The sequence below is a fragment of the Natrinema halophilum genome (assembly GCF_013402815.2).
GTDB classification, from domain to species: domain Archaea; phylum Halobacteriota; class Halobacteria; order Halobacteriales; family Natrialbaceae; genus Natrinema; species Natrinema halophilum.
In genome coordinates this window covers 1-115,029 of record NZ_CP058601.1, presented here as the reverse complement: position 1 = coordinate 115,029, position 115,029 = coordinate 1, and the positions used below count along the sequence as shown (strand labels likewise).

Here is a 115,029-nt window from a genome sequence, read left to right as displayed (position 1 = left end):
AGCGTGGCGCGTCGGCACCGGTACGCTATATTCCGGGTTCGAACGGGCGACGGCCTTCGCCGTACAGGCCGACGTCTACGATCGTCTGGGGAGCCGCGGATCGCTCGCGGTGAGGATCTTCTTCGACGACGAGTGGGACGCACCGGTCGCCGATGGCGTGTCGGTCGTCTCGGAACCGGGAGGCGAGCTGGGAGAGTACTGGTTCGTGGTTTTCGACGGCGGCGGCAACGAACTGGAAGCCTGCGCGTTGCTCGCCGAGGAGCGGCAAGACGGAGAATTCTACGGGTTCTGGACGTACGATCAGGAGCTGGTCGGTGATCTCGTTTCGTATCTGGAAAGGACGTACGCCGTCGAGTAAGCGTCGGCGGCGCCGGTCGAGACGTCTGTGAATCCGATTGCGAACAGTCAGCCCCGAATCGTCTCTCGAGGGGGCGTTGCTCCCCGTCTCCGATTTCGGATCTCGCTCACTCCGTTTGCGTCGAACCGCATGTCCCGCCCTCGCACGATCTGGACCACAAAGCCTCGTTCGGCCGTCTCAGGGGAGTTCGAACTCGATCGCCGCTCCCTGACCGAAGCCGACGCATTCCGTGGCGATTCCGCGGTCGACGCCGCGACGGTTCATTTCGTGGACGAGCGTCACCGGCAGGCGGGCGCCGGAACAGCCAAGCGGATGGCCGATCGCGATTGCGCCGCCATTGACGTTGAGTCGGTCGTCCGGAATGCCAAGTTCGCGCTGGGAGTACAGCGTCTGGCTGGCAAACGCCTCGTTGATCTCGACGAGCCCGTAGTCGTCGATATCGCGGCCGGCGCGCTCGAGCAGGCCCTCTGTCGCGGGAACGGGTCCGACGCCCATGATCGTCGGATCGACGCCTGCAACGTAGCTGGTTCCAACCGCTGCGAGGATTTCGAGGTCGTGTTCGTCGGCAAGTTCGCGGCTGGTGAGCATCACGCCGGCGGCACCGTCGGCGATCTGAGAGGCGTTACCGGGCGTGACCGTCCCGTCCTCTTTGAAGACCGTCGGCAGTTCGGCGAGCGTTTCCGGGGTCGTGCCGGGACGCAGCCCTTCGTCTTCGTCGTGGACGCCGTCGTCGGTCTCGATCGGGACGATCTCGTCGTCGAATCTGCCTTCCTCGGTGGCTTCGACCGCACGTCGTTGGCTGCGCGCACCGTATTCGTCCTGTTCCTCGCGGGAGACGCCGTACTTCTCGGCGACCTTCTCGGCCGTCATTCCCATCGCCAGATTTCGCATCCCGTATCTCTCCTCGAGACCGGGATACACATCGCCGCTGTCGCCGCCCCCCATCTTGACGCGGCTCATGCTCTCGACGCCACCGGCGATGACGGCCGATTGGCGCCCCGCAGCGATCGAATCTGCGGCGCTGATGATTGCCTGCGCGGAGGAGGCACATTGCCGATCGACGGTCGTCGCGGGGACCGACTCACCGAGCTCGGAGAAGAGCGCGATCTGCCGTGCGATGTTCGTCCGCTGCTCGGAGCGCTGCTGGGCACAACCCCACATCAGATCATCGACGTCGTCACCGGAGAGACCGGTCTCGGCGAGCATCTGGTTGACCAGCGGAATCGAGAGATCCTCGCTCCGAATGTCCGCAAGTGCACCGTCTTCTTTCCCCTGTGCCGTTCTTACAGCGCTAACGATCACCGGCGTATTTCCCGACATTGTTTGGCACAATCTCTTGTGGTCGTAAATAGATACGGTCTCCGGAAAGTAACAGATCGATATTCTAAGGATCGTTGTATCGGAAAAACGGCGGAGACGACCTCGCGGATTGGTGCGCTACTCCTGTCGCTCGAGTCCGACGCCCAACTCCTCGAGCATGCCGAAGAAGCCGGGGAAGGAGACGTCGACGTGATCGGCTCCCTCGACGGTCGTCTCGCCGTCGGCGACCAGCCCCGCCAGCGAAAGCGCCATGATGATCCGGTGATCATCGCGCCCCGAGACGGCGGCTCCCTCGAGTCGGGAGTCGCTTCCGTGGATCGTCAGCGAATCGCGTTTCTCCGTCGTCTCCACGCCCATCCTCCCCAGTTCTTCGGCCATCGCACTCACTCGGTCAGTCTCCTTGTACCGGACGTGCTCGGCGTCGACGATGCGGGTGTCGCCGTCAGCCACCGCACCGAGCGTCGCGATCGTCGGCAGCAGATCGGGCGTGTCCTCGACCGAGACTTCGATTCCGGAGAGCGGTGCCCCCGAAACGTCGATCGTCCCCTGTTCGCGGTTCCAGTCCACCTGCGCTCCCATCCGCTCGACGATATCGACGATGGCGCTGTCGCCTTGCGCGCTCGGGTGTGCACCCTCGATGCGAACGCCCTCGCTCTCGTCGCCGGCGATCACCCCGGCTGCAAGGGGATACGAGATCGACGAGAAGTCGCCGGGAACCGCATACTCGCCGCCCGCAGGCGCGTAGGATTGTCCTCCTTCGACGGCGAACCCGGCTTCCGTCTCTCGGGCGTCGACCCCGAAATCGTCGAGGACCTCGAGGGTCACGTCGACGTACGGTGCGGACTTGAGTTCCGTCTCGAGGTCGATCGAGATTCCCTCGTCCGTGACCGCGCCGGCCATCAACAGGGCGGTGATGTACTGCGAGGAAACGTCGCCGGGGATCGACACCTCGCCGCCGGCTAGCGGACCGGTGACGATCAGTGGCGCCTGGCCGTTCCCGCGGCTGCTGTACGCCGTCGCTTCGAGGTCGGAGAGGGCCTCGAGCAGCGGCCCCTGGGGCCGCGAGCGCAGCGACTCGTCGCCGGTCAGCACCGAGGTCCCGTCGGCCAGCGCCGCCGCAGCGGTGACGAGTCGCATCGTCGTGCCGCTGTTTGCACAGTCGATAACGTCCGCTGGGACGTCGGGTCGTCCGCCGAAGCCCGTGACTGCGAGGGTATCGTCGTCCCGCCGATCGACGTCGCCGCCGAACAGACCCACTGCACGGGCGGTCGCTTGCGTATCCGCGCTCCAGAGCGCGTCGCGGACAGTCGCCCCGTCGGCGTACCCCGCCGCCAGAATAGCCCGGTGTGTGTAGCTCTTCGACGGTGGTGCCCGCGCCGTTCCGGCGACGCTCGAGGGCGTGATAGTGACGTTCATGCTCGGTCTGTAGAGCGGCCTCGCCTTACCGATACCGATCCCCGAACTGTCTCATCCTCGGTCCGATACGATCACCGTCCCGACGGCGGATCAATCGCGCCAGACGTCGGTTTCCCGGACTGCCTCTACTCGATCCGGTCAGTTCGATGACGGTTTGCACTGGGAGGAGTTACGGCGAGTCGACAGTGATACAGACGGGATATTCAACCTGAGGATGCAATTTCGTTACGACTATTCCCGTGCTACCGCCACCCATGGACGAAGCCGATTCGCCGATGCAAAACGTCCGCGTCTGGGCGGCTCACCAACGCGTCGGATGGTGGGCCCTGGGGATCGCGTTGCTTGGCGTGCTGGGACTCGTCGTCGACCAGTATCTCCCGTGGCTCGTCTTCGGGCTGTTCATTTACTACGTCGCGAGACCGCTGACCCGACGGCTCGAGCGGCACATCGCTTCGCCGACGCTCGTCGCCGTATTGACGCTGCTCCTGATCGTCATCCCGATCGTGGTGGTGATCGCCGCGGTGTTGCTCGTTGCACTCGGGCAACTGGTGACGGCGGTCGCGGACCTGCCGGTCGACAGGCTCCTCGCGCAGTTACCGATTCAGATTTCGGATCTCCCGACCACGCCCTCTGAGGTGTACGATACGTCGGTCGTACTGATACAGGACCCGTCTGTCCAGAATCTGTTCGGTTCCGTCGGTGGCGCAGTTAGTGCGATCGGCGCGACGCTGTTCAATATGTTCATCTCGCTGCTGATCGCGTTCTTCCTGCTGATTAGCGACCGGGATATCGCCGGCTGGTTCGAATCGAACGTGTTCGGCGAGGGTAGTCTGGGGACCGAATACCTCTCGGCCGTCGACCGTGGGCTGGGGTCGATCTACTTCGGGTACACGATGACGATCTTCGCGGTTATCGTACTTTCGGCGCTCATCTACACCCTGTTCAACGCCGTCGCACCCGGCAACCTGGCGATCCCGTCGGCAGTGCTTTTCGCCGTCGTTACCGGCCTCTTCACGCTCGTCCCGCTCGTGGGCCGGTCGATCGTCTACTTTGCGATCGCCGGGACTCTCGCGGTTCAGGCGGCGACGGCTGATCCGCGACTGCTCTGGTTTCCGCTCGTGTTCCTCGCGGTCATGATCGTCGCGTTTGACAACCTCGTCCGGACGTACATCCGACCGTACCTCTCCGGCCGGTTGCTTAACACCGGGCTGGTCATGTTCGCGTACCTCTTCGGCCCGCCGCTGTTTGGCTGGTACGGGATCTTCCTCGGCCCGTTCCTGATGCTGTTTATCGTAACGTTCATCAGACTGATCCTCCCGGTCTTGGCAGACCCCGAGCGTGAGCGCGTCGAAATCGAACCCGAACACACGCTTGACGAGTTCGTCGAGAACGTCGGGGATCGGGAGGACGTTCCCCCGTCCGAACCAGACCGGACCGACATCGGAACTGGGTGACACGGGCCGACACGAGAGTCCGCCTCTGCCGGCGCACGACCGGGTTATCGTTTCGGCCGGAACGTCGGTACGTGACGTCAGGCTGAAAAAGACGGCCACTTCGAGCGAGGCTCGGCTCTCGAGACCGTAGGACGACTATCCTGACCGTCAATGATGGTCGCGATACATCGTCGATCGAGTCACTCGTCGGGAATACGGCGGCGCGCTCGCTGCAGTGCTGGGTCCGAGCACCGGCCGAACAACCGCACGCGAGCGCAGTACCTGTACGATACCGGGAAATACTCCTTGTGTAACCTAGGTCACATTAATTGACGTCGACGTCTTACAACCGTTCTGTAGAGAACCGCGATGAAGGTGACAACCAAAGACGGGTGCGGAAAGAGGGGGTCAGGTCAGCACATCGGATCGGATCGCCGTACACACGAGCCGTGAGTCTCCTCGAAGTTCTCCCGTTGGCAATCGTGATGATCGCGGGGCCACAGATACTCTCCCCCATCTTCCTCGCCACGACCGAACAGTGGCGCGCGAACTCGACGGCGTACGTTTTCGGCGCGTTCCTCTCGATTAGTCTCATCATCGTCGTCGCGTACCTCCTCGGAACCAGCCTCGGTGACGGTGGCGGCCTGCTTGGGGCGAGCACAAAACAACTGCTGTATCTCGCCGTCCTCGTCCTCCTGCTCTACGCGGCAGTGACGACCTACCGGAAGCGGAACGTGTCGGAACCACCGGCGTGGATTGGCAGGTTGACCACAGCGACGCCGCGGTTCTCGTTCCGACTGGGGTTTCTGCTGTTGGGCTTTTTCCCAACCGACATCGTCACCTCGGTGAGCGTCGGAACCTACCTCGCGGCGAACGACGACCCGGTCACGGACGCGACAGGGTTCGTCCTGCTCACGCTTTTCATCCTGGCGCTTCCGTCGCTCGGCGTGTTCGTACTCGGCGAGCGAGCGGAAGCCGCGCTCCCGGTGATCCGCGATTGGATGAACGACAACTCGTGGATCATCTCCGAAGCGGTGATCGCACTCTTCGTCGTCCTGACGCTACAGAACCTCCTCGCGTAGTCTCCGCGGGCGCGAACCACGAACGATTCGGTCGCCACTGTATCCACGGACTCGGCCCCTGAACCCGAAAAACCGCCCGAGTCGCGTTTCGGGGCTCGGTTCACCCCCCGCGGTTCGAGTCGGCGTCTCGACCCGCTCGAGACCCGCCCCTACCTGTCGCCATCGGTCCGATACCTGCGCTTTGCAATGATCAGGCGTCACCGAGCAGCCACAGGGTCTGACGGTGCCGGTCTCGGAGCCAATGGTCGTAATTGTGGTCACCAGATGTCCGCAGCGCGGACTGTCGGGAAGCGACGATGACTCGTCGGTACTAGCATCTCCATCGCTACTCATAGTGGCCACTGCTCTCAGTTTCACCCACTGTGAATTCCGGAGCGAAAGCTGCCTTCGTCTTGCGATTCTGCTGCTGTGCGGGACGTTTATATCTCGTTGGAATGAATGGAAGCATGGCTCCTGGACCCTCTCGGGTTTGGAAGCCAGGCCTCGGATGGTCTTAGCACCCCGGGGCGTTTGCGCGCCGGCCCTGGTTCTGGAGGCAGGCTTCCGGCTTCAAGTCGACGTGTCTCAACTCATAACTACTGCTATTATCGGATACTACCTCTGGTGCATCGAGTGCAAAATACGCAGAAATACGGCAGCCAACGGAGGGTCGATCAACCGAGCGACGAACAGCCGATCGACGACGCGACCTCGAGCAACGGCGACTCGTCGACGAGGCTCGAGACCTCGTAGCTCAGGTCGTCGCAGGTCCAGAAGACGCTCTGTATCCGCCCATCGCGACGGTAGGCCGTGTGTCCGTCGAATTCGATCTGCTCGAGGGCGTCTGGGTCGAATCGCTGTGTTTCCCGGACGGTCACGAAGAGTTCTTTCGCGATCACGGTTGGATCGTTGTACCAGAGGGTCGCAACCGTTCCGCCGAACGTCGGCTTGCGCTCGACCACCGTAACCCGATCGAGGTCGTACGAGTCGGGCACCGCAGGGCCCGGCAGGTCGTAGGGGACGATTTCCTCAGCGGCAGTCGTGGACTCGAAGACCCCCTCGGGCTTCGGGCCGTCGGTGACGACGGTCGCATCTTTCGGCGGGTCGTACGTGAACGTCCCCGACGGAAGCCCGTGATCGATCGAGAGATCCTCGTATGTAACGATCAGATCGTGGCGGATCTCACCGTCTTCGCTGACCGTATTCCGCTCTTTGATCGGATACCGATGTTCGTCGTCGATCCAGACGGTCCTGGAAACGTCCATCGCCTCGGAATCGCCGCTCGCTCGCAACGGGACGACGAACGTCGTATCCCCGACGACGAGGTCGACGGACGGCCCGACGTCGTCAATCGGCGGCACCGTTTCGATAACGTGTGCCGTGCGGCCGTCGACCGTCTCCGTCCCCTCGTAGCTGAGTTCGTGGTCCGCCAGTAGGTCCTCGAGAACGAGTCGGACCCCGTCGGTGTCGACCTTGTTCGGATGATACTGTTTGTCCACCGTTTCGGTCGTCGGATTATACTCCCACGTCGTCGCCCGGTTCGTTACGGTGACCGAACCGGCGGGGACGTCGGGATCGGTCGATTCGACCACCTCGATACGCTGTTTGGCCGGCGGTACTCGTGCGATACGTTCGACCCGCTCGACCGTTTCGTCGGGTGCGTCGATCGTCATGGTTCGACGGGCCGCGAGATCGTTCATATGACGGCGCGTCTCGATCGCGGCCTCGATGAGGGCGTCGCTCCGCGGCCGCTCACCGTCCGTGTCATCACTGGCTGGGGTACTCTCACAGCCGGTAACCCCGACTGCGGCCACCGTTACTAATAACTGTCGACGATCCATACATGTGAGAATACTAACTTTATTCATAAAGATACTGGTTTGAATCTACGGAGGAGGGGCTGGAACATCGGGATTATGTAGCCGCCCTTACGATACCTGCGTATGAATATCGACGTTGATCTCTCGTCGCTTCGCGAATATCTCACGGAAACCGGTCTGGACGGGTACCTGATCGACGACGACGCCTCGGACTCGGACCAGCGGTACGTGTCAGGCTTTACCGCTCCCGACCCGTACCAGACGCTGGTGACCAGAGACGGCGTTCACCTGCTCGTCTCCGGCCTCGAGTACAGTCGCGCGAAGTCGGAAGCGAACGCAGACACGGTTACCCGCCGCGCCGACTACGAGTACCAGCAACTGGTCGCCGAACACGGCCAGTACGAAGGTGAAATCCGAACGCTGTCAGCATTTCTCTCGGATCACGACAATCAGTCGATCGCCGTGCCGCGAACCTTCCCGACGGGAACCGCAGACGGACTGCGAGAGCGCGGTCACGAGGTGACGGTCGAGCCGGACGGAATCGTGACGAGCATCCGCTCGACGAAAACAGAGTGGGAGGTCGAACAGATTCGGACGAGCCAGCGGGCCAACGAGGCGGCGATGGCCCGAGCCGAGGAATTGATCGCGACCGCGGACATCGAGGGCGGCGTCCTCGTCAGCGACGGCGAGCCCCTGACCAGCGAGCGCGTTACGGAGGAAATCGAGATCACCCTGTTGCGACGCGGCTGCGGACTGGACGAAACGATCGTCGCCTGCGGTGCCGACGGCGCAGATCCCCACGACAGGGGCAGCGGCCCGCTCAGAGCCGACGAGTTGATCGTGATCGATATCTTCCCGCGGGACAAGGAGACCGGCTACTTTGCAGACATGACTCGAACGTTCGCCCGCGGCGACCCCGGTGAGGAGGCTCGTCGACGCTACGAAGTCACACGAGGTGCCTACGAGGCCGCTCTGGAGACCGTCGAGGCAGGCGTCACCGGAGCCGCGGTCCACGACGCGGCCTGCGACGTGATCGAAGACGCGGGCTACGAGACGCTCCGGAGCGATCCGAACGCAGAGACCGGGTTCATCCACAGCACCGGACACGGCGTCGGGCTCGACATCCACGAGCAGCCGAGCGTCTCGCCTGCCGGCGGCGACCTCGAGCCGGGCCACGTAATTTCGATCGAACCGGGCATCTACGACCCGGCAGTCGGCGGCGTTCGCATCGAAGACCTCGTGGTTGTCACCGAAGACGGGTACGAGAACCTGACCGACTATCGGATCGGGCTCGAGCCGACGACCGACGGTCGACAGTGAAGTAGGATGGGTGAAACAGATAGCCGGAGACAGGGGCAAGCCCTGCCTACCCGAGCGAGGACGTTCGAAACGGCTTCGTCGTTTCGGAGACGAGCAAACGCGAGGCAGTTGCGATCTCCGCACGATCCGCGGTCTCACAGAATGCGAAGCGGGCACAAGTTCTCGGCGACCTCCGAAAAACGTGGGACACACGTATCCGCTCAGCACAAACAGACCAGGTAGTTCGTCACCGCTCGATTTCAGGCGAACCGGGGAACGACAATTTGCTGTACGCGTCAATCCCATAGCTAGTACACTACCTCCCCTACTTCGCTCGGTCTGGCGACCTGGCTCCGTTGAGGACGAAATTTTGACGTGGACTCCCGTTGTGGCCACCGACGGTGGCCCAGGGCGACCTGGCTTCCGTCTCAGGGTCTTGAGTGCTTACACGGTCACAGTCATGGTCCTGCCATTCAGCACGATGTTTACCGATGTGCCTCCGCCGCAGCCAGTCTGGTTGCGACGGAGTAGCCGCCGACAGTACCGGACTGCCACGTTCTTGGCAGCGTCGTAGTCGTCGTGATTCTGGTAGCCGCATTTGAGACTCGCGAAGGTATCCTGTGAGAGTCGGTTGTCCTCGGGACTGAACCCACAACTGCACCGCTGTAAGGTGTCGGAGCTGGCTCCGTCTTCGCTTTCGGACTGCGCTTCAGTTCTTCGATCTCCTGCGCTCCTCGTTGAGGAAGGGGCTCCGCGCTGCTTGTATACTGAAGACGGACGATTTGCCCGGTTCGGTATGAGAAACAGGTGCGATCATCGACCCTGTGTCAATCGTCCCAGTGGCTATGATACCGTCGTCACTACTGCTATTCGACTTGAATATCGGCGACCATCGTATTCGGATGGACCTCGCAGATGTACGTAACCATTTCGCTGCTGGCCTCGAACTCCAGCCACTGATCGTCACCGGGTTCAGCCGCTTGCTCGGTCACGAGGTCGTCGATTACTTCGTCGTTTTCATCATAGATTGCGATATTGTGCGGATTGCCGTCGCCGGTCGTCCAGCCGATCTCGTATGTTTCACCCTTCTGGAGGATGAGCGTCGGATTCTCCTCGTCTGCGATCGAGTCGGGTGCGATGCCGAGCCAGCCGGACGTCTGCCCGTCGAACTCGATCTGCGTGCCGGGATCGATCTCCACGCCGCCGTCGTCGTTACCACCGTTACCGCCATTGCCGCCGTTACCGCCATTATCACCGCAGCCGGCGATAAACGCTGTCGACGCTGCAACACCTGTTAGCTCGAGCATCCGTCGTCTGGAAGTGACCCTCTTCTGTGTCATCACGTTGGCCTAGGATCCAATAGTAATAAACGTCTGGAGAGATCCGACTGAATGGGAACGTCACACCGGTAAGGAGTGGCGTGCTCAGCGATAGTTGCCGTCGTCCGTGCCACGCGCCGCGTCGATCCGCTCTAACTGCGCGGGGGAAAGATCGAGTCCGACTGCGCCGACGTTCTCCTCGAGTTGATCCGTCGTCCGTGCGCCGACGATCGGCACGCACGGAAAGCGGTCCTGATCCATCAGCCACCGCAGCGACACCTGCGCGGGCGTGGCACCGACCTCGTCGGCCACCGATTCGACGGCCTCGAGGACGTTCCAGGCAGTCTCGCTGGTGTAGCGGTCCTCGAAGAGATCGGAGAGAGTACCGCGCGAACCGTCGGGCGCGACGACGGTTCCGTCAGCAGCGCGCTCGTACTTGCCGGTGAGGAACCCGCCGGCGAGCGGCGAGTACGGACAGACGGCGATATCTTGATCGGCGCAGACGTCGAGATAGTCCCCGACGTCGTCCGTGTCGGCCGCGTTGAACATCGGCTGGGTGACGTCGAAGCGCTCGAGGTTCTCGACGTCGCTTTCCCACAGCGCCTTCGTGAGCTTCCAGGCGGCCATGCTCGAGGCCCCGAGGTAGTGGACTTTCCCCTCGCTGACGAGTTCCGTGAGCGTCCGGAGGGTCTCCCGGATCGGCGTGTCCTCGTCCCAGCGGTGGATGTAGTAGAGGTCGAGATAATCCGTACCGAGTCGCTCGAGGGTCCCCTCGATCTGGGCGCGGATGTGCTTCCGGCCGAGCCCGGAGTCGTTCGGTCCCGGATCACCCCGGCCGTTAAAGGGGAAGTAAACCTTCGAGGCGATGACGAGGTCCTCGCGATGATGGTCGCGGTCCGCGAGCCATTCGCCGATCCACCGCTCGCTCGTCCCGTCCGGATCGCCATAGACGTTCGCGGTGTCGATGAAGTTGATGCCGGCGTCCCAGGCCGCATCGAGCAACTCTCGCGCATCCTCGCGGTTGGTTTCGACGGTTCCGTCGCTCTCCTTTCCGAATCGCCAGGTGCCGAAACAGAGCCTCGAGACCGTCGTCCCCGTCTCGCCGAGCGTCGTATACTCCATGCGACTGGATTCGACCGCGAGAATCAAAACGAGTAGGGAAGCGGCGATCATTTCGAGTCGGTCAGTGCGTAAGAATGTCGAGATCGTCGACCCGTTCGAAGTAATCGACGTCGTTAGTTACGATGGGGACGTCGTGAACGAGGGCGATGACAGCGGTCACCGACGGCGTTCCCGATCGGAGTCTCCGTCTCGGTACAGTGACACACTGATTTCTCCGGCAACCGTTTCCCAGTCTCGAACGAACGGCAGTTCTCGACCCTGCTGAAGGAGGCTCTTTGCCTTCCGTCGTTCACCCTCGGTCGAATTTGCGAGGTGAATTCCTTCCCAGAGTTCCATCACCGTCACCGAACTCATCCGCGCCGTGGCGCGCTCGTCGAGCGATCGACCCGCCTTTTGCTCGTCCCCTCACCTCGTAGCGCGTCGATGAGAAATGAGGTGTCGATGATCATTCGGGCACGCCCGCGATCCACCTGACTCGCTTTCACTGTTCGTCTGTTCCCTCCTTTCGCCGCCGTACGACGATCTCATCCAGTTCGTTTCCCCTTTCGTCGTCCAGGACACTGTACCAGTCCTCGAGTGTCGTCCCGTCCGTCAGCGGCAGTCCTCGAGTGTCGTCCCGTCTGTCAGCGGCAGTCCTCGAGTGTCGTCCCGTCCGTCAGCGGCAATCCTCGAGTGTCGTCCCGTCCGTCACCAGCGAACGACGTCGCTGAACCCCTCATTTTCCGGCTTTTCAGCACGGAGTCGTTCCAGCGCATCGTCCGCCAGTGAGATCGTCTTTGTGCCAGTCTCCGTGTCTGTGGACGCCCACGGTTCGTGAAAATTCATCGGGAGGCGGTCTCCGATATCAGTCGAACCTACTGACTGAATCGACTCGAGGAACGTACTCCAAGCAGTCCGTTCGACGTTTCCGAAGCTACAAACCCTTCGGAAGTCACGTACCGGTGATGAACAACTGGTGGCGGCGAATCGTGCTCTCAGTGGTCGCCGTTCTCGGGCTCGTGGCGGTGTACGCGAAACTCTACCAGCTGGGGATGGCTGCCTTCGAGGGGGTAGACAAGACGTACATCGAATCTGTCCAGACCGTCATCGAGACCCTTACGACGGTCGGATTCGGGGGGGACGCGCCATGGGATAGCACTGTGATGAATCTCTTCGTGATCGGCATGATCCTCACCGGCGTTTCGCTCGTCTTCCTCGCGCTCCCGCTGATCGTCGTCCCGCTGTTTCAGGAAGCCCTCGAGGACCGACCCCCGGAGGAAACTGACCTTACCGATCACGTCGTCATCTGCTCGCACACGCCGCGATCCGACGTGCTCGCCCAGGAACTCGATGCGGCGAACATCCCGTACGTGTTCATCGACGACGATCCCGAACTCGTCGTCGGCCTCGACAACGAAGGAACCAGCGCCATCTACGGCGAACTCGATCAGGAGGACACGCTTCGCGCGGCGAACGCCGAGGATGCCCGCGCGCTCGTTACCGACATCGACGACGAGACTAACGCGATGGTGATCCTCACCGCACGGGAACTCTCGAGCGATCTTCGGATCGTCAGCGTCGTCGAGGACGTCGATGTCGAGAGTTACCACCGGTACGCCGGCGCCGACGAAGTCGTTCACCCGCGGCGGGTCCTCGGTCAGAGCCTCGCGAAGAAGGCGACGACGACCGTCTCGGCCGAACTCCACGATACGATCGAGTTGAGCGAAGATCTGGCGGTGACCGAATTGCTCGTCCAGGAGTACAGCGACCTCGTCGGACAGACGATTCCGGAGTCGGGTATTCGAGACCGGATGGGGATTACCGTCATCGGCGCGTGGTTCAACGGCGAGTTCGTGGCCGTTCCCGGCACCGACCACCGGATCGACGGCAACACGATCCTTCTCGTCGCCGGCCGCCGCGACGACCTCTCCGAACTGAAAGCGAGGACGGTGTCAACCTTGCAACATCGTCAGGATCGCGTCATCGTCGGAGGGTACGGCATCGTCGGCCATACCGCGGCGGAGACCCTGACGACCGACGGCGTATCGACCTGTATCATCGATCACGCAGACGTGCCGGGTGTCGATATCATTGGGGACGTCACCGACGAAGAAGACCTCGAATCCGCCGGCGTCGACGAATCGCGGTCGATCATTCTCACGGTGGACGACGACGCGACGACGATCTACGCGACGCTCGTCCTGAAACAGGTAGCACCCGACGTCGAGATAATCGCACGGGCCAACGAGACCGAGAACATTCCGAAGCTCTACCGTGCCGGTGCGGAGTACGTCCTCTCACTGTCGACGGTGACCGGTCGGATGCTCGCGTCGGTGCTGATCGAGGACGAGGAGATTCTCACGCCTGAGACGCAGTTCGAACTCGTCCGGACGTCCGCGCCGCGGATCGCCGGCCAGAGCCTCGGCGACGTCGACTTGCGAGCACGGACCGGGTGTACGATCGTCGCGGCCGAGCGCGGCGACGAGTTGCTGACCGATCTCGGTCCAGAATTCGTGGTCCGCGAGGACGACACTCTGATCGTCGCGGGAAGCGACGACGCGATCAATCGGTTCGTCGCGCTCGCGACCGACTGATCAGAACGACGGCAAGACCTCCTCTGCGTAGAACTCGAGTGCCATCTCCTGCTCGGGGCCGATCTGATGGACGTAGACGTGGTCGTAGCCCGCGTCGGTCGCCTGTTCGATGCTATCGATGTGGGCCTGCGGGTCGGGGTCCGTGGTCGTCCCGGCTTCGGCGATGTCCTCCCGATCGACCATCTGCGCAGCCTGCTCGAAATGCGCCGGTGTCGACAGCTCCTGTCCGAGTTCCCCCGGAATCGAGCCGTTCGGCCACTGTTCGTAGATGGTGTCGATCGCTTCCTCCTCGGTTTCCGCGTAGCAGCCGTGGAGTTGCGTGTACGTCGGCCCGTCGCCGCCGGCCCCCTCGTAGGCGTCGACCGGTGTCTCTTTCGGCCCGGAACACCAGAGACCGTCGGCATGTTCGGCCGTCCATCGGGCGGTCTGTGGCCCGAAGGCGCTCGCGATCGTCGTCGGCTGCTCGTCTGGAACGGTGTAGAGACGCGCGTTCTCGACCGTGTAGTGGTCGCCGTGGTGGCTCGTCGTCTCGCCCGTCCACAGTTGCGTCATTACGTCCATCGCCTCGTCGAGCTTCTCGAGGCGAACGTCATGTTCGGGCCAGCGCTCACCGGTGACGTGTTCGTTCAGGTTTTCGCCGGTGCCGACGCCGAACGTAAAGCGGTCGCCGAGCATCTCGTCGACGGTGGCGACGGCGTGGGCAACGTTGACCGGATGAATCCGCGTCGTCGGACAGGTAACGCCGACGCCGACCTCGATGTCGTCGGTCACCGTCGCGATGCCGCCGAGCGTCGACCAGACGAACGGAGATTCTCCCTGGGCCGAAACCCAGGGGTGGAAGTGGTCCGAAATGGAGACGAAATCGAAGCCGACCTCTTCGGCCCGTCGTGCGATGTCGACCAGTGCTACCGGACCGAACTCCTCGCTCGAGAGGGTGTAGCCGAGCTGGGTCATTCCCGATCCACTACGACGAATTGGGGGGTAACGGTTGAGCCTGCGAGGGCAGGACCCGGCCGGGCCGATCGAACCGCGAACGGAGCCGCATCGATCGTTCGCGACCCGAGAAGGAATCCGACGCATGCTGTCGGATGGCCACCGTCTTTATACAGTCGTGAAGCGCATTCTACAGGAGACAGTCGTTCCCCCTATGACGTGGCAACTGACGCCATATACGGTCCCGCTTGCGCTGGCGACACTCATCGGTATCGCTGGCGCGACTATCGCGTGGCGACACCGATCGGGGCCGGTCGAGACCTGGTCGATGTTCGCGCAGGCAACGAGCGCACTGTGGGCTCTCCTGACGGTTCTGACCGTCTCGAGTGTCTCGAAGGGTCTGAAGCTGTTCTGGTTGCAAGTGTTCTTGGCAACCATTCCGTTACTGATCGTTTTCGCAACGGGTTTCACCCTCCATTTCACCGGTCGCGGCGAGTGGCTTACCCGCCGCCGACTCGGAGTTCTCTTCGCGTTTCCTGCCGCGGTGCTCGTCCTCACGATGACGAACGACGTGCACGGACTCGTCCTCGTCGACACCCACATCGATTACGGCACGTACCGTTTTCTCGACTACATCGATTACGGCTCATACCGTGTCCTCGAATACCAATGGGGGCCAGGTGCCTACGCATACTTCGCGCTATCGTACGCGATCGCAGCCGTCTACTGCGGACTTCTCTTTCTGAAGGTCTTGCGCTCGCGAAACGTCTATCGACGGATCTCGTTCGTCATATTCGTCTTTGCCGCCGGTCTCGTGTCGGCTACGGTCCTATCGGCCGTACAGAAGAGTCCATTTCCGCACTTCATGCTGTTACCGTTTGCGAATCTCGGGTTAGGCATCCTGCTCTTTCTCGGGACCACCAGCATCAGGTTCGCCAGATTGATCCCAGTCGATCGCATCCTCTCGATACTGAGTTCGCGATACGGGGACGTGGTTCCACTTGCGAGGGACTTCATCGTCGAAGCGGTCGATAACGGGATCCTCGTTCTGGACGAGAACGATCGGGTCGTTGACATCAACGCGACCGCAAAGAAAATGATAGGAAGCAATCGCCCGGTCGGCAAACATATCGCGGAGATCATCCAGTCCGAAGCAGTGGTTCAGGCCGGTGAACTCGACGGAATTCTCGACGGATCGGAACCGGTCGACGAAGTTCGGGAAGAAGTATGGATTCGAATCGGCGACAACGAGTTGTGTTACGACGTTCGGATCTCGGCAATTGGGTCGGACGATGAGCCTGCTGGACACGTGGTCCTACTCCACGACATCACCGAGCAAAAGCGTCGCGAGGAGCAGCTCCGGGCACGGGAACGGGAACTCGAACTCCAGCGAGACCAACTTGAACACCAGAACGAGCGCCTCGACCAGTTCGCGAGTATCGTCTCTCACGATCTCCGAAATCCGTTAAACGTCGCTCAGGGTTATCTCGAGACGATGCTGACCGGCGTCGATGGGTCGGCCGATGGCGAACGAGAGACGGGCGATGCGCCCGAGGAAGTGACCGTCCGCGTCGAGTACCTCGAGGAAGTAGCGCGGTCTCACGATCGGATGGAAAACATCATCGAGGATGCACTCGCGCTCGCACGGCAAGGAAAGGCGATAACGGAGACCGAGACAGTCAGTCTCACAGCCGTTGCCGAGCAGGCGTGGGCAAACGTCGAGACGGAAACCGCGACGCTCGTCGTCGAGGACGAGTGTGGGGTGGTGTCCGATCGGGACCGCCTCTTGAACGTCTTCGAGAACCTGTTCCGGAACAGCATGGAACACGGAATGCCCAGCGACGTGGCAGCTGACGACGAACACGCGAACCTGACCGTTCGCGTCGGTCGGCTCGAGGATGCCCAGAAATCGGATGCCGGGGACGACAGTAACGGTGAGGGCAGAAACGGATTCTACGTCCAAGATAACGGCTGTGGGATCCCTGACGATGAGAAGGAGTCAGTGCTCGACGAAGGATACACCACGGCCAACGACGGAACCGGGTTCGGCCTCGCGATCGTCCGGGACATCGTCGTCGCCCACGGGTGGTCGATCGCGGTGACAGACGCCGACGACGGCGGTGCGCGATTCGAGATGACGGGAATCGAGCTGGTCGATACCACCGAACTGGAGCAGTCGTCTGACGCCGCCGAACTCAAGCGACAGTGAACCGGGTACTCGACTGGCTCCCGGCCGCCACCGAAACGTCGGTCAGTGTCTCGACAAGATTCGACGACTCCCGAAATCGAACTCCTTACCAGCACCGCTCGGAAATTACCTGTATGACAGCCGTAGTCGAAGCGACAGACCTCGAGAAGTCCTACGGCGAGACCGATGCGCTGGCTGGAGCTTCACTCTCGGTCGAGCGCGGCGAAGTCTTCGCCCTGATCGGCCCGAACGGGGCCGGGAAAACGACCCTCGTGCGTGCGCTGACGGGGACGACTGAGCCGGACGACGGTACGGCACGGATCCTCGGCAACTCGCCCACGGCCGTCGATCGCAGCCGAATCGGCGTTCTCCCACAGGAGTTTTCGCCGCCGGGACGGCTCAGCGCCCGCGAACTGCTTTCCTACTACGCCGGACTCTACGACGACGCACGCGATTCCGACGCCGTTCTTGCGGCTGTCGGCCTCGCCGATTCCGGCGATACCTGGTACGAAGAGCTCTCCGGTGGCCAACAGCGTCGGGTCTGTGTCGGCTCTACACTGGTCAACGACCCGGATCTCCTCTTTCTCGACGAGCCGACGACCGGTATCGATCCCGCCGGCCGCCGCACCGTCTGGCGGCTGATCGAGGAACTCACCGAGGGCGGGACGACCGTCATCCTGACGACTCACGATATGGCCGAAGCGGAACGACTCGCCGACCGAGTCGGGCTGCTCGCCGACGGACGTCTCGTTGCGCAGGGAACACCGGCAGAGCTCGTCCGCGAACACGGCGGCTCGAGCCGCCTCGCGATCGAAACAGGGGCTGACCTCGAGGCGTTCGCTGACCTCGATCACCCGGTCGAACGGCCGGAACACGACCGTGGCCGGGCTCCGGGTAACGCCGTCGTCGTTCGCAACATCGAACCCGCCGAAATCGGGACGGTCGTCGATTACCTCGAGGACCGAACCATCACCTATACCGAACTCTCGTGGACCGAGCCCGACCTCGAAGACGTGTATCTCACGCTGGCGGAGCCAACAGAACACGAACGGACCGATCGGTTCGAGGGACGGGATGGCGGAGTCGGTGAGACGGATCTCGCGCGGACGGGTGAGACCGCGTGAGCCGAACAAGTCGCGTGCGAGCAGAGACCAGTGCGGGCTGGCGGTCGTTCGTCCGCCGGCGGACCGCAGTTTTTTTCACCTTCTTCTTCCCGGTGATCCTGATCGTCATCTTCGGGGCGCTGGTTCGGACGGACCCGACGGGAGAGGGGCTGTTTACGGAGCCGCCCGCCTACTACGTACCCGGCTATCTCGCAGTTGTCGTCCTCTTTACCCCCCTGTCTCGGATGGGAAGCGAGGTGGCACGCCACCGGGAGGGGAGTCGATTCGAAAAACTCGCGACGACGCCGCTCTCTCGCGGGGAGTGGCTGCTGGCTCAGACGGTCGTTAACGCCGTCATCATCGGGCTGGCGAGTCTTCTCATACTCGGTCTCGTTATCGTCTTAACGGGCGCGGAAATTGCCTTCTCGGTGCTACTGATACCGTACATCTTGATCGGTGTCGTCTGCTTCTGTGGCGTCGGCGCGATGCTCGGTAGCTACACCGATTCGCAGGACGGCGCGGTCGCCGCCAGTAACGCGATCGGACTCCCGCTGTTGTTCCTCTCCGAGACGTTCATCTCGCTCGACCAACTCCCCAACTGGTTCGGACCGCTCGTGAACCTCTCGCCGCTAACCTACTTCGCCCGGGGCGTGCGGGCTGCGACGTTCGCGGGCGCTGAGACGACTGACATAGCCGGCTTCGATCCCGTCGTCTCCAACCTGGCGATCCTCGCCGTCGTGGCCGTCGTCGCGTTTGCGCTGGGCGCGCAGTCGATTCCGCAGACGGACTGACACCACCGCACCACCGCAGTAGATGGGCACGTTCTCGAGAACGAACCGATTTAGGTCCCGCACTCGAACTCCCGGCAACCAGCATGCGCCCAGGCCACCCCACAGAGCAGGCAGTCGGCATGGAACACTACGTCAGCGATACCGACGGCATCGGCGGCCGCCTGCGAGAGGACGACGACCACTTTCGGGTGCACGAACTCGAGCGCTTCGACACCGAACCGCTCGACGCGCCGACGGACGCCTATCCTCATCTCGTCTTTCGGGCGACACTGCGCGGATGGGACACCAACGACTTCGCCGCGCGGGTCTCGGATGCGCTCGGAATCTCCCGCGAACGCGTCGACTGGGCCGGGACGAAGGACAAGTACGCTGTGACGACGCAGTTGTTTTCGGTCTACGGGGCCGAGCCGGCGGACCTGCCGGACATAGACGGGGCTGACGTGACGGTGCTGGGCCGATCCGGACGGGGGCTCGAGTTCGGCGATCTCGCGGGAAACGAGTTCGAACTCGTCGTCACTGACCCCGAGAGGCCAGAGAACACGGCTCCGATCACCGACGAGTTGGCGGCGTTCGGCGGTCTCGAGTCGGACGGCACGACGAGCAAGTCAGCAGTCTCGATCGCCGTCCCCAACTTCTTCGGCCAGCAGCGCTTCGGCAGCCGTCGCCCGGTCACTCACGAAGTGGGCCTCGCGATAGCGCGGGGCGACTGGGAAGGAGCGGTGATGGCGTACCTCGGGAACCCGACGGCTGCGGAACCCGAGTCTACACAGGAGGCGCGCGCGTACGTCGAGACAACTCGAAACTGGCAGGATGCGCTCGAGCGCGTCCCCAACCGGCTTCGCTACGAGCGCTCGATGATCCACGCCCTCGCCGAGTGCGACGGCGAGCCCGGCCCCGACGAGTTTCGCACCGCCCTCGAGCGTGTCCCCTCGAACCTCCAGCGGCTGTTCGTTCACGCCGCTCAGTCCTACGCGTTCAACCTGATGCTGAGCGAGCGCCTCGAGCGCGGGGTAGCGTTCGATCAACCGGTTGCGGGCGACGTTGTCTGCTTTTCGGACACCGACGCCCCCGACGGACTCGAACTGCCCGACAGCGATCGGCTCCAGCGTGTCGACGAGCGCCGGGTCGATTCAGTAACCCGCCACTGCGAGCGCGGCCGAGCGTTCGTCACAGCCCCGCTGGTCGGTACCGAGACGGAACTCGCCGACGGGGTACAGGGCGAGATCGAACGGTCCGTCCTCGACGACCTCGGTCTCGACCCGTCGGACTTCGATCTTCCCGGCGAGTTTTACTCGACCGGAACGCGACGAGCGCTGCTCGTCCGGACTGGTATCGACATCGAAACTGAACCGCTCACGCTCGCGTTTGCGCTGCCGAAGGGATCCTATGCGACCGTCGTCTGTCGAGAGTATCTGAAGGTCGACCCGGTTCACTTGGGATGAGTCGATTCGGTTCGCACCAGCCAATTCGTGCCCACCCGAGTCGGGCGATTACTCTCCAGGGTGCGTCGGGAACCGTTTCGGGCACGATACCCCCGAATCAGGTTGGATAGATTATGTATATGAATTCAAATATAATGGCCCAATATACTCAATTTTTTATAGTAATGGCTAACGGTGATACCATCGCTCGGGACTGGATACATTTCAATCGCCAGTTCGGCACCCCCAACCCGCAATTTCTCTCCCCTTGCGCGCACCAAAACGGATCGGCTGTATCGATTACGCGCCTACTAGGGTAAAGCCCTAATTCGCGCAATCAAGGTCCTGTAAAGTAGAATTCCGCGATCAGATCGCCGGTCACAACGACAGTTCCTTCCCGGATAATCAGCCCACAGACCGCACAGAGACGACTGCGACCGTTTCCGCCACTATTTGTATGAATCGCCGAACTAACATGCCAGTTTCACAAAACTTACTTAATAGAAGAAATAACACTACCAAATACATGGCCTATGTTCTTTCATTTAAGCCAGCAATCGGGCTGTACGGGCAACACGATCCGAGTGCCGCTCTCTTCGTCGACGGCGACCTCCGGTTTGCAGTCGAAGAAGAGCGACTGACCCGGGAGAAACACGCCACAGATACGTTTCCGGAACAGGCTATCCGAGCCTGTCTCGAGAGCGAAGGAATCGAACTCGCCGATCTCGAGAAAATCGTGCTTCCGTACGATCCGCAACTCCGAACGAAGATACTCGGCCATTATCTGGGTAATTCGGTCCATCGCGATAGCACGCTTCGAACGGTATCACACCTCTTCAACGTGACCAAAGACCAGTTCGTCTCCCGCTACCTGCCGACTCAACAGGTCGAATCACGACTCAAACGGATCGGGACGCCGCTTCCGTCCATCGAACGTCGCTCACACCACGCGTGTCACGCAGTGAGTGCATTCCATCCGTCGACGTTCGAGGAAGCGCTCGTTCTCACCGTCGACGCCAAAGGCGAGTACGATTCGACCGTCGTCTGGCACGCGACGACGGACGGACTTTCCCGACTTCGCACATACGACCATCCGAATAGCTGGGGGCTATTCTATGCCGCTGTCACCGAGTACCTCGGGTATCGGATGTTCAACGGAGAGGGGAAGGTGATGGGGCTCGCCCCCTACGGGGAGGACGACCCGGAAATCGAACGGCTCCTCCGAGACAAAATCGAAACCGGCGTCGATTACGACGTGACGGCGCTTACCGGACGGTGGGGGACGGAGTACGGAGTGCGTACACTTGAGGAACTGTTCGATCGGCCACGCTCGACCACCACCGACGAGTTCGATCAGTTCGAGAAAAACCTCGCTCACACCGCACAGAAACTCCTCGAGGAATCGATCACGGCCATCGTCGAGAAATACATCGAGTATGTCGAGACCGGCAACGTCGGACTGGCGGGTGGCGTCGTCCTCAACTGCAAACTCAACAAAGCAATCAGGGAACGGCCGTCGGTCGACGACCTGTTCGTCCAGCCGGTCGCACACGACGCCGGCCTCGCGCTCGGTGGCGGCTGGATCGATCAGCGTCCTGATCAGGTCGAACCGATGACCAACGTGTATCTGGGGCCCGAGTACGACACCGACGAGATTCGGTCGCTTCTCGAGACGAACAAGGTCGACTACTCCGAACCGAAGGACCTCGAACGAACCGTCGCCGAATTGCTCGCCGACGGGGCACTCGTCGGCTGGTTCCAGGGCCGACTCGAGATGGGACCGCGAGCCCTCGGCAACCGGAGCATTCTGGCGGATCCACGGACCGTCGAATCTCGCGACCGAGTGAATCGGTTCGTCAAACACCGCGAAGGATGGCGTCCGTTCGCACCGTCGATGCTCGAGTCGGCCGCCGACGAGTATCTAGAAAACGCGACTGAATCGCCGTACATGATCAACACGTTCGACGTTGCTCCGGCGCATTGTGACGACGTAACCGCAGTTCTCCACCCTGCAGACAACACCACCAGACCGCAGACCGTTCGCAGAGACCAGAACCCACGATACTACCGGCTGCTCCGGGAGTTCGAAGACATAACTGACGTTCCCGTCGTGCTCAACACGTCGTTTAACGATCACGGCGAGCCGATCGTCAACACACCGGTTGAGGCGCTCAAAGACTTCTACGGGATGGGACTCGACGCGCTCGTTCTCGAGGATCTCCTCGTCACGAAACGCGACTCGATATCGGTCGATACCGAGCGTCGTCCGAACCGTGAGTAGTGAACCAGGCTGCGACCGACTCCGTTTTACACAGATACAGCGCGAATGCCACGACTTCAGTCGTGGAAGGACGTCAGATCTGTTTCGCTAACCGTTTAATACCGCTCTCGAGATCGATCTCCGGTTCGAAATCGAGAACCTCGTCTAGTTTCGATACGTCCGCACAACGGCGGTCGACAGTGTACGGCCGCGGATGGTCTACGAATTCGATTTCACCGCTTCCGATCGTATCGACGACCGTACGGGCCAGTTCCGCGATGGAAACTTCGGTTCCCGACCCGATATTGAACGTCTCGTTGACACCGGTGGGACCGAGCGCCTGAATAGTCGCGTCGATTGCATCGTCGATGTACGTGAAGTCTCGAGTCTGTGATCCATCACCGTGGACCGGTACCCGTTCGTCGTTTTGGGCGTGCGTGATGAATCGAGGCACCACGTAGCCGTATTCCGAGGACTCCTGGCGCGGTCCGTAGACGTTGAAGTATCGCACGATCGTATAATCGATACCGGCTTCTCGACAGAACGCCTTCGTATAACGCTCGTCTGCGAGTTTCGCTACGGCGTAATTCGTTTTCGGCGACTTCTCGTCGGTCTCCCCGTACGGTGGGTCGATGAGATCACCATACACTTCGGAAGTCGAGGTAAACAGAACGCGGTCCACGTTGTGTTCTTTTGCGGTCTGGAGAACTGTTTTCGTGCCTTCCATGTTCACCTCGAGCACTCCGAGAGGGTTCTCGAGCGTCCGTCGTACACCCATCATAGCGGCCATGTGCACCAGAACGTCGACCCCATCGACGAGGTTTCCAACGGTATCTTCGTCAGTAATATCACCTTCGACGAGTTCGACGTTCGAATCGACGTTGTCCGCCGAACCGGTCGAAAAGTCGTCCAGAGCGATGACGTCGTTCGCTGTCGTCAGCCGATTTGAAAGATGGCTTCCGATAAATCCCGCGCCACCGGTGATGAGAATTTTTTTGTCAATCAACTCGTCTGTCCCGGTAGCCGTCTGCGAGTGCGATCTCGAGGGTTGTGCTACCGCTTCGTCGGGATACACTTCAGCATCCGATTGCACGGTTAGCCCCGAGTTCGCGTCGTCAGTAGTAGTGTTAGCAGCCACTTTATTTCGAACGGTCGTCTCCGCTTGTGAACTATCAGATTGTTCTAGTTCGCCCTGCTTGGTATCAGCGGACGTATCGACAGTAGTCGTGATTTCGTGTGAGTTTCCGATCTCCTCCCCGGCAGGTGTATCCCCTTTCATCCACCGGGTACTTCGCTACGACACCCTTTGTTATCTATATGATATCGCAATAAAAGTATTTCAAGCAACGGTAAAAATAGATTATATCGACGTTAAAGTACGCTCTTCTGAGAAAATGGAGAATACGACGTCTTTGATTGGGTAGCCGATCGGAAGGGGTCCGCTCGGAAAGTGACCGACCAGCTATCCCCGAACAGAACTGGATCACCACCAATCGACGATTCGACGGATTCCGAACGGCACGGTGAGTATACTGACGGTCACGGATCGGTCGACCCGACGACGGTGGGGACGTACTGGAAACCGAAGTCGCGAACGAGTCGGCCGAATGGTGAGGAAAATATCCAGTAACGAACCGGTCCAGGATATCTCCTCGCAGAGCGACCACACACGGTGGGAGAGGAGAGGACTTACTTTCGCCAGTTTCGGTTTCCGGTAACGACATCCGTCGCAACCCGGAGATACGTATACGTTAGCACGGGCATCATCATCGTTCGGATCAGAACGAACGGGACGAAGTTCCGAGCGAAATGAACCCGCTTCGATCGCGTCGCTATCACGAGAACCGTATACAGCGTCAGCTCCCACAAGACGAGAAATCCGACGATCTCGAGGCCGATCACTCCGAAGTACGATAAAACGAGGAAGACGAGAATCGTCGTCGGATACAGACCATCGATGAGCCGGGCCGTGATCGCACGTCCCAACGGCGGTTGGACCGACGCTGCATCATCGTCCGACGAACTCGAGTCGGCCCGCTCAGTTTCGCCGTCAACCGTCGCTTCGTCAGTGTCAGTGTTCGATTCAGCCGAAACCAGGCGATCCGCATCCTCCGTCACCGCAGGTGAATCAGGGCTGTCGGATTCGTCCGGTGTATCCGACTCTGACCCTGAATCAGTCTCTTTGACGTCCATATCGAATTCGAATTGCGTCTCTGTATCGACTGATTCCGGTTCGGATTGCGTCTCTGTATCGACTGATTCCGGTTCGGATTGCGTCTCTGTATCGACTGATTCCGGTTCGGCCCGATTGCCATCAGAGCCGTTCGGTTCCGTTTCCGTCTCACGTTTGCGTTTTCGATAGCGGGTCGTGAGGCCTTTGAAGTAGTAGGCGCTCTGGAGGAAACCGGACCCCCACAGATAGTTCTGTTTGAAGGTCCGCTTCAGGCCAGGAATATCGGACCGCATGTACGTGTCTTCGACTTGGACGTTTTTCCAACCGCGGTCGCAGAAGGCGAACCCGATGAAAATGTCCTCGCTGTTAGTAAGATCGTTCCCGAGGGACTCTTCGTAGTCGTCGAAAACGGACACGAGTTTCGCCCGGTCATACATGACCGCACATCCCACGGGGAACAGTCCCGAATCGAACAGTCGAAAGAAGCCGTCGCCGAAGAATCGTTGTTCGACGTGATAACTGACGTTTCGGTACTGGACGACCGGTGCGTTGCTCCGGAAATATCCGAGCGGTCCGGACCGCGATTCGGCCGCGTCGAGATCGTCCTCGATATGGGTGCGTGTGATGCTTTCAGCCGGCAGCAGATCGCTACTGAAATCGTCGTGAAATTCCCGCTTCGAAGCCGTTTCGGTCGGATACGCGATTCCGAACGAGCTGGCCACGTCCGACTCGATATGTGGAACGAGCACTCGTTCGAGGTAGTCGTCGGCCTCGAGAAACGTATCAGCATCGAGAACGAACAGCGTATCCGTCTCGACGGAGCGGGCAACCTCTTTGACGCCCACGGTCTTGCCCATCGGTTCGTCGTGTTGCCACACCTCGATCGACACGTCGAGTTCGTCGTCTAACTCTCGCGTGATCGTTGCCGTGTCGTCGGTCGACCCGTCGTCAACGACGATAATACGGTCGGGAGTGACCGTCTGAATTGCAAGCGATGATAACGCGTAGGGGATGGTTCGTTCTTCGTTCAGCGCGGGAATAATCGCCGTAATCGTCGGACGGTCGCCCCCATCCGCCAGCGGATACGACTGGCGCGATTTGAACAATTTGGCGTACGATGCGAGCAGCGCGGACAGGCCCGGAAACGGAAGCGGCGTAGCCACGATTTGTTAGTCCCCCCTTCGGTCAGCCATCGATAAATACAATAGTATACAGATATGTATATTTTTATGATCGGGGCCGAAACGAGTTTTCCAGTATTCGTGTCATTCAAAATTATATTTGCAGTCGTATCGTTGCGGTTCGGTCGGTCGGCTCCTCGAGTGTGAGTGTCGTAGACGTCGTCGCATTGCCGACGGTCGCTGAAATCTCGTACTCCCCGAGAACAGCCGTCGTCCGAAAGATGCCATCGTCGCCCGTACGACCCTGTACGTCCGTCCACCACTCGTCGAACACGAGATCGGTGTACACGTCGTAGGCCGGTTTCTTCGACCAGTCCGACCGGAACAGCGGCGCGTTTCCGTGCCAATGGAGCTCGTCCCAGAACCCCCACATCAGAAACCCTTCGACAGCGGGATGGCTAAACACCGTTTTGAGGAATGTGTAGAAATATTTTGCTTCCATCGACTCCGACCACTCGTCGCCCCACGTATCGTACTCGTGTATCTGGATCGATGAGACTCGGTCGGCGAATCGGTCAATCGTTTCGAGCAACTGCGTCGGCGTCCGACGTTGGTCTGGACTCCAGTGGTGGCACTGAAACCCAAGTCCCTCGAGCGGAGCCTCTCGTTCGAGGAGATACTCGATCAGGGCTTCGAACTCGTCTTTGTGTTTCGTCTCGTCTCCGGCCAGAATGCTGTACTCGTTGATATACAGTTGTGCGTCGGGATCAGCTTCCGCTGCGAGTTGAAACCACTCGGCCGTTACGGGCGTTCGCGTAGGTGGCGAATCCGGATCGATGACCGACGTCATCTCGTGTTCTTCGATCTGCTCGTTGAGGACGTCCCATTCCGTGAACCCGGGGACGTCTTCGTAGTAGCCGACGATATCTCGAATGTGGGATTCTGCCTGGGTTTCGATGTACTCGCCGTCGCCATCGTCCATCGCCTCGACGACGTCGTCCGGAATCGCTCCCTGGTCGCGTTTCTGCCAGAGACAGGTGTGCCCCCGCATTTCCAGCCCTTGCTCGAGCAGCCATTCGGTGGCCGCTTCGGCTCGGTCGCGTTCTGCTGGGACGTCCCAGAATCCCCATTTGTGGTGGTTTTCCAGGACCACCTTGTTGAACAGGTCCTGAATGACGGTTCGATAACGGTCGTCGTCGTCAGTTTCGTCGACGAGATACGCCGCGTCGACGGCCGTTCCGAACCCGAACTCGTGACCAACCATGGAGACATCGACAGTCGCATCGGCGACCGGATCCTCCCCTTCGTCGAGGACGGTGACTGTCAACTCCGCGGTCCGGTTGGTTTCGATTCGCTCGTCAATCTCGTCTTCTCGGGGCATCGACAGTTCGACGTCTTGCTGGCCATCATCGGATCGATTCCGATAGACCGCGTACCCACCGACACCGCCTGCGCCCGCCACGAGGGTCCCAAGGGCCTTTCGTCTGGAAAGACGAGAGGCTTCACCGTCGAACGTTGATTTCGCGTCCGCTGCATCACACCCGGCAGATCCCGATCGATCGTCCGTCATTTTACGATTCCCGAACGTATCGCCCCGGATTATCAGTGTTGTACAGGACGTCGAGCGCGCACACGTTACCGTCTTCCCACGATGGCGTCCAATCCTGTATCAAAACGTCGATACCCCGTTCATCGAACGGTTTCTCTTCGAGGTAGTTCTCGTATCCGACCTCGCCGGAGAGGTACGCGTCGCCGTCGAAGTGATCGGTCAAAAGAGCGAGATAGTCGGACGGGTTCCCAGGATGGTCGAGGTTCAACTCGCTAGAACGAACGATCGTCGACGTGACGCCGAACCGCTCGAGGAGTTCTTCGACGAGCGGGACCGTTATGTCGGCCAACGTAACGTCGGACAGCCACCGCTCGGGGTCGACGCCATCGAGGTTCCACAGTTCGTACAGCGGTAAGCGATCGATATCGCGATTCTGCCCGATCGATTCCGAGAGTTCCACGAGCGTTCGGTTGCGTTCCACCTTTGCGTCTCGACAGGCAGCCGTCGCAGTTTCGAGTCGGTCGTCGATTTCCGACGCGTCCGCCAGCAAGTCATCAATATCGGCGTCGGGATTCGTTTGTTTCCGCTCGCTGATCCGTTCGTTGAGACGCTCTTTCTCGGCACGGAGGTGGGCCACCTCATTTTCCTCGAGTCGTCGTCGCCACGTCCTATCCACACGGACCCATTCGTCTATCAGGCTACCGACATCGGGGTCCGTCGTGAGTTTGCGTATTCGATCAGTGTTGTCGCGGAGCGTCTCCGGATCGATGACGGAGAGACAGAGGCGCCGGTAGAACGGTGCGAGGTCGTTCGCCTCTGCACCGTACTTTCCGACGAGCGTCTGGAGGTGCCTCGCGGGCCACGGTACCGACATATCGATCCGCGCATCCGTGATCAGCGTGTTCTGGCCGTTATGAGCGATCGGAATCGTGAGCCACTCTTTGTCGTAATAGTCGATATTGGCGCGATGATGACGTGACCGTCGAGAAAATTCGACATCGTCGTAGATTACGAAGATATCGGCCTGTTGGGCCCGTGCAAGGTAATGCAACCGCGGATAGTAGTGTGGCTGGTACACAGCGACAGTTTCACTCATTGCATAAGGCACGCTAACGGCCCGCCTTTACTATATTACACCTTTTACCAGTTAACAACTATATAATGCGGCGGCTATCGTCGCGACCCTTACGTTCGCGCCGGGATCACCGACGTTCCAGGAGCAACTCGAACGGTTCGGCCGCAAGCAGACCCGATTTGTCTCCCCAGACTTTGGCGTTGTTTCGAATGCCGTCGGGATTTCGCGGATGCGGACGGTCGCGCATCTCGCTTTCGTACGCATTGATCGCATTCATTTTCTGTGTCAGATACTCGTCGATATCCACGAAGGTCGTCGGCTGAAACGCGTTATCCGCCGATGGCATGCCCCACTCGGTCGCCGAGAGCGTCTCGAACGAAAGGATTCTATCGACTGGCGAGTCGGTAGTGGGGCGAGCGGCGGTCCGTACGGCGCGGGCGACGAGTTCGTGGTCGATGTTGAGATCGCCGTAATGATGCGTATAAATCACGTTCGGTTGAAACGAATCGATCTTCGATTCGACGTCGCGAACGATATCGATGAGTGCGACATCATCGAGTTGATTCCCCCAGTAGTCGAGGACGGTCAGGTTCGATACGCCGAGGATGTCGGCTGCTGTCTCCGCTTCCGCTCGCCGTTCCGCTCGCCGCTCCATCGCGGTTTCCGTCTCCTGTTCGTAACGAGCCATAGCCCCGTCACTAACGAGGAAGACTTCGACCTCATCGCCTTCAGCAGCGTGTTTAGCCAGCGTCCCCCCCGCGCCGAGTGCTTCATCATCGGGATGTGCAGCAACACACAACACCTTCATTTTCTATTTCATTTTCGCATACTCGATTAAATTATAGTGGTGGTAAAGAAACGCTGGCGGGTGATTCGTCGCTCGGACGGTGCGAATTTCAGACCAGAGGGGACTACGCAGGCCGAGCGCTTCTTGCCGACCGCTCGAGGGGGCTCCTACACCGACTATCGAATCCCATTACGGCCGGCGGCCGGACCGCCTTCACCGATCGGTGTCGTAGACCCGCTGGTCGTCGGTCGACGTATACGACCAGCCGTTGCCCGTCTCCGTCAGCCGCCCGTCCCGTTTCGCGTCGGCGAACTCCTCGAGCGTCAGGAACAGAACGTCGTCGTGGCGTTTGACGTACCGAATGAACGCCCGGAGGTGCTCGAGGCGCCGCTCGCTGTCGAACGTCCAATAGTGAAGCCCCTGTACGTACACCTCACCGTTCCTGTATGCGTTTTCGAACTGGGAACGAAGCGTTCGTGGATTGTGGAACGCGTTGGTGTCCCAGTTCTCGACGAACCCCTGGTCTTCCGGAAGGTGGACCACGGACGCAGTTTCGAAGGGGTCGGTTCGGCCGTAATAGGACTCCGTAAACCAGCCCCCACCGGCGACGATGGAGAAATTCTCCGCGGCGAGAGCGTCGACTGTCGCGTTGTCATAGGTCGCGTACGGTGGGACGAACGACCGTGGCGTCGTGTTGAGACAGGCGGTCATAATACGTTTGCCCTCGTGGATCCGCTCTCGCTGTTCGTCCATCGGCAGGCCGCCGAATTCGCTTCTAACGGTGGATTGGCTCCCGTTCGTTCGAGGAGCGCCCTCGTCGTTTGGCTCGTGGCGGTATCCGTGGAGCGAGTACTCGATCAACCCTGGATTGGCTCGCGACTGGCGTCTGAGATTGCGACAGAACGACTCGTTAGCCGCAATCGATTCCCCGTTTTTCGTCGGGATAACCGCGTTCGTAACCGGTACCTCCTCGTCGATGAAAACCTGATTCACCGATCGACGGAGATCGTCGCTGTGACCCGGTTCGATGTCGTCGTTTCGAAAGACGACGACCGACCGATACTCGGCACCCTCGGAGAGTTCGTACGAGTGATGGTGTGGGAGGTGATACATCGGAAACGCAGGAACGACGACGGACGATACGAGTAGCACACTTACCGCGATGACCAGAAGTACCGATCGTCGCCTGTCCATCGGCCGGTCGTACCGACTCTGCAGTGATATTTATCGTCCAGTTAATGCACACGATTCGATCGAATCTCGTGTGCTGCCGCCGAAACCGTACGAAAGCACATCGAGAGCGACGGTCGAATGGCGAGGCGAGTATTCGGTTCCCGATCAGTGCCGACCCGTCGTCCGTCCGATGGAAGGAACTTCACCGAGGAAGCAAGGCGCTAGGCGCATGCGTGTCCGATATATAGGGGCTTCTCGCTACTCGAGATAGTTCCGAAGGACGGCACCGAAGCCGGCGGCACCGATACAGATCGAGAGCAGGCCGCCGACGGCGGTCACGACGAGGATTCCGTTGATGGCCGCCGCGACCACCAGCGGCTTCAGCCAGCCATCTTCGCGTCCTACTAACCGATCTGCGATCGCAAGATACGCGATCGCTGCGCCGATCGCCCAGACGAGAAACGCGAGTATCAACAGCGGAGCCGCGACGAGTATTCCGATGACGGTAAGTATTAGCACGACCGCTACGAAACCGATCGCGAGCAACGAGAGGATCCCGTACGCGAACGACCCGATCGGATCATCGAGGACGACAGTCATCATTCGTTCAGTGTACGCTGGGACGACGGCCACCATGATTGCGCCGACGACGAGCGTCGTCAGGAACGCCGAGACGGCCCCGCCAAAAATCCCGTTGGTCGTGCCGATGTCGACGTTGACCCCGGGACCAGTCTGCGCGAAGTGCGACACTGTCGCCGCCCAGTGATCGAATCCGATCATATCGAAGGGAGAACTTCCAGGTCATTAAATTGGAGCGTCGCGTGCAACACCGCAAGCGTTGGGTGCTCGCCGCACACAGGATGCATACCGCGTCTCGACAATGCGACGCCGAGCGCTGAGAGGATGCCGACGACTGTCCACGTTCCTGTTGACATGTCGTCGTCCGCCGCATTCTGTACGTCCTGTGGCATTTTTCTTGAGAGTGCCCGAAGAGAGCGGGAAATCAATTGCCTCGAGTGTGAACCGGCCGTCACGAAGGGGCGCGATACTGTCCAACCTGCGGAGCGAAACGTATAGATACGATCGACATGTCGTCGTCGCGAATACTGAGTCGCCAAACCGAACTGATAGGTAGTTCGACCGCTAGTCGAGGGTTACGGCAATGGAACTGGACTCAGAGCCACACGTTCTCCTGACGAACGACGACGGGATCGATGCGCCCGGAATCCGCGCGTTGGCCGACGCGCTTTCGACCGTCGGTACGGTCACCGTCGTCGCGCCGGACCGAAACCGCAGCGCAGTCGGTCGATCGCTGTCCTACGGTCGAACGCGGTCGTCGACCGGCGACGAGCTCTCGATCGACCTCTCCGACAGCGCGTTCACCGTGCCGGTTCCCCATACCGACCACGAACTCGGCTACGCCGTCGACGGCACCCCCTGTGACTGCACCATCGTCGGTATCAACGCTCTCGAGTCGACGCCCGATATCGTCGTTTCGGGGTGTAATTCGGGGGCGAACCTCGGTGCCTACGTCTTCTCCCGATCGGGTACCGTCAGCGCAGCGATGGAAGCGGCCTTTCTCGAAACCCCGGCGATAGCGATGTCGATGGATACGCTCGGCTACGACAAAGAGCTCGAGCCAGCAGACTTCGAGCGGGCGGGCGAGATCGCCGCCGCACTCGTGGGCGGTGCACCCGGAACGGGTCTGTTCGACCGGCTCGACTATCTGAACGTCAACGTTCCTCGACCGGACCGTGAGCCGAACGGCTTCGCGGTCACGCGCCCGACCAGAGTGTACGAGATGGATGCGACTCACGAGGACGGCGGATTCCAGTTGACAAACCGGCTCTGGCAGCAGATGGCCAACCGTGACATTCCCGATCCCGAGGACACTGACCGCCACGCGCTACTCGAAGATCAGGTGTCGATCTCCCCGCTTCGAGTGCCGTTCGAAGTCGAGAACACGTCCCCGGTTCGAAACGTTCTCGAAGATCTCCTGTGACGCTCGGAAGCCGGCCGCAAAACACGTCTGTTTTACACGCCCACGTTCAATCCTCCGCTATGGAGTGTCGCCACTGCGCATCGCCACTCGAGAAACCCGGTGACTTCTGTCTGGTCTGCCGGGAAGCCAATACGGAGGCAGTCGTCCTCGAGGCGGCACGTGACAGGGCGACCATCACGATGCTTGCGAGCGAAGACGACGATCCGGGTGATACGACGGCGTCGAACGACGACGAGTCGGTACTCGGCGAAACGACCGTCACGACGACTCCGGAAGACGGCGAAAACGAACCCGTCGAACTTCGCAACTTCGCGGGATTAATCGGCGACGAAATCCGACGCAAGCGCCCCGAAGAAGTGTACGCCGGGGGGACGCGAGCGGTGATCCGCGCCGTCCGCGAGGACATCCATCACTCCTTTTACCGCGTCGACGACGACGATCCCGTTCGAGCGGTTCTGGATCGCCGCGGAAACCGCGCACTCGACGTCGTCGAGACGCCGCCGGCCGAAAAAATCGGCGGCAGCCATACGACGCTCATCGGTGGTCGAACCGGGATGCGGGCCATTCAAACAGTGGCGGGCCACCCACACGTCAAGAAGGTGATTCCGGGCCCGATCGACGCCGGCGGCAAGGGATCTCAGTCCGGTCTGCGGGCGAAAGTAACCCGCGCCGACGACGGTGGGAACGTCCGTATGCTCATCAGGGACGGCTCGAGCGTCCAGGAAAACCGAATCGTCACGACCGCTCGCGATCGGGAGATGGGCGAACGAATTCGTGCCGATCTCAACGACGTCCTGACGGATGCGGAGTTCCAGTAAGGCAGCACTGTGAGCCACCGATGTCGGTTCGACGCGACGAAGATTGCGTCAGCGATTAGTGTCCGAGATCGATGGAGGTGACAGGTGCTGCTGGTTGTCACAGCGTTAATAAGGACGGCGTAATTAGATATAATTAGATATGCTCGAGCGGCCGGACGCCGTCCTGACCCTGATACCACTGCTTGCGGTTAGCGGCCTTGCGACGCGAATGCTGATCATGATGACGGGTATCGGCACGACGCTGCTTTCCGCACCGCTTGCACCGGTCGGCTACGGTGCTGCGCTCGCGCTCGTTTTTCTGGAACTGCTCACCTGGCCGATCGCCGAACGCCTCGGCGACCAGTCGTAATCGGCTTTCGGAGTCAGTCAGTCGCCTCTTGGACACCAGCGTGACTCAACAGGTTTAAGCATCCGCTGGCGATAGACAGCACTACTATGGCCAAGAAAGGACAGGTTGGTAGCGCTGGCCGTTTCGGTGCCCGCTACGGCCGTGTCGCACGACGTCGCGTCAGCGAAATCGAAGACGACATGGAACACGCCGAAGTCGACGGTGACGACGTCACCCGCGTCGGCACCGGCATCTGGAAAAACGAGGAGACGGGAGAGGTCTTCACCGGCGGCGCGTACCGTCCAGAGACCCCCGCCGGCCGCACCGTTCAGCGTTCCATCCGCGCTGCACTCGCAGAGGACGACGAATAATATTACCGTTTCAATTCCAGTATGAGTTACAAATGCTCTCGCTGTAAACGCGACGTTCACCTAGACGAGTACGGCGGCGTCCGCTGTCCCTACTGCGGCCACCGCGTGCTCCTGAAAGAACGAAGCCGCGACGTCAAAGAAGTCGGCGTACAGTAACGATCGTGGCGTCTCACGACGCAACCCTGGAGTTCGACTTCGATAGCGAGTCGCGCGCCCAACTCGTCACCGAGAGCGTTGCCCGCGAAACCGGTGAGATCGACGACGACCGATCGCGAACCTCCCTCGACCGAGATGGGAGGCAACTCGTCATCGAAATCGACGCAGACGACATCGTTGCCCTGCGGGCAGCTCTGAACACCTGGTTTTCGCTGGTCGACGTTGCCGAACGAATCGCCGATACGGGGACGTCTGCTTTTGAGGACGAAGCGCGGTAACGCGAACAGACGTGTGACAACTGTCGGCGAGACCGTCGACAGCCTGTACCGGCAGGCAACGCTGTCTTCGGCGTTGCGCTCGAACCACTCGTATGGCAGACCGGACGGCGACGTGGCTCGGGTTACGACGGGACGCAAAACCACTCGTGCTGGCAGGTCTCGCTCTCGGACTGGGAATCGGCGGCTTCTTCGATGGGATCGTCTTTCACCAGCTCCTACAGATCCATCACATGCTCTCGTCCTATCCGGACTCGAGCGTCGCGACTGATCTCGAACTCAACGTGATGGCGGACGGGATTTTTCACCTCGCAACGTACACGTTCACCATCATCGGCATCGTACTGCTCTCCCGAGCATGGCGGTTTCATCCGGTGCCAAAATCCGGACGAACCCTGCTCGGAGCGGTGATCATGGGCTGGGGTGTTTTCAACGTCGTCGAAGGCGTCGTCGCCCACCAACTGCTTGGGCTTCACCACGTCTGGCCCGCCGGACCCGGGCCGATCATCCTGTGGGATCTCATATTTCTGTTCTGGGGTGTGCTGTTCTTGATCGGGGGCTACATCCTGATCCGAACCGACAGCGCCGCGACCCAGACGGCACGCGACGATGCGGTCGCAACGGACGGTGACGGAGTTACGTAACGACAGCATACGGGGACAACTGTCAGTTAGTGACTCAGGTCGAGACAGGACGCCATCCAGAAGATAAAGCTGGTCTTTATCAGTCCGGAGGGCGACGGTCGAGACATGCAAGGAAACCTGCCGCCGGAAGCACAGGAGAAAATCGAGCAGCTTCAGGACCTTCAGGAGACCGCACAGGAAGTTGCCGTCCAGAAACAGGAAGCCGAATCGAGCCTCACCGAGGCCGAAAGCGCTCTCGAGGAACTCGATTCCATCGACGAGGAAACCACGATGTACCGCAACGTCGGCGAACTCCTCGTCGAGACGGAGTACGACCAGGCAGAGGAGGACCTCGAAGACAAGGTCGACACCCTCGAAATCCGCCTCGAGACCCTCGAGAAGCAAGAAGAGCGCGTCCAGGATCAGTTCGAGAGCCTGCAGGACGAACTCGAGGAACTCCTCGGCGGTGCCGGCGGAATGGGCGGCCCGGGCCCAGCAGGCCCCGGCGGTCCGGGCGCTGGCGGCGCGTAAATGGCGACCGACGAGCCGTCTGACGAAACCGTCGTTCGGACGGCCGCTGAGGCCGCGGAGGGCGTGATCTTCTCGCGGTACAAACAGTCCGACGTGACCGACTTCGACGTTACCGTCGTGTTCGAAGACGGCGTCCTCGAGGTCGACGTCTATCTCAACGCGCCTGAGGACGACGACGATCCAGAGCAAGTCGCCGACGACGCTGCGCTCGCGGCTCGGCGAGCAGTCGACGACCTGTTCGAATAAAGGACGCAGCTTCAGGTCTCATCCCCGCTTCCGTTGTTCGCGACAGAGTAGCGAGTCGCTGGCGCTGGCTCGTGTTTCCGTGGCCTTCGCCCGGCAAGCGTCAGGTCCGAAAGGGACAGTCACCGATCATCTATAAGAGCAACGCTTGAAATCACCGGTGTAATCGGCCACTGCCGACGTACACGAGTCCGAGGCTGCCAATCAGAACCGAGATTGACTGTACGATATTCGGGAGTGCCACGATCTCCTCGCCACCGTATCCTGCCAGAAGCAGTATTCCTGCAGCGGTAGACGAAAGCGGATGTGCGGCCAGTTGGTGAGCAAAGACGCGGACCGACCAGTAGATCATCTTCAGATTCACTGCGAGGGCGGTCCCGAGCGGACGGTTCCCGTCCGGATTCTCGGCTGGCTCAAATCCGTCGAGGTCGTCCATACCGATCGTTACGAGGTCACCAGTGTTGATTCGCCGTCCGTCGGCGTCCCCGACTCGGAGCAACGTAACGGCACGTTGGCTCGTTCCGACGACTCGATAGATTCCGTCTTGACAGTCGGCGTCGGTCGGCCGCAGGTGATCGCGAATGGCGGGTGACGTCATTTTTTGCGCGATACTCACGTACCGATGCGAACGACGTAACGATACCGGCTTCAACCTGGCTGCCACGATCGATTCACCCGCGGATACGACGTGCTGCCGGTACTGAACTCGTCCGACGCAGGGCGAGGAACTGGGACGGTGCCTGACCCCAGCGGCAATCCGGTTTCGCTCTCTTGCCCGGCTGTCGCCGCTATCGTAGCGTTGAAACGATGTCCACACCGTTCACACTGCTGTGTCAGGTGAGGATTCGCTGCCCACGAATTCGCGAACGGGACGTGTATTGACCGTCACTGACTTCTAGAGCTACCGGCATCCGGAGGCTCCTTCGGTGGAAGATAGAAGTAGACGACGTTGCCAGGAGGGTCCTGGGTCTCGAACGCGAGTTCTCCGCCGAAGGATTCTCAATCAGGGAAAACGCCGGCGCTCACTACCGGCAACGAGTAGCGTCGGCGACGTCAGGTATCTGTCGGCGCGAGTAGCTCGACTGGGTGCGAAACGTCACGCTCGAGCAAGGTCTCGAGCTGATCGCCGCAGGAGGTCCCGGAAGCGACGACCGTTGGTGCGTCTTCGACCTGGCTCGCGAGTCGCTCGCCGACGTCGATGCTCAGTTCGTAGTACTCCCGCTTGTAGCCGAACGAGCCGGCCATGCCACAGCACTCCGCCGCCGACGTTTCGGTCGCGTACCCACACCGCTCGAGGACGGCGACCGTCGGGGCCTCGAGGTCGAGCGTGCGCTGCTGGCAGTGGGAGTGGTAGGCGACCTGCTCCTCGCCGTCGCCGGTCGACAGGATGTCCGGATCGGCACCGTTCTCGAGGAGCCCGTAGACGTACTCGCAGATCTCGTAGCTGTTCGTCCGGAGGCGCTCGAACGACTCCTCGGGCAGCAGCCGCTCGTATTCGCGGTGAATGGCGGCCAGATCGGAGGGTTCGATGACGACCACATCCCGCCCAGCATCGATCTCCTCGACCAGCGCCGCATGGAGGCGGCTGGCCTGACGATCTGCGGTCGAGATCATCCCCTGGGAGAGCGCCGCGCGGCCGCTTTCGGGCAGATCGGGGACACGGACTGGAACGCCAAGCGCTTCCAGCGTTCGAACGGCTGCCCGTCCGCGATTGGTATCGACGTAGTTCGTGTACACATCGGGATAGAGTACGACCTCGCGGTCGATTGCGGCTTCGCTCCTGATTGCGGCTCGCTTCGCGCGTCGCCTCGAGGCGTCCGAACCGCCCCGGCTCCGGAACCAGTCGACGAGCGACGTTCGCCGGAACGACGGGAGGTCGCGCCGTCGATCGATCCCCAGCATCCGCTCGAGCAACGCGCGGACTGGCTCTGCGTTCGCGAGCCAGTTGGAAACGGGAGCCGTCGCACTGGCGGCTTTCGCGACCGTTCCGATGTTGCCGAAAAAGCGCTTCCCGCGATCGATACCGCCTGGCTCGAGATCGGGCGTGAGGCCGTCGACGAGGAAGTCGGAGGCCGCATAGTCGCCGCTCGCGTTGATCCGATCCCTGACGACGGTGTTGATCCACGGGATGTCTATCTTCACGGGACAGGCGTCGACGCAGCGCGAACAGCCGGTACAGAGATCGTTGAACTCGGCGGCCGACTCCTGGCCGTGGACGCCGGCTTCCCAGCCTGTGGCGATGCCGCCAGAGTACGTCTCTCCGCCGAAGCCGTGACCGCCGACGGCGTGGAAGTTCGCACAGGAGTTCGAGCAGGCACCACACCGAATGCAGTACAGCGTTTCCCGGAGCTGATCGTCCTCGCGCATGTCCAATCGGCCGTTGTCGAGCAACACCAGGTGAAAGTCGCGCCCGCCCTCGCGGCCGTCGTCACCCGCCGGCTCGTCCGTCGATCCTCCACCGTCCGTGATCGACGCTGCTGGCGCGTCGAAATCCAGCGTCGGTGAGTCGGTCGGCGGCGAGAGCATCGTTACGTACTGCGAGATCGGCTGGCCCGTCGCACTCTTGGCGATGAGATCGACGAACGGCTCGAGGTCCGCAAGCGTCGGAATCAGTTTTTCGACGCCCGCGATCGCAACGTGGGTGTCGGGCGTGACCGCGCATTTTCTGGCGTTTCCCTCGTTCGTCACGAGCGTTATCGTCCCGCTGTCGGCGACGACGAAGTTTGCGCCGGTGATACCGACGTCGGCCTCGCGGATGCGTTCGCCGAGGTGACCGCGAGCGAACCGGGTCAACTCCTCCGCCGTTTCGAACGGCTCGTCGGGATCGAACTGATCGTTGAACAACTCGGCGATTTCCGCCCGCGAGAGGTGCATCGCCGGGCCGACGATGTGCGAGGGCGTGTCGTCAGCCACTTGCAGCACCCACTCGCCGAGATCGGTTTCGGTGACGTCGATGTTGTTCGCCTCGAGTGCGTCGTTAAGATCGATCTCCTCGGTCGTCATCGATTTCGATTTGACGACCGACGGGGTCTCGTCGTCCCCGGCGACCCCGTATTCGCTGATCTGAGTATCGACGACGTCGGACACGTACGCGTTCGCGTCCGCCGCGTCGTCGGCCACGTAGACGGTGCCGCCGTTTGCCTCGACCGCTTCTCGAACGGTGTCGATCAAGTCCGGAAGCCGATCGATGGCGCCTTCCTTGATGGAGCGCGCCTCTGTTCGGAGCGATTCGAGGTCGTCGGTCTCGCCGTACGTCCGGTATCTGCGGGCGTTCGATACGCTCGCCTGCGCGTGAACGGCCTCACCCTCGGTCTCGAGCAGGTGACGGATTCGGTCGGCTTCCTCCGACCGCGAGCGCTGTGCCATCCTATCGGTCCTCCAGGACGATCACGTGGACGTCGCCGGGACCGTGTACGCCGTGAACGAGCTCACCCATGTCGGCGGTCGCGCTCCGTCCCGTTGCGAAGACGACGCTAGTTCGACCCTCGTCGAAGCCGTCGGCGAGGCGCTCAAAGCCGGCACTCAGATCAGGTACCACGTCTCTCTCTGCGACGACGGCGACGTGACGATCAGGATAGAGAGCGATCGGTTCTGTACCGTCGGCGGTCGATTCGATGGCAACCGTGCCGTACTCTGCGATCGCGAATCTAACTGGAGTAATGCCGGTTCTGGCCGCTTCGAGTTCGGCAGGGGTCGGCTCCGTCCTGACCGAATCCGGGAGCGATACCCCCTCGAACGGAAGTGGGGTACCGACGACCGGCCCCTGAGCGATCGTTTCGATCCTCCCGCTCGCGTCAGCGGCCGGGACGCGCTCGAGGCCCACCTCGAGTCCCTCGAGTGCTCGTTCGAACCGTCCGACTGTGTCGACCGTCATCATCTATCACGTCCGTTCGGATGGTCATGAGACTGACGGTCAGTCTGAGCGATCTCCGTCGGTGGACGAAGCATCCCGTCAGCCGGGAGCGGGCCAGTTCAAAAAATCGGCCCAATCCACGCCCGTCGGCCTGGTCCGTCAAGCTGTCCCGTCCGATGCGTGTCGAAATTTGTCCCGTCAGCGCGGATCGCTGCCCGCCACGAGGAGAAACAGACGAGTCGAGGGACCCGGCGGCCGGGATCGTCCGGGGAAGGGGGTGAGACTATCCGCGAGCCGACTATCGAGCTCCTGTGATAACGATTTGAGCGATTTCGATTCCGAAGTCGATAACTGCGTTCCAGATGGCGGAAACGATATCGGAGCCGTCGTTCGGACCCGGTCCTGGCCCCGGACACTCGCCAGGAGTCGACCCATCGTCGTTCGCTTCGGTGAGCGTCACGTCGACAGTCGTAGTCGCGTTGGCTTCGACCGTTGCCTCCTCGCTGGCGTCCCGGTAACCCTCGGCCGAGACGGTAACCGTGTACTCACCCGACTCGAGTTCGAGGCCGTAGCTACCGTCGGCTGCAGTAGTCGTCTGTTGCTCACCGACGGAAACGGTCGCGTTGGCGATCGGTTCGCCGTTGGCGGCAGTAATGACACCGTCGATGAAGCCGATGGCCGGCTCCGACTCGTTGCCGTCGAGAGCTGCCAGTTTCTCGGCGGCGGTCGTAAGATTGGGCTCGAGGTCAGTTTCGACGAGGTCGGCGGCATCTCGCAGCGATTGAGCCGCCTGCGTGGCGAGGCCGCCCTGTTGCTCGAGGCGGTCGGCGACGGCCCGTGCGTCGGCCGGCGATTGAACCTCGTTCGGATCGACATCTGCGACGCCACCTTCGTTGATCACCGTCACCACCCGATCGAAGATAGCGGCTTCTCGGTCGTCTGCGGCGGTTCGAAGGCGGTTAGCTTCCGACTGACCCTCCGAAGAGGTTGTAGCTTCGACTTCGGCGACGGTCTCGACGCTCTCGACGTCGACGCCGAGAAGGTTTGCCTTCTGCTGGAGTTGCTCGTTGAACGACGTGATCGCATCGTTCGCGTTCGCGATCTCGTTCTCGTTAACACTCGTGACGACATCAGCGACTGTATCCGATTCGTTATCTTCAGTTCCATCATCTCCCGAACCGTCGTCCTTCGCCTGGAGGGAGACGTCGACGGTCGCTGTTGCGCCTGCTTCGACCGTCACGGCCTCGCTGGCGTCCTGATATCCCGCCGCTGAGACGGCGAGTGTGTACTCTCCCGGATCGATATCGAGGGAGTAGCCCCCATCGTCGGCGGTCGTCATCTGCTGGTCACCGACAACGACGGTCGCGTTCGTGACCGCACCACCGTTGCCATCGGTGACCGTGCCTTCGACCGTCCCGGTGGACGGTTCGGCCTCGAAGGCGCTCAGTTTCTCGGCGGCAGTCGTAAGATTAGGCTCGAGATCGGTTTCGACGAGGTCAGCGGCGTCTCGCAGCGACTGAGCTGCTTGCGTGGCGAGGCCGCCCTGTTGCTCGAGGCGGTCGGAGACGGCCCGTGCGTCGGCCGGCGATTGTACCTCGTTCGGATCGACGTCCGCGACGCCGCCTTCGTTGATCACCGTCACCACCCGATCGAAGATGGCGGCTTCTCGGTCGCCGGCAGCGGTACGGAGGCGGTCGGCCTCCGCCTGTGCTTCGGCGGCTGTCTCAGCAGAGACCGTCGCGACCTGGTCGACGTTCTCGACGTCGACGCTAAGGAGACTAGCCTTCTGTTGTAATTGCTCGTTGAACGATGCGATCGAATCGTTCGCGTTCGCGATTTCGTTGTCGTTGATGCTTGTGATGACCTGGCTCAGATCGTCGTTCTGTGTAACAGCGCGTTCAGCGCTTGGTCCTGCATCGGTACTTGCCCCGACAACCCCGAGAGGGACAGCGACGACTGAAAGCAATACCAGTGCAGCTAGTGTTGTTGCCCGTATGTTTCTGTTTGTCATGGCTCTCACGCCGACTGAGAGATCAACAACGACCCGATAGTAATTTTCCCCGGAAATAACTGTTGTTTTTATAAACCAGAAGGGGGCACAGACTACTTCAACGGAGACTCGGAATACGTGGGCCTGTGGGATTGCCGTAGAACAATGTATGAAACTCAAGCGGCGGTGTATCGCCTCCCTGCTCGCGCCTTCGACGCTCGCTGAGGATAGCGCGGGACCGAAGGCCCCGCTGACCATGCAAACGGCGGAGCCGTGAGCAGAAGGGGCCTTAGCGCCTCAATTCAGGTAAAACAGGGACGCAGGTACACCCGAGTGTGCGGCAGTGCCTCCGTCGGCGATTTTATTGTCGGCTGTGAGACAGCTACTGCGTTTCGCAGATCGCCAGGAAGTTCTCGAATATCTCCTCTCCCTGTTCGGTGTGGGCAACTTCGGGGTGCCACTGGACGCCGTAAAGATCCCGGTCGGAGTCGCTCATCGCTTCGACGTCGCAAACGTCGCTTTTCGCGGTCAGTTCGAAGCCGTCCGGGAGTTCCTTCACCTCGTCTGCATGGCTCGCCCAGACACGCGTTTCAGGATACAGCGAACCGGTTAACGGGTCGTCGTCGTCGACGATATCGACCGTTACGTCCGCGTAGCCGCCGTACTCGCCCCCGCCGACGCGGCCGCCGAGTTCCTCGGCGATCAGTTGCATCCCCAGACAGATTCCCAGAACCGGGACATTCTCCTCGAGGTATTCCGCAGAACGCCCGGTGCGGTCCATGTCCGGGCCGCCGGAGAGGACAACCCCGTCAGCAGCTACTTTCTCAGGGTTCGTGTCGTTATCGATCAACTCGGTGTCGACGCCGAGGTCGCGAAGCGCCCGGCGTTCTAGATGGGTGAACTGCCCGTGATTGTCCACTACGACGATCTTCGTCATTGCGTGGTCGTAGCGGGTCACCCGGTAAAAGCAGTCCGAAACCAGATCTCGATCGTGCACATAAAGACTGAACTGTTCGAGGGAAGCCCCTATCAGTACGCCCTAGAATCCGGATATAAGACCAGTGATGGATCGTCCGACTATTGACGCAGACGATCTGATGTGGGGATGGACCTGTCCACTTTGCAACGCACACGTTTCGGTGTCGAGAGATCCAGCCTCCGGAACGTTCAGGTGGGAGTGCGACGCCGACGCGTGTGAGGCCATCGGCTTCGGGTTCGCCTCGCGGCGCAGGGCCAGACTGGCCCTCAGAGAGTACTCCGAACGGTACGATAATCTCTATCGCTAGTCCGGGGTTTCCGTCACCCTCGAAAACCGGTTCGACTCCACGGCAGGTCCGGCGAGTGGGCGTTCCGGTACGTTTATGCATTCGTCACGGGATTGCTGGCACATGGCAGTCAATCTCGGCGAGTTCGAGCATCCGTCGTGGCTCACCGCGGCGGGGACGGGCATCGGGTACCTACTAATCCTCGCGGTGCTGACGCTGGCTCTGTTCGTCGTCCCCTGGATCGTCTTTCTGCTCCTCTAGCAGGAAGGCGTCCAACGACGAAATCGATACAGGGTGAGACGTATCGGTCGCAGATCCCTGCTCTCCATCGTTTGCTACACGGATCGAAAGTATTGCACCGTCGTTACAGAGAGAGCGAGCGCTTTTCCGGATGCGAGGATCGTTCCCTGGCAAAGTTCGTGACTACGAGTGGTGCCAACGACTGGGTTACGTCCGTCCGCGGTGATTCCCCACTTCGAGGACTGATTTCGCCACGACAGTGGGTCGAGCGCTATTGTAGTCGTTGAACGTCATTGTGCACCCCCCTGATGAATACGCAGCCAGCGAGTTCTCGCTGGCCGCAGCAGTGTGAGCGGTGGGTACATCGTTTCAACGACGGTATAGTTCATGACGAATCGATATACACGTCTCAGAATACGTCCCTTCTGCTCCGTCTTCCGGACTCGTAGACCCTCTAGTCGCGACCGACCCGACGATGTATCGACTCGCTCGAAAAAAGTATTTAATGCGTCTTCCAAAACAATGAGCGCTTGCTAACCCACGCCCAACCGTCTTTCCTGTGATGCTCGTCTCATCCACCAGGAGTAATGTATGATCGATACACGAATAAACAAATACATCTCGGAGAGATCTCGATCCGCAACTGAGTACCGGTTCGGAGATGAGATCCCGCCAAGTATTGCTGTGGTTCAGGCAATCTGTGATCTCGAAGATAGTAGCCCGATGAGTGCCCCGGCCGATGTCGGATTCGTCCTTCACGATCACATCGATCCGGGGGCCCTCGATACGATTCTCTCCCGCGGAAGCGGTCTCGGCGAGGTCGTCGTTTCGTTCGACGTCGCAAGCGAGAACAGGTATGCCATCGAAATCAGCGACGACGGGCGGCTTACTATCCGTGACGAGCGCGGTGACTAGCTCCAAATCGTCGCATCCAGTACTGATTCGAGTATCGCAGCGATGTACCGACGTCGACCGGTCGCAAACACGGGTTCGGATCCGGTCCTGGCCGGTCGACGACAGCGACTTTAGTCTGGTGTCGAACGTACACTCGCGTGTTCCGATCGTCGTGCGTTATCTCCTCGAGAACGGGTCACAGGTGGCGGCCTCGGGAAGCGAGGTACCGGACATCCGTCGGAGACGAAACCGGTGGAAAAGCGCGGCCGGAAGGTGCGCGACCGCGAAATTTCGCACTCGGCAACCGATGCTCGAACGCATCGTCCCGAGGGTCCCGAGTCTGCGTGCCTCGGCGCGGATTCGGTCGGCTCTCGTCTTTCGCTCCGCTTCGTACGCCTCGAACGCATCGGCCGGCGTCCCGTGGCGATCGATCGAATGCGCCAGCATAAGCGCGTCCTCGATCGCCTGTGCTGCACCCTGCCCGGCAAACGGCACCATGCCGTGTGCCGCATCACCGGCGAGCACGACGGAGCCCCGGGACCATCGGTCGAGCGAGGGAACGTCAGTTAGATCCGTCCGAAAAACATCCGCCGGTTCGAGTGACTCGAGCACGGACGGGACCGGATCCGGAAACTCGGCGAATCGGTCGCGAAGCACCGCCGTCAGTTCTCGGGAATCTATCGCGTCTGCCGCTCCTTTCTGAACCGTCGCGAACCAGTAAAACCGATCGGAGGCGATCGGTGCGCCGCCGGTGTACGTTCCGTCACCCCAGACCTCGAATCCGAGCCTGCGATGGCGGTCGAGTGACTCGATCTCGGCGATAGCCCGATAGACGACGCTATCAAGCGCTTGCAGTTCGACGTCCGGGGCGATCACGTTCCGGACCTCGGAGTCGATGCCGTCCGCTCCGATGAGAACGTCAGGACGAACGAGCGTCCCGTCGTCGAACAGGACGGCCGGCGATTCCGTCCCGGTAACGTCCGTACACGCCATTCCAGTTTCGACGTCGGTACTCAATTCGTCCAGGAGTATCCGCTGGAGGTCACCGCGATGAATCGCGACGTAGCCGTATCCGAAGTCGCGACGCTCGAGTCCGTCTAGATCGAATCGTTGGAGTACCCGTCCGTCCGGAGACCGAATCTGTACGTCCTCGAGGGGGACGCCTGCGGCCCGAACGCGGTCGACGATGCCGAGGCGGTCGAAAACGAGGAGGGCATTGGTCTGCAAGAGCAGTCCGGCACCGATCGGTCGGTACTCGGACGCCGCCTCGTAAACGGTCGGCGACAGTCCCCGTTGCTCGAGCGCGATCGCGGTGGTTAATCCACAGATTCCGCCGCCGACGATGGCGATATCGGACGTCGTCTGGCTGTCGTTCATACGCCATTCTTCGGCGGCGTCGACGAAGCGCCGGCTGCAAGTTATTCGCGGTTCTTTAAGTCCGACACCCGTGTCTGTCCTCGCGTATGCGCTATCTCACGGTGCTCGCCCACCCCGCTGAAAGCAGCGGGTTCCATCCGCTCGGTCGAGCTCTCTCGGACGAGCCGTCGATCGAACGAGAAGCGATTCACAACGTCGAACTCCTTCCCGACGGAACGGTACTGTTGCTCGCCGAGGGAAGCGGCGACAAGACTCGTTACGAGGAGATCATGCGGGATTCTCCCGCAGTCATCGACTATCTCGTCTCCGGGGGGACGCGGTGGATGGCGGTGAGTCAGTTCGAGCCAACGGATGTAACGCGCCGGATACTGGAACTCGAACGGGAGTCGGATATGATCCTCGAGATGCCGATCCGCATTACGTCCGACGGGTCGCTTCGAATAACGTATCTGGGAAGCGAGTCAGACTTGCGGGAGCTGTTCGAATACGCCGCTGACGCGGCCGCAGTAACGTTCGAGGTCGTCAAGACAGGTACGTACGAACCGGATGAGGGATCGTTTACGAGGGAACTGACGGCTCGACAGCGGGAGGTGCTCGAAGCGGCCGTCGAAGTCGGATACTACAATGCACCCCGGCAGGCGACGCACGAAGACGTGGCGACAACCGTTGGAATTGCACCCGCGACCGCCGGAGAACACCTCCGCAAGATCGAGGAGCGAGTGTTCGGTGCGCTGGTTCGGTGAGAGTGCGTTCTGGAACTCGTCGATCCGATCATCGACTCTCTTGGGCCACCGGGAGTACGCTCCGTGGTCGAACTTCTTTTCTCGACGTGGGAAATGACCAATGGTACTAGGTATGAATATCCTTATAAGCTGTTGGATTGATGAGATTTCATGGGAAGCGGGCGACAGCAATCGTCGGGCAGACAGGCCGAGCGGATCGATACAACGCACACTCTCGAGGAAAACGACGGTCGACCGAGCCGGCGTCGATTCCTGCGGGCGATCCCTGTAGCCGCAGCTGGTCTCGGTACGAGCGGTCTTGGCAGCGCCAGCGATACCAGCGACTTGGACCGAAAGGGTGAGTTCCTCCCCGGAATCACGAAATGGGGTGACCACGTCCGACTCGGAAACGGACGGGCGAGGTCGTTCACGACGGGGACCCGGTCTGGCGGACCGACCCACCACGGACTGTACATAGAGCGCGCTGTCCTCGACGGGCTCCCGTCGGCGGGCGACCTCGAGGCTGCCGGCGAGTCGCGGTATTCGGACAAGTACGGTCCGACCGGTCGGGCACTCCCGATCCATCACCGGTGGTCCCAGGAGTTTTTCCTTCCGCTTCCGGCATCGACCGCGACGCCGTTTACGTTCCTGGGGGTGAACTGGAACCCGGCCGGCCATCCACCCGTCTGGTCGGCGCCGCACCTCGATATTCACTTTCACATGCTTCCGGCTGCGACCGTCGACGCGATCACCGGTCCCACCGCGCCGTCGTACGAGTTGCCGGCCGAATACCTCCCCGGCGGGTTCGTACGCAGTCCAGTCGTCGACGAACGGGTCATCACCGACATGGGCGAACACCTGGTCGATCCGACCGTCCCCGAAATGAACGGCGGGACGTTCACGAACACGCTCATCTGGGGTGCGTCCGACCCCGACGGGGACGGCACGGCCGAACTGACGTTCGTCGAACCGATGCTCACCCGCGAGTACCTTCGAGCACACTCTGGGACCGAGAGTCGGCCGATCGCCCAACCAACGACGTACGCCCGAGCCGGGACCTACCCAACCAGGTACAGCGTTCGCGACGTGCCCGGTGCGGACGCGATCGCGATTACGATCGACAGCTTCGAGTCGTTCGAGGGCGACGCCTGAGCGCGGCGAGGCTGTCGTGAGCGACTCGAGTGACCCGATACTCTTCGACAACAGCGCAAAAGGGATACAGCGCAAACAGGGTAACGGCGCCAACAGGGTAACAGCGCAAACAGGGAACAGCGCAAACAGGTTCCACAACCGGCGACCGGAATAGCGGTTCGAGACGGTAGTAACGGGTATTACACTGTCCGCCGTCGAACGATTCCAGCGAACGTCATCTCACCGCGAGGTGACTGCGTCAATCGTGGTCGGTAGTAGCGCATCCGTCCCGGTTTCCTTTTGAATGGAATCGAAACCGTCGAAGCAGGTTTGCGCTCGTAAATCCAGCGGCGGGAACGACCGTGATACCGAAGGCAAAAATCCGTTAAAAATGGCCCACGAAGTATAACTGTGGACAGAAACGAATACGCGATCCTCTCGATCATCGCGCTCGCGACGGTCGGCATCGGCGTATTCACGACGACGAAGCCGTTGCGTGCGTTCTTCCTCGAAAGCACGCGACAGTTCGTGACGACCACAATCGCGATGGTGTGGATCACGTGGTGGGCGCTCGTGATCGGATTCGCTATCGCAGGCGGTGTCGAGGCCTGGACGTCGAACGAGGCGGTCTCGGACCTCCTCGAGGGACACGGACCCCGCGAAATCGGCTACGGGTCGCTGTTCGGGTTCGTCTCCTCGTCGTGTTCGTACAGCGCTATCGCAACCGCGAAGAACCTGTTCAAGAAGGGCGGATCCGCCGCAGCCACCCTCGGCGCGTTCATGTTCGCCTCGACGAATCTCGTCATCGAGATCGGCGCCGTCATCTGGATCCTGCTCGGCTGGCAGTTCCTCCTGGCGAACGTCGTCGGCGGATTCATACTCATCGGGATGATGGCGGTGGGCTTCGTGTATCTCGTCCCCGACGCCGTCGTCGAACAGGCCCGACGGAACGTCCTCGAGGAGGGCGAAGCGACCGTCCAGGACCCCGTTTGTGGAATGGAGCTCAACCCCGAGGAGGCCGATTATTCGACCGAGCACGACGGCCAGACATACTACTTCTGCTCGCAGTCCTGTGCGGAAAGCTTCGACCCAGAGAAGGCGAATACCACCGTCCGCGAGCAGGCGACGTCGCTCTCGGGGTGGAAGGCGCTGGCCGACAAACAGTGGAAGGAGTGGGGAATGCTCTGGGACGAGATCGCGATCGGCTTCGTCTTTGCTGGGCTCATCGCCGGGTTCATTCCGCGAGAGGTCTGGACGTCCGTCTTTTCCGAGCCGACGTTCGGACTGCCCGTGTACATCGTCTGGACTGCAGCGCTCGGCGCGATAATCGGCGTCGCCACGTTCGTCTGTTCGGTCGGCAACGTCCCGTTCGGTGCCGTCCTCTGGACGAACGGGCTCCCGTTCGGATCGGTGCTCTCGTACATCTACGCCGACCTCATCGTCCCGCCGATCATGGACGCCTACCGCGAATACTACGGTTCGACGTTCGCTGCCATCCTCTCGGGGATGATCTTTATTTCGGCGGTTCTCACGGGGGTCATCATCCACTTCCTGTTCCTCGGACTCGGATTCATCCCGGACCCCTCGACGGCGCAGATCGCGGAGGTCAAAATCGAGATGAACTACAAGATGGCGCTCAACGTGGCAGCAACCGCGTTCTTCCTGTTCCTCTACTGGCTCCACCGCTCGAATACCCCCGACGAAGGCGGTCACGGCGAACACGCCCACGCTGCGGACTAACGCGTTCCCGTCTATCGACTCCCGTTCGGACGCATCTCGAGCCGAAGCAAAGCGGTCGTCGTCAACGAAAAGATCCGTGCGGCAGCGGGTACGTATGGTACGGACAGCGTCGGTCAAAGGAAGTCGGATTTTTGTCGCGATACCGTCAATGTCCCGTAACGACGGAGCCCCGCTCGATAGATGGACGGCCGCTCTCGAGACCGGTCTCCGCTCGTGCCAGCGGTCGAAACCGTGGCCTCCGCCGTGTCTCAGACGTTCTGGAGGGAGCACCGGTTAGGGCCGCGATACGGATGGCTCCACGTCAGGGGCCGACCACGGGGTCGCCGCTCGCGTCAGTCATCGGCCTCGGCCGCCACCGATCTCTCGTCGCCGTCAGTGGGTAGGTCTCGGTACACCTCGAGCGTCATCTCGAGGTTCGCGATTGCCGGCTGGAGAGACAGCGGTTCGAGCAGGTAATCGTCGAGCGTCTCGAGATCCGCGCGGATCTCCTCGAGGCGGACCCGCATACGGTCGTCGTCGCGCGATTGAACCGAATCGTCGTCGCGTGAGTTCATACGCGACCGTCCCCCGGGCGAACGTCGCTCTGGGGCGCGTCGTTCGACGGTGGAGTCGCCCTCTCGAGGGGCGGAGTGTCGCGAAAACGACCGCCAGTGTCGGTCGCCGAATGGACGGAGGCGGCGGACGTTCGTTCAGCCGGTGCTACCGAAACAATTTCGTAACTACGTGTTCGAATATACATTGTCCTTCAGCTGCGGAGGACGTAGGTCGGGTCTCCTACACCCGGCCAACCGTTTCGCACGTTGGCGGTTCTACGCCCTAATTTGAATCTCCCCAGTCAGTTACTTATACGTTATTGAATGTGTGTAACGAAGCGGTGATCGGATGTGACGGGTGACAGTGATGGTGGCGATCGAGTGTGACGCGTCGATCGGATGCCGTACGCTTCCCTGCGACGATCGGCTCGGACGAGTACTTGGATTCAGCGCCTCCGAGGGACAGAACGGAACCGGTGCCCTCACTCCCCGCTCCGTTGCTCGTCCGCTCGCTGTGACCACGGGTTGTCCGTGCCGAATCGGATCTCGAACCTGGCACCACCCGCCTCGCTGTCGGTCGCCTCGACAGTCCAGCCGTGAGCGCTGGCGATGCTCTCGACGATCGAGAGGCCAAAGCCCGTCCCCCCTTCGGTCGTGGAAAACCCCTTCTCGAAGAGTAGCTCGCGCTCGACGTCCGGGAGGCCGGGGCCGTCGTCAGCCACGTAGAATCCCGCCTCCGCTTCGAGGAGACCGACTGTGATGGTGACACCCTCGACACCTGCCCCCTCCTCCGATTCACGCTGTGTCTTGGCAGGCTCTGACGCTGAACCGTCCGTTCGACCGCGCTTCGAACCGTGTTCGATGGCGTTCGAGAAGAGGTTCTCGAACAGTTGGTGCAGTCTGGCCTCGTCGGCCGTGATCCGATACGCGTCGAAATCGACGATCAATGTTGCATCGTCGCTCTGAACCCCCTCCCAGGCGGACTCTGCCACTGCATCGAGTGCGATTGGCACGGTCTCTTCGACCTGCTGGCCCTGTCGTGCGAGCGTGAGGAGGTCATCGATGAGGTCGTCCATTCGATCGAGCGCCTCCTCGGCACGCTCGAAGTCCGCCTCGTCTCCGCTGTCGCGAGCCATATCGAGCGAGGTACTGGCCACGGTCAGCGGATTCGTCAGGTCGTGACTGACGACGGCGGCGAATTCCTCTAAGCGTTCGTTCTGGCGCTCGAGTTCCCGCTCGTACTCGTTCCGTTCACGGTTGCGAAACGCCCGGTAGACGATATCGGAGACGTCACTGACGAATTCGATCTCGTCTTCCGTCCACTCCCGCGGGCCACCGACGTGTTCGTGACAGATCGCGCCGATCATCTTTCCCTCCGACCGGACAGGGCTGTCCAACAACGCGCCGATGTCGTGGACCTCGAGGTAGTCGTCCGTCAACTCCGCCGTGCGCGGGTCTTCACGGGCGGTATCGGCAGCGATCGATCGCTGGGATTCGAGCGCCGAGAAATACGTTGGATAATCCGTCGCAGTTACCTGCTTGTCACTCGAGTGCTCGTCACGGCTCTTTTCGTAGTGATCCACGCAGTTGAGAGTCCCCTCGTCGTCGTCCGCTTCGAAGAGCCAGATGTTGACCCGAGGGACGTCGAGTACGTGCGCCGAGGTTTCGGTGATCCGTCGGGCAGCCGTTTCGAGGTCTCCGGTCGTGACTGCCTCGTCGGTAGCCAGTTCGACGAGCGTCTGTTGTTGGCGCTCACGGCGCTGTCGGCTCCGCTGTTCCTCGGTGATGTCGGTCCCGAAACCGATGAGCCGAACGACTGCTCCCTCGTCGTCGAAAATCGGCTCTCCACGGATTCGGAGCCACCGCTGGTACTGTTCGTCGGGATTGACACGGAACGTAAGATCGACCGGTTCACCAGCCGAAACCGTCTCCATGGCGTCCCGTACCTGCTCACGGTCGTCGGGGTGAACAGCACTTACCATATCCGTCGGATCGGTCCGAAGGGCGGTAATCGAACGACCGGAGATGTCCTCGTACGTGGAATTTACGTACAGCAACTCGCTCCAGTCGTGCGAGCAGATAAAAAGAATCTGATCCGTGTTTTCGGCGAGTTCGAGTAACCACTGCTGGGCGCGTTGGCTCTGGTACTGGGCGACCGCGTTCTGGACCCGATTGGCGAGCACTTCGTACAGTTCGGTATTCGATCCCTTCTGGAGGTAATCGGTGACACCTCGAGAGATTGCCTCGCTGGCGATCTCCTCGCTGCCTTTGCTCGTAAAGAGGATGAACGGGAGATCACCGTACTCGGCACGGACGTGATCGAGAAATTCCAGCCCGTCCATCCCGGGCATCTGGTAATCGCTCACCACACAGTCAATCGACTCCGATTGCAGGTGATCGAGCGCTTCTGGACCGCTCGTGGACGTAATCGTCGTGAACTGATCAGATTCTCGCTCTAACAGCTTCGAGATCAGCGCGACGAAGCCTGGATCGTCGTCGACACAAAGGATACAAACTGAGCGTGTGCGGTCGGATTCCAGTTCGGTGCTCATCTACTCGAGAAACGTCGTTAGTCAGTATCGCCGTTTTGGCCGACAGCCTTTCGGATCCGATCGGCCAGTTCGTCGAACTGAGCGGTGTCCGTGCTCTTCGTGACGTAGTCGGAGACACCGTTCGTAATGGCCTGACTGGCGACCTCTTCGCTCCCCTTGGCAGTGAAGAGGATGAACGGAATCGTCCCGTCACTCTCGCGGACTGTCTTGAGGAAGTCCAATCCGCTGATGCCCGGCATCTTGTAGTCGCTTACGATACAATCGAACGACTCCTCCTCGAGGTGATTTACCGCTTCACTCGTGCTGGTCGCAGTTGTTATCTCCATCTCGTCGTACTCGCGCTCGACGTATGCCGCAACGGTTTCGGGGAGACCCGGTTCGTCGTCGGTAAGCAACACTCGAATCGTCTCCAGATCGTCTTTTCGGCCGCGCGTTTCGGAGAGTCTCTCGATCGCTATATCACGACGGACCGCCAGGTCGAGCCACTCATCGACATCGTCACTGGTGGCCGTGAACTCGACGATTTGGTCGTCCGGATCGTATGAGATGAGCCCCTGTCCTGCGAGTTTAGGCAGGTGAACATGATACAACGAGATAAAGACGTGCTCACGGCCGCTCTCCGTAAAGTTTCCCTCGCCGATACCGACGAGTACGTCGACGAGTTCGTCGACCGTCGCGGCTCCATGTTGGCGAAGGTGGAACAGCACCGCTCGTCGTTTTTCGTCGGAAAGGACGTCGAATAGATCGTCACTCGAGATTTCATCTCTCCTGCGGTCCTCGTTCCTCCCGTGATTCTCGTTCATATATGCTGCATAGCGTCCTCTCCTTGAATAAGATTTATCCACCATTGAGCGGATATTCCATCAAATCATAACTATTCATAGACACAATGCTCACATTCGTCCGTTTTTGTTAGCAACTGGATTTATTACTCGCATTCGCTGTGTTCAGCATCGCTTGAACCGACTATTCACCGTCCGAATCGGTGACGATTTCGCCTGGCGGTTTCAACGGTTTTGGTAGCCGATATGAACCGCCGCTGGACAGTCGGTTGGATTGAACCGCGAAAATGGGATTGATCCGGAACAAATAATATATAGAGACGGCAACGCTTGCGTACATGGAAGTCCCGCTTCTCGTGACTGATTTCCTCGACCGGGCCCGCACGTACTACGGCGACGAAGAGGCGATCGTAGCCACGACGGGAGACCGATTCACGTACGACGAATTCGGCGATCGAGTCGATCGACTGTCCGCGGTCCTCCAATCGCGTGGGATCGAGAAGGGAGACCGCGTGGCGGTACTCGATCCGAACACCCACTATCACCTCGAGTCGGCCTACGGGATCATGCAACTCGGGGCGATTCACACGCCGCTCAACTACCGATTGATGCCCGAAGACTACGAGTACATGCTCAACGACGCCGGCGTAAAAGCGGTCGTGGCCGACTACGAATTCGCCGAGCAGATAGAGGCGATCCGAGACGAGGTTCCGGTGGAGACGTTCATCACGAACGATGCGTCCGCGGTCGATGGAGACTGGGAGGACTTCGAGACGCTCATCGACGGCGCGGAACCGACCTACGAGCGCCCGGAGATGAGCGAAGACGAGGTCATCACGATCAATTACACCTCCGGGACGACCGGCGATCCCAAAGGCGTAATGCGGACTCACAGAACCGAATCGCTACATGCCCAACTCGTGACGATTCACCACGAGATCCGGGACGACGACGTCTACCTATGGACGCTCCCGATGTTCCACGTCAACGGCTGGGGCCACATCTACGCTATTACGGGAATGGGAGCGAAACACGTCTGTACGCGAGGCGTCGATGCCGAGGAGATATTCCGTCAGATTACCGTCGAGGACGTCTCGTTCCTCTGTTGTGCCCCGACGGTCCTGAGCCTGCTCGACGAGTACCGACAGGAAAACGACGTTGCGACCGAGGGAGACGCGCCGATGCGCGTTACCGCGGCGGGGTCAGCGCCGCCCGAGAGCGTCATCGAAACGGTCGAAGAGGAGTTCGGCTGGCACTTCCGTCAGCTCTACGGGGCGACCGAGACGGGACCGTTGATCGGCACCTCCGCGACCCGGCGGCTGATCGACGAGGACAGCGATACTCGCTTCGGACTGAAGAAACGGCAGGGGATCGCTCCCCTCGCTACCGAAGTCGAAGTCGTCGACGACGACGGAACCGAAGTCCCGTGGGATGACGAAACGGTCGGGGAAATACTCGTTCGGGGCAATCAGGTCATGGAGGGCTACTGGGAGAAGCCCGACGAAACCGAGAAGGCGTTCACCGAAAAGCGCGACGGCTGGTTCCACACCGGCGACCTGGCCGTCGTCAACGAAGACGGTATGATCGCGATTCAGGACCGCGAGAAAGACATCATCATCTCCGGCGGTGAAAACATCTCGAGCATCGAACTCGAGGATACCCTGTTCGACCATCCGGACGTGTCGGACGTAGCGGTAATCCCATCGCCGAGCGAGAAGTGGGGTGAGACGCCAAAAGCGTTCGTGGTGCCGACGAACGATGACCCGCAGAACCCGCCAGTTTCCGAGGACGAACTGACCGACTTTACGCGCGAACGGCTCGCGGGCTACAAGGTCGTCCACCGCGTCGAATTCGTCAAAACCCTCCCGAAGACGACGACGGGGAAAGTTCAGAAGTACGAACTCCGCGAAACGGAATGGGAGGACGAAGACGGGATGGTCGGGCAGGGATAACCGCGTCCGCGAGTCCGGTTTTTGCGGCTTCACCGCCCTCGACTGGCGGTGCTTTCTGCTCGCACGTGTGCAAGGAATGGGTGCTCGGAAATTGCAGTACTGCGCGACCGGTAAACTGCAGTCCGTGACGGGGGCGCCAGATCAGGCGATTCAGGTACGAGCGCGTCTCGAGGCCGAAACGAACGGAAGTCTCGACCGGACGTCGTCAGTCACTGCCGCCGTCGGTATCGAGTTCGAACTGCTCGTTTTCCGCGACGGCGTTGAGGACGATGCTGGTGTTCGATCGATTGATATCGGGGTCGGTGATGATCGATTTGATCTCCTCGTTCATGTCGTCCGTATTTTTGAACTTGCCGATAGCGATCACGTCGTAATCCCCGGTGACCTCGTACACCGAGATCATCTGGCGATGGTCTTTCAACGAGTCGGTGATTTCGGGGAGCGCGTCACCCTCGGCTTTGAGCTGCATCACGGCAGTAACGTCGTATCCCGCCGAATCGTAGTCGACGACCGGCGTGTATCCGCGAATGACGTTCTCATCCTCGAGTTCGGAGAGGTGGTTGGAAACGGTAGTAACAGAAACGTCAAGTTCTTCGGCGAGGCTTCGAAGGCTGGCACGGCCGTCGTTGAGCAGTTCGTTTACGAGGTCCGTATCGAGGTGTTCGTACGTCATTTGAATAGTATAAATCGGGCCCTATATTAGGGGATTACGGATATCCATTTTCGGATTCGATTGGTGTGGCTTCGACGAGAAGGGGGTATCGATGTGGGGTCGGCTCGAGTGTACGCGTGTCTCTCTTTCCACCCGTCAATCGTCCACATTCGTCTTTCCCTGGCTCTCATCCCGGTCACGACCTCGTTTCTCTGTCGAACAGGATTTCAATATTCTTCCATTCCGTATTCGATCACTTTCGTTCTTCACGGCGCTGACTCGGAAACGCAACGACGTCGAGGCCCGGACTGTAGAAATAGACCGGCTCGGACGTCGGGTGGGCGAACCCGTCGGCGGTCAGCAACGTATTCGTTTCCACGTCGGCAGCGGCCGGATACAGCGTCCACGGTTCGTGGTCGACGTCGGTATATCGGAGCGATCCGTCCGGGGATTGCGTGTAAAATCGGTAGCGCTCGACGAGGAACGATCCCAGCGGATCGTCCGGAGCCGAGATCGGTTCCCCGGTCGGCCAGTAGGTAGCCTCGTAGTTGGCGGGTCGTGCACCGGGATGGCGTCGTCGGCTCCGGAACCGTACCTTCCCGTCCGTTCCGTCGATCGAAATACGAGCATAATAGTACGGCAAGTGATGGAAGTACCGTGCGCCGACGACGCTCGCCAGTCCCTGCGCGTCGAGACTGAAGAAGTAGACGCTCGGAACACCGTCGCGAGTGACGTACGTTCTGACGTTAATTTCCGGCAGCTGAATGCCCGCCCGTTTCGGGACTCCCTTCGGCCGCACTGCAACGTTGGTAAACGGGATCACCGAGAGCCAGGCGGACCCGTCGTATACGTCGGCCGCGAGCGCTTCGGGGAGGTGGGCCTCGATCACGGCCGGATCAACCAGCCAGTTCTCGAAGAGGAGGTGTCGCCATCCCATTTCCAGCGCGATGACCATACTGATGATTGAGTGCCCGAATCGAAAAACACCTCCGTTTTGCAACAGGTGGTTCGAGGCCGGGTGCTGCTACCACGTACGATACTCCCCTGTCAGATCACTGTCTCGACGACCGGTGTCGACTATCCGAACGATTCCAACGATGACTGAAGATTACGGTCTGCCGTCCCGTCCTCGAGGTCGTAGCCGACCAGATCGCGCATGTCGACGGCGTAGGTCGTTCCACCGTTCTCGAGGACCAGAAGCCGTCCCTTGACGCCGACGACGGACCCCGAAGCCAACGTCTCGCGGACCGGCCGGGCCTCGAGGTCGAACCCGTAGTCGAAGTCGAATCGGTCGACGACGTCGAACTCGGACTGGAGAGACGACCAGGCATCTTCGTCGACGTCGGCGGCGAGTGCCGCTATTTTCGGACCGGTCCTGACGCGGTCGATCAGCCGCTTGGCGATTTCGGCTTCGAGTTCGCGCGCGATTCGGCCGTTCGAAACGGTGTGAACGTGGACCGCGCGGTCGGCACCCTGTTCTCGCAACCGGGTCTCGAGGCGCCACTCACGGGTCACACCGACTTTGAACGTATCCGGGGCGAACGCGGCGATGTAGACGGCGTGGTCCTCGTAACAGTCCATCTCGTCTTTCAGGCAGGTGCCCGTACAGCGGGCGCAGATCCACGTACTCGTATGGTGTTCGCAGTAGGGTGCCGACGGTCGCTTACACGGGATGTGCTCGCCGTCGGTGATGGTCCCGGCGCAGTGGCGGTCCCCGAGCGAGAAGGAGAGGGTGGTGCCGGGTTCGAGGGTCTGGTGCTCGATCGAACGCTGACCAGAATCAGCGTTGCTCAGAAGGAGTGTGGAGCCGGTCCCGCTCGGTTCGTAGCCCACCAGTTGCACGATTGGACGTTCGGACTGCGCGCAAATAGACGTAGCGCTTTCACCGTTGTGCGGTGGAACTCGGAGGTCGCCGGTCCTGACGTGATGCCGGGCGTTACTATCAGATTCTGTGTATCGCTACAGAATGCCCTGTATTAGTTCGCTGACGCCACCATCTTTTCAGCGCCACGTCGTAGTATAATATCTCCGTAGTACAGCCAGTAGAGCATCCCCAGACCGGCAGTCTGACGAACGACCGGACCGCCGACCAACGATCGTCGGCCGCTTCTCCAAATGCTACGCGATACTCCGACGCCCCGGTTCAGCGAGGGCGGCAATTCGACCATGTCGGTCGATTTCGGTCTCTTTCGTTTCAGGACGGACAAGACCTATCTGTGACGGCCCCGAACCTCGAATTATGACGCTCGAGGGATCGCTCGAGACGACGGGAGAGGATTCTAGAGACGCGGTACTGTTCGTATTCACCGTCACCAACGACGGCGACGAAACGGTCGAACTCCGATTCTCGGACGCGTGTAAAGCGGACTTTATCGTCGCGGACGGCGACGAAGAGGTCTGGCGTTTCACCGACGGTCGCATGTTCGCGCAGGTACTCAGTTCCGAGACCATAGAGCCCGGTACGTCGACGAGCTACGAAGCGGAGTGGACCGATCCGGAGCCGGGTGAGTACGTTGCAAGAGCCGAGTTGAAAGCCCAGGATCGTACCTGTGAGGCTCGAATCGACGTTTCAATCCCATCGTGAATCCGCCGAGGGAAGGCAAACTGTCCGGACGATCGTGATACCGGCATCGGTAACCCGGCGATGTGGTCCGCCAGCGAAGTTCCTATACCGTCCCCATCCTAACCGCCACTTATGCAAGCGCTGGTCATCGCGGCACACGGATCGCACCTGAATCCGGACGCCTCCGACCCGACCTATGCCCACGCGGACACGATCCGCGAAACGGGCGCATTCGACGAGGTTCGAGAGGCGTTCTGGAAAGAGGAACCGCATTTCCGCGACGTGATTCGAACCCTCGAGTCCGACGAGGTGTTTGTCGTGCCGCTGTTCATCAGTGAAGGGTACTTTACCGAGCAGGTGATACCACGGGAGTTGCGCCTCGAGCAGTGGGATCCGAATAAATGGGCGTCCGACGGAACCAGCGCCTCGCAGGCCACGCTCGAGGCCGGGGACGTCGGGAAGACGATTCATTACTGCGGGCCGGTCGGGACCCACGACGCGATGACGGACGTTATCGTCCAGCGAGCCGAGACCGCGACCGAAGATCCCGATGTCGGCGAAGGGTTCGGCCTCGCGGTCGTCGGCCACGGCACCGAACGGAACGAAAACTCAGCGAAGGCGATCGAATATCACACCGAACGAATCCGCGAGCGGGACCGCTTCGACGAGGTGAAGGCGCTGTTCATGGACGAGGAACCGGAGGTCGACGACGTGACGGAGTACTTCGAGAGCCAGGACGTGGTCGTGGTTCCGTTGTTCATCGCCGACGGCTACCACACGCAGGAGGACATTCCCGAGGACATGGGGCTCACCGAGGACTACCGGCGAGGCTGGGACGTCCCGGCCGCGGTCGACGGTCATCGGATCTGGTATACGGGTGCCGTCGGTACCGAGGGGCTGATGGCCGACGTCCTCCTCGAGCGTGCGGCCGACGCCGGTGCCGGTATCGGCGAGGCTCGCGAAGCGGTACGCGAACTCGCCGGTTCACCCGCGAAAGCGGTCGCCGAATCGACTTCGAGAACGGGTACGGGGGACTAACGCGTGACGGTGGCGTCCGATGATCACGAGATCCTGGTCGACTGCGCGTCGTCGGGCATCGCGTTCGACGGGCTCCGCGTCGACGAAACGGACGAGACGTACTCCCTCGAGACCCCGGAGAACGAATGGACGGGCCTCGAGAAGGACGAACTCGAGCAAGCGCTCGAATCGTGCGAAGAGTACGTCACGAACTGGCGGTACTGGCAGAAAACGGTCGGCGGGGAGGGTACGTCACGCCGCGAGTTCCTCCGATGGTGCGAACGGGCGCCGCTCGATGACGCCAACACGAAGACGCCACGGGATGGCGCCTTGGACGACGGAAACACCGGCGAACGGGCCGTCGAGGAGCCACTCGCGGTCCCGGAGCGGTACGATGCGCTCCGTGACGGCATCGACCGCCAATGGGGGCAACTATCCATCACGACGCGCTTTCTCGACGTCGACGAGTCCAACGGCGCGAGGGTCTACGATCTCTGGCACGTCGCCGACGCCAACAGCGATCTCGTCGACCTCGAGGTACACGACGACCCACGTGACGCCCGCGAGATTGCAACGTACGACGAAGACGGCCGCTACCGGCCGCTGAAGACCGCACCGTCGCTCGCCTCGGGATGGGCCTTTACCGGTCTCTCGGGCGACGAACTCGTCGAAACAGTCGGATTCTTCTACCCGGCAACGGTCGCCAACTGGCACCGCGAACTGTCCGGGAACCTGGACGTCGACCACTGGCTCGAGACCGCAGAACGACAGACGGGAATCTACGATGTGGTCGACGAACTCCCTCGCGAGGCCGTCGCGTGGTTGGCAGAAGCATGTTGCGACGATTCGCAGTGTCTCCGGCGCCGCGAATGGGAGTACGACGAGGACGACGACCTCGGTGTCGACGGCGGCGACGGCCAGTTTCCCTGCCGCGAGCCGTGTTCGCTCGTGATCGCCGCCGCTCGGAGGTGGGCGATTCTCGAATCCGAGACGGAACGGACGTACCAACTCGAGTTGACGACGAGCGAACTGAATCAACTCGAGGAGTTGATCGACGCCGTCGCAGAAGGTCGCACCGACGAGATCCGCGAGGCGGACGTCACCGACGGTGCGAACCGCTATCGGGCCCGATATCTCCGGGCGAAACGATTCGACGAGGACGGAACGCTCGATGCAACGCAGGTCGACGACTGATTCCCGCTAGCTCGACCGCGAATCGTGGGGGGAAATTACCAGACAAGTAACAAGAATGCCACGACGACGCCGACTACGACGATACCGAGACCGGCCGTCGCGATCGGACTGGCGATCGTCGCCGCCGTCGTTGTTGCGATCACGATCGCAACGACTCCGAGTGCAACAACCGCAAGCGACGCCGGTTCGAGTCCGCTAACTGCGGTGAATTGATCGATTGCGTCCTCGAGAGCCGTTGAATCGGGCTCTCGCCGAGTCGGTTCGGACAGGGAATCGTCGATATCGACAGCCGGCGGTCCGGGGACGACGGTCACGTCGATCGTGACTGATTCCGAGCCGTAGCCCGTTACCACCTCGAGTCGCCCGTCAATGGGCTGATCGATGGTGTCGGCATCCACGACGACTGGAACGGTCGTGACGGCATCCGGTTCGACGTAGTAGTTCGACTGCTCTATGGACGCAATCCGTTCGAGGTCACCGTCGAGGCGACAGTGAACGTGCGCGGGCGACACGTGGCCCTGTAAACGGAGCGCGACCGATCCGTCGGTCTCGAGCGTACCAGCCGCTGGCTCGAGTGCGTCTGCATTCCCGCGGTTGACGTGGACGGTGACTTCGGTCCTGGGCACGGTAACTCGGCCCGGTCAGGCCGGTGTTTCCTCGCGCATATCCGGCGGGAGCAGGTTCGGAATGCCGTCTTCGATCGGATATCGTTCGCCGCACTCGGTGCAGACGAGGGCTCCGCCGATGACCTCACCCTCGTCGTAGGCAGCGTCCTCGAGTTCCAGATCGTTTTTGTCGAGCGGACAGCAGAGAATGTCCAGTAACGACTCTTTCATATTAGGTAGGATCGTCGCCTCCAGCAAAAGGTTTCGGGAAAACGCCGGGGTAGAAGCTTTTCTCTCCCGTGGTCTGGTAGCGGAGAACTGCCTCACGGTCGTCCGAAACGCTGCGATCGTCGGGATCGCCAGAGAGGGGAACTCCCGGACGGCAGAATCCGAGGCGATGGTTCCTTCCCACCGCCGGATCGATGGTGGTCGAGAGAAGTTCGGACGCTATTCGTACGGGGTTTCGACGACGACGGTTTCCTCGCGACCGGGACCGACGCCGACCGCGTAGATCGAGGCATCGAGCTCGTCTGCGACGTACTCGAGGTAGCGACGCGCGTTTTCGGGGATCGCTTCGTAGCCGTCCTCGGCGGTCGCGGCCCAGTCGACATCGGGCCACCCGTCGAACGTCTTGAACGTGGCTTCACACCGGCCCCACGCTTCGGTCGTCGGGGGCATCGTGAGGATTTCCTCACCACCGAACTCGTAGCTGTGACCGACCTTGACTTCCTCGAGGCCGGCGAGGACGTCGATGTGGTTAACCGCGAGTCCGGTAAAGCCGTTTGCACGGGCTGCGTGTCGCAGCATCGGCATGTCGAGCCAGCCGACCCGACGCGGGCGGCCGGTGACGGTTCCGTACTCCCCGCCTTCGTCGCGGATGTAAGTCGCCAGTTCCTCCTCGTCGTTGCCGACGGCTTCGTCACCTCGCGGCTCCGCCGCTCCGTCCTCTGCGGTCCGCTGGGCCGCGCTCGCGTCGTAGTCGGGCGTCTGGCCCTCGACTCCGCCGAGTTCGGTCGGCAGCGGGCCGGTTCCGACGCGCGAGAGGTAGGCCTTGACGATGCCGATGACTTCGCCGTCGCCGATGACGGTCGGCCCGAGTCCGGTGCCGACGGTCGCCCCGCCAGCGGTCGGGTTCGAGGAGGTGACGTAGGGGTAGACGCCGTGATCGATATCGAGGGACGTCCCCTGTGCACCTTCGAGCATAACGTTCTCGCCGGCGTCGATGCGATCCTGGAGGAAGGTCCCGCAGTCGACGGTCATTCCCTCGTCGGCGAGGCGCTCGCCGTACTCACGATACGTTTCGTAGAGATGATCGATATCGAACGCCTCACCGGTCTCCGATTCGAAAACCTTCTCGGCGAGAGCTTTCTTCTGTGGGACGACGTACTCGAGTCGTTCGCGCAACACGTCAGGATCGAGCAAGTCGCCGACGCGGACGCCACGACGACCAGCCTTATCCTCGTAGGTTGGACCGATGCCGCGCTTGGTCGTTCCGGCGGCGAGGTCGTCTTTCTCTTCTTCCTCGATACCGTCGAGCGCGCGGTGATACGGAAGGATTACGTGTGCGCGCTCGGCGACGCGGACGTCGGGATCGAGTCCGCGTTCCCGTAGGGTGTCGATTTCGTCGAAAAGCGTCTCCGGGTTGACGACGCACCCGTTACCGAGGACGCCGATTTTCCCTCGAACGGCACCTGACGGCACGAGCGACAGTTTGTACTTCGTCCCGTCGTGAACGACGGTATGTCCAGCATTGTCCCCGCCTTGGTAGCGGGCAACGACGTCGGCGGCGTCGCCGTACAGATCGACGACCCCACCCTTGCCTTCGTCGCCGAGTTGCGACCCGACGATAGTGACGGTCATAACAGCGGCGGATTCTTGCCCGGCCGATAAACAGATTACGGTATACGGGTGCCACCGAGGGATCACACGGTTTTCGTTCGCCGGGAGGCCGAAACGATCGATCGCTGTCGCTGACCGCTATTGGTCTCGATACGACTGACCGATCCGACTTGCGTTAGTTTTCCATCCGAACTCAATCGAAAGAATAACCAGGATCGGAAGCGTTAACTACTGACAGGAACGAGCATTCAGTTGGGAGTGGTCGTTTCAACAGCCGAGAGTAACTTTTAAAAGGCCAAAAGACAAGTTAACAAATGCCATGATAGACCGACTTGAGAAGGAAGTCGATATGTTGGAGCGCCATCTCCAGGTCCTGAAGATGGTCATCGAGAACGAACCGATCGGGATCGTCAAAATGTCGAACGAAACCGGCTACCCACACCACAAGGTACGCTATTCGCTGCGAGTCCTCGAGGAAGAAAACCTGATCGAGCCCTCGAGTCAGGGAGCGATCAAAACCGAGCGCACCGCGGAGTTCGTCGACGAACTCGACGGAAAAATCGACGATATCGTCGACAAACTCGACGGGATGAAAATCGAAGACGTCGCTGAGATCGAAGGATAGTCTCACGTCTGGGTCGGACACTGTCGTCTTGCCCTGCAATCGATAGCTATCGTAGCGCAATCGATTCTCTACCGTCGTTTTTCGCGTTCCGTGATACATCGCTGACGCCTCATCGCGTTACTGTACAGTACTGGGCGGGCCGTCCGTTAAAATCCCGTCGACCAGCGCAGTCACTGGCAATCCGTTGACTAGCGCTGTCTCTGTGGCTACCCGACGCAGTATACCGGCCGTAGTGGACGTTACTGTTGCGAATTTCGATCGAACAAACGGGACTCGTAGCCATAGTGACAGCCTAGAATTCCGGCTTGGTCGTCCCGGACCCGTCGTTCTCTCGGACAGTTTTGTCAGCGGCCTAGAGTTCTGGTACGTTCATATGGAACCCTTCTGAACGTGACTCGGCCAGACAGAGGTGATAGCCCTCCTTCCGCGAAAGATTAATGTAACTTAGTTTCGAGCCACGGCTGAGAAAGCCACTACTCGTCGCCTGTTCGGCTACCTCGAGTGCACCGGGCTGGAAATAACTCGAGGTGACGGCGATCGACGCCGCGAGCGATGGATAGTTTGCCTTCACCGCAGACGACGCTTCTTCCAGCTGTTCGAGAAGTTCCCTCGAGGCAGGTTCGCGTGAATCGTTGAGAGTGGCCAGCACGAGCGGATTCCCCATTTTGTCGTACGCGACGATGTCGAAGGTAACCTGATCCGGGACGTCTTCGGTGTCGTCGTCCGCGAGCGAGATAGACGCATCGAGTTCGGCCCGGTCGATTCGCGGAATCGCATCGTAGAGATCCACCAACCCGTTCGCATTGCCGGTGTCGCGAATCTCATAAAGGAGCGTTTCAGTGAGCCAGTCGACGAACTGGTATTGCATCGTCGACGTAAGAAAGTCCTCGTAGGGTTGGTTATCGACGACTGCATCGGCCGAGTCGAACTGTGTGTGGTGTTCGAGCCGGAGGTTCGATGCAACCTCACTGCGATCAGCAGCGCCGTCGTGGGCCGTCTCGAGAGTCGCCTGACTCTTCGAGGCGTACCGAACGAAGAGGTTCGTTCCCGAGAGCGCCTGCTGGGGAGAGAGTCGGGTATCCGCGTTCGAACCAGTCTCCGCCGCAGCGGAATCGCGTTCGCGTTCGCGTTTCAGTTCCGTTTCGAGATCCTGGATACGAGACCGGAGGCGTTCGACCGTCGCAGAGAGCTCGTCGTTCTGTGACTGCAACCGGTTGCGCTCTGCCTCGAGTTCTTCAGCTTTCGATACGAGCGCGTCGCGTTGCTCTCGAAGGGTTTCGAGTTTTTCTTCGAGCGCGGAACTACGGTTTTGCTCCCGCTGGGCCGTGGATTCCGTCGATCCAGTACGCGCAGATTTCTGCTGGCGAGTTCGGTTCGCAGATTGGCCATCGGTACCGTCTGACGAAGAGCCGCCGGCCGCCGCCTCCGTCGTCCCCGCCGCGGCCCTCGAGTCAGACTGCGTCTCGGACGACGGGCTGGCAACACCGCGACCCGTATTCGACGTCGATGACGACCGTTCGTTGCTCGCGGTCCGGTTTGCGGGACTCGCTGCCGTCGTTTCCGTCTCACTATCGTCCGGATCGATCGATGGAATGCGTCGCGTTTCCCGCCACTGTTCTTCGCGTTCGAACTGCTCCTCGAGGTCGTTTCCGTCGGTTTCTGCCACGTCGTCCGATTCCGATGACGGCGTTTCGGTCGTCGTGACTGTCGTCGTGGCTCGCTCCTCGCTTTGTGCGTCCTCGTTGTCGGCTTGCGTGACGTCGTCTTCGTCGTCCTCTTCGACCCAGGAGATGTGTCGGTCTAACTCTTCGGCTGCAGCCTCGACCTCCTCGAGGTCTGGATCTGTCGGTCCTTCGACCTCGACCGCCGTCGATTCTGCGTCGTCGGCGTCGGTATTGCTGTCCACTGACGTGCTATCTGTCGTCGCGGTCTCGTTTTCCGAGACGGCGGCAGGGGTGGAATCCGGCTGCGAGGGCGAAGATGCCGTCTCGGCCGGTGCGGAAGAAACAGCGTCGTCGCCCGCTTCCTCGGCCTGTTCTGGTTCGTTCGTTTCCGTCTGTCCCTCGGGTCCGCTCCCGTCGTCCGAAGTGATCGAATCCGAATCTGGATACGGATCAGCGGGTGATTCCCCACCAGTGATGCCGGCGGAAGTGGAATCCGAGTCCTGAGCGGACGGTCCGTTCGGAGTGATATCTGTGGGGTCCTCCGTGAGGTCGATATCGGACGGACTCGTCGGAGTATCGTCGACAGCTACATCTTCGGTCGGGTCGGGTCCTGCGTCGGTATCGTTGGCCGTCGGATCGTCACCAGAAATGTTAATCGGTTCGATCGAGGACGACGGTGAATCGTCGGTTGAACCAGATCCTGCGTTGTCCCCACCAGGGATGCCGACCTCGATATCTGAGGATTCCCCGTCGGTTCCGGTCCCTAGAGCGGGATCGGATTCGGAACCGGAACCGGCATCCGTTATGTCGTCGGAGGTGACGCTTGCGTCTTTCGTGTTGCCATCGCCGTCTGCCGGCTCTGGAACGTCCGTGACGTCGATGTCGACGTCGACGACCTCGTAGATTCCGACTTCGTCAGCTGCGCGGTCGAAGGCTTCATCGCCGGTGAGTAGCCGCTCGGCGTTGCCGATGTACGCGGCGGCCATGCGACGTCCGCCGTAGTAGACCGCATAATAGTCCCCGCTGAGTACGTTCTCGCTTAGTTCGACGTATCCGGTAAACGAGCCGTTCTGAAGCGTTTCGTCTACCTCCTGGATCGGCGTCTCGTTCGTATAGTAATTCGCTCGAGTGTCGCCGCCGCGTTCTTCCATCACACAGAGTAACGGGAGTGACGGGTGAGGTGCATCGTACCGCGTCCCCGAGGCGGTTTCGAAGTCTTCGATATCGCCGTCGAAGACGCCAACAACACGGCCATTGAGCATAAAGAGCCACGTGCCAGCCGCCGAGACAGCACCCGAGAATTCAGTAGCAGCGAGATCGGAAAGCCCGTCGAAACCACCGCTGAACGGGCGTGAATCCCACTCCTCGACGCGCTCGTGCGTGCGCGAGTCCATACGTCAACAAGCGGGAACCGGACCAAATACGTTTCGCCTAGAAAGCGTCTAGATTTTCTATATTTTCGATTCAGCGTCCTCGGCGAGTTCCTTCATTCGCTTGCCGATCCGGCCCGCGCTCGAGAATTCGTCCTCGCTCATCGCGCTGGCCAACGCATTGCCGAGGACAAATACAGCGTGTTTGTGTTCGCTTTTCGACTTGTGGACGTGCGAAGGATCGACGTCGAGCTGGCGGTACGGATCGAACAACGTTTCGTCGACCTCCTCGCGCTCCGAAAAGTACTCCATAATGACGACGAGTTCTTCGTGGAGCTCGAGAAGTTCGTCTTTGTGCATACGCGCTTGTAAGGACGGTTTCGATTTAAGCGTTGTGTGGCCGGCTGTCACAAATCTACGGCGGCGGGTTCGGAACTCCCGTGCTCCTCGCGGCGAAGGGTAACAACGGCGAGTATCAAAACCCAACCGCCAAACGCGACGGAAGCGACAAATTCGGGAACCGCGAACCACAACCAGGTGTCGAACCCGCCGCCGGGTAACACCAACCAGCCCAGCCAGCCCAGCAGGTGGACGATTCCGAGCCAGAACGACGTGATCGCAAGCAGCGCATCCTTGGCCAGTGTAGCGCCGGTGGCGTAGACCCAGCTCGCAAACGGGGCGACGCCGAACACGGTCAACGCTGCGAGCCCGTGGAGGCTCGTATCGAGATAGAGTTCGTTGTGGTCGAGAAAGAAGACGCCGACACCGATCATACCGACTACAGTTATCGCGAGGAGGACAATCCCGACTCGCTCGACGGTGTTGCGGCTCGCTATCCAGAGCCGCCAGACGAAAGGAGATCCGAGGAGTCCACTCGCGATCAATCCCCCGTTGAACAGCGGGAACGTCGGGGCTCCGTATCGGCCCATGCTCGAGAGCGACCGTTCCGCCCAGGTAAACGTCTCGGGTGGCGCGAGAATAGTTGCCAGAGTGACCGCGCCCACTGACATGATCGGTGCGGCGATACCGCAGTAGGTCGAAAGTTGTCTTATATCGGTCATGAAATTATGTCTAAATTGAATACTCATCAAAGTAACTATTCGAACGAATTACGGCGGAGAGGAAGTGACTATAGACCGGACGGGTTGCGAATAGGCAAAAACGGCTGTCGATCAGTCGGCACCGGCAGGGGCCGCGTCTGCTCCCCCGTCTCCGTCCTCGCGATGGTCTGCGGGGAACCAGGCGAGTTCGTGGTCTGCGGTGACCCGGACGCCGACGCGTTCGTCCAGATCGATCCGGTCGGAGTGATTGTGCATACACTCGATGGTTTCACCGTCGTCGAGCTCGACTCGGTAAAGAACGGTCGGTCCGAGATAGCGCCGATACACGACGCGGCCGTCCGCCTCTTCATCCTCCGCGGGGTACGCCGTTACGTCGTCAGGACGAACGAGAAGGTCGACCGTCGAACCGTCGTATTCGTGGGCCAGTCCGTGAACGTCGTCACGGAGGACGCGGCCGAGCGAAGTGTCGACGCTATCCCCGTGGACCTCGCCCGGGAGAAAACTGGCGTGTCCGAGGAAGCCGGCGACGAACCGGGACATCGGTTGCTGAAAGACCTGCTGCGGGGTATCGATCTGTTCGATGGTACCGTCGTTCATCACGGCGACACGATCGGAAATCGAAAGCGCTTCCTCCTGATCGTGCGTGACTGAGATGGCAGTGACGCCGGTCTCTTTGATGATTCGGCGTACCTCCTCGCGCATTTCGACGCGCAGGTCGACGTCCAGACTCGAGAACGGTTCGTCGAGCAATAGCATCTCGGGTTCGGGTGCCAGCGAGCGCGCGAGAGCGATCCGTTGTTGTTGACCGCCGGAAAGTTCGTCCGGATAGTGATCGCCGTGGGCCTCGAGACCGACGAGGTCGAGGAGGTCGTCGACCCGGGCCGCACGGTCGGCCTCGTCCCGATCTTGTATACCGAAGGCGACGTTTTCGCGGGCGGTCAGATGCGGGAAGAGCGCGAAGTCCTGAAAGACGACGCCGACGTCGCGATCCTCCGGCGGGACAAAGCGCTCGTCACCCGAAACGGTCCGATTTTGCAGGCTGATCCGTCCCGCGTTGGGTTTCTCGAGGCCGGCGATCAGTCGAAGCGTGGTCGTCTTCCCACAGCCTGAGGGACCGAGTAACGTCAGAATTTCGCCGTCGCGGACCGACAGCGAAAGGTCGCCGATGACCTCCTCGCTGCCGTATTGCTTCGTAATACCGTCGAGTTCGAGAACCGTCTTCTTGGTCGTCGGTTCCTGGGTTCGTTCCTCGACCGCCGTCGTAAGCAGTTGTCCGTTCGACATGTATCGGTTCCCCGGCGCTGGCCGGCGCACACTTACTTTAGGCACGCCTAAATCACTTATAGTTGCCGGTCCGGTCTCAGTAAAGAGAAAACGCGTACCGGGGGAGTATTACAATTCCACGCCGCTTGGAATTAAGCTGTGCTGGCGGAGGAGACTCCCCTCGTCGTCGTAAACGAGAAACGTTCGTTTATCGTATGTAACGAACGGTTCGTCGTCGAGCGTGATTTCGACTTCGTACCGTCCATCGTCGTCTCCAGTAGACTCACCGTATCCTCGCGCAGCCCGAATAAACTGGAGAACGTCGTCGGCATCTTCGTTGAGTTCGAGGATGAACTCACCGGTGATGCGGTTAGTTACGCTCACTACACCTGTGGTGGCGTCCCCGATCGGTCCCTGTAATCTGAGGGCCGCGTCCGTTTCGCTCGCCTCGAGAACGTGGTCGTCGGGACCAGTCAGGCGCTTGCGAAGCATCGTTGCCGGGCCGGTGAAATCGATCGATACCGAAGGTTTTTCAGGCGTGTCGTCGGTCTCGACCCAGTCGATGTTGGTTACGTTTAACGTGAAGTGCTCGCGCCTCATTCCGTACACGTTGCTTCGGACTCCCGGGGTATGAACGTAACGCACGACAGTTAAGCGATCTGAGTGAAAACTCCGCCTCCCACGACGGCTGGTTCAACTGCCGAGTCGGCCGTCTCATTTATCACGGTCGCGTCCGGACATGTCACGAAACCTGCGTTCAATGGAGCCCCCAGATTACAGCGAGTCGGCCGTCACTCGAGATGACAGCGATGACGTCGGTACCCGTCCACCCGAGAACACATCAGCGACGGCTGACGGTGACCCACCGCAAATATCCGGCGGTGACGAGTCTCACCGCGAGTCGATGATCGACGCGGCTCGGCGTACGATCCGTCGTCTCCTCGAGACGCTCCAGGGATCGACCGTCGATGTCGGCGAGTACGACCCATCCACCCACGGTCCGCTGGTTACGTTCGACGTCCCGGACGGCATCGAAGAGGTCGAGCGCTACTGGGTCGATGCACCGTTTTCGTTCATCTCGATTGGGTACGATCACGAAGCGAACGAACACCGGTATCATACCGTCGAGCCACCCCTTCGCGAGGACGAACGCGTTCTTCTCGAGTCGCTGTTCGAAGACGTCCGCGATCCGCTACTGTACCGCGACGACGAAGGCGGCGACATCGAGGAACTGCTGCGGAAGACGATCCGCGATTCCCTCGAACAGTACGGCGTCGAAATCGACGCGGCGACGTTCTACCGATTGTTCTATTACATCCACCGCGACTTTCGCGGATACGGTCGTCTCGATCCGATAATGCACGACCCGCACGTCGAGGACGTTTCCTGTGACGGCTACGATCTGCCGATTTTCGTCTATCACGACGAGTACACCGATATCGAGACGTCCGTTTCGTTCGGCAAAACGAATCTCGATCAGTTCGTCATCCGACTCGCCCAACACTCGGGACGGCACATTTCGATCGGCGATCCGATGGTCGAAACGACGCTTCCGGACGGCTCGCGCGCAGAACTGGCCCTGGGTGAGGAGGTGACCCCGCGGGGCTCTGCGTTTACGATCCGGAAATACGCCGACGATCCCTTTACCCCGATAGACCTGCTCGAGTACGGGACGTTTAGCGTCGAGCAAATGGCCTACCTCTGGCTCGCGATCGAGCACAACAAGAGCCTGCTCTTTGCGGGCGGAACCGCGTCGGGGAAAACGACGAGCATGAATGCCATTTCCATGTTTATCCCGCCCCGGTCGAAAGTCGTAACAATCGAGGATACGCGCGAACTGCAACTGTCCCACGACAACTGGCTCTCCTCGGTCACGCGCGAGCGCATCCACGAGGGGACGGACGTTACGATGTACGATCTGTTGCGCTCCGCGTTACGCCACCGGCCAGAATACATCGTCGTGGGCGAAGTTCGCGGCAAGGAAGCGATGACCCTCTTCCAGGCGATGAACACCGGCCACACGACCTATTCGACGATGCACGCCGATTCGGTACAGACGGCAATCAACCGACTCGAGAACGACCCGATAAACGTGCCCAGATCGATGGTTCGAAGCCTCGATATCCTCTCTATCCAGACGCTTACCCGCTCGGGCGATCAGCGCGTCCGCCGAAATAAAGTCCTCGCGGAGATCGAGGGAATCGACCAGCGTACCGGCGAACTTGACTACTCGACGGCGTACACCTGGGAAAGCGACACCGACAGTTTCCGGAGCAATTCCAGCCGAGTGCTATCAGAAATACGAGAAGAACGCGGCTGGAGTCAAACGGAACTCCTGACCGAACTGGACAATCGAGAGCTGTTCCTCGAGTACCTCCAGGCCAACGGTATCTCCGACTACGAGCGATTCACCGCACTGGTCAATCAATATTACAGTGATCCAGAGCGCATACTCGAGACGATCGCTGACGAACGCGACGAAAGCACCGAGCGCAAGGAAGGCAGTGACTGTGGAGACGGCGACGGACGCGATGAGCATCGATCCGTCGCGGTCGACACGGCCACTGCTGAAGCAACCGGCGGAGCTGATGCCGACCGTTCCGACTCGAGCACCGTCGACGATCCGGTTTGGGACCGATGACTCCCACGACGGCCTTCCCGCTGGGACTCGTAATCTTTCTCTGTTCGCTCGTCGCCGCCGCGAGATACTCCGATCGCGTCGACCGCGTGCTGAGCCGCGTCTCGATTCGAGCCTTCGGGAATCACGTCGACACGATCCGAGACGAACGGCCGGACAGAGGAGAAGCGTTGCGAGCCGCACGCATCCCGACGACTCTCAGAGCGTACGGATCGACGACGGTACTGTACGCTGCGATCGCTGCAGTCGCCGGTTCGATCCTCGGCGTTTACGCCATCTGGGGGATACTGACCCTGCTTTCCATCGATCCGGAAACGTTGCGTGCAACGTTGCCCGCGCCAGTCGAATTCCTCGCAGCGTTCGGGGGGGTCCAGGCCCTGTCGATCCTCGAACTGTCCGTCCTCTTCGGGTGCTCTGCGCTCACGGTCGGCGCGCTCGCCGGTTCCGGCACGTACTGGCTCAGGTGGTGGTATCCGAGCTACGTCGCCGACGCCCGCGCCCGCCGGATCGAAGCGGGCTTACCCTCGACGGTCGCGTTTATCTACGCGCTTTCGAAAAGCGGGATGTCGCTTCCGAATACGATCAGGATCGTCGCCGAACAGGAAGATACCTACGGAGAGGCTGCCACGGAGTTCTCGGTCGCGGTTCGACAGATGGACACGTTCGGGACCGACGTCATCACCGCCCTTCAAACGATGAGCCAGCGCTCTCCCAGCCCGCAGTTCCGCGAGTTCGTCGACAACCTTGTCAGCGTCTTGCAGAGCGGTCAGGGTCTCTCCGAGTTCCTCGAACGCCAATATCAGGACTACCGCGAAGAAGCCGAATCCCAACAGGAGGGAATCATCGAGTTGCTCGCGACGTTAGCCGAAGCCTACGTGACGGTACTGGTTGCAGGGCCGCTCTTTTTGATCACTATCCTCGTCGTCATCGGTATCGCGTCCAGCGAGACGTTCGGCCAATTGCAGATCCTCGTCTATTTACTCCTGCCAGTCGCCAACGCCGGGTTCATGGTGTATCTGAGCATGGTAACCGACAAACTCGATCCCAGTAACGGGGTCGATGGGGAGCCGGCCGCGATCGAACCCCCGTCGGCTACCACGATCCCAACGGCGCGGGCCCACGACGACGTCCCCGGTCCGCGTCCACATCCGAACGTCGAACGAGTCCGATACTACCGCCGATTGCAAGGCCTTCGCGACCGGTTCGGTCATCCAATTCGGACGGTCATCGACCAGCCGTTTCTCACGTTCGCAGTTACAGTACCGATCGCGCTCGCGATAGTGGCCTGGCAACTTCCGGCGGCTCTAGAAGGTGGATTCGACGCGAGCGCAATCGACGACGCCATCGCCGTGGGAAGTCTCGGAGTCATCACCGTCTTCGCAGTCGCATACGAACTTCACCGCCGCCGGCTCAAAGCGATCGAGACGCAGGTGCCGGACCTGCTCGACCAGCTCGCCAGCGTCAACGAAGCCGGTCTGGCAGTGGTGTCATCAATCGACCGAGTCAGAGACTCGGATCTGGGGCCGCTCAGCGACGAACTGGATCGTGTCTGGGCCGACGTTCAGTGGGGCGCCGACCTCCAGACGGCGTTACACCGACTCGAGACTCGCGTCGGCACCCGATCGATTTCGCGGGTCGTAACCTTGCTGACCGAATCGATGAACGCCAGCGGGAACCTCGCGACGACGCTCCGAATCGCCGCGCGGCAAGCGGCGGCCGACCGCCGCCTCGAACGCGAGCGCAAGCAAGCGATGGTCGAGTACATGATCGTCGTCTACGTCTCGTTTCTGGTCTTTCTGTTCATCATCGCCGTCCTGGCCGGCTATCTGCTCCCGAATCTTCCATCAGAGGGGGCAGATTTGGCCACCGGTTCGGGCACGACCGAACTGGGAGGACTCTCCGACGCCGACACGGATGCGTACGCGACGCTCTTCTACCACGCGACGCTCGTTCAAGGGTTGCTCTCGGGACTGATCGCCGGCCAGTTGAGTACCGGCGACGTCAGAGCCGGTGCGAAACACGCCGCCGTCATGATCGGCCTCTCCCTGGTTCTCTTTGCGATCGTCCTTTGAACCCCTCTGCGATCGCCCGTCGAACGTCCTGAACCTCCGTGCGCACTGACGCGGGGACCCCCCGTTTGCCGACGCGAAGACGATGTAGAAACCCTTTAGTCGACGACGACTGAAACCCCAGTGGGAAACGCACGGCCGCAAATCTGACAGCGCCACTCGCTCTCTCGGGTGGCTTGGGATTGCGGAAGTGTACAGCGAGGGCCGGTTGTGTCGGCTTTCGACGGTATATTCGAGCGGTCAGTGCGGTTCCTATCCTCACCAATGGCACGAATGCATACCCGCCGCCGCGGCTCGTCCGGTTCGGACAAGCCGTCGGCAGACGAACCCCCGGAGTGGAGCGACGTCGACCCGGATGATATCGAAGACCGGGTCGTCGAACTGGCAGAGCAGGGCTACGATCCGAGTCAGATCGGAATGAAACTGCGTGACGAAGGCGTCACCGGCACGCCTGTCCCGGACGTCAAACTGGCGACCGGGAAGAAGATTTCCGAGATCCTCGACGAAAACGACGCGAGAGCGGATATTCCCGAGGACCTCCGGAACCTGATGGAGCGTGCGGTTCGCCTCCGCGAACACGTTCGCGAAAATCCACAGGACTACCAGAACAAGCGCGCCCTGCAAAACACCGAATCGAAAGTACGCCGTCTGGCAGACTACTACCGCGGCGACGAACTCGAGCCAGACTTCACGTACACCTACGAGGTCGCAGTGGAACTGCTCGAAGACGTCGAGTAATACGACATGTCCACTGAGGGTCGATCCGTCGAACTGACATCCGCCACGCGCGCACTCGAGAGCGCCGGCTTCGTCCGTCTAGTCGTCCGGGCGGACGGTGACGCACTCGCGGCGAGCGGACTCCTCGCCAGCGCACTCACAGCCGACGAGACGCCGTTTCAGGTAACCGTCGGCCGAACGGTCGCAGAGCGTTCGGAGCGCGTCCGTACGCCGACGGGCGACGACGACGTCACGATCGTCCTCGGGAGCGCTAACGGAACCGACGACGATACCGTCGTCCATCTCCCGGCAACGGACCGACCCGCGACGCTCGAGGCTGTCGATTACGTCCGCGAAATCGGTTCGAACCCAGATCCGGTACTCGCCCTCGCCGGCGTCGTCGCCAGCGGCGGCGAACCCGGGGCGGGCGAAAGCGAGTGGCTTCTGGAGGCTGCCCGCGACCGCGGACTCCTCGAGCAGCGCCCGGGCGTTGCGGTGCCGACGGCGGATACGGTCGACGGCCTCGCTCACACTACGCGAGTGCGCGCGCCGTGGTCCGGTGATCTCGGCGCGACCCGCGATGCGCTCGACGATATCGCCGGCGACGACCCGGACAGCCTGACCGACGACGACCATCGAACGGTCGGATCGCTGGTTGCGCTCGACGTCGTCGGTGCCGAAGAGGCAGCCGATGTCGCCGCAACAACGATCGGGCGCGTGTTGCGGCCGTACGCAACGCCGGATCGTCCCTTCGCGACGCTCGGCGGGTTCGCCGACGTCCTCGAAGCGACGGCGAGGACGGAACCCGGTACGGGTGCCGCACTCGCAATGGGTCACGACGTAACAGACCCGGCGCTTTCCGCCTGGCGCGACCGCGGCCGACGCGCTCACGCCGCACTCGCAGAGGAAACGACCGGCCGCTACGACGGGCTGTTCGTCGTCAGCGTGGACGACGGGCCCGTCGAGGCAGTCGCCCGGATCGCGGCGGACTATCTGTCGCCGGAACCGGCCGTCCTCGCCGTTGGAACCGGCGAAGCCGCGGTCGTAACTCGCGACGCCTTGCCTCTCGGCGCAACCGTCGAAGGCATCGCTCGCGAACTCGAGGAGGCAGAGTCGGATACGGAGCGGACGACCGATTCCGACACCGATCCGGGAACCGAACCCGGCTCCGACTCCAGTACCAGCGCCACCTACGACGTCGGCCATCGGCGCGGTTACCTGCGATACGACCCCGGCGTGGACGAGTCGACGATCATTGCGACAGTGAGGGATCTGCTATGAGCCGCCGAGCGACGATCCGGACGGCCCACGACGATCCAGCACTCCTTGCACGAGCACTTCGACCGGATAACACCGACGACATGACCACGATGGTCGAGCGAAACGACGCTGAACGCGCAGTCGGCGACGATGAGGCCGCACGCTCGCATCGCGACGACGCTGGTGCCACGGTGGTCACGCAAATCGACCGGGACACGACGAGCGGCCTTCGAACGACGGTCGACGACTACGTCGTCAATCTCGAGGTCGCAATGGAGGTCGCGACGAACGCTCGAACGGTACAGCGCGCACAACCGACGGACACGGGACCTGTGTCCGACACCAACAGCGACTCAGATACGAGATAACACAATGAGTGAACGATCAGTTTCACGTGCAAAACAGGAGAAGCGGTGGTACACCGTCCTGGCACCCGAGCAGTTCGACCGCCAGGAACTCGGCGAAACCCCCGCTGACGAACCGGAAAAAGTCTACGGCCGAACGATCGAAACGACGCTCGGCGAACTGACGAACAACGCAAGCGAGAACAACACGAAGCTCACGTTCAAAATTACCGACGTGGGCAGCGACAGCGCATACACGGAGTTCACGGAACACTCCCTGACCCGTGACTACCTGCGCTCGCTGGTCCGACGGGGCGCATCGAAAATCGAGGCCTACATTACCGTTCTCACGACGGACGACTACCGCGTCCAGATCCAGCCCGTCGCCTTCACGACGAAAAAAGCCGACGCGAGCCAGGAGAAAGCCATTCGCGAAACGATGGTCGACATGGTCGAAGACGCCGCCGCCGAACGGTCCTTCGAGGAACTCATCGACGGCGTCGTCGAAGGCCGTCTCTCCTCGGCGATCTACGGCGAGGCGAAGACGATCTACCCACTCCGTCGCGTCGAGATCCAGAAAGCGACCCTCGAGGCTCACCCCGAAGAAGTCGCCGAAGAGGAAGCGACCTCGGTCGACGTCGACGACGAAGACATCACTGCCGACGACTAATATCGATCGACGAGCGCAATCTCCTTTCGTTGCAACGCGTTCCGTTTTGCTCTACGAACGCGTTCGACCCGTCGCCAACGACGAGTCACGAGAGTACTCTGTACGCTCCGGGCGACAAGTCACGAGGGGATCGACGCTTCGACCGCCGAGTCAGAGGTCGACTTCGGACGCTGAGTCGACGTCGAACCGAGTGATGGTGGGTTCGCCGGCGAGCAGGTCCGGGAGCGCAGCTCCGAACTCCCTGAAGTGGTCCGACTGGGAGTGGGCGTCGAGCGCATCTTCGTCTTCGTACTGTTCGAAAAAGCGGACGACGTTCGGATCGGAGACGTCCGTCGCGGCCCGGTAATCTAGTACGCCGTCCTCGGATTGAGAGTGGGTGACGAGTTCGTCGATCAACTCGAGAGCTTCGTCGCGGCGATCTGGTTCGACCGGAAAACTCGCGCTGATTACTATCATGCGACAGTGTCATTCTGGCGCCAGTAGATAAAAATGCCCCTGCCGGGCCGTTTCGATGCAGCGAGGCGTCGACGTTCGTCACTCTGAAACGACGATTTCACCGGTCATGTTCGCTCGTTCGTGGGGGATACAAAAGTATTCGTACGTTCCCGGAACGTCGAAGGTGTGTTCGAACGTCTCGCGCGTCCCGATACCGCCGCCGCGCTCGTCCCGCCACGCGTCGTAGGCGGTTTCCTGATCCTCGAAGCCGCCGGTGGCGAAGAAGGCAGCTTCATCGGGAATGAGGTTTTCGTATGCCGTGACGGTGTGATCCGCCTCGCTCGTGTTTTTCCAGACGACGGTCTCGCCGACGGTGATCTCGTGGGTTTTCGGGAGGAATTCGGTACGGTTCATGCCGATGTGGCAGTCTTCGCCGCTGCACGGATTGTCCTCGAAAACAGCGAGTGCTGACGAGCACCCCGCCAAACCGACCGAGAGGGATGTTCCGACGGCGGCGAGATAACGGCGCCGGTGCATAGCAGGACCTTGGGAGACTCGCCGTATAACCACCTCGGTTCAGTCCACGAAACTGGGAATCTCACCGATCGAACTGACGAACGGTGGTTGTACTGTCGCTGAACCGAGAATACGGACGGGAGCTCGGAATCCCATAGAAACGAAAACACGTAAGGTAGCTCCCCGTCGAATCCGGGCATATGCTCCCCCGGTTCGTCGGTCGGCTAGGCGTCGCCGACGTGGTGACGATCGCCAACGCCGCGCTGGGGTTCGTCGCGGTCGTCGTCGCGACCGTCGATATCGAACTCGCTGCGCGACTTATTTTGCTAGCTGCCATCGCAGACGGCCTCGACGGAATCCTCGCGCGCCGGTATGGAGGCACCGACGCCGGTCCATATCTAGACTCGCTTGCCGACGTGGCCTCGTTCGCCGTCGCCCCCGCGGTTCTCTCGTTCGTCGTCTTTACCGACGGCCTCGAGATCGAATTCGACGCAGTCAGCACTGAACTCCTGATCGTGACAGTGATCTGTGCGCTATTCGTCGCGATGGCCGTTACGCGCCTGGGGATGTACACCGCCTACGACATTTCCGGCAGTTACACCGAGGGTGTTCAGACGACGCTCGCCGCGACTGTCCTCGGCGCAGCGATTTTGGCCGGGGAGACCCAACCCTGGCTCATCCTCGGAGTAACCGCCGCGTTCTGTTACCTGATGGTCTCGAAAGTGCAGTATCCCGACCTGTTGGCTCGAGATGCCGCGATTATGGGCGTCGTTCACGCGCTCGCCATTCTGGTTCCGGATATCGGCGGCCGGACGTTCCCGTACGCACTCCTGACGCTCGGGCTCGCGTACATGACGCTCAGTCCGTGGTTCTACTGGCGCGAGGACGGACAACCGGACGCGGTCGGCGTGCATGGAAACGCTTAGGGCCGTGCTGACACGATAGTATGGTATGCACACTGTCACGCGTCGGTATCGTCCCCGGGTGGTACGATGAGCGAGGACGAGGCGAACGGTGACGACACGGCCGCCGGGGAGGAAGCGGGCGAGGAGGAAGCCGCAGACCTCGAGGCGATCGACGACCGACTCGAGGCACTGGCCGACGAGCTCGAAGACCTCCAGGCGGAACTCGAGGCAGCCGATACCGAAGGCGACCTCGACGACGTCGAGGCCGATCTCGATTCGTTCCGCGACGAGGTAGAGGGCGTCGAGATACCGGAGCCGCCGGAAACCGACGAGGAGGAGGAAGAAGACGAAGAACCCGCTCCTGAGGAGAAACTACAGGAGCGACACGACGACATCGAGAGCGACCTCTCGGATCTCGAATCCGACCTCGAGGATCAGCGTGGCCCCTACGGCGAGGACGTCGTAAGCGAAATCGACAGTGTCAGCAACACGATCACGAACACCCGCTGGACCGAAGAGGGAACGGCGGAGCTTATCGAAGCTGTCGACGACTTTCTCACCGAACTCAACGACCTGCTGAACAGTTCGGTGACGCTGGTCAACGAAGGCGAGGACGTCCCCGAACAGCTGGATTCGACCCTCGATTCCGCGGTCGAGGCCGTCGAGGCCGCGGAACTCGACGCCGACGACGACGCCGACACGATCGCCAGCCTGCTCGAGGCGACTGACGACCTCGAGAGCGACGTCGACGACGCAACCGAATGGACGGACCTCGAAGTCCGCGAGCGACTGCGCCGCGAAGGGTACTACGACGTACTCGATCACGTCAAAGACTTCCCGCCGGAGTGGCACGCGCTCAAGGTCCACGAAAAGCGAGGGAACGTCGACATGATTCTGCTGGCGCTGGAAACGTTCGGCTCGGACTTCATGGAAGAACACTGCATGGAGGCCCTCGAACGGATGGGCCCCGAAGAGGCCATCGAGCCGATGCTCCAGAAGGCCAACCGCCGGGATCAGGCGGCGATGCGAGTCCTCGGTACGATCGGCGTCGCCGACGACGAGATCATCGAGACGCTGCTCGATTACGTCGATTCCAATCCGAATCTACAGGGCCCGGCGTTCCGTGCTCTCGGCGAAATCGGCAGCGAGGAGGCGGTCCAGCCGATCGCCAACCAACTCGTCGCCGACGAAGCCGACGTCCGCAGCTGGGCCGCCCGCGCGCTCGGCTTGATCGGCGACACTCGAGCCATCGACCCGCTCGCTGACGTACTCGAAGACGACGAATCCGACCGCGTTCGAGCCAGCGCCGCTTGGGCACTCACCCGAATCGGAACCAAAGACGCACTCGAGGTCGTCGCCGACTACGACGACGATCGTGCCTATCTCGTTCAGGCCGAAGCCGAACGCGTCGACCTCGAGCCGGCCGCCTGAGACCGCCATTTCTCGGATCCACTCTTCGGTTTGGTTCGTTGTGCCCCAGCAAACGGACCTTCGGTGGCATCGAACGATCACACGTTCTGAGAATCCGTCACATCCCGCAGTTTAAGTACGGAAGAGCAGCCAGACGGAGCGATGAACGTCCGGCGAGCCATCCTCATCGCCGCCCTCGTCTGTACTCTCGTCGGCAGTACCGCGTTACTCGTCGAGTTCACCATCACAGACGACTCGTCGACTGCCGGACCGGAACCGACTCGAGCAGTGACACCTTCGAACCCGAATTCGACCACTCTTGATTGCCCCGCTCGAGCATCGACGGCCGTCACCAACGAGTCGCAGCCTCCCCCGCAGAAGACATCGGCGGACCCGCGGATCGTCGGCCTCTACCCGAACCCAATCACCGATGAGAACGTCGGGGAGTTCGTCGTCCTCGATGTCCCGTCCCAAACGGGAGTCAGAAACTGGACGCTTTCAGACGGCCATACGTCGGTGGGAATTCCGAACGAGACGGGGGCCGGCCGTTTCGCATTGAGCACCGCTCCGAACGTCACCGAAACGATGACCGACGTACCCGTGTTCGGTCTCGAGGGACACCTCCGGCTCGCGGCAGACGGCGACACCCTTCGACTTCGAAACGGAACGACGACGGTCGACTCGGTGTCCTACGGTCGCGCCCCGGAAGCCGAACGATGGTACCGATCTTTCACTCCAACCGACCAGACGGTCGGCGGGACGGACGGTCAGTGGTGGCCCCGAGACGCGACCTGTCTCCCCATCTCGAGTGCTGCGGTCGATGAGGCGAACCTGTTCGTCCTTCCGGATGCCCCGAACGTTCCGCGAGAAACGATCCGATCAGCCGACCACCGGCTCCTGCTCGCCGGCTACACCATCACCTCCGAGACTATCGCCGCCGACCTCGTGGCAGCAGCAAACCGCGGCGTCGACGTCGCGGTGCTCCTCGAAGCGAGCCCGGTCGGCGGTACACCGGCGCCGACCGAAGCGGTCCTCGAGACGCTCGAACGTGGCGGCGTCGACGTTCGAGCCATCGGCGGCGAGGGGGCGCGCTACCGGTATCACCACCCCAAGTACGCGGTCGCAGACGATAGCGTCCTGGTTACCACTGAAAACTGGAAGCCAGCGGGCGTCGGGGGCAAGAGCAGCCGTGGCTGGGGCGTCCGTCTCGAGGACGAGACACTCGCATCCGACCTCGCTCGGGTCTTCCGGGCCGATTTCGAGGGATGGGACACGACGGGTAGCACGGCGTATCGAGCGAATACCTCGTTCGTCGACGACGAGGCTCCGACCGTTGCGTCCTCCGAGCCGCGATTACCGAGAAACCACGAACCGACGACGGTCTCGATCGACTCGGCCGAACTCCTGGTCGCACCGGACAACGCCGACCGCCGATTGCAGGAGCTCATTGCTGCGGCAGATGACGAACTACTCGTCGTTCAACCGCGCATCGCCGCCGACGTCTCGCTGCTCGAGTCGACGATCGAAGCGGCTCGCCGCGGCGTCGACGTTCGTATCTTGCTCGGTTCGACGTGGTACAATGCCGAGAAGAACGAAGCGCTCGTTGCCGACCTCGAGCGCCTCGCGGCGAACGACGATCTCCCGCTCGAGATACGACTGGCCGAGAACACAGGTCGGTTCGAAAAAATTCACGCGAAGGGGGTCGTAATAGACAGGGACGTGGCGATCGTCGGGAGTGCAAACTGGAATTCGAATTCGCTCGAGAACAACCGCGAGGTACTCGTCGCGCTCCACGGCGAGTCGGCCGCAGATTACTACGCATCAGTCTTCGAGGCCGATTGGTCGGGAGAGAGGTGGCAGCTGCCGATCGGAATTCTCGTCCCGGCCATCATCGTTTCCGCTCTCGCCGCGGTCGTCGGCCGACGCTACGTGCGCTTCGGCGAGCTTCGGTGACAAACACAGACGCGAAACCGACGGCGGTGTCGGCCGAAGCGGTGAGTATTCTTCGTGTCGCCGTTGGTATCCACGCCGACTGTCTCCGCGAACTCAGTCTGCGCGGCCGCCGACCTCGAGTAGTTCACAGCAGTCCGCCTCGGGGTCGAAACAGTCCGGACACTGATCGGGACGGTCGATGATCGTGTCGAGTCGGTCGGCGACCGTATCGTCGATGACGCTCTCCAGTGCGCGCGCTTCGTCGCGAAATTCCTCGACCTCGAGAACGTTTGCGAGGAAGCGCTCGATGATACAGTAGGTTTGCAAGGCGTTGTGAGCGCGTTCGAGACCGTCGTCGGTCAGACTCGCCCCCTTGTACTTCTCGTGGTCGACGAGCTCGCGTTCCTCGAGCTTCCCGATCATTTCGTTGACGCTGGCCGGACTCACCTCGAGTAAGTCTGCGAGCGTTCCAGTCGATGCAGGTCCGTCTTCGATCCGTTGTGCCAGGTAGATAGCCTTGAGATATTGGTCGGCAGTGTTCATAACAACCCTCCAGCGGTATGGCTTCGTGCCGCGTCAGCCCCTCGCCGGCGTGGTGGAATCCGGGCGTTGGTTCGCTCGCCGAACGGTATTGGATCAGGTTCGTTCGGCACGGTCGTCCCGATCATACTCTGTGTTCCATAATCTCCGTTACTTCTTCGACGCCGTTCTTTTCCTCCTCGCGAATCGAATACAGCGTCTCGAGTAGTCGCTCGCGGTCGACGGCAAACTCCGCATCGGATGCTTCGATTGCGCCGATCAGGTCGTCGTAAAATTTGTACGCGGTCTCTTCGTTCGCCAGTTGATCGTAGAGGACGCCGTCCGTGTCCTCCGGCGGCCCGTATTGGGCGTCGACCAGTGCGTTAATCTCCTCGTACCCGACCGTTTCAGCCTCGAGATCGTCGATCAGTGCCTCGAGTCGCTCGCGGTGCTCAGCCGACTCTGCCGCGGCCTCCGCAAGCAACTCTTTTACTTCTTCGTCGAATTCCGCCCGCTCTTCCGGAGGGAGCGAGTCGATGTGGTGGGCGGCGCGTGACTCGACGACTTCCTCCAATACGACCCCGATCTGGAGCAGTCGGGTCAGCTGATGATCGCTCGAGACACGCTGTCCCAAACTCATGGGTGAATTACTGGACCGTCGGTACTTATGCTTCCCTATTGCTGGCATCGACCGGCCGGTACCGTTTCGACGGTCCGATGGGACGAACGCACATGACTCGAATCGAGTCTTCCGGGGACGGAAAACGCCGTCGTTCGCGTCTCTCGTTCGGAATTACCTCCCGCTACCCCGGTTCGTCGACGATTTACCTCTCGTATCTGCTTTCTCTCCCCGTCCTCGCCCAGCCCGGCCAACAGCAGTTCGAGGCGACGTGGTCGAGCGTCTGATGGCGAGAGCCCGCACTCTCTCCGTACCCAGCTCTTGCAACTACCGATTCGAACACAGGAAAAATCGCACAGCTGTCCGCAAGCGACCGGCGACTAGTCGCGGTTGCGAAGTCGCGCGGCGATCAGTTCCTCGAGGTCGTCTCTGAGTTCGTCGACGTCGATTTCCTCCAGGACGGGCACAAAGAAGCCCTCGACGAGCATATTCCGCGCGGCGCGCGGGCCGACGCCTCTGGAGGTCATGTACAGCAGGTCCTCCTCGTCGATCTGGCCGACAGTCGCCGAGTGGCTGGCCTCCGTGTCGTGGTTGTTGATGATCAGTTTCGGAGACGCGTCGGCTTCGCTCTCGTCGGAGAGCATCAGTGTGTTCTCGCGCTGGTAGGAGCTCGTATCCCAGGCGTCGGCACCGACGTCCTGAACGCCTTCGTAAACCGAACGAGCGACGTCGTCGGTAACGCCGCGCGTGACGAGATCGGCCGTGGTGTGTTCGGCGCGGTGCCAGACTTTCGCATCGAGATCAAAGTGCTGATCGTCGTGCCCGTAGAATGCACCGACGATTTGCGTTTCCGAGGAGTCGCCGGCGAGCTCCGTCGAAACTTCCGTCTTGGTCAGTTGCGTGCCGAGGTTGCCTTCGATCCAGTCGATCGTGGCGTAGGTGTCGGTGACGCCGCGTTTGACGGTGAAGTTGTAAGCCTCCTCCGAGAGGTTCTGGAGGCTACCGTACTGAACGTAGCTGTTTTCGCCGGCAACGACCTCGACGATCCCGCTGTAGTACTGTTCCTCGGCTTCGTCGCCGGTCGATTGGCGCTCGAGGAGCGTCACCGAACTCGATTCCTCGGTGACGACGAGCGTGTAGTTGAACAGCGATCGCGAGTTCTGTTCGGTCCGGACGGTGACGTCTTCCGCGTCGACGCCTTCGGGAACGTAGATTACCGTTCCGGTGCTAAAGAGCGCCGTCGAGAGGGCCGTCAGGTAGTTCTCTTGAGGGTCGACGACGGACCCGAAATGCTCCTGCAAGAGATCGTCGTGCTCCTGAACCGCTTTAGACCACGGGAGAACGTCGGCCTCGTCGGGTCCGACCTGATCCTTGTCTTCGGCCGCGTTCAGCGGATCCACGAGCGACTCGAAGTCCAGTTCGTGGAGGTTCGTCCAGTCGCGGCCGGGCGTCCGGATGACGTCCGGCATGTCGAGCTCCTCGAGGGCGTCGAGTGCCTCGAGACGGGTCTCCAAGAGCCAGTCAGGCTCGTCGAGCTCTCCCGAGATTTGGCGGACCTGTTCTTCCGTCAGATTGGCGTGTACCTGTGTTCCGGCGCTCATATTATCCGAGGCTCCCCTCCATCTCGAGTTCGATGAGGCGGTTGAGTTCGACCGCGTACTCGATTGGCAGTTCCTCCGTGATCGGCTCGATGAAGCCGGCGACGATCATCTTCTTGGCGTCGTCGTCGTCCAGACCGCGGCTCTGGAGGTAGAAGATGTCCTCGTCGCCGATCTTGCCGACGGTCGCCTCGTGTGCGACGTCGACTTTCGATTCCTCGATTTCCATGTACGGCATGGTGTCCGAGGTGGACTCGTTGTCGAACATCAGCGCGTCACACTCGACGGCGGTCGAGGAGTTCTCGGCACCGTCGGCGATGTGGACGAGGCCGCGGTAGTTGGTGCGGCCGCCGTCCTTGGAGATCGACTTGGATTCGATGGTCGAACTCGTGTCGGGCGCGTTGTGGTAGACCTTCGCGCCGGTGTCGATGTCCTGGCCCTCGCCGGCGAAGGCGATGGTGATGTGGGTGTCGGTCGCGCCGCGTCCCTTGAGGATCGTACATGGGTAGAGCATGGTCGCTTTCGAGCCCATGCTTCCCGAGACCCACTCCATCGTGCCGTTTGCCTCACAGATGGCGCGCTTGGTATTGAGGTTGAAGGTGTTTTTCGACCAGTTCTGGACGGTCGAGTACTGAACGTGTGCGTCTTCGCCGACGAAGACTTCGACGCCGCCCGAGTGGAGGTTGTGGGTGCCGTACTTCGGGGCGGAACAGCCTTCGATGTAGTGGACCTCGGACCCTTCTTCGGCGATGATGAGGGTGTGTTCGAACTGGCCCATCCCTTCCGAATTCATCCGGAAGTACGCCTGGACGGGCATCTCGACGGTGACGCCCTCGGGCACGTAGACGAACGATCCGCCGGACCAGACGGCTCCGTGCAGCGCAGCGAACTTGTTGTCGCTTGGCGGCACGCAGGTCGTCATGAAGTGCTCTTTGACGAGCTCGGGGTGTTCCTGGACGGCCTTGTCCATGTTGCAGAAGATCACGCCCTTTTCCTCCCACTGCTCTTGCATGTTCTGGTAGACGACCTCGGACTCGTACTGGGCGCCGACGCCCGAGAGGGCGTTCTTCTCGGCTTCCGGAATGCCAAGTTTGTCGAAGGTGTCTTTGATCTCGTCGGGCAGTTCCGTCCAGTCGTCGACGCCTTCACGCTTGTCGACGTCCGGGCGGATGTAAGGGATGATCTCTTCGACGTCCAGTTCGGAGAGATCCGGCATGCCGGGCCAGCCAGACGGCATCGGCATGTTCTGGTACTGCTTTAGTGCGCGGAGGCGCCGCTCGAGCATCCAGTCGGGCTCGTCCTTGTCGTCGGAGATCATGCGAATGACCTCTTCGGTCAGGCCCTTCTCGGATCGAACTGCGGCGTTCTGGTCTTTCTTGAACTCGAACCGGGCCTCGGTGTCTGTCTCTTGTAGGTGGTCTTGATCGGAACTCATAGTTTGATGTAGTTGTGTTTACGGCTGTAGCGTTATTACGGTTGTTCTAGCCGAATCCGGTTACGCGGTGCCGTAGACTTCGTCGCGGACCCAGTCGTAGCCCTTGTCCTCGAGTTCCTTGGCGAGTTCCGCACCGCCACTCTTGGCTATCTGGCCGTCGAGCATTACGTGAACGTGATCCGGCTCGACGTAGTCGAGGATGCGCTGGTAGTGGGTGATCTGTAGGATTCCGGTTCCCTGCTCGTCGCGAAGCGCGTTGATTCCGTTCGAGACGTCCTGAAGGCGGTCGATGTCGAGACCGGAGTCGATCTCGTCGAGGACAGCGATCGACGGCTCGAGGATGGCTGCTTGCAGCACCTCGTTCTGTTTTTTCTCGCCGCCTGAGAAGCCGGCATTTAAGTATCGCTGGGCGAACTTCTCGTCCATGTCCAGTTGGTCCATCTTCTCCTGAAGGATTTCCTGGAACTCGGCGACGCCGACGTCACCATCGTCTGCGGGACCTTCCATCGGGGACGTCTCGAACCCGTCGTCTTCGTCTGCCTCCTCGCTTTCGTCATCCTCGAAGAGTTCTTCGCGTTCATCGATCTTTGCGTTTAGTGCCGTTCGAAGGAAGTTCGTCATCGTAACCCCTTCGATCTCGGCCGGATACTGAAACCCGAGGAAGATGCCGATCGCGGCACGCTCGTTCGGCTCGAGATCGAGCAGATCCCAGGTTCGCTGGTCCTCGTCGATATCGATATCGTCACCGAACTCGCCTTCTTCCAGGTGGAGCAGGACTTCACCGTCAGTGACCTCGTAGGCGGGATGGCCCGCGATGACCTTCGCGGTCGTCGACTTCCCGGAGCCGTTCGGCCCCATAAGGGCGTGTATCTCGCCCGATTCGACCTCGAGGTCGACGCCCTCGAGGATCTTCTCGTCGCCCTCCGCTACTTCCGCATGCAGGTTGTTTAGTTGGAGACGTGCCATAGTACTCTGTCGTGCGAAGAGTGGGGCGTATGACTAATAACGGTTTCGTATGATGTTGGATACGGTGATGAATCCACAAGAATATTTTCGAAAACGGAAACTCAATCGAGTTCTTCCGTCACTCGTCGCAGCGCACTTCTGGACGAGCTCAGGACGGAAAACCGCTGTACTTTTCGGATCCATATCGTTGGGACTGTATGTCATACACCCGATACCTGAGTCACTTTTTACTGTTACTGGACGGATTTTTCTCCGTTATGTATCGTAATTCCATCCCTAAAATTTAGTATATAAAAATATGTTTTAATATCATATGGGAAAATTTATGCACATACTGTAATGTTGGAATTTTATGGCGTGGCAAAAGCGCGCTGAAATGGAAGCACTGGTGGGGAGTATTGTCGACGAAAAACTCGAGGAACGCGAGAACGCTCGAGAGTCCTCTGGCGTTTCGAGACGTCGGACGCTCGGTTTGGCTGGGGTCGCTGGACTAGGTGCGCTCGGCGTCGGTTCCCGGTCGGTTAGGGCGGATGACGGCGCGTTACATATGAGTCAATCCATCGACCTGAGCGACAACGATCTGCAGAACGTGGCGGCGATCGGTGGGACGCTGACCGATGGAAACCGCATCGAATCGCTGGCAGGTGAAAACCTCTCCGTGTCGGAGGGACAACTCAACGCCGTCCCCGGCAGCAGCGGCGGTGAAATCGGGGACACGATCCAAAATCGGCTGGATGAAGCTACGACTCGTCTCGAACTCGTCGGCGGCACGGGGAACAACTGGCGTGTTGGACCGGCCGAACCGGTCGGCGATCCTCATCTTCACGGCTCGTTTGGCCTTCGATTCGCGACTGACCGCCCGCTGTACCTGGGTGAGTGCCAAATCGAGGCTAATTTGGCAGGGCAGTTTACACCTGCGTTGTACGAGTACGATCCGGAGACGGACGAACTGGTCGAACAGGTCGATACGATTACGATCCAGACAACCGGGAGAAAGCAGACCATCTTTCTGGACTTTCTGGCTGAAGAACCTGGCGAGTACTTGCTGACGCGGTTGATTCCTTTCAAAAAGGGGAACGAGGGAGACGAGAACGACAACCTCGAGCCGGCCCCGGATAGTGCGTATAAACCGACGGACGACGCCATCGAACTTCGACGAGGCGGGTACGATGGGTATACCGGTGATTCGAAACACGGTGTCACGGTTCACGGCGGATACAACCCGTATTTCACGCACTACGACGGCCCGAGTGACACGAGCGATTCCCACTATTATTATCACAACCTCGAAATTTCGACGACGGAGAGCGTTTAGGGTGTGACAATGGAGAACACTATCGACCAAATCGAGGCGAGTATCGCGTCGTACAGAGAGATGAAGCGCCAGCGTCTGAATAAACTCAATACCGCTGGTGGCGTCGATACTGATGACGTACCCCCCGACGCCAGGGGCCTGTGGCACGAAATGCCACCGGATCCACGAGAGATAGACGATCTCGGAGTGACGAAAGCATACGAAACGTATCCGGAGGAAAGTTTAACGAGTATAATTCAAGGCGCAGCGGACAGAGGTGAGATCGTCGACCTCGGCTCTGAAACGTACACGTTCAAGGAGAAGAATCTCCCCGTCGAGTTGAGATCCGAACACCAAGTCTTCGGCATCGTGGGCAACGAATCTGATCCCGCGACGATACGATTCGAGGAGATACGAAAAGGACACGGCAAAGCGATTTTCTTCCAGTCGAAGCAAAGCAAGGTGGAAAATCGGGTGAATTCCGGGTATCTCTACAATGTTGTCTTCGATATTTCCGGAACGACGGCAGAAGGACACACCCCGGATGCCGGGATCATCAGACTGTTCGTCGAAGACGAATTCTGGGCGCACAACGTCGTTCTGAAAGGGAAGCGCAAACGATATCAGACTGTAGATGGCAGCCCCACTGCGGTTGGTGGATACTGTACGTGGCTCGTCGATATCACTTCTGAAGACGGCACAGCGTTCCATCATCGGGTAAAACTCGATGACGGGATGGAAATTCATCCCCAGCGAGCGATCGAGGCCGTTACCGACGGGGCACCTTCTGTCAAGTTTTACCAGGGTATCCCGTTTGGAAATGCCCACAACCACTACGGTACCGCCGTATACAAGGACTGTTCCGTAGCTAACTCGCCCGGAAGTGGATGGTACCTCGGTAACAAGCGGAAAGCCGACGAACCACAACCGGATTCGCCCAGTATGGTTTCCGAAAACATCCTCTGGAACTGTGAGGCTCGCAACTGCGCGATGCGAATCGGCGGCAACGACAAAATAATCGGCGGGCGGGTCGTATACGACGGCTATTGGTTGGACCGGGCGGAAGCGCTAGCGAATTCATCGGGATGGTCCGCTGCCGAGTGGCTAGAACCCCCCGGAGACATGCACGGCCTTCATACCGCACGTGCGCTAACCCTCGAGGAAGGAAAGAACGTCGAAGTTATCGGATTAGAGATCGACACGAGCTTCTTTTTGAGAGCTATCGACGTTCGAAAGTTCCTCGAGCACGCTACACTGGAGCGAGTCGTGATGAAGACGGGCTGGCTCGATGGACTCAGCGGAATGGACACGATTGGAGCGGCTGCGAGAGTGAGCGGACGCAAGAGCCCGACAGTTGAGATAAAAGATTGTTATTGGTACGACGATAACGAATCACGAAACAAGTACGATACACCGTATACGTTCAAAGAGGGAACAGAGGTGATTGCAGACGGATGGGAATTTGCCACGGAACACTCCGGGTATGACGTCGTTGTCTACAATTCACTGACTGTTGACGGCACGACTTATACGCCAACACCTCATTATTATACTGCTTCGGACCTCGGGGTAGCGGATCCCCGCCCCCTTCCGTAGTTCGACTCCAAGAAAAGAGAAACGTCACAGGCCGAACGGGCGGTCGTATTCGGTTCGCCCCGTTACTGGCTTGGATACCCCGTATTCGATCACTAATCCAGTCGATCGTCTGCCATGTTCGTTGCATACCAACGTATACCGTCCTCGACCATCGAACGGCCTGTGTCAGACGACGTTACCGTGGCCAGTTCACTTCTGGCCGATTTCACCCCTTCCCAAGATTTGGCGATTGCCTCGAGGGATCTCTGGACCTGATTTGCTCGAGCGCCACCCAGGATGTCATCCATGGATCGAGCGACTCGAGATTGTGTCACGAGCAGCGATAGTAGGGAGCAGATGTCTTCGAGCGGCGATAGTAGGGAGCAGGTGTCTTCGAGTGGCGACAATCGAGTCGTAATATCCGCCTACTACGGTTCAGTCCGTTGCATAGAGAAGAAACGGACCACTCGTCCGTCGAGTCTCCCCATTACATGAAACTGTCCAGCCCTTTCTGCTCCTGCCCGCTTTTCACTTCGTCCCACGAGATATCGAGCGCTTCGAGGATTCGTTCGATCGGCCCCTGCAGCGTCTTCTCGAGCATCTTCTCGGAGTCGACTTCGAACTCCTCGGGTACCTGATCTTCGTACTCGAAGCAGATGACGTCTGGATCGCGCTTGAAGGCGCCGTAGAGCGGATCAGTGCGTGCGTCGAACCCTTCTTCGTCCTCGAGTCGTTCGAAAAACCGCGGATCGACGCGCTCGAGGTAGAGTCGCTTTGGTTTGCTGCCGCGCTGGAAGTTGGTGCCAAGCAGCAGGTTGGCGTACTTCGCGCCGCGGACCTGGGCCGTGTCGGTATCGTAGTTGTCCAGACGCTTTCCGATTCCGCCGGGAATCCCGATGTCCTCGAGCGAAACCTCGCCCGCTAGCACGTCTTCGATGATGCCGTTGATGTACTCTTTTGCGCCTTCGACGTCGCCGTCCTTGACGATCATCTCGATGACCTCGTGCTGGACTTCCTTGGTGATAGGGGCGATGTCCGAGCGCTGGTATTCGAAGCCGACGATGTCGACGGTGTCGACGTCCTTTCCTTCCTTCCAGGTGATGTGACCCGCGTATCGTTTCTTCGTCCCGGCCTGGAAGAACCGCCGATAGAGCTTCTCGAATTCGATCTGGAACCGGTGGTCCTGGGCGTTCAAATCCTCGCGCGCGAAGTCGTCGTAGCGACCGTTGATGTACTCCTCTATCTCGAACGACTGCTCGAGGGCCTCGGCTTTCGAGACGTCGGGTCCGAGTTCGAGCATGACCGAATCAGTGTCACCGTACGCAACCTGATAGTCGATTTCGCTCGCGGCGGTCTCGGTGAATTCGATCACATCGCGGCCGGTCGCGGTAATCGCGGATGCCGCTTCCTTGTCGTAGAGCCGAAACTGTTCCCATCCCGACACACCGTACAACGAGTTCATAATAACCTTTACTGCACCTTGCTGGCGGTCGTACTGTTCGTATTCTCTGGTGCCAGGCTCGTACTGGTTCCGCAGCGATTTCTTCTCTTCGCGTTCGGCCAGCAATTCGTTGATCATCTCGCGCATGACGCCGTCGGGTTCCTTTCGGAAGTGTGTCGGCTCGGGTTCGGTCGGTGCAACGAACGTCTCGCCGTCGTACTCGTCTGGATCAACCCGCGTTTCGGGTGATGCGTTGACGGTCACCATACACATCGGGTACAGCGACTTGAGGTCGAGCACGGTGACGTTTTCCTTGACACCCGTGATCGGCTCGAACACTGCTCCGCCTTCGTACTCCTCGCCGGCCTCCTGCTGACCCTTCGAAGGCAGCGAAAACCGCCCGTGTGCTACGTGGAGGACGTACATGTCGACCGCGTCGCCGGGCGTCGGCGCATCCTCGAGTTTACAGCCGACGAACGAACGCACTTCGTCCCAGAAGGCGATGATCTCCTGCTGGCGGTCGAGTTCGACGCAGAGTTCGACGTCCCGAAGGTTGTACTCGAGCAACCGCGTCGGGTCGCCCTCCCAGAGGTCGCCGATGTCGCCTGCATACCGTTCCTTGCCGACGCCGAGTTCCTCTTCGCCGACGGCGTCGAGCCGATAGGAGTCGAGTTCCGAAAAGACCGTTCGCTGATAGGCATAGAGCAGGTCGAAAACGATGCGCCCCTTGATATCGGGGCCACCCCAGTTGCTCCGCCAGACCTCGTCGACCCGGGAGAGGCGGTCGACTGTCAGGTCGTACTCGTGGTGGGAACCATCGAGTTCCTCGAGGCGGTCGAGGAAGTACGGTGCGTCGAAATCCTCGAAGTTCCACCCGGTAAGCAGGTCCGGATCGGTGGTTCGAACGTACTCGATGAACGCCTCGAGCATCGCTTCCTCCTCCTCGAAGCTTCGTACCTCGTGGTCGATTTCGCCCTCGATAGGCTCGTAGTCTGTTATCGTAGACGGGATCTCACCGTCGCCGATCGGGGCCTCGTACAACCACATGACGTACTCGTCACGGTAGGAGTCGTGACTGGTGAGGCAGACGATGGGTTCCTCCCCATCCTCGGGGAATCCGGAGCGGTCGTCGACCTCGATGTCAAATGTACAGACGCGCGGTTGGGCGTCGACGGCGACTGCCTCGACCTCGTCGTGAGGGACGATCAACGAATCGTCGTCGGCCCGTCGCTCTGGAATCCGAATCCCGCTTCGGATGTCTTTATCTATCAGAAACCGATTCGGAAACAGGATGTCTGCCTCGTAGTGGTCGAACTCGTCGCGCACCTTCCCGACGTCCCGGGGTGTCTGTCCGAAAATTTTTGTGAGTTTCTCGCCACGGATGCTCTCGTACGGTTCGCCGTCCTCGCCGTACTCTCGGCTTCCGGTAAGGCGGTCGTACTGCTCCTCGGGCGGTCGCTCGAGCGAGTTCGACGGCGCGTAGAAGTAGGGGCGAAAGCCGACGACCTGGACGTGTTCGAGATCGCCATCGGGTGTGCGTCCGAAGACGTGCACGATCGGTCGCTCCTCGTCGCCGTAGCCGGCGATCGTATAGTCGACCTGCATCACGGCAAGTTCGAGGTCCCCCTCGGCTTCGGGGAGAGTCTCTTCTATGACGTCGATCACCTCTGCAGCGCCGGACCCGCCGTTGCCTGCGACGGCAGCCGCCTCTTCCGCTGGCCGGTCGTCAGTCACGTCGGAGTCACCGCCGAACTCCGTGAGTCCGGTCTGGCCCGCCTCAGTCATGATGCCGTGATTCGCAGTCGGCGGATAAAAACCCCTGCAATCACCGCCGGCTAGGCCGTCACGTCGGTCGTCCCCGATCGGGTTCATGTCGGTCGGCCACGCCGGCCCCGAGTCAATCTTCCGAGAATCCGATGTGGCGCCTGTATCCCGGATACCAGATGACACACTCGTCTTTCGTTCCACACTGCGGAATGACTTCGGTTTCGGTGAGCCGGATCTGTCGCTGTTCGCTCGCGGTGAACTCCGGCCACGCGGGTCGACGGTCGCTGTTCGGATTCCCGGTTTCGGCGAACGTCGTCCAGTAGTCCCGTATCCGTCTGGAGAGTAACCTGTCAGACGACCCGATCTGACCCGCCGCGTACTCGCCTTCCGGAACGGCTCTACCGAAGACGTACGGAAGTTCGGCCGCGTGATAGGCACCCACGTCATCCGCAAACCACGGGAGAGCGACGAGCGGGTGGGTCGGTGTGTCGTCGAACAGGTATCGATAGACGGTGCCTCCGTTTTCGTCGATCCACTGTGCCACCAGCCGGTCGCGACAGAGGAAGGCGGAATCCGTCGTCGCATCGATGAGCGCCTTCTTCGGCGTCTCGTATGCCTCCGCCGGGTAGGCCTCGAGAACGGCATCGGCGAGCTCACCGTAGCGTTCCCGGATCGCCGTCTCGTAGGCATCGTCCGTCGGGACGGCATCCTGGAGGAGGAATAGCTGCGTTTCGTCGTCGTTGCCGCCAGTGAGCAGCGGGACGTCGTGGAACTCACCGTCGAAGAACCGTCTCGCGGGATTCTCGACGATAACCTCCCCGTCGACGACGACACCTAACGGACCGTCCAGCACACCATTTCCGGACGAATTCGACGATCCCGCGTTCAGGATCGCTTCCGGCGATTTCTCGCGAAGGCAGCCGGCCGCATCGCGTCCGGTACATCCGAGTTCCGTCGCGATTGCGACGCCAGCCTCGGCCGCTTCCTCACGAGTCGAGAGGTCGCTGATCGCGGGACCGCTCTGGCAGATGACGCGGTGAAACAGTCCTTCCGTTTCCGGATCGGTCATCAGCGTCAGCACCGCGTTTCCGCCGGCCGACTCGCCGAAGACCGTCACGTTGTCCGGGTCGCCGCCGAAGGCTCGCACGTTCCGTTGCACCCACCGAAGCGCTGCCCGTATATCCTGATATCCCTGGTTGACATTTCGAGAATTTTCCGCGAGGAGGTCCGGATGGGTGAAAAACCCGAACGGGCCCAGCCGATAGTTAATCGCCACGACGACGACGTCGCCGAACGCCGAGAGGGTTCTCGAGTCGTACCGATTGTTCCCCGTGGTGTAGCCCCCGCCGTGAATCCAGACCATCACCGGTCGCGGATCGTCACTCGTCGCATCCACCGGGGTCCACACGTTCAGATTGAGACACGCCTCGCTCCCGGAGATTCCGCTCGAGTCGCCACCGGTAATCTGGGAGAGTCCACCGCTCTGGACGCACTCCGGACCGTACTCGGTCGCCTCGAGGATACCATCCCATTCGGCAGGGATCTCCGGCGGTCGCCATCGACGGTCGTCGATCGGCTGTTTCGCGTACGGAATTCCCTTGTAGACGTTCGTCGGTCCGACCTGCACCCCGGAGACTGGGCCGCTTTCGGTCATCGCCTTCGGGCTGAATTTCGGTGTTGAACTGCCGATACCGCTTGTAGCACCGACCGTCACGCCCGCGAGCAGGGCCCGTACGTATGGCCGCCTGCGTATATCCATCTGTTATCGCCAGACGATACTGTAAATATTGTCATCAACTCACTCCCGCTCATCGGATGTCGTTTATTACGGGGATGCTCCCGGAGAGCTGCCTGGGCAAGAAGACATTTAACTTGGTAACACATAACACAGGTACAGGTGATCGATGTGTCCACCCATATGAACGATGACGCGACGGATCAGCGCGAACCAGGTAGCGAGCCCGAGGGTACCGCAACGATCGAGTCCTACGAAACTGAGGACGGCGTTGTCTTCTACGACGCCCAGAACCCACTCGCGTGGATGGAAACGTCTCGAACGCTTCCACTCGAGGATCTCGCCTGAAAAGCGGTCTAAACGCGAACACTTTTCCTGTCGTTTGCCCTTCGCCCATACGTGGTGTTCGACCCGCTCGACGACGATCCTGAAGACCGGGAGCCAGACACAGAGGATTCGGTCAGGGACCCGGGAGATCGATTCAAAGATCCGGAGGGGAAATTCACGGATCCGAACCACGATTCGGTAACGATTCCGCAGGTGGGGGTCGACGATCCAGCGTCGGACTCCTCCTCGAACTCGATCAGAATCCCCGAAGTTACCGCCGCCGAAACCGACGCACCGGAAGACATCCTCGAGACGTTCTGGGTCCTCGTGCTCGTCCTCAACGGTGCTATTCTGGCGCTCTCACTGGGGGCCATGTTTTTATTCTTCGAGGATGACCTGACCAAGGGCGGTTGGCTACTTACTATCGGCGTCGTCCTCACCGGATTCTCCGTTCACCGGTATCAGCAATACCAGCAAACCGTATCCGAGTCAACGGCAAAACCGAACGCGACCCACGGAAACGAGACAACCGGACGGAACGAATCGGACGAAACGTTGAATACCGACCCAGCCAAGGACCCCAACACGACTTCACCCGACGATTCAGGACAATCATGAAATCCCTTCAGGATGATACCGGGAAGCGCTATTTCCTTCTCAAGCAATCGGCGGACGCGAGTCTCGTCCGCGATCCCGCGACCGGCAACGAATGCTACATACAGAACGACCGACTCGAGGAAATCGACGAGGAATCGGCCCTCGAAACGGCGGCCCGAAGTATCGACGATCCGATCCTGAGGCTCCTGACAAACGTCCACGATGAGGAAACGCTCGGACTTTTGATCGAGCTGGGAGAGCGAGGGCCACTCGACGTTCGTACCCTGCTCGATGCGTACGAATTGTGCGAAAGCGACCTGCACGGACGGCTCACGGTCCTCTCGGCTGCCGGTCTCATCGCGGAAGCAGAAATAGCCGGCGAACGCGGCTATCGTGTTACAGAGACGTGCGAAACCGCGCTCGACGCCATTCGACCGCGTCTCGAACCCGCAACTGCGACGGACGCGAGGGATTCCTGACCGATCACAGTCGAGCTACTCGGACGCCAACAACGCCACGTTCGGCGGGTGGCCGCGCTCGAGGGACGACCGATTCGAGGTCGCATCTTTTTCGACGCGGACGAGCGAGTCGGCTGCGCCGACTAGTTCCTCGTCGTGGCTGACCACGACGATCTGTTCGACGCCCAGATCGCGCATCGATTCGACGAGCGAGACGAGCTGCGTTACGTGGCCGGAATCGAGGAATACCGTGGGCTCGTCGAGGATCAGTGGCGGCATGGGGGCGGTTCCCTCCACCCCCTCGGCCAACAATCGGTAGATCGCACACCGGAGGCTCAGATTGAACAGTGCCCGTTCACCACCCGACAGCTGCTCCGGTTCGAGTGCTTCACCGTCCTTCTGATAGACGGTCAAACCGTAGTCTCCGTCCAGGTCGATCGCCGCATACGAATCGTTCTGGTAGACCAGGTCGAACGTCTCGTTGAGCAGTCGCTCGAGGGTTTCGACGTTGCGCTGGCGGAGTTCCGTTCGCAACTCACCGTAGGTCGTTTGCAGCGTTTCGGCCTCGTCGTACAGTGATTCGAGTTGCTCACATCGATCTTCGACCGTTTCGAGCCGTTCGCGGAGGCGTTCGAGTTCCTCGAGTTCCTTCTCGACTGCACCGATGGCGTTCTGGAGTCCCGTTCGCTTTTCTTCGAGGTCGTCGAGCTTTTCGTCGACCTGGTCGATGTAGTTCTCGGCGTTTTGCTTGTTCGTCCGTGCAGTTTCGATCCGCCCCTCGTCGAATTCGGACTCGAGGGTTCGCTTGCGGTCGCGCTTTGCCGAGAGCTGTTCCCGACGCTCGTCGTTCATCGTTTCCCAGTCCTGGCGTCGTTCGCGCAGGGTTTCTATCTCGCCTTCGAGGGACGCTCGTTCGTCGGCGATCTCAGAAACGCGACGCAGAGACTCGAGCGCTTCCTTGATTTCGCCCCGTTCGGTGTTGATTTCGCCGAGAGTCGTCCGTGCGTCGGCGACCTCGTCTTCGCGTTCGTCCGCTGTGGACCGCTTTTCCTCGGCTTCTGATTCGTACGCTGCCGCGTCGTCCCGCAACTGGTCTCGTTGATTGCGCCGATCCGCGAGCGTCTCGCGTTTCTCCGCCAGCAACTGCTCGGTGTTTTGTCGGTTCTCCTCGAGCCGGTCGACTCGGCGTTCGGCCTCCCGCAACGCTTCGGCCCGATCGATCCGATCGGCGACGTCATCTCGCTCGGCTGCGAGTTCCTCGCGACGGTCCGCGAGGTCCGCGAGTTCCGTTCGTCGTTCGTCCAGAACGTCAACGTGGGGCGAATCCTCGACCGGTTGGCCGCACTCGGGGCACTTGCCTTCCTCGAGCAGTCGTTCGCCCTCCGCTATCGCGTTCTCTGCAGCTCGGATATCCGCGGTAACGTCGTTGATTTCCGAGACCAGTTCCGTCCGTTCTTCCTCGAGTCGCTCGAGGTGGGAGTCGGCCTCACCGAAGTCGATCGGCGCGTCTTCGAACGTGGCCCGGGCGGCTTCGATCTGAGTCTGGAGGTCGTCGAGACTCGCCTCACGGTCCGCGATCGTTTCTTCGTCGGCCTCGATTCGATCGTCGAGATCGGCAGCCTCCTCACGGGCCGCATCCGCCTGCGACTCGAGGTCGTCGGCTTCGTCGCGGAGCCGTTCGATCTCGTTGTTCCCCTCCGTGATCGTGACACGAACGGTTTCGAGGTCGTCCCGGAGTTCTTCGTCTCGGGCCTCGAGGTCCTCGATGCGGTGCGCGACCGCTTCCCCGTCAGGATCGGACGTCTCGAGGTCAGTCGCCTCGAGGAGGTCGGCGCGTTCAGTCGCGAGTTCCTCCCGGCGGTTCCGAATCTCTCGGATCTCCTCGGATGCCTCCTCGCGCTTGCGCTCGGTTTCGTTGATCTTCGACCGAAGGTCATCGATCGCTTCCTCGATCGATTCGATCTCCTCGCGTGTTTCTTCGTGGCGTTCCAGGACGTCTTCGGCGGTATCGAGCGTTTGGCGGGCCTGCTCGCGCTGTGTCTCATAGTGCTCGATCTCTTCGTCAACGTCGGTTCGTCGGGATTCAAGGCCGTTCAGACGCTCGTGGAGGTCTTTCTCCTCTTTCGTCTCGACTTGTTTGCGGATGTCCTCGAGGACGTCGCGCTGGCCGTCGAGGACGGTCTTGACGCCGAGTCGGGCCTCGCTGCCACGCTCGCGATACTCCTCGAGCGCACCGAGCTGGAGGAGGTCGTCGATCATGTCCTGTCGGTCGCTCGGAGAGGCGTGGATGAGTTTGTTGACCTCGCCTTGACGGACGTAGGCGCAGTTTACGAACGCCTCGGCATCCATCCGCAGGAGCTCGGTCACTTCGCGACGAACGTCGCGGGCACCCTCGATCGTCCCCGTCGGCATCTGGAGGGCGCACTTCGTCGTCGTCGCGCGATCGCCGCGCAGTTTGAGTCTGCGTTCGACGTGGTACTCCCGTCCGTCGTGGGTGAACCAGAGTTCGACCTCGGTTTCCTCCTCGCCGGTCGTGATAACGTCGTCGAGGGTGCGATCATCGAGCGCCTTCGAGCCGTAGAGTGCGAAGAAAACCCCCTCGAGTAGTGTCGACTTCCCGCTGCCGTTGACGCCGTGGACGACGGTGACGCCTCGCTCGAGCGACAGATCGGCGTCGCCGTAGCACTTGAAATTCAGGAGGCGAATGCGGTCGACTCTCACGCGAAATCACCCAGCGACGCGGTATCAGTGTCGGACGCACCGTCGGCGTCTTCCCCGTCCCTCGTTGCGTCCGTGGCGGTAGATTCGGCGTCGGTATCGCCACCGTCAGCTTCGGTCGGCTTCGACATTGAGGGCTCCGCTTCGGACCTGGAATCGGTTTCGTCGCCGAGGCGATCGGCGACCGTCGAGACGTCTCCGTCGTCCGGGTCGCGCTCCGGGGCAGGCTCGAAGGCCGCCCGATCTTCCTCGAGCAACTCTCGAACGCGTCGTTCGACGGATTCACGCACGTTCGCGTCGGCGAGATCGCCGTTTCGGACGGTTTCGTCGATTTCGAGGGCTGCGTCGCTAAGCCCGAGTTCCCGAACGCGCTTACGGACTGCGTCGTCCGGGTTGGCGAAACTCACCGATACCGCTTCGTCCTCGTCAGGGAGTTCCCGACGGTCGTTAACGCGAGCGACGAGCGCCCCGCGATCGATCGCGAGTTCCTCGACGGCGGCTGGCGTTATCGGTCGTCCCTCACCCTCGACGGTGACGATGACGACCGCGTCCGCGAGGTCGTGCTGGCGGACGCGTTCTTGCACGCGGTCGATTCCCTCGCCCTCCGCAAGTTCGACGTCGACGAAAACGAACTCGCGGGTCGTCGCGAGTCCGCGCCGGCTGATCGCGACCGAGTCCCCGTATTCGACGAGATTGTACCCGCGTTCCTCTCGTTCGCTCGCGCTTGCGCGCTCGGTCGACCCGCAGTACGTGACCCACGTGTCGAGCACTTCGGCGGTGTCCGGCGCGTGATTGTCACCCAGTAGGACGGCGTCGAAGTCGACCGTCGACTCCTCGAGGACCGTTTCGGTATCCCAATTTGCGTGCGCGAATGGTTCGAAGAGGCCGTGGCTCACCAGCGTCGTACTGTCGGCCTCGGCGGGTTTCGGTGCGAAATCGTACTCGAGGTCGTCCCGCCGCGAGCGGGGAACGAAGTCGAGTCCGTAGAACGCAGCGCCGCCGACGACGACCGGGTCGGCACCCAGTCGAGTCGCCAATCCGAGATCCGCAAAGAGGTCGAGCCACTGGGCATCGCGTTTCGACTCGTGGTTTCCGACGACGGCGAGAAACGGAATGTTGGCTTCGTCGAGCGTTCGGAGGATGTCGACGGTCCCCTGCAGGTCGACCAGGCTCGGCCGGCGGTCGTGAAAGAGGTCGCCGGCGTGAACGACGGCGTCGACGCCGTCGGCAACCGCGTCCTCGATGACGGTGCGAAACGCCTCGAGGAAATCTCGTCGTCGCTCGGGCGAATTGTACTGCTGGTACCCGATGTGGGTATCGCCCGTATGGATTACCCGCGTCATTGTCCGATCGTTGGCAAGCCGTCCCTAAAGGGATTCCGTGACCGAGGTGAAAGTATACGTGGACTATCTGCCGAACGAACGGCATCCTCGGAAAGAGCCGCGACTCATCGCGAACGAGACTCGTGATGTCGACCCGGAACGACTGCCAGTACGATGGTACCGACAGCGACGACGAGCCACCCTCCGATCCCGACGGCGACGGTGAGCGTGTCGTCGACGAATCCGCTCCGATCCAGTAGCCCGTCGTTGCCCTCGGAGCGTGCAGAACGGTCCCCTTCGTTCGAACTCGCTCGAGTCCGACCCGCATCCTCGCTTACAGTTCCGGTGGCTGTGGCCCCGAGAAGGGCCGTTTTCTCTCCACCGGGGTCGGAGACCGCATTCGAGGTGCCCTCAACTCGAGCTTCAGTGGCCCCGTTACTCGCCGGTCCCGCGGGTAGACCGGTCCAGCAGTGAATGCAGTATGCCGCCGTTTATCAACGGGTTCGCCACACTCCGGACAGTGGGGACCGCCGGTGAAATCACTCATCGCTCGTTTACGCTCGCCCGATACCCGCGGACGTCGTGTTCATCGTTCGATCGTCTTCGGTGACGAGACGCTAGTAAACTACCCCACCCTACTCGCTCACGGCGACGCCGTTCGCTTCGTTGAGGGTGAGGCTTTCGCGTGGACTCCCGTTCTGGCCGCCGTCGGCGGCAGGCTCGTACTCGCCATTCACGTTCAACGTCCCGCGATTCAAGCGCACGTTTACGGGCGCGCCTCCGCCCGACGACTTTTGCGCCGAGCGGAGATGCTTCAGACCGATGTTCTTCGCTGCGTTGTAGTCCGCGTGGGGTGAGTAGTTGCACTTCAGGCACTCGAATACGTCCTGTCCGTCCGAGGTTGGACGGTTGTCCTCGTGGGTGAACCCGCACTTAGAACATCGCTGGCTGGTGTACGCGGGACTCACCTGTTCGACCGAGATACCGACTCCCTCAGCCTTATACCCGACGTACTCGAATAGCCGTCGGAACGCCCATGCGTGGAACTTCTTGGCGCGAGGCATCCGCTGACGAATCCCCGTCAGGTTCTCGAACGCAATTACGTCACAGCCGTTTTCGATGGCTTCCGCGACGAGTTCTTTCGAGACGGTGTGTAAGAAGTGGTTGTAGCGCCCCGTCTCAGTGCGTCCGACCGACTGGATGGTTTCGTGGGCGGCCCGCGTTCCATGCTGTTGAAGCGACCCACGTCGCTTCTCGAACTCACGATGCCAATGGTTCAACTCCGACCCGTTCCAGAACGCGCCCGTGGACGTGACGGCGATGTTTTCGATGCCGAGGTCAACGCCGAGGACTGTGCTGTGCCCGGCGTTGCCGTCGTCGGCAATCTCAGACTCCACATCCGCCTTTGTTCGGATGTGTAGGTAGAACTCCCCGTCGCGGTAGTGCAGTTCCGCACCAGTCACTTCGTAGTCGTCATTGTACAGGTATTCCGAGTGAGGCGTCTCTCGACTCCCGTCGGGAAGGACGTATTCGGCGGTGATACGTCCCTCAACAGTTGAGAGCGTGGCGTGATCGTCGGTGAACGTCGCACACCGCTTGTCGTAGACGAGCGTCGGGGCTGTGAAATGCGGTTTCCCCGCGCAGTCACCTTGCTTCCAGCGAGCGACGGCGCTCTGTACGGCGTCGGCGGCCTTGTTGCGAGCGTTCTGGACGAGATTCGCTTGCAGTTGCGTCTCTGCCCGCACGTCGTCGTAGGTTTCGCGTTGGAGTTCGGCTTTACTCGTGGTCTTGTATTCGCCTTGCCACGCGTGGTCTACGACGTAGTTAGCGGCCCACAGGAACTCAGAAATGGTTTCGTGGAGGAAGTCAGCGTCGCTGTCGGCCACGTCGAGTTTGACGGGGACGGTCCGACGGACCTCCATCCGTGTGTCAGATGAATGCTCTTGTCTTTAAGTGAGTAACGATTCGGTGGGGGAGTCGGCCAGCCATCAAGCGTGGCTGGTGTAGTACCGTGTCGGTTTCCTCTCCGGCCTACTCGCTTGTTCGCTCGCTCTCTTCTCACGGGCCTGCGGCCCGTTCGAATGGTCAGAGGGACCTCCGGTCCCTCTCGACTTGAGGCCGGAGGCTCCACCTTGCATTACGCTGAATCGTACCGTTTTTGCCCGCTCGTCCTATCCGGATAGCGCTCGACCCGAGCGCCACAGTTCGCGCTCAAAGGGACATGAACGGCGACGACTGCACAAGATACCGCGTTCGAGCGAAAAGATTCGCCGACGTCAGCCTATCAGGATTCGATGGCGAGGCTGTAGAGACGCTTTCGGGCGTCGGAGAACGAAAACCGAGAATCGATCACGTTCTCTTCGTCGAGGCGGTTCAACGCGTATCGAACCGTCCGAGAGGGCAGTAGCGTTTCGTCAGCGAGCTGTTGTTGCGTCATCGTGTCGTTGTACTCGAGAACTTTCGCGACGAGTTTCGCACTTGGCGGCAAATCGCGCACGTCATCCCACGTTCCCCGCTGGCTGGTCTCCTGTCGAAGCGACTCTGAGGCGCTCATCGTATCCACCCTTACCGAATACAAGGAGATAATATTTTCTATTCCATCTAATGCTCTACAGTAATACATCGTGGGTGAGTGTTCCTACCCGAAGCCTCTTATGAACCAGCCCCCAAGGATCGTGTGATGAGCGACACTGTGGACGACGTCGACCTCCCATACGACGAGGACGAGGCGTCCCAACAGGAGAAAATCCAATCGCTCGAGGAACGACTGGAAATCCTCGAGGCGCAAAACGAGGAGATGCGGGATAAACTCCTCGACGCGAACGCCGAGAACAATAAGTACCAGCAGAAACTCGAGCGACTTACACACGAGAACAAGAAACTCAAACAATCCCCGCTGTTCGTCGCCACAGTCCAGGAGATCGCGGACGAAGGCGTCATCATCAAACAGCACGGCAACAATCAGGAGGCGCTGACCGAAGTCACCGACGAAATGCGCGACGACCTCGAACCCGATGCGCGGGTTGCAGTCAACAACTCGTTGTCGATCGTCAAATCGCTCTCGAACGAAACGGACGTGCGCGCCCGTGTGATGGAAGTCACCGAAAGCCCCGACGTCAGCTACGAAGACATCGGCGGACTCGAAGAACAGATGCAAGAGGTCCGCGAAACCGTCGAAATGCCGCTTGAGAAACCCGATATGTTCGACGACGTCGGGATCGATCCCCCAAGCGGCGTCCTGCTGTACGGCCCGCCAGGGACGGGGAAAACGATGCTTGCGAAGGCAGTCGCTAACCAGACGGACGCCACCTTCATCAAGATGGCTGGCTCGGAGCTCGTCCACAAGTTCATCGGTGAAGGAGCCAAACTCGTTCGGGATCTCTTTAAGGTCGCCCGCGAACACGAACCAGCGGTCATCTTCATCGACGAGATCGATGCCATCGCCGCCAAGCGAACGGAGTCGAAAACCTCCGGCGACGCAGAAGTCCAGCGAACGATGATGCAACTGCTCTCGGAAATGGACGGCTTCGAGGAACGTGGCGAGATCCGCATCATCGCGGCGACCAATCGCTTCGACATGCTCGATCGCGCGATCCTCCGGCCGGGCCGATTCGACCGGCTCATCGAAGTTCCGAAGCCGAATCAGGAAGGTCGCAAGATCATCTTCGAGATCCACACTCGAGGAATGAACGTCTCGGACGATGTCGACTTCGGAGAACTGGCTGGCGAAGCCGACGATGCCTCTGGCGCCGACATCAAGGCAGTCTGTACCGAAGCAGGTATGTTCGCGATCCGCGATGACCGAACCGAGATTCAGATGGACGACTTTCGAAGCGCCTGGGAAAAAGTTCAGGCCGAATCCGACGAAACCGAAGACGTCTCGAAAACGTTCGCCTGAGAGACACTTACAGCGGTCGTTGGCAGCTCGTTCAATTATTATCGATCGGCACACGGAATGTTCGTTCGTTCGCGTCGCAGTTAACGCGATTCACGCCCGTCCTGTTCGGACCTCGGTTCCGACAGAACGTCGGAATACTCGCCTCACGGGAAGGGCGGGACTCTCTCGCTGTTACAGGTAGCATCAGGCTATCACTGGTTCCAGCTGGGAAATTGGAAAGCGACGGCTGTTGATCCTATCCGAAAGCCAACTCACACCGCCCCTTCGAGACATGGTAACCCTTTTCCCCAGCGCTACAGAACTCGATGGTATGACGGACGAAAACGAAACACCTGACGAAGAGACCCCAGGCGAGGACAATGAGGAGAAATCCTTCCGAGAACGAGTCGAGGAAATTCGCGAGAAGCGAGCAGAAGAGGGTGAAGGAGAGGGTGATGCCCCCGAATCCCCGTTCGGCGGCGGCGGTGGCGGACCCGGCGGCCCCGGTGGTATGGGCGGCAATCCGTTTGCCCAGATGATGGGCGGAATGATGGGCGGCGGCCCAGGTGCAGGTCCAGGCGGTCCCGGTGGGCCGGAAGCCGGCGGACAAGACGAGAGCAACGAGGAACTCGTCCGCGAAGTCCGGCAACTGCGCGACGAACTGCGCGACCAGACCCGCGCAATCAAGCGAATCGCCGACGCACTCGAAGACCAGTAATTTTCTTCCCGATCCGTTTTCGCCGCTTCCATCGTTCGACCAGCGATGCCGACGACACCACGTCAGTCGACTCCGAGCCGAACTATGCAACACGCGAACGGCCTTCAGTATGCGGTATCACGTCGCGAATAGCGTCTCGATGGCAATCACTGTCTCACACGGAGCCGTTCCTGTTCGTCGTAGCGGAATCCGGCTGCCTCGAATGCGGCCCGCGCCGCGCTTACGTTGACTTCGCCATCTGTCCCAAGAAACGGTGTTTCGGGATCGTCCCCCTGCCACTCGAGGCTTTTGGGGACCCACTGCTCGGTGACCGGCGTCGCGACGGGTCGTGCATTTCCGTAGAACACCTTCTCAACCAGCCACTCCTTGTCGATCAAGCGTGCAAGGACTCGTCGAAATCGTGGATTGCTAAACGGGGCCTTGCGCGCGTTGAATCCCAGGAAGTAAAACGTCCACGACGGAGACTCGAGTAACTGGCTGTCGCTGGAATCGTGGATAGTATCGATGACGTTGGACTCGAGTGACGTACTCGTTACGTCGGCGACGTCGTTTTCGACGGCGCGGATAGCAGTCTTGCTGCTCGGGGTGATCTGGACGGTAAGCTCGTCGACAGTCGGTTCCGGGAGATCGACGCCGGCCCGACGGGTGAAGTGTGAATCGTATCGTTCGAACGTGAGCTGATCACCTTCTGTACGACTCGCAAACTGATAGGGACCACTTCCAATCGGCGGAACGTTGTTCGTAACGACCGCTTTCGTGGTTCCCTGGGCGAGGCTTACGCCGACCGGCCCGTTCGGGTCTGCAGCCCGCTCTTGCCAGACGTGAGCGGGAAGAATGGGGACGAGAAAGGCCCGTTCGCCGACTTCCGGACTGGTGTCGACCGTTATCTCCAGGCGAGTGGGACCTCTCACTTCGACCGTTTCGATGGCTTCAACCTGTCCTCGATACCGAGGGGCCGGCGTCTCCACTTCGTGATTCCCGAGGGACATGTCCTTCAGGAACTGGTAGGTGAACTCGACGTCGGTTGCGGATATCGTCTCCCCGTCGTGGAACTCACACCAGTCGCGGAGGTGGACGTCTGCCGTCCGTCCATCCCACTCCCACGACTCAGCGAGCCACGGCTGAACGTCTCCGTCAGGGTCGTCGGTCGCCAGCGAGTCGTATAGTAATTCAGTGAACGTTCCACGGCCCCGGTGGCTGATAGCGAGGGGGTTTAAGTTGTCCGTCGGTCTGGCATCCGTATTAATCGCACGTAGCGTCTCGACGCTTTCGGCCGGTTCGAGGCCGAGATATCCGCGTCGCGTCGCGAGGTGGCCCTCATCCCAACCGTCGAACCGGTCGCTTCTCACCATCCGGTGCTCCTCTGGGATACAGATCGGAACGAACGGCTGGACGGTCGCTATCGTTTCGAGTGCGTCCGTGACCGCTTCGCGACGATCCGCCCCTTCGGCGGTGCGTTGTTTCTCGAGAAAGGCATCAACGGTTAAATTGGTGAACCCGAAGGGGTTTTGCCAGCCGGATTCGTCGGCGTACAGCGAGTGCAACGCCTGATAGAGGAAATCCGGGTCGGTCCCGCCCGGGTGACGACCGATGCAGACGTCGAAGTCGTGGTCGTAAAGAACGGTCTGGAGGAAATCGATACCAGATCGAACGTCGAAGGAAACGTCTATCCCGACCGTCTTGAAGATACGTTCGAGTTCGTTTGCAATTCGAATGCTCTCCCTGTCGCTGTCTGCGGGGAGCGTGGTAATCGTCAACGAGAGTTGTTTGATGTTGTTCCGGGTCACGAGATCCCGGAGGCGATTAACACACCCGCTGGTCGAGACTGTCACTCCGGTCGTCGCCGCCAGCATGGCACGACGGCTGACGCTACTGCCGCCAGTGTTGCGGTTGCTCCGATTGGGGGCAGCCCGTCGTCCGTTCATCTTGTACGTCTGCCACAGTAATCTGCCGCGATATAACAGTATTATGTTATCGGGAGTCCGCGGGGTAACGGCACAATCGATCCTCGCAAACGGTGCGGTCGTCCGGTATCCACCCGGGTACTTGAACCGCGAGCTCAGTTTCGCTTTGACGTATTCGAGCCGGTGTGTCAGCTCCGTCGAGGCGAGTTGTGGCGTTCGAACGGACACAGGGAACCAGTTCGATGCCGAGACTGCGACGCCGTTCAGAACCGCGGATGGCGAGGCATATGACGGCAGTCAACCATCCGTTCCGAAGGTAGTGACCGGGCAAAACCGCAAGCGACCTGGTTACTCGTGTTCTTGCTTCCACGGAATTCGATCACCGTACTGGTCGAACAGTTCTGCGACGGACCAGCGGTCGACGAGCCGGTCGGAAAGATCCACACAAAGGGCAGCAAGCACCAAGCCAGCGGTGACGTCGATCCCCCAGTGAATCCCGAGGTACATCGTCGATATTGCGACGCTTGCTGCCAGGATTACTGCGACGGGAAACCACTTCGGGAATTTCGAGCGAGTTATCCACGCGAACGTGGCGACGGTTGCAGAGAGCGACGTGTGCAACGACGGAAAAACGTTGGTGTTCGTGTTGACTTCCCGCGTGAGATACTGATATTGTGGGTTTGTATCGTATAACATTCGTTCCATCAGTTCGGCAGGCATCAGATTCCGAGGACCGTACGCGATTACGAGGATATACAGCACCAATCCGATCGCGTAGTTAAGGGCGTATGCCGTCAACAGCCGACGAAAGATCCGAGTATCCGAGAGAGTGAAATACGCGATAATGGGGAATATCAGCAGAAACGTATATCCATAGACGTAGATCGACGAAAAATACGCCGTCGTCTCCGCTGTCTGGATCGTCCGGAAGATCAGAATAAATTCTCCTTCGATGTTGTAGAAGGTCGAAGTCAGATGAATTCCGATCTCCCGGGAGAGATCCGGCGCCGTCTGCCTGGCGACCCGGTTGATCAGCAACACGATCAACAGTACGACGATCACCGGTGCAGCGGTCTGCAGTCTGCTTCGCCATTCAGATCGCGTTTGAGCAAGACGTTTGCGGCCGATAAAGACGGCTATCGAAATCGGCAGCAAAATCAAGATAACGGCGACGAGCTGAGTCAGCACCTCGGCGAGCATCGCTTCTAATATCCTCCAAGCAGTCTTCCGTTATCATCGTAACGGAACCCTGCCCGCTCGAACGCCTTTTTCGCTGCTTCGACGTTGAGCGTTCCGTTCGAACCGACGAACGGCGTTACCGGATCTTCACCGTTCCATTCGAGATCCGCGGGGACCCAGTCACCGGAAACCGGTGTCGCAGTTGGTGTCGCGTTTTCGTAGAACACGTCCTCGACGATCGCTTTTTTATCCAGCAACTGTGTGATCGCTCGGCGGAAATAGGAATTGCTGAACGGCGCATTACGAACGTTGAACCCGACATGATAGAACATCCGTGACTTGGACTTCAGTTGCTCGACATTCGGCGAGTCGCTCATTGCGGCCAGCGAATGGGCGCCGAGCATCGTAGCCGTTACATCCGCCCCACCGTCTTGAATGCGTCCAATCGACGAGACGCTGCCCGGATCGACACTGAACCGCAGTTCGGCGACGGTCGGCGCTGGCAATTTGACGTCGTCCCGGTGGGTGAAGTGATTGTCGAACCGCCGGAGAGTAAGCGATTCGTCCTCGGTGCGACTATCGAACTGGAAGGGGCCGCTGCCAACAGGCGGAACGTTGTTCGTGGTGACGGCGCTCCACCGGCCCTGCGACGCAGTGAACTCGCCGTCGAGAGCGTGTTCGTTGACCCGCTTGCGCCACACGTGCTCGGGCAAGATCGGTACTGTCAGGGCACGTTTGCATGGCTCTCGACCGCCAGTTACCGTCATGGTAAGCTCGTAGTCGCCGTTCGTCGTGACGCCGTCGACAACGTCGACCTGACCCTGATACTGCGGCGCTGGTGATTTGAGAGGCGCTCGCCCCAATGACGTATCATCAAGGAATCGATAGGTGAACGCGACGTCGTCGGCAGTCACAAGCTCACCATCGTGGAACTGACAACCCTTTCGGAGCGTGACGGACATCGTCTGCAGCGTCTCTTCGCCATCCGTCGCTTGCTGGTCGTTCGCCGATTCCTCGCCAGTCGCCGGCTCACTGGGTATTTCCCACGATTCCGCTAGCCACGGCTTGACGTCGTCGTCGTGGACAGTCCCCAGCGAATCATACAGTAGGCCGATGATCGTTCCCCGCTTTCGAAACGTCGCTGTGAGTGGGTTGAGATTCTTCGTGATGCGGCTGCTGGTTACGAGCGCGTGGAGTTGATCGACGTCCTCGGCCGGCTCGAGACCCAGATAACCGTGTCGTGTCGCGAGATTCCCCTCGTTCCAACCCGTAAATCGATCCGACCTGGCGACGCGATACTCGTCAGGGAAGCAGATCGGTTCGAGCACTTTCTCCTGTGTGAGTCCTCTCAAGATGTTTTTGATTTCTCGTGTGCGTTTTTCGCCGGTGGCTCGACGCTGTTTCTCGAGATGAGTGTCGAAGAACGCCTGATCGGTGAACCCAAACGGATTTTGCCACCCTGCTTCGCTGGCGTACGTAGAGTGGAGAGTCTCATAGAGGAAGTCAGGATCGTAGCCAGCCGGGTGGAGACCGACGTAGAGATCGAAGTCGTGGTCGATCAACACTGCTTTCAGCAGTTCCGATCGCGACCGCATATCCAGTGAGACTTCGATCCCGACCTTTTCGAGGTTCTCCTCGAGTCGACGTGCGATCCGTACGTTCTGTCTGTCTGCGTCCGCGGGGACAGTGGCGATTGAGAGGGAGAGTCTGTTACTTCCGCGGTGGTTTACGACGCTTCGAACGCTATCGATGCAGCCGCTCGTCGTGATCGCGGCGCCTGCAGCGCCGCCAGCGAGCACCGAGCGCCTGCTAACGCGGTTCTCGGAGGGAGAGGGGTTCCAATTCATTCGGTTATGTCACACCATTTTGCATTTGATATATAACAATATTGCGTACTATAGCCGAACGCCAGGTGGGGTAAAGAATCTTTTCAATCATCGGTACATTATCTTCAGATTAGTATTCGATAGGAACTCACTAGCATTCGTTTCAACCGCGGGAGGGCACGACTCCATCGATAGAGCGCAACATCAATAGGGTAACCGAGGGAAAACGGAGTATGGAGATCGCCGCCGAGCGGATAGAGCGGCTTCAGGACCTGGCTAGAGCGGCGGCGTCGAACGGCGAGGACGACCGAGCTCGATACTACGTCCGCCTCGCGCGTCGAATCGCGGAGCGAAATCGGCTTTCGCTTCCCCGGGAGTTCCGACGGTTTACGTGCGACCGCTGTGACGCCTATCTCAGGCCGGGAACGAACGCCCGCGTCAGAGTGCGAGACGGCCACGTCGTCATTACCTGTGACTGTGGTGCCCACGCGAGATATCCGTACGAGGACTGACGACCGTCATCGCAGGAATGCCACGAGGAGTGGTCGCCGACCGCTCGGACGATTGCCCCGAATGTGACGCTAATCGCCGTCGGATTCTCGTTCGAGAAGATTGAAACGGCTCGGTTCACAATCCTATGCCATGGATAAACAGGAGCTCAAGCAAGACGCACATGATCTCGACGTTACCGTCTGGGTCGGTAAAAGCGGCATCGACTCGGTCGTCGACGAACTCGACGATCAACTCTCGAGTCGAGACCTCGTGAAAGTAAAGTTTCTCCGCGCAGCCCGCGCGGGCAGTTCGACCGACGAAAAGGCGGCCGACCTCGCCGACCGCGTCAACGCTGAACTGATTGAAACCCGGGGGCATACAGCGGTGATCTATCGATGAGTATCGGGGTACTACTGACCCCGTTGCAAACGCTTGGCCCCATCGGCAGCCAACTCGAAGAGTTGGACTTCATCAACGAACCCTTCGCCGCCGGTGCGGAAAGTGCGATCAAGTTCGTCATCGCGTTCGCCGTTATCTGGTTCGTCGGCCGGACGGTCGTCGTGCCGCTTACCAAACGGGCGTTCGAGAACCGAGGCCTCGACGAACACGTACAGAATCCGTTGTTGATGGTAACGAAGTTCGGTATCGGTTTCGTCGCCGTCGCGATCGCTTTCGGGTTCGCAGATTACGGGAATTTCCTCGTTTCGATGGCAGGCATCGCGGCGGCCGGGGCACTCGCCGTCGGGCTGGCGATGCAGGACGTGATCTCAAATTTCGTGGCCGGCGTATTCATCTACACCGACAAGCCGTTTCGAATCGGTGATTGGATCGAGTGGGACGACGGCGCCTATTCCGGCGTCGTCGAGGATATCAGCCTTCGCGTCACTCGCGTGCGAACGTTCGATAACGAATTACTCACCGTACCGAATTCAATACTTACTGACGGCGTTCTCAAGAACCCCGTCGACGCAGACGAACTTCGGCTGAAGTTCGTCTTCGGGATCGGCTACGACGACGACATCGATCAGGCGACCGAGATCATCGTCGACGAAGCCGAGCGCCATCCCGACATTATGGACGACCCTGCGCCCTCCGTCCGACTTACTGAACTCGGTTCGTCCGACGTCGGCCTTCAATCGCGGTTCTGGATCGCTAATCCCGCTCGAGCCGACTTCGTCCGCATCCGCGGCGAGTACGTCACTGCGGTCAAACGACGCTTCGACGAGGAAGGAATCGACATCCCCTACCCCGTCCGCACGCTCGAGGGAGGATTGTCGCTCGAGCGGGATCAGAGCATCGTCCAACCGGCCGAATAGGTGCCTCAATCGCCTCGAGGCAGTCCGCTGGAGCTTTATCGCGTGTAAGTGGCTGCCGGCATAGCGAATACGTCACCGGTACGTCCTACGAGATATCCCGGACGGTGGCGTTTTCCGGCGGGTCGAACGCGAACGTCTCGTCGTCGAGGCCGGTATTGAACCTGACCGACTCGAACCGTTCGGTCATGACGATCCGTTCTCCGTTCGGTTGCTCGAACACGACTTTCTCTTTCAAGGGATAGTCGTACTCCGTATCGATCCACAGCGTTTGTTCGACGGTCCGAAGATCCTCTGCCGGATTACTCGTCTCGAGTGCGAAGACGTATTCTGTATCGCCGACGATAGTCGAAATGCCTTTTTCGACGGTTTCGTTCTTCGCTTTGACGTCCAGAACGTGGGTTTCTCGGTCAGCGACTCGTTCGGTGCCTCGGTATTCGATACTGTAATTCTCGAGTTGTTTCTCGGCCATCGACGCCCGACTCGACCGCACCTCCTCGTTAGTGAACGGCTCTTCGGGTGCGAAGTACTCTGCTACCGACGAGTTCGGATAATAAAACCAGTTTTCCGTCGCGTTCGAAACGTAGACGTTCCCTATTCTACCCGGATCCGGCGACTCGAGTACTTTCGTTCGTTCGTCGACGTACGGTCGTTGTTTGACGCGAACCCGTTCGATAACTGATTCGGACCCGTTGGTCACGTTGTTCGTCCGAACACCCTGGACGTCCTCCAGTTCATCCGCGTGAACGTAGGCCCCTTCGAACACCACCTCGGGGTCGGGATCGGAATCAGGACCGCCATCATCGGTACCGCTCGAGGGGACACTGACCATCGAGCAACCGCTCAGAAGAACCATTATCGCAAGCGCTCCAAGAACGACCGTGTATCGTCTGTTCGTCATCGTTACTATCGACCATTATAACCGTTGTAAGTTTTTCTAAATAAGTGAGTTGATTTCGTGAGGTATTGAAAGAATTGAAATGCCGGACATCGAACGCAACGAAGAGCAAGATACCGCAGAGAAGTCCGGATAGGATCATCCCGACGGTGCTCTCGTCGCGAAGGTTGCGGAGAACGGCACCCGAAGCCTCCGCTTAGTCGGGTTACTGGAAACGATATGAATGCGGACGACCGGGGTTGCCCGGCGTTCCGTCCGGGGGAATCCCGGTTGCCTTCTCCACCCCGCGACCCGTCGAGCGACAGGTGTTCGGCGGTCCACTGCTCGCTTCCGCGCCTGATGGGCTGTCGCCGACTAACTACGATGGGTCGTCCCTGCGGACGGCCACCGGAGACCGCTGTCCCCGACGGACGAGGCTTCTCTGTTGGCTCCCGGGGCCCCGGCCGGTCTGACCGGACGCCCGCGGTGTTCGGTCCCCGCTAATGACCATAGCGCGGGTAACGAGCAGGGCCAAACTGCCCGACCTAGTCCAGTTCATAGTTGGCGTGCGGTACTTATGGGCCTTTCGTCTTCTACCCCCGACAGCAGGTATTGGTCCGACCGCCGGTTGAGTCACCCGAACGCTCCGGGCTCGGACGAGAGCGACCAGCGCGTTCGGTTTGTTTCTGACGGGCTACTCACAGCGGCGGATCGATCACTGGTCTATCGTTATGCTTCGCCTTCTAGACCCTCGAGCGCGTCGGCGAACTCGTCTCCTTTGAGCGCAAACTCGTCGTCCGATTCCGGCGAGACGACGTCGAGCGATCGGTCGAAGTGGTCGGCCGTCAGCTCGATCGCGGCAACGTCGGTCTCTTCGCCGGCTGCTTTCGCGCGGACGTGTTCGCGGACGGCGATCGTCGCGGCTTCGCGGCAGACGGCTTCGACGTCCGCCCCGGTGTACCCGTCCGTCTCGGCCGCGAGATCCTCAAGGTCGACGTCGTCGGCGAGCGGGCGATCTTGCGTATGGATCTCGAAGATTTCCCGGCGAGCCGGTTCGTCGGGTTCGTCGACGGAGACGTGACAGTCGAGACGACCCGGCCGGAGGAGCGCGTCATCGATCAACTCTGGTCGGTTCGAGGCCGCGATGACGACGACGTCCTCGAGTTCTTCAAGCCCGTCGAGTTCGGTCAAGAGCTGGGAGACGACTCGCTCGCCGACGTTGGAGTCGCCGGTTCCAGTCCCGCGCTTGCTCGCGATGGCGTCGATCTCGTCGAAGAAGACGACCGTCGGCGCGTTCTCACGGGCCTTACTGATGACTTCGCGGACCCCCTTCTCGGATTCGCCGACGTACTTATCGAAGAGTTCGGGGCCCTTGACCGAGATGAAGTTCGACTGGGACTCGTTTGCCACCGCTTTCGCCAGCAGCGTTTTTCCGGTTCCTGGCGGGCCGTACAGGAGAACGCCCTTGGCGGGGTCGAGGCCGACGCGTTCGTACGCGTCGGCGTGTTCCATCGGCCACTGGACGCTCTCGCGCAGGCGTTCCTTGGCCGCCTCGAGTCCGCCGACGTCGTCCCAGCTGACGTCCGGCACTTCGACGAAGACCTCGCGCATCGCGGAGGGTTCGATGCCGCGCAGGGCGCTCCTGAAGTCGGCCTCCGTGATCTCTATGGCCTCTAGGGTCTCGGCGTCGATCTCCTCCTCGTCGAAGTCGAGTTCGGGGCGGACCCGCCGCATGGCGGTCATAGCGGCCTCCTTGGCGAGGTTTTCGAGATCGGCCCCGACGAATCCGTGGGTATTCTCAGCGTACCGCTCGAGAACGACGTCTGCGTCGAGCGGCATTCCGCGAGTGTGGATCTGCAGGATCTCTTCCCGTCCCGCAGCGTCGGGCACACCGATCTCGATCTCACGGTCGAAGCGTCCGGGTCGGCGCAACGCAGGGTCGATTGCGTCGACGCGGTTGGTCGTTCCGATGACGGTGATCTCGCCACGCCGTTCCAGGCCATCCATCAGCGAGAGCAGCTGGGCGACGACGCGGCGTTCGACGTCACCCTGTACGTCCTCGCGCTTGGGCGCGATGGAATCGAGTTCGTCGATGAAGACGATAGCCGGCTCGTTTTCCGCCGCCTCTTCGAAGACATCGCGGAGTTGCTCTTCGCTCTCGCCGTAGTACTTCGACATGATCTCCGGCCCGGAAATCGTCTCGAAGTGAGCGTCGATCTCGTTGGCCACCGCACGAGCGATCAGCGTCTTTCCAGTACCGGGTGGACCGTGCAGGAGGACACCCCTCGGCGGTTCGATGCCGAGCGCTCTGAACAGTTCGGGATGGCGCATCGGCAGCTCGATCATCTCTCGAACCTGTTCGAGTTCGTCATCGAGACCTCCGACGTCCTCGTAAGTGACGTCCGGCGGCCGTCCGCCGGTTTCGTCCTCGGACGCAAACGGGCCGGTTGCTTCGACCGCGAGTTCGTCGTCGCCCCGTTCGGTCACGATCACCTCGGTCTCGCTGCCGACGACGACGGAACCGCTCGGTTTGGTTTCGACGACGGTGACCGGTAGTCGCCGACCGGAACGCGTTGAGAGGAGACCAAAGCCGAGCGACAGCGAGAACGTGTCGCCGGGGCTGACGGCGCGTTCCGAGAGTTTATCCTTGAGGTACGAGCCGACGTCGCCCTGGATGCGGACGTTCTCGGGCAGCGCGAGGGAGACACGCTCCGCTGGTTCGACGTCGGCCGGCTCGACGCTGACCCGATCGTCGATTCGGACGATGCCCCGACCCGTGTCTTCGCTGCGGCCCGGCCAGACACGTGCGACGACTCGGCCGTCGGGACCCGCGATTGCGACGAAGTTGCCGCTCGATACACCGAGGTCGGTCATCGCCTCGCGATCGATCGCGGCCAGACCGCTGCCTACATCTTTCCGTTTCAGCGGTTTAACGCGGAGTTGCATGAGTGAACGGGTTCGAATTGGCTCGGTCGGTCTACGATCCGTCGACGCGTGCGAACGCCTCGAGCCACCGATTCAGGACAGGTCCAACCGGTCGACGCGTCCGA

At 60.5% G+C, this 115,029-nt stretch carries 103 protein-coding genes and 1 other RNA gene (1 of these 104 only partly in view); 49 read left to right on the top strand and 55 right to left on the bottom strand.

The features are described 5' to 3' along the window. Window positions 1-358: the final stretch of a histidine kinase gene (locus HYG82_RS21360; RefSeq protein WP_179259177.1), read on the top strand. 374 nt of this gene lie to the left of the window's left edge; only the last 358 of its 732 coding nucleotides appear in the window; the start codon falls outside the window, past its left edge; it ends in the stop codon at window positions 356-358. A 177-nt stretch (window positions 359-535) separates the two neighbouring features. Here HYG82_RS21360 and HYG82_RS21355 read toward each other — a convergent pair whose 3' ends face one another. Further along, complete coding sequence (locus HYG82_RS21355) at window positions 536-1,678, bottom strand: thiolase family protein (RefSeq protein ID WP_179259176.1); 1,143 nt, start codon at window positions 1,676-1,678, stop codon at window positions 536-538. A 117-nt stretch (window positions 1,679-1,795) separates the two neighbouring features. Next, complete coding sequence (gene aroA, locus HYG82_RS21350; RefSeq protein ID WP_179259175.1) at window positions 1,796-3,094, bottom strand: 3-phosphoshikimate 1-carboxyvinyltransferase; 1,299 nt, start codon at window positions 3,092-3,094, stop codon at window positions 1,796-1,798. Window positions 3,095-3,348: 254 nt separating this feature from the next. On the opposite strand from aroA, the gene HYG82_RS21345 reads away from it, so the two are divergent. Further along, entirely contained in the window at window positions 3,349-4,548 is a 1,200-nt protein-coding gene (locus HYG82_RS21345; RefSeq protein WP_179259174.1) for an AI-2E family transporter, read from the top strand. 428 nt (window positions 4,549-4,976) lie between these two features. Beyond that, a complete protein-coding gene (locus HYG82_RS21340) occupies window positions 4,977-5,609 on the top strand; it encodes a GAP family protein (RefSeq protein WP_179259173.1) in 633 nt (210 codons plus the stop codon). 653 nt (window positions 5,610-6,262) lie between these two features. Here HYG82_RS21340 and HYG82_RS21335 read toward each other — a convergent pair. Further along, a complete protein-coding gene (locus HYG82_RS21335; protein ID WP_179259172.1) occupies window positions 6,263-7,429 on the bottom strand; it encodes a LolA family protein in 1,167 nt (388 codons plus the stop codon). Between the two features lie 102 nt (window positions 7,430-7,531). Between HYG82_RS21335 and HYG82_RS21330 the strand changes: the two genes are divergently transcribed. After that, window positions 7,532-8,728, top strand: coding sequence for a M24 family metallopeptidase (locus HYG82_RS21330; RefSeq protein ID WP_179259171.1), 1,197 nt, complete (start codon window positions 7,532-7,534; stop codon window positions 8,726-8,728). An 845-nt stretch (window positions 8,729-9,573) separates the two neighbouring features. Here the strand turns inward: HYG82_RS21330 and HYG82_RS21325 are convergent. The 4 genes from HYG82_RS21325 to HYG82_RS21310 form a co-directional block, all read right to left on the bottom strand. Continuing rightward, window positions 9,574-10,014, bottom strand: coding sequence for a cupredoxin domain-containing protein (locus HYG82_RS21325; RefSeq protein ID WP_179264286.1), 441 nt, complete (start codon window positions 10,012-10,014; stop codon window positions 9,574-9,576). A gap of 117 nt (window positions 10,015-10,131) precedes the next feature. Continuing rightward, window positions 10,132-11,148, bottom strand: a complete 1,017-nt coding sequence (locus HYG82_RS21320) for an aldo/keto reductase (protein WP_179259170.1) — start codon at window positions 11,146-11,148, stop codon at window positions 10,132-10,134. A 156-nt stretch (window positions 11,149-11,304) separates the two neighbouring features. Further along, complete coding sequence (locus tag HYG82_RS21315; RefSeq protein WP_235217779.1) at window positions 11,305-11,484, bottom strand: PIN domain-containing protein; 180 nt, start codon at window positions 11,482-11,484, stop codon at window positions 11,305-11,307. A 351-nt stretch (window positions 11,485-11,835) separates the two neighbouring features. Beyond that, window positions 11,836-11,973 (bottom strand): antitoxin VapB family protein, encoded by a 138-nt coding sequence (locus HYG82_RS21310; protein WP_179259168.1) that lies wholly within the window; start codon window positions 11,971-11,973, stop codon window positions 11,836-11,838. Between the two features lie 119 nt (window positions 11,974-12,092). On the opposite strand from HYG82_RS21310, the gene HYG82_RS21305 reads away from it, so the two are divergent. Next, window positions 12,093-13,721 carry a potassium channel family protein gene (locus tag HYG82_RS21305; protein WP_179259167.1) on the top strand — a complete coding sequence of 543 codons (1,629 nt, stop codon included), beginning with the start codon at window positions 12,093-12,095 and terminating at the stop codon, window positions 13,719-13,721. On the opposite strand, the gene HYG82_RS21300 is transcribed toward HYG82_RS21305, so the two are convergent. Next, on the bottom strand, window positions 13,722-14,675 hold the full coding sequence (locus tag HYG82_RS21300) for a TIGR03557 family F420-dependent LLM class oxidoreductase (RefSeq protein WP_179259166.1): 954 nt from the start codon (window positions 14,673-14,675) through the stop codon (window positions 13,722-13,724). Window positions 14,676-14,868: 193 nt separating this feature from the next. Between HYG82_RS21300 and HYG82_RS21295 the strand changes: the two genes are divergently transcribed. From HYG82_RS21295 to HYG82_RS21275, 5 genes are all read left to right on the top strand, one after another. Further along, a complete protein-coding gene (locus tag HYG82_RS21295) occupies window positions 14,869-16,863 on the top strand; it encodes a histidine kinase N-terminal 7TM domain-containing protein (RefSeq protein WP_179259165.1) in 1,995 nt (664 codons plus the stop codon). A gap of 113 nt (window positions 16,864-16,976) precedes the next feature. Beyond that, entirely contained in the window at window positions 16,977-17,966 is a 990-nt protein-coding gene (locus HYG82_RS21290) for an ABC transporter ATP-binding protein (RefSeq protein WP_179259164.1), read from the top strand. Beyond that, a complete protein-coding gene (locus tag HYG82_RS21285) occupies window positions 17,963-18,736 on the top strand; it encodes an ABC transporter permease (protein ID WP_179259163.1) in 774 nt (257 codons plus the stop codon). Before HYG82_RS21290 ends, HYG82_RS21285 begins: the two co-directional genes overlap by 4 nt. A gap of 83 nt (window positions 18,737-18,819) precedes the next feature. Then, window positions 18,820-20,178 carry a tRNA pseudouridine(13) synthase TruD gene (truD, locus tag HYG82_RS21280; protein WP_179259162.1) on the top strand — a complete coding sequence of 453 codons (1,359 nt, stop codon included), beginning with the start codon at window positions 18,820-18,822 and terminating at the stop codon, window positions 20,176-20,178. 505 nt (window positions 20,179-20,683) lie between these two features. Next, window positions 20,684-22,438, top strand: coding sequence for a carbamoyltransferase family protein (locus HYG82_RS21275; protein WP_179259161.1), 1,755 nt, complete (start codon window positions 20,684-20,686; stop codon window positions 22,436-22,438). Window positions 22,439-22,511: 73 nt separating this feature from the next. On the opposite strand, the gene HYG82_RS21270 is transcribed toward HYG82_RS21275, so the two are convergent. The 8 genes from HYG82_RS21270 to HYG82_RS21235 all read right to left on the bottom strand — a co-directional run bounded on the left by HYG82_RS21270 (window position 22,512) and on the right by HYG82_RS21235 (window position 31,266). Beyond that, the gene (locus HYG82_RS21270; protein ID WP_179259160.1) at window positions 22,512-23,696 is read right to left on the bottom strand and encodes an NAD-dependent epimerase/dehydratase family protein; all 1,185 of its coding nucleotides are present in this window, start codon (window positions 23,694-23,696) and stop codon (window positions 22,512-22,514) included. Between the two features lie 410 nt (window positions 23,697-24,106). Beyond that, window positions 24,107-25,753, bottom strand: a complete 1,647-nt coding sequence (locus tag HYG82_RS21265; protein WP_179259159.1) for a glycosyltransferase family 2 protein — start codon at window positions 25,751-25,753, stop codon at window positions 24,107-24,109. Between the two features lie 112 nt (window positions 25,754-25,865). After that, window positions 25,866-27,281 (bottom strand): endo-1,4-beta-xylanase, encoded by a 1,416-nt coding sequence (locus HYG82_RS21260; protein ID WP_179259158.1) that lies wholly within the window; start codon window positions 27,279-27,281, stop codon window positions 25,866-25,868. Window position 27,282: 1 nt separating this feature from the next. Next, complete coding sequence (locus tag HYG82_RS21255) at window positions 27,283-28,356, bottom strand: WbqC family protein (RefSeq protein ID WP_179259157.1); 1,074 nt, start codon at window positions 28,354-28,356, stop codon at window positions 27,283-27,285. Window positions 28,357-28,462: 106 nt separating this feature from the next. Continuing rightward, window positions 28,463-29,143 (bottom strand): PIG-L deacetylase family protein, encoded by a 681-nt coding sequence (locus tag HYG82_RS21250; RefSeq protein ID WP_179259156.1) that lies wholly within the window; start codon window positions 29,141-29,143, stop codon window positions 28,463-28,465. Between the two features lie 192 nt (window positions 29,144-29,335). Then, a complete protein-coding gene (locus HYG82_RS21245) occupies window positions 29,336-30,316 on the bottom strand; it encodes a DUF2334 domain-containing protein (RefSeq protein WP_179259155.1) in 981 nt (326 codons plus the stop codon). Between the two features lie 237 nt (window positions 30,317-30,553). Then, window positions 30,554-31,075 carry a DUF8173 domain-containing protein gene (locus HYG82_RS21240; RefSeq protein WP_179259154.1) on the bottom strand — a complete coding sequence of 174 codons (522 nt, stop codon included), beginning with the start codon at window positions 31,073-31,075 and terminating at the stop codon, window positions 30,554-30,556. Further along, on the bottom strand, window positions 31,072-31,266 hold the full coding sequence (locus tag HYG82_RS21235) for a hypothetical protein (protein WP_179259153.1): 195 nt from the start codon (window positions 31,264-31,266) through the stop codon (window positions 31,072-31,074). Before HYG82_RS21235 ends, HYG82_RS21240 begins: the two co-directional genes overlap by 4 nt. A 191-nt stretch (window positions 31,267-31,457) precedes the next feature. Between HYG82_RS21235 and surE the strand changes: the two genes are divergently transcribed. The 9 genes from surE (at window position 31,458) to HYG82_RS21190 (ending at window position 35,645) form a co-directional block, all read left to right on the top strand. Further along, on the top strand, window positions 31,458-32,297 hold the full coding sequence (gene surE, locus HYG82_RS21230; RefSeq protein WP_179259152.1) for a 5'/3'-nucleotidase SurE: 840 nt from the start codon (window positions 31,458-31,460) through the stop codon (window positions 32,295-32,297). Window positions 32,298-32,356: 59 nt separating this feature from the next. Continuing rightward, on the top strand, window positions 32,357-33,115 hold the full coding sequence (locus tag HYG82_RS21225; RefSeq protein WP_179259151.1) for a DUF2103 domain-containing protein: 759 nt from the start codon (window positions 32,357-32,359) through the stop codon (window positions 33,113-33,115). A gap of 139 nt (window positions 33,116-33,254) precedes the next feature. Next, a complete protein-coding gene (locus HYG82_RS21220; RefSeq protein WP_179259150.1) occupies window positions 33,255-33,464 on the top strand; it encodes a hypothetical protein in 210 nt (69 codons plus the stop codon). Window positions 33,465-33,550: 86 nt separating this feature from the next. Next, window positions 33,551-33,814 carry an eL43 family ribosomal protein gene (locus HYG82_RS21215; protein WP_179259149.1) on the top strand — a complete coding sequence of 88 codons (264 nt, stop codon included), beginning with the start codon at window positions 33,551-33,553 and terminating at the stop codon, window positions 33,812-33,814. Window positions 33,815-33,835: 21 nt separating this feature from the next. Next, window positions 33,836-33,970 (top strand): DNA-directed RNA polymerase subunit P, encoded by a 135-nt coding sequence (locus HYG82_RS21210; protein WP_179259148.1) that lies wholly within the window; start codon window positions 33,836-33,838, stop codon window positions 33,968-33,970. A gap of 5 nt (window positions 33,971-33,975) precedes the next feature. Then, a complete protein-coding gene (locus HYG82_RS21205) occupies window positions 33,976-34,248 on the top strand; it encodes a KEOPS complex subunit Pcc1 (RefSeq protein WP_179259147.1) in 273 nt (90 codons plus the stop codon). Between the two features lie 92 nt (window positions 34,249-34,340). After that, on the top strand, window positions 34,341-34,889 hold the full coding sequence (locus HYG82_RS21200) for a DUF2243 domain-containing protein (protein WP_179259146.1): 549 nt from the start codon (window positions 34,341-34,343) through the stop codon (window positions 34,887-34,889). A gap of 105 nt (window positions 34,890-34,994) precedes the next feature. After that, window positions 34,995-35,399 (top strand): prefoldin subunit beta, encoded by a 405-nt coding sequence (locus HYG82_RS21195; RefSeq protein ID WP_179259145.1) that lies wholly within the window; start codon window positions 34,995-34,997, stop codon window positions 35,397-35,399. Then, window positions 35,400-35,645: a DUF3194 domain-containing protein gene (locus tag HYG82_RS21190; RefSeq protein WP_179259144.1), complete on the top strand. Its 246-nt coding sequence runs from the start codon at window positions 35,400-35,402 to the stop codon at window positions 35,643-35,645. A gap of 151 nt (window positions 35,646-35,796) precedes the next feature. On the opposite strand, the gene HYG82_RS21185 is transcribed toward HYG82_RS21190, so the two are convergent. The 5 genes from HYG82_RS21185 to HYG82_RS21165 all read right to left on the bottom strand — a co-directional run bounded on the left by HYG82_RS21185 (window position 35,797) and on the right by HYG82_RS21165 (window position 42,422). Continuing rightward, on the bottom strand, window positions 35,797-36,240 hold the full coding sequence (locus HYG82_RS21185; protein ID WP_179259143.1) for a hypothetical protein: 444 nt from the start codon (window positions 36,238-36,240) through the stop codon (window positions 35,797-35,799). A gap of 455 nt (window positions 36,241-36,695) precedes the next feature. Further along, window positions 36,696-39,008 carry an LUD domain-containing protein gene (locus HYG82_RS21180; protein ID WP_179259142.1) on the bottom strand — a complete coding sequence of 771 codons (2,313 nt, stop codon included), beginning with the start codon at window positions 39,006-39,008 and terminating at the stop codon, window positions 36,696-36,698. Between the two features lies 1 nt (window position 39,009). Then, window positions 39,010-39,516, bottom strand: coding sequence for an LUD domain-containing protein (locus tag HYG82_RS21175; RefSeq protein WP_179259141.1), 507 nt, complete (start codon window positions 39,514-39,516; stop codon window positions 39,010-39,012). 277 nt (window positions 39,517-39,793) lie between these two features. After that, on the bottom strand, window positions 39,794-41,506 hold the full coding sequence (locus HYG82_RS21170) for a carboxypeptidase regulatory-like domain-containing protein (RefSeq protein WP_179259140.1): 1,713 nt from the start codon (window positions 41,504-41,506) through the stop codon (window positions 39,794-39,796). A 361-nt stretch (window positions 41,507-41,867) separates the two neighbouring features. After that, window positions 41,868-42,422 (bottom strand): GMP synthase subunit A, encoded by a 555-nt coding sequence (locus tag HYG82_RS21165; protein ID WP_179259139.1) that lies wholly within the window; start codon window positions 42,420-42,422, stop codon window positions 41,868-41,870. Window positions 42,423-42,873: 451 nt separating this feature from the next. On the opposite strand from HYG82_RS21165, the gene HYG82_RS21155 reads away from it, so the two are divergent. Beyond that, the gene (locus tag HYG82_RS21155; RefSeq protein ID WP_179259138.1) at window positions 42,874-43,011 is read left to right on the top strand and encodes a hypothetical protein; all 138 of its coding nucleotides are present in this window, start codon (window positions 42,874-42,876) and stop codon (window positions 43,009-43,011) included. Between the two features lie 570 nt (window positions 43,012-43,581). Next, window positions 43,582-43,905, top strand: a complete 324-nt coding sequence (locus HYG82_RS44215) for a HalOD1 output domain-containing protein (RefSeq protein ID WP_179259137.1) — start codon at window positions 43,582-43,584, stop codon at window positions 43,903-43,905. Between the two features lie 156 nt (window positions 43,906-44,061). On the opposite strand, the gene HYG82_RS21145 is transcribed toward HYG82_RS44215, so the two are convergent. Beyond that, window positions 44,062-45,261 (bottom strand): FAD-dependent monooxygenase, encoded by a 1,200-nt coding sequence (locus HYG82_RS21145; RefSeq protein WP_179259136.1) that lies wholly within the window; start codon window positions 45,259-45,261, stop codon window positions 44,062-44,064. A gap of 86 nt (window positions 45,262-45,347) precedes the next feature. On the opposite strand from HYG82_RS21145, the gene HYG82_RS21140 reads away from it, so the two are divergent. The 3 genes from HYG82_RS21140 to HYG82_RS21130 all read left to right on the top strand — a co-directional run bounded on the left by HYG82_RS21140 (window position 45,348) and on the right by HYG82_RS21130 (window position 48,854). Beyond that, window positions 45,348-46,004, top strand: a complete 657-nt coding sequence (locus tag HYG82_RS21140; protein ID WP_179259135.1) for a helix-turn-helix domain-containing protein — start codon at window positions 45,348-45,350, stop codon at window positions 46,002-46,004. A 150-nt stretch (window positions 46,005-46,154) separates the two neighbouring features. After that, window positions 46,155-47,135: a hypothetical protein gene (locus tag HYG82_RS21135; protein WP_235217776.1), complete on the top strand. Its 981-nt coding sequence runs from the start codon at window positions 46,155-46,157 to the stop codon at window positions 47,133-47,135. Between the two features lie 390 nt (window positions 47,136-47,525). Beyond that, the gene (locus tag HYG82_RS21130) at window positions 47,526-48,854 is read left to right on the top strand and encodes a permease (protein WP_179259134.1); all 1,329 of its coding nucleotides are present in this window, start codon (window positions 47,526-47,528) and stop codon (window positions 48,852-48,854) included. Between the two features lie 332 nt (window positions 48,855-49,186). Here the strand turns inward: HYG82_RS21130 and HYG82_RS21125 are convergent, their stop codons facing one another. The 3 genes from HYG82_RS21125 to HYG82_RS21115 form a co-directional block, all read right to left on the bottom strand. Beyond that, complete coding sequence (locus HYG82_RS21125; RefSeq protein WP_179259068.1) at window positions 49,187-49,408, bottom strand: hypothetical protein; 222 nt, start codon at window positions 49,406-49,408, stop codon at window positions 49,187-49,189. Between the two features lie 461 nt (window positions 49,409-49,869). After that, window positions 49,870-51,939: a response regulator gene (locus tag HYG82_RS21120; protein WP_179259133.1), complete on the bottom strand. Its 2,070-nt coding sequence runs from the start codon at window positions 51,937-51,939 to the stop codon at window positions 49,870-49,872. 17 nt (window positions 51,940-51,956) lie between these two features. Further along, a complete protein-coding gene (locus HYG82_RS21115; protein ID WP_179259132.1) occupies window positions 51,957-52,742 on the bottom strand; it encodes a response regulator in 786 nt (261 codons plus the stop codon). A gap of 317 nt (window positions 52,743-53,059) precedes the next feature. Between HYG82_RS21115 and HYG82_RS21110 the strand changes: the two genes are divergently transcribed. Then, a complete protein-coding gene (locus tag HYG82_RS21110) occupies window positions 53,060-54,673 on the top strand; it encodes a long-chain-fatty-acid--CoA ligase (protein ID WP_179259131.1) in 1,614 nt (537 codons plus the stop codon). Window positions 54,674-54,878: 205 nt separating this feature from the next. Here the strand turns inward: HYG82_RS21110 and lrp are convergent, their stop codons facing one another. The 3 genes from lrp to HYG82_RS21095 form a co-directional block, all read right to left on the bottom strand. Then, window positions 54,879-55,346: an HTH-type transcriptional regulator Lrp gene (gene lrp / locus HYG82_RS21105; RefSeq protein WP_179259130.1), complete on the bottom strand. Its 468-nt coding sequence runs from the start codon at window positions 55,344-55,346 to the stop codon at window positions 54,879-54,881. A gap of 232 nt (window positions 55,347-55,578) precedes the next feature. Beyond that, entirely contained in the window at window positions 55,579-56,280 is a 702-nt protein-coding gene (locus HYG82_RS21100; protein ID WP_179259129.1) for a YqjF family protein, read from the bottom strand. A 122-nt stretch (window positions 56,281-56,402) separates the two neighbouring features. Continuing rightward, the gene (locus HYG82_RS21095) at window positions 56,403-57,167 is read right to left on the bottom strand and encodes a DUF2797 domain-containing protein (protein ID WP_179259128.1); all 765 of its coding nucleotides are present in this window, start codon (window positions 57,165-57,167) and stop codon (window positions 56,403-56,405) included. A gap of 397 nt (window positions 57,168-57,564) precedes the next feature. On the opposite strand from HYG82_RS21095, the gene HYG82_RS21090 reads away from it, so the two are divergent. The 3 genes from HYG82_RS21090 (at window position 57,565) to HYG82_RS21080 (ending at window position 60,099) form a co-directional block, all read left to right on the top strand. After that, window positions 57,565-57,909, top strand: a complete 345-nt coding sequence (locus HYG82_RS21090; RefSeq protein ID WP_179259127.1) for a BsuPI-related putative proteinase inhibitor — start codon at window positions 57,565-57,567, stop codon at window positions 57,907-57,909. Window positions 57,910-58,020: 111 nt separating this feature from the next. Beyond that, the gene (locus HYG82_RS21085) at window positions 58,021-58,926 is read left to right on the top strand and encodes a CbiX/SirB N-terminal domain-containing protein (RefSeq protein WP_179259126.1); all 906 of its coding nucleotides are present in this window, start codon (window positions 58,021-58,023) and stop codon (window positions 58,924-58,926) included. Window positions 58,927-58,929: 3 nt separating this feature from the next. Next, on the top strand, window positions 58,930-60,099 hold the full coding sequence (locus tag HYG82_RS21080) for a DR2241 family protein (RefSeq protein WP_179259125.1): 1,170 nt from the start codon (window positions 58,930-58,932) through the stop codon (window positions 60,097-60,099). 35 nt (window positions 60,100-60,134) lie between these two features. Here HYG82_RS21080 and HYG82_RS21075 read toward each other — a convergent pair whose 3' ends face one another. The 3 genes from HYG82_RS21075 to HYG82_RS21065 form a co-directional block, all read right to left on the bottom strand. Then, window positions 60,135-60,725, bottom strand: coding sequence for a DUF7524 family protein (locus tag HYG82_RS21075; protein ID WP_179259124.1), 591 nt, complete (start codon window positions 60,723-60,725; stop codon window positions 60,135-60,137). A gap of 15 nt (window positions 60,726-60,740) precedes the next feature. Further along, complete coding sequence (locus HYG82_RS21070) at window positions 60,741-60,935, bottom strand: methytransferase partner Trm112 (protein WP_179259123.1); 195 nt, start codon at window positions 60,933-60,935, stop codon at window positions 60,741-60,743. A 216-nt stretch (window positions 60,936-61,151) separates the two neighbouring features. Then, the gene (locus tag HYG82_RS21065) at window positions 61,152-62,564 is read right to left on the bottom strand and encodes an adenylosuccinate synthase (RefSeq protein ID WP_179259122.1); all 1,413 of its coding nucleotides are present in this window, start codon (window positions 62,562-62,564) and stop codon (window positions 61,152-61,154) included. 298 nt (window positions 62,565-62,862) lie between these two features. Here HYG82_RS21065 and HYG82_RS21060 point away from each other — a divergent pair, with 298 nt between their 5' ends. Beyond that, window positions 62,863-63,168, top strand: coding sequence for a hypothetical protein (locus HYG82_RS21060; protein WP_006429686.1), 306 nt, complete (start codon window positions 62,863-62,865; stop codon window positions 63,166-63,168). A 352-nt stretch (window positions 63,169-63,520) separates the two neighbouring features. On the opposite strand, the gene HYG82_RS21055 is transcribed toward HYG82_RS21060, so the two are convergent. The 5 genes from HYG82_RS21055 to HYG82_RS21035 form a co-directional block, all read right to left on the bottom strand. After that, a complete protein-coding gene (locus HYG82_RS21055) occupies window positions 63,521-66,226 on the bottom strand; it encodes a DUF7527 domain-containing protein (protein ID WP_179259121.1) in 2,706 nt (901 codons plus the stop codon). A gap of 57 nt (window positions 66,227-66,283) precedes the next feature. Next, a complete protein-coding gene (locus HYG82_RS21050) occupies window positions 66,284-66,562 on the bottom strand; it encodes a UPF0058 family protein (protein WP_006181940.1) in 279 nt (92 codons plus the stop codon). 47 nt (window positions 66,563-66,609) lie between these two features. Further along, on the bottom strand, window positions 66,610-67,263 hold the full coding sequence (locus HYG82_RS21045; protein WP_179259120.1) for a DUF998 domain-containing protein: 654 nt from the start codon (window positions 67,261-67,263) through the stop codon (window positions 66,610-66,612). 111 nt (window positions 67,264-67,374) lie between these two features. Next, a complete protein-coding gene (locus HYG82_RS21040; RefSeq protein WP_179259119.1) occupies window positions 67,375-68,547 on the bottom strand; it encodes an ABC transporter ATP-binding protein in 1,173 nt (390 codons plus the stop codon). A 108-nt stretch (window positions 68,548-68,655) separates the two neighbouring features. Then, window positions 68,656-69,126, bottom strand: coding sequence for a DUF5793 family protein (locus HYG82_RS21035; protein WP_179259118.1), 471 nt, complete (start codon window positions 69,124-69,126; stop codon window positions 68,656-68,658). A gap of 304 nt (window positions 69,127-69,430) precedes the next feature. Here HYG82_RS21035 and HYG82_RS21030 point away from each other — a divergent pair, with 304 nt between their 5' ends. From HYG82_RS21030 to HYG82_RS21005, 6 genes are all read left to right on the top strand, one after another. Further along, complete coding sequence (locus tag HYG82_RS21030; RefSeq protein WP_425495414.1) at window positions 69,431-71,167, top strand: type II/IV secretion system ATPase subunit; 1,737 nt, start codon at window positions 69,431-69,433, stop codon at window positions 71,165-71,167. Beyond that, entirely contained in the window at window positions 71,164-73,236 is a 2,073-nt protein-coding gene (locus tag HYG82_RS21025; RefSeq protein WP_179259116.1) for a type II secretion system F family protein, read from the top strand. The genes HYG82_RS21030 and HYG82_RS21025 overlap by 4 nt, the downstream gene beginning before the upstream one ends. A gap of 261 nt (window positions 73,237-73,497) precedes the next feature. Then, complete coding sequence (locus HYG82_RS21020; protein ID WP_179259115.1) at window positions 73,498-73,971, top strand: 30S ribosomal protein S15; 474 nt, start codon at window positions 73,498-73,500, stop codon at window positions 73,969-73,971. A 6-nt stretch (window positions 73,972-73,977) separates the two neighbouring features. Further along, window positions 73,978-75,231, top strand: coding sequence for an exonuclease (locus HYG82_RS21015; protein ID WP_179259114.1), 1,254 nt, complete (start codon window positions 73,978-73,980; stop codon window positions 75,229-75,231). Beyond that, on the top strand, window positions 75,228-75,578 hold the full coding sequence (locus HYG82_RS21010; protein ID WP_179259113.1) for a KEOPS complex subunit Pcc1: 351 nt from the start codon (window positions 75,228-75,230) through the stop codon (window positions 75,576-75,578). Before HYG82_RS21015 ends, HYG82_RS21010 begins: the two co-directional genes overlap by 4 nt. Before the next feature lie 4 nt (window positions 75,579-75,582). Further along, a complete protein-coding gene (locus HYG82_RS21005; protein ID WP_179259112.1) occupies window positions 75,583-76,224 on the top strand; it encodes a 30S ribosomal protein S3ae in 642 nt (213 codons plus the stop codon). A 150-nt stretch (window positions 76,225-76,374) separates the two neighbouring features. Here HYG82_RS21005 and HYG82_RS21000 read toward each other — a convergent pair whose 3' ends face one another. Continuing rightward, the gene (locus tag HYG82_RS21000) at window positions 76,375-76,680 is read right to left on the bottom strand and encodes a putative quinol monooxygenase (protein ID WP_179259111.1); all 306 of its coding nucleotides are present in this window, start codon (window positions 76,678-76,680) and stop codon (window positions 76,375-76,377) included. Window positions 76,681-76,758: 78 nt separating this feature from the next. Next, window positions 76,759-77,196 carry a cupredoxin domain-containing protein gene (locus HYG82_RS20995; protein WP_179259110.1) on the bottom strand — a complete coding sequence of 146 codons (438 nt, stop codon included), beginning with the start codon at window positions 77,194-77,196 and terminating at the stop codon, window positions 76,759-76,761. Window positions 77,197-77,375: 179 nt separating this feature from the next. Here HYG82_RS20995 and HYG82_RS20990 point away from each other — a divergent pair, with 179 nt between their 5' ends. The 3 genes from HYG82_RS20990 to HYG82_RS20980 all read left to right on the top strand — a co-directional run bounded on the left by HYG82_RS20990 (window position 77,376) and on the right by HYG82_RS20980 (window position 81,443). After that, complete coding sequence (locus HYG82_RS20990; RefSeq protein ID WP_179259109.1) at window positions 77,376-78,101, top strand: protein sorting system archaetidylserine synthase; 726 nt, start codon at window positions 77,376-77,378, stop codon at window positions 78,099-78,101. Window positions 78,102-78,167: 66 nt separating this feature from the next. Beyond that, window positions 78,168-79,511 carry a HEAT repeat domain-containing protein gene (locus tag HYG82_RS20985; RefSeq protein ID WP_179259108.1) on the top strand — a complete coding sequence of 448 codons (1,344 nt, stop codon included), beginning with the start codon at window positions 78,168-78,170 and terminating at the stop codon, window positions 79,509-79,511. 141 nt (window positions 79,512-79,652) lie between these two features. Further along, a complete protein-coding gene (locus HYG82_RS20980) occupies window positions 79,653-81,443 on the top strand; it encodes a phospholipase D-like domain-containing protein (protein WP_179259107.1) in 1,791 nt (596 codons plus the stop codon). Window positions 81,444-81,536: 93 nt separating this feature from the next. Here HYG82_RS20980 and HYG82_RS20975 read toward each other — a convergent pair whose 3' ends face one another. Together HYG82_RS20975 and HYG82_RS20970 are read right to left on the bottom strand one after the other, a co-directional pair. Then, window positions 81,537-81,965, bottom strand: coding sequence for a metal-dependent transcriptional regulator (locus tag HYG82_RS20975; RefSeq protein WP_179259106.1), 429 nt, complete (start codon window positions 81,963-81,965; stop codon window positions 81,537-81,539). A 121-nt stretch (window positions 81,966-82,086) separates the two neighbouring features. Next, window positions 82,087-82,581: a ferritin-like domain-containing protein gene (locus HYG82_RS20970; protein WP_179259105.1), complete on the bottom strand. Its 495-nt coding sequence runs from the start codon at window positions 82,579-82,581 to the stop codon at window positions 82,087-82,089. Window positions 82,582-82,673: 92 nt separating this feature from the next. Here HYG82_RS20970 and HYG82_RS20965 point away from each other — a divergent pair, with 92 nt between their 5' ends. Then, entirely contained in the window at window positions 82,674-82,847 is a 174-nt protein-coding gene (locus HYG82_RS20965) for a hypothetical protein (protein ID WP_179259104.1), read from the top strand. A gap of 93 nt (window positions 82,848-82,940) precedes the next feature. Here the strand turns inward: HYG82_RS20965 and sufD are convergent, their stop codons facing one another. Genes sufD through HYG82_RS20950 form a run of 3 tightly spaced genes read right to left on the bottom strand, consistent with a single transcriptional unit; the run spans window position 82,941 to window position 86,559 of the window. Further along, a complete protein-coding gene (gene sufD / locus HYG82_RS20960) occupies window positions 82,941-84,161 on the bottom strand; it encodes a Fe-S cluster assembly protein SufD (protein WP_179259103.1) in 1,221 nt (406 codons plus the stop codon). Window position 84,162: 1 nt separating this feature from the next. Then, window positions 84,163-85,593, bottom strand: a complete 1,431-nt coding sequence (gene sufB, locus HYG82_RS20955; protein ID WP_179259102.1) for a Fe-S cluster assembly protein SufB — start codon at window positions 85,591-85,593, stop codon at window positions 84,163-84,165. A gap of 60 nt (window positions 85,594-85,653) precedes the next feature. Continuing rightward, a complete protein-coding gene (locus HYG82_RS20950) occupies window positions 85,654-86,559 on the bottom strand; it encodes an ABC transporter ATP-binding protein (RefSeq protein WP_179259101.1) in 906 nt (301 codons plus the stop codon). A gap of 352 nt (window positions 86,560-86,911) precedes the next feature. Here HYG82_RS20950 and HYG82_RS20945 point away from each other — a divergent pair, with 352 nt between their 5' ends. After that, window positions 86,912-87,874: a hypothetical protein gene (locus tag HYG82_RS20945; protein WP_179259100.1), complete on the top strand. Its 963-nt coding sequence runs from the start codon at window positions 86,912-86,914 to the stop codon at window positions 87,872-87,874. A 9-nt stretch (window positions 87,875-87,883) separates the two neighbouring features. Beyond that, complete coding sequence (locus tag HYG82_RS20320) at window positions 87,884-89,449, top strand: hypothetical protein (RefSeq protein WP_179259099.1); 1,566 nt, start codon at window positions 87,884-87,886, stop codon at window positions 89,447-89,449. Between the two features lie 466 nt (window positions 89,450-89,915). On the opposite strand, the gene HYG82_RS19290 is transcribed toward HYG82_RS20320, so the two are convergent. Then, a complete protein-coding gene (locus HYG82_RS19290; protein ID WP_179259098.1) occupies window positions 89,916-92,654 on the bottom strand; it encodes a DNA-directed DNA polymerase in 2,739 nt (912 codons plus the stop codon). A 112-nt stretch (window positions 92,655-92,766) separates the two neighbouring features. Next, on the bottom strand, window positions 92,767-94,395 hold the full coding sequence (locus HYG82_RS18475; protein WP_179259097.1) for a carboxylesterase/lipase family protein: 1,629 nt from the start codon (window positions 94,393-94,395) through the stop codon (window positions 92,767-92,769). Between the two features lie 159 nt (window positions 94,396-94,554). On the opposite strand from HYG82_RS18475, the gene HYG82_RS18300 reads away from it, so the two are divergent. From HYG82_RS18300 to HYG82_RS17630, 3 genes are read left to right on the top strand one after another with little or no spacing between them, the layout of a single operon-like run. Beyond that, the gene (locus tag HYG82_RS18300; RefSeq protein ID WP_179259096.1) at window positions 94,555-94,719 is read left to right on the top strand and encodes a DUF7331 family protein; all 165 of its coding nucleotides are present in this window, start codon (window positions 94,555-94,557) and stop codon (window positions 94,717-94,719) included. Window positions 94,720-94,770: 51 nt separating this feature from the next. Continuing rightward, entirely contained in the window at window positions 94,771-95,316 is a 546-nt protein-coding gene (locus tag HYG82_RS18295) for a DUF7322 domain-containing protein (protein WP_179259095.1), read from the top strand. Next, window positions 95,313-95,774: a DUF7346 family protein gene (locus tag HYG82_RS17630; protein WP_179259094.1), complete on the top strand. Its 462-nt coding sequence runs from the start codon at window positions 95,313-95,315 to the stop codon at window positions 95,772-95,774. Before HYG82_RS18295 ends, HYG82_RS17630 begins: the two co-directional genes overlap by 4 nt. Window positions 95,775-95,789: 15 nt before the next feature. Here the strand turns inward: HYG82_RS17630 and rad50 are convergent, their stop codons facing one another. The 4 genes from rad50 to HYG82_RS14850 form a co-directional block, all read right to left on the bottom strand. Further along, window positions 95,790-98,474 carry a DNA double-strand break repair ATPase Rad50 gene (gene rad50 / locus HYG82_RS16985; RefSeq protein WP_179259093.1) on the bottom strand — a complete coding sequence of 895 codons (2,685 nt, stop codon included), beginning with the start codon at window positions 98,472-98,474 and terminating at the stop codon, window positions 95,790-95,792. Then, entirely contained in the window at window positions 98,471-99,814 is a 1,344-nt protein-coding gene (gene mre11 / locus HYG82_RS15690; protein ID WP_179259092.1) for a DNA double-strand break repair protein Mre11, read from the bottom strand. Before mre11 ends, rad50 begins: the two co-directional genes overlap by 4 nt. 614 nt (window positions 99,815-100,428) lie before the next feature. Further along, complete coding sequence (locus HYG82_RS15125) at window positions 100,429-101,715, bottom strand: RNA-guided endonuclease InsQ/TnpB family protein (RefSeq protein ID WP_179259091.1); 1,287 nt, start codon at window positions 101,713-101,715, stop codon at window positions 100,429-100,431. A gap of 362 nt (window positions 101,716-102,077) precedes the next feature. Beyond that, the gene (locus HYG82_RS14850; RefSeq protein WP_179259090.1) at window positions 102,078-102,347 is read right to left on the bottom strand and encodes a MarR family transcriptional regulator; all 270 of its coding nucleotides are present in this window, start codon (window positions 102,345-102,347) and stop codon (window positions 102,078-102,080) included. Between the two features lie 126 nt (window positions 102,348-102,473). On the opposite strand from HYG82_RS14850, the gene pan1 reads away from it, so the two are divergent. Both pan1 and HYG82_RS11005 read left to right on the top strand, forming a co-directional pair. Further along, window positions 102,474-103,691 carry a proteasome-activating nucleotidase Pan1 gene (pan1, locus tag HYG82_RS13870; protein WP_179259089.1) on the top strand — a complete coding sequence of 406 codons (1,218 nt, stop codon included), beginning with the start codon at window positions 102,474-102,476 and terminating at the stop codon, window positions 103,689-103,691. Between the two features lie 310 nt (window positions 103,692-104,001). Further along, window positions 104,002-104,388, top strand: a complete 387-nt coding sequence (locus HYG82_RS11005; RefSeq protein ID WP_179259088.1) for a hypothetical protein — start codon at window positions 104,002-104,004, stop codon at window positions 104,386-104,388. Window positions 104,389-104,534: 146 nt separating this feature from the next. Here HYG82_RS11005 and HYG82_RS10930 read toward each other — a convergent pair whose 3' ends face one another. From HYG82_RS10930 to HYG82_RS09010, 3 genes are all read right to left on the bottom strand, one after another. Next, window positions 104,535-106,313, bottom strand: a complete 1,779-nt coding sequence (locus HYG82_RS10930) for an ABC transporter substrate-binding protein (protein ID WP_235217775.1) — start codon at window positions 106,311-106,313, stop codon at window positions 104,535-104,537. Window positions 106,314-106,640: 327 nt separating this feature from the next. After that, window positions 106,641-107,492, bottom strand: a complete 852-nt coding sequence (locus HYG82_RS10870) for a phosphatase PAP2 family protein (RefSeq protein WP_179259087.1) — start codon at window positions 107,490-107,492, stop codon at window positions 106,641-106,643. A 5-nt stretch (window positions 107,493-107,497) separates the two neighbouring features. After that, window positions 107,498-109,318: an ABC transporter substrate-binding protein gene (locus tag HYG82_RS09010; RefSeq protein WP_179259086.1), complete on the bottom strand. Its 1,821-nt coding sequence runs from the start codon at window positions 109,316-109,318 to the stop codon at window positions 107,498-107,500. A gap of 212 nt (window positions 109,319-109,530) precedes the next feature. On the opposite strand from HYG82_RS09010, the gene HYG82_RS08960 reads away from it, so the two are divergent. The 3 genes from HYG82_RS08960 to HYG82_RS07580 all read left to right on the top strand — a co-directional run bounded on the left by HYG82_RS08960 (window position 109,531) and on the right by HYG82_RS07580 (window position 111,105). Beyond that, window positions 109,531-109,809 (top strand): ribonuclease P protein component 4, encoded by a 279-nt coding sequence (locus tag HYG82_RS08960; RefSeq protein ID WP_179259085.1) that lies wholly within the window; start codon window positions 109,531-109,533, stop codon window positions 109,807-109,809. Between the two features lie 130 nt (window positions 109,810-109,939). Beyond that, entirely contained in the window at window positions 109,940-110,188 is a 249-nt protein-coding gene (locus tag HYG82_RS08900) for a YhbY family RNA-binding protein (protein ID WP_179259084.1), read from the top strand. Further along, window positions 110,185-111,105 (top strand): mechanosensitive ion channel family protein, encoded by a 921-nt coding sequence (locus HYG82_RS07580; RefSeq protein ID WP_179259083.1) that lies wholly within the window; start codon window positions 110,185-110,187, stop codon window positions 111,103-111,105. Before HYG82_RS08900 ends, HYG82_RS07580 begins: the two co-directional genes overlap by 4 nt. An 85-nt stretch (window positions 111,106-111,190) precedes the next feature. On the opposite strand, the gene HYG82_RS02725 is transcribed toward HYG82_RS07580, so the two are convergent. The 3 genes from HYG82_RS02725 to HYG82_RS01280 all read right to left on the bottom strand — a co-directional run bounded on the left by HYG82_RS02725 (window position 111,191) and on the right by HYG82_RS01280 (window position 114,925). Next, entirely contained in the window at window positions 111,191-112,003 is an 813-nt protein-coding gene (locus tag HYG82_RS02725) for a LolA family protein (RefSeq protein ID WP_179259082.1), read from the bottom strand. A gap of 220 nt (window positions 112,004-112,223) precedes the next feature. Further along, an RNA gene (gene ffs, locus HYG82_RS01485) (signal recognition particle sRNA) lies at window positions 112,224-112,535 on the bottom strand. Between the two features lie 173 nt (window positions 112,536-112,708). Continuing rightward, a complete protein-coding gene (locus tag HYG82_RS01280; RefSeq protein WP_179259081.1) occupies window positions 112,709-114,925 on the bottom strand; it encodes a CDC48 family AAA ATPase in 2,217 nt (738 codons plus the stop codon). Window positions 114,926-115,029 lie beyond the last annotated feature (104 nt).

Excerpts from the sequence above, each read along its gene's own strand:
- HYG82_RS21345 (WP_179259174.1), top strand. The coding sequence starts at position 3,349 with ATGGACGAAGCCGATTCGCCGATGCAAAACGTCCGCGTCTGGGCGGCT.
- HYG82_RS17630 (WP_179259094.1), top strand. The coding sequence starts at position 95,313 with ATGAAATCCCTTCAGGATGATACCGGGAAGCGCTATTTCCTTCTCAAG.
- HYG82_RS20970 (WP_179259105.1), bottom strand. The coding sequence starts at position 82,581 with ATGAGTTTGGGACAGCGTGTCTCGAGCGATCATCAGCTGACCCGACTG.
- HYG82_RS21210 (WP_179259148.1), top strand. The coding sequence starts at position 33,836 with ATGAGTTACAAATGCTCTCGCTGTAAACGCGACGTTCACCTAGACGAG.
- HYG82_RS11005 (WP_179259088.1), top strand. The coding sequence starts at position 104,002 with ATGACGGACGAAAACGAAACACCTGACGAAGAGACCCCAGGCGAGGAC.
- HYG82_RS20975 (WP_179259106.1), bottom strand. The coding sequence starts at position 81,965 with ATGAACACTGCCGACCAATATCTCAAGGCTATCTACCTGGCACAACGG.
- pan1 (WP_179259089.1), top strand. The coding sequence starts at position 102,474 with ATGAGCGACACTGTGGACGACGTCGACCTCCCATACGACGAGGACGAG.
- HYG82_RS10930 (WP_235217775.1), bottom strand. The coding sequence starts at position 106,313 with ATGAACGGACGACGGGCTGCCCCCAATCGGAGCAACCGCAACACTGGC.
- HYG82_RS20945 (WP_179259100.1), top strand. The coding sequence starts at position 86,912 with ATGGCGTGGCAAAAGCGCGCTGAAATGGAAGCACTGGTGGGGAGTATT.
- HYG82_RS20995 (WP_179259110.1), bottom strand. The coding sequence starts at position 77,196 with ATGCACCGGCGCCGTTATCTCGCCGCCGTCGGAACATCCCTCTCGGTC.
- HYG82_RS20980 (WP_179259107.1), top strand. The coding sequence starts at position 79,653 with ATGAACGTCCGGCGAGCCATCCTCATCGCCGCCCTCGTCTGTACTCTC.
- HYG82_RS21090 (WP_179259127.1), top strand. The coding sequence starts at position 57,565 with ATGACGCTCGAGGGATCGCTCGAGACGACGGGAGAGGATTCTAGAGAC.
- truD (WP_179259162.1), top strand. The coding sequence starts at position 18,820 with ATGCGCCCAGGCCACCCCACAGAGCAGGCAGTCGGCATGGAACACTAC.
- surE (WP_179259152.1), top strand. The coding sequence starts at position 31,458 with ATGGAACTGGACTCAGAGCCACACGTTCTCCTGACGAACGACGACGGG.
- HYG82_RS19290 (WP_179259098.1), bottom strand. The coding sequence starts at position 92,654 with ATGACTGAGGCGGGCCAGACCGGACTCACGGAGTTCGGCGGTGACTCC.
- HYG82_RS21000 (WP_179259111.1), bottom strand. The coding sequence starts at position 76,680 with ATGATAGTAATCAGCGCGAGTTTTCCGGTCGAACCAGATCGCCGCGAC.
- HYG82_RS21015 (WP_179259114.1), top strand. The coding sequence starts at position 73,978 with ATGTCCACTGAGGGTCGATCCGTCGAACTGACATCCGCCACGCGCGCA.
- HYG82_RS44215 (WP_179259137.1), top strand. The coding sequence starts at position 43,582 with ATGATCGATACACGAATAAACAAATACATCTCGGAGAGATCTCGATCC.
- HYG82_RS21050 (WP_006181940.1), bottom strand. The coding sequence starts at position 66,562 with ATGCACAAAGACGAACTTCTCGAGCTCCACGAAGAACTCGTCGTCATT.
- HYG82_RS21125 (WP_179259068.1), bottom strand. The coding sequence starts at position 49,408 with ATGAACTCACGCGACGACGATTCGGTTCAATCGCGCGACGACGACCGT.
- HYG82_RS20950 (WP_179259101.1), bottom strand. The coding sequence starts at position 86,559 with ATGGCACGTCTCCAACTAAACAACCTGCATGCGGAAGTAGCGGAGGGC.
- HYG82_RS21325 (WP_179264286.1), bottom strand. The coding sequence starts at position 10,014 with ATGCTCGAGCTAACAGGTGTTGCAGCGTCGACAGCGTTTATCGCCGGC.
- HYG82_RS21190 (WP_179259144.1), top strand. The coding sequence starts at position 35,400 with ATGGCGACCGACGAGCCGTCTGACGAAACCGTCGTTCGGACGGCCGCT.
- HYG82_RS21170 (WP_179259140.1), bottom strand. The coding sequence starts at position 41,506 with ATGACAAACAGAAACATACGGGCAACAACACTAGCTGCACTGGTATTG.
- HYG82_RS21305 (WP_179259167.1), top strand. The coding sequence starts at position 12,093 with ATGAACAACTGGTGGCGGCGAATCGTGCTCTCAGTGGTCGCCGTTCTC.
- HYG82_RS20990 (WP_179259109.1), top strand. The coding sequence starts at position 77,376 with ATGCTCCCCCGGTTCGTCGGTCGGCTAGGCGTCGCCGACGTGGTGACG.
- HYG82_RS21200 (WP_179259146.1), top strand. The coding sequence starts at position 34,341 with ATGGCAGACCGGACGGCGACGTGGCTCGGGTTACGACGGGACGCAAAA.
- HYG82_RS21035 (WP_179259118.1), bottom strand. The coding sequence starts at position 69,126 with ATGAGGCGCGAGCACTTCACGTTAAACGTAACCAACATCGACTGGGTC.
- HYG82_RS21290 (WP_179259164.1), top strand. The coding sequence starts at position 16,977 with ATGACAGCCGTAGTCGAAGCGACAGACCTCGAGAAGTCCTACGGCGAG.
- HYG82_RS21260 (WP_179259158.1), bottom strand. The coding sequence starts at position 27,281 with ATGACGGACGATCGATCGGGATCTGCCGGGTGTGATGCAGCGGACGCG.
- HYG82_RS07580 (WP_179259083.1), top strand. The coding sequence starts at position 110,185 with ATGAGTATCGGGGTACTACTGACCCCGTTGCAAACGCTTGGCCCCATC.
- HYG82_RS21300 (WP_179259166.1), bottom strand. The coding sequence starts at position 14,675 with ATGACCCAGCTCGGCTACACCCTCTCGAGCGAGGAGTTCGGTCCGGTA.
- HYG82_RS08960 (WP_179259085.1), top strand. The coding sequence starts at position 109,531 with ATGGAGATCGCCGCCGAGCGGATAGAGCGGCTTCAGGACCTGGCTAGA.
- HYG82_RS21330 (WP_179259171.1), top strand. The coding sequence starts at position 7,532 with ATGAATATCGACGTTGATCTCTCGTCGCTTCGCGAATATCTCACGGAA.
- HYG82_RS08900 (WP_179259084.1), top strand. The coding sequence starts at position 109,940 with ATGGATAAACAGGAGCTCAAGCAAGACGCACATGATCTCGACGTTACC.
- HYG82_RS21240 (WP_179259154.1), bottom strand. The coding sequence starts at position 31,075 with ATGATCGGATTCGATCACTGGGCGGCGACAGTGTCGCACTTCGCGCAG.
- HYG82_RS21295 (WP_179259165.1), top strand. The coding sequence starts at position 14,869 with ATGACGTGGCAACTGACGCCATATACGGTCCCGCTTGCGCTGGCGACA.
- HYG82_RS21030 (WP_425495414.1), top strand. The coding sequence starts at position 69,431 with ATGATCGACGCGGCTCGGCGTACGATCCGTCGTCTCCTCGAGACGCTC.
- HYG82_RS21055 (WP_179259121.1), bottom strand. The coding sequence starts at position 66,226 with ATGGACTCGCGCACGCACGAGCGCGTCGAGGAGTGGGATTCACGCCCG.
- HYG82_RS21315 (WP_235217779.1), bottom strand. The coding sequence starts at position 11,484 with ATGGAACTCTGGGAAGGAATTCACCTCGCAAATTCGACCGAGGGTGAA.
- HYG82_RS14850 (WP_179259090.1), bottom strand. The coding sequence starts at position 102,347 with ATGAGCGCCTCAGAGTCGCTTCGACAGGAGACCAGCCAGCGGGGAACG.
- HYG82_RS21065 (WP_179259122.1), bottom strand. The coding sequence starts at position 62,564 with ATGACCGTCACTATCGTCGGGTCGCAACTCGGCGACGAAGGCAAGGGT.
- HYG82_RS21045 (WP_179259120.1), bottom strand. The coding sequence starts at position 67,263 with ATGACCGATATAAGACAACTTTCGACCTACTGCGGTATCGCCGCACCG.
- HYG82_RS21275 (WP_179259161.1), top strand. The coding sequence starts at position 20,684 with ATGGCCTATGTTCTTTCATTTAAGCCAGCAATCGGGCTGTACGGGCAA.
- HYG82_RS20965 (WP_179259104.1), top strand. The coding sequence starts at position 82,674 with ATGACTCGAATCGAGTCTTCCGGGGACGGAAAACGCCGTCGTTCGCGT.
- HYG82_RS21020 (WP_179259115.1), top strand. The coding sequence starts at position 73,498 with ATGGCACGAATGCATACCCGCCGCCGCGGCTCGTCCGGTTCGGACAAG.
- HYG82_RS21060 (WP_006429686.1), top strand. The coding sequence starts at position 62,863 with ATGATAGACCGACTTGAGAAGGAAGTCGATATGTTGGAGCGCCATCTC.
- HYG82_RS21010 (WP_179259113.1), top strand. The coding sequence starts at position 75,228 with ATGAGCCGCCGAGCGACGATCCGGACGGCCCACGACGATCCAGCACTC.
- HYG82_RS21100 (WP_179259129.1), bottom strand. The coding sequence starts at position 56,280 with ATGGTCATCGCGCTGGAAATGGGATGGCGACACCTCCTCTTCGAGAAC.
- HYG82_RS10870 (WP_179259087.1), bottom strand. The coding sequence starts at position 107,492 with ATGCTCGCCGAGGTGCTGACTCAGCTCGTCGCCGTTATCTTGATTTTG.
- lrp (WP_179259130.1), bottom strand. The coding sequence starts at position 55,346 with ATGACGTACGAACACCTCGATACGGACCTCGTAAACGAACTGCTCAAC.
- HYG82_RS21225 (WP_179259151.1), top strand. The coding sequence starts at position 32,357 with ATGGAGTGTCGCCACTGCGCATCGCCACTCGAGAAACCCGGTGACTTC.
- HYG82_RS21195 (WP_179259145.1), top strand. The coding sequence starts at position 34,995 with ATGCAAGGAAACCTGCCGCCGGAAGCACAGGAGAAAATCGAGCAGCTT.
- HYG82_RS21220 (WP_179259150.1), top strand. The coding sequence starts at position 33,255 with ATGCTCGAGCGGCCGGACGCCGTCCTGACCCTGATACCACTGCTTGCG.
- HYG82_RS21250 (WP_179259156.1), bottom strand. The coding sequence starts at position 29,143 with ATGAAGGTGTTGTGTGTTGCTGCACATCCCGATGATGAAGCACTCGGC.
- HYG82_RS21255 (WP_179259157.1), bottom strand. The coding sequence starts at position 28,356 with ATGAGTGAAACTGTCGCTGTGTACCAGCCACACTACTATCCGCGGTTG.
- HYG82_RS21165 (WP_179259139.1), bottom strand. The coding sequence starts at position 42,422 with ATGACGAAGATCGTCGTAGTGGACAATCACGGGCAGTTCACCCATCTA.
- mre11 (WP_179259092.1), bottom strand. The coding sequence starts at position 99,814 with ATGACGCGGGTAATCCATACGGGCGATACCCACATCGGGTACCAGCAG.
- HYG82_RS21215 (WP_179259149.1), top strand. The coding sequence starts at position 33,551 with ATGGCCAAGAAAGGACAGGTTGGTAGCGCTGGCCGTTTCGGTGCCCGC.
- HYG82_RS21155 (WP_179259138.1), top strand. The coding sequence starts at position 42,874 with ATGGCAGTCAATCTCGGCGAGTTCGAGCATCCGTCGTGGCTCACCGCG.
- HYG82_RS09010 (WP_179259086.1), bottom strand. The coding sequence starts at position 109,318 with ATGAATTGGAACCCCTCTCCCTCCGAGAACCGCGTTAGCAGGCGCTCG.
- HYG82_RS01280 (WP_179259081.1), bottom strand. The coding sequence starts at position 114,925 with ATGCAACTCCGCGTTAAACCGCTGAAACGGAAAGATGTAGGCAGCGGT.
- HYG82_RS21040 (WP_179259119.1), bottom strand. The coding sequence starts at position 68,547 with ATGTCGAACGGACAACTGCTTACGACGGCGGTCGAGGAACGAACCCAG.
- HYG82_RS18300 (WP_179259096.1), top strand. The coding sequence starts at position 94,555 with ATGAACGATGACGCGACGGATCAGCGCGAACCAGGTAGCGAGCCCGAG.
- HYG82_RS21310 (WP_179259168.1), bottom strand. The coding sequence starts at position 11,973 with ATGAATTTTCACGAACCGTGGGCGTCCACAGACACGGAGACTGGCACA.
- HYG82_RS21320 (WP_179259170.1), bottom strand. The coding sequence starts at position 11,148 with ATGGAGTATACGACGCTCGGCGAGACGGGGACGACGGTCTCGAGGCTC.
- HYG82_RS18475 (WP_179259097.1), bottom strand. The coding sequence starts at position 94,395 with ATGGATATACGCAGGCGGCCATACGTACGGGCCCTGCTCGCGGGCGTG.
- HYG82_RS21270 (WP_179259160.1), bottom strand. The coding sequence starts at position 23,696 with ATGAAAGGGGATACACCTGCCGGGGAGGAGATCGGAAACTCACACGAA.
- HYG82_RS21355 (WP_179259176.1), bottom strand. The coding sequence starts at position 1,678 with ATGTCGGGAAATACGCCGGTGATCGTTAGCGCTGTAAGAACGGCACAG.
- HYG82_RS21245 (WP_179259155.1), bottom strand. The coding sequence starts at position 30,316 with ATGGACAGGCGACGATCGGTACTTCTGGTCATCGCGGTAAGTGTGCTA.
- HYG82_RS21235 (WP_179259153.1), bottom strand. The coding sequence starts at position 31,266 with ATGCCACAGGACGTACAGAATGCGGCGGACGACGACATGTCAACAGGA.
- aroA (WP_179259175.1), bottom strand. The coding sequence starts at position 3,094 with ATGAACGTCACTATCACGCCCTCGAGCGTCGCCGGAACGGCGCGGGCA.
- HYG82_RS21085 (WP_179259126.1), top strand. The coding sequence starts at position 58,021 with ATGCAAGCGCTGGTCATCGCGGCACACGGATCGCACCTGAATCCGGAC.
- HYG82_RS21005 (WP_179259112.1), top strand. The coding sequence starts at position 75,583 with ATGAGTGAACGATCAGTTTCACGTGCAAAACAGGAGAAGCGGTGGTAC.
- HYG82_RS21115 (WP_179259132.1), bottom strand. The coding sequence starts at position 52,742 with ATGAACGAGAATCACGGGAGGAACGAGGACCGCAGGAGAGATGAAATC.
- HYG82_RS21145 (WP_179259136.1), bottom strand. The coding sequence starts at position 45,261 with ATGAACGACAGCCAGACGACGTCCGATATCGCCATCGTCGGCGGCGGA.
- HYG82_RS15125 (WP_179259091.1), bottom strand. The coding sequence starts at position 101,715 with ATGGAGGTCCGTCGGACCGTCCCCGTCAAACTCGACGTGGCCGACAGC.
- sufB (WP_179259102.1), bottom strand. The coding sequence starts at position 85,593 with ATGAGTTCCGATCAAGACCACCTACAAGAGACAGACACCGAGGCCCGG.
- HYG82_RS21070 (WP_179259123.1), bottom strand. The coding sequence starts at position 60,935 with ATGAAAGAGTCGTTACTGGACATTCTCTGCTGTCCGCTCGACAAAAAC.
- HYG82_RS21335 (WP_179259172.1), bottom strand. The coding sequence starts at position 7,429 with ATGGATCGTCGACAGTTATTAGTAACGGTGGCCGCAGTCGGGGTTACC.
- HYG82_RS21180 (WP_179259142.1), bottom strand. The coding sequence starts at position 39,008 with ATGGCACAGCGCTCGCGGTCGGAGGAAGCCGACCGAATCCGTCACCTG.
- HYG82_RS21185 (WP_179259143.1), bottom strand. The coding sequence starts at position 36,240 with ATGACGTCACCCGCCATTCGCGATCACCTGCGGCCGACCGACGCCGAC.
- HYG82_RS21110 (WP_179259131.1), top strand. The coding sequence starts at position 53,060 with ATGGAAGTCCCGCTTCTCGTGACTGATTTCCTCGACCGGGCCCGCACG.
- HYG82_RS21175 (WP_179259141.1), bottom strand. The coding sequence starts at position 39,516 with ATGACGGTCGACACAGTCGGACGGTTCGAACGAGCACTCGAGGGACTC.
- sufD (WP_179259103.1), bottom strand. The coding sequence starts at position 84,161 with ATGAGCGCCGGAACACAGGTACACGCCAATCTGACGGAAGAACAGGTC.
- HYG82_RS21025 (WP_179259116.1), top strand. The coding sequence starts at position 71,164 with ATGACTCCCACGACGGCCTTCCCGCTGGGACTCGTAATCTTTCTCTGT.
- HYG82_RS20985 (WP_179259108.1), top strand. The coding sequence starts at position 78,168 with ATGAGCGAGGACGAGGCGAACGGTGACGACACGGCCGCCGGGGAGGAA.
- HYG82_RS20320 (WP_179259099.1), top strand. The coding sequence starts at position 87,884 with ATGGAGAACACTATCGACCAAATCGAGGCGAGTATCGCGTCGTACAGA.
- HYG82_RS21135 (WP_235217776.1), top strand. The coding sequence starts at position 46,155 with ATGGGAAGCGGGCGACAGCAATCGTCGGGCAGACAGGCCGAGCGGATC.
- HYG82_RS21120 (WP_179259133.1), bottom strand. The coding sequence starts at position 51,939 with ATGAGCACCGAACTGGAATCCGACCGCACACGCTCAGTTTGTATCCTT.
- HYG82_RS02725 (WP_179259082.1), bottom strand. The coding sequence starts at position 112,003 with ATGACGAACAGACGATACACGGTCGTTCTTGGAGCGCTTGCGATAATG.
- HYG82_RS21140 (WP_179259135.1), top strand. The coding sequence starts at position 45,348 with ATGCGCTATCTCACGGTGCTCGCCCACCCCGCTGAAAGCAGCGGGTTC.